Genomic DNA, 115,343 nt, shown 5'->3' on the forward strand with positions numbered 1-115,343 from the left:
GTGTCAACAAGCCATCTCGATCTTGCCAGAACCTCATCTTAAATAAACGGGTCTGTGGAATTGCACGATGAAGATCGCCTAGACTTAACCCAGCAGCCCTAAGCAAAGATATTTTCTGCGCCCGTGTACAGCTCTTTAATACTTGATCGACTTGTGTGCCTTCTATGGCATTCATGACAATGACAGAGGAACCCTCCCATTCAAACTTATTCAATACCTTTGGCGTGAGTGGAAAGTCTGTGAGCGCTTCTAATATTTCACAGCAGCGATCATTAGCAGTAAAATTTTTAGCTATTTTGACAAAAACTGCTCCTTGAGAAGATTCTCCCTGATACACGGAAGAGCCATTCCTTTGTGTCACTAGCTTTAATGTCTGTGCTTGAATCTTATTCTTTAAGCGAGATAAATCTTTCATACTGTCCAATTTCTGTTGTAAATAAAGGCAATGAGCAAATAACTAAAAAAGTTGAACTGCCTAAGCCCCCTTTGATTTTATAAACTCTAATAATTCTTGGAATATTTGATGCCATTCTGATGTCGGCGGGTCAGAAAGGTTATGCCAAAAAAAATTGAATTCCAGTCCACCATCATCATTACAAAAATGTTTCCAATTATCTTTTAAAATCTCTGCTGTATGACATACAAACACATGCCAATTAGGCCCTGGTTCAGACGGATAATGTAAACCTAAATACGAGTGAATGTTTGCTGAAGAAATCCCTGATTCTTCATAAAGCTCTCGTAAAGCTGCATCTTCTAGCTTTTCATTGGCTTCAACAGTACCTTTTACAATTTGAATGCCAGCAAGTGGATGCCTAAAAACCAGTATTTCCGTACTCTGATTTATATGCCGAAATATAACAGGTACTACTTTTTCTACTAAAGCCATAATTAACTTTTATTAATTAAATAGTTAGTATAACCCGAGTCGCGGATAAGAAACTGGCCTGAAAAATGCATTTCCAACAAATTGGCAACCCAAAACTGTTTCTTTTTATTTTATAGTAAAACAAGACTGTCTAAAAAGTGACCTCAATATATCTCATATGGAGAGCGTAAATATGACAACGATGAAAGCAGCAGTAGTGACTGCATTTAATCAGCCGCTGCAAATACAAGAAGTTGAAATTCCTAAAATCAGTCCTGGAAAAGTCTTGGTAAAAATTATTGCCACAGGTGTTTGCCATACGGATCTGCATGCTATGCATGGAGATTGGCCAGTTAAACCCGCTTTACCTTTTATCCCTGGGCATGAAGGTGTCGGTGAAGTGATTGAAATTGGCGAAGGTATTGAACATTTAAAAGTGGGAGATATCGTCGGTGTGCCTTGGCTGTATTCGGCCTGCGGCCATTGTGATCATTGCTATGCGGGCTGGGAAACGCTGTGTAAAAAGCAGCAGAATTCCGGGTATTCTGTCAATGGGAGTTTTGCGGAATACTGTCTGGCAGACGGTGATTACGTGGGTGTGATCCCCGAAGGCGTCGATCTGCTTGAAATTGCGCCAATTCTATGCGCAGGTGTGACGGTCTACAAAGGACTGAAGATGACTGAGGCTAAAACTGGAGATTGGGTAGCCATTTCCGGCATTGGCGGTTTAGGCCATGTGGCCATTCAGTATGCCAAAGCCATGGGGTTTAATGTGGCGGCGATTGATGTGGATGACTCAAAGATTGAACTGGCAAAAAAACTCGGTGCAGATGTCGGAATTAATGCATTAAAAACTGATGTGAAAGAAGCCGTACTGCAGGCGACAGGTGAAGGATGCCATGGTGTGCTGGTGACAGCCGTTTCCCCTAAGGCATTTGAGCAAGCGGTGTCGATTGTTCGCCGCGGCGGCACGATGGTATTAAATGGTTTGCCGCCGGGTACTTTTGACCTGTCGATCTTTAATATGGTGCTGGAGGGAATTACAGTGCGCGGTTCAATTGTAGGGACACGTCTGGATTTAAAAGAAGCGCTGGATTTGGCGGCGCGCGGCAAGGTCAAAGCACATATTCATGTTGAACCGCTGGAAAATATTAATGATATTTTCGAGCGTATGGAGCACGGTAAAATTGATGGCCGTATCGTGATTGATATGAGGCTTTAATGAATAATGCCATGCTCCAGTTTAAGATCTGACTTCATCCTTTTTATAGCAAAGGCCCATATTCGGGCCTTTTTCCCGACACATTTAATATTAATGCTGGATATAAAAAAGCCGATCTTTCGATCTAATACCAGTCAGTTAAGCATTTTTAATCCTCCCCAACCCTCCTTTTTCAAAGGAGGGAGCGTTTCTAAATTCAATACGGTATTGAATTCAAGGGTGTCCCCCCTCTTTTTTAAAGAGGGGTTAGGGGAGATTTATCAATTCGTAATAATGAAATGACGCTTAACTGATCAGCATCAGATCTTTCGATCGGCTTTTATCAAAACTCAGCTTAAACAGCTTGCGCTTTCGCCATCAAGGCTTCAATCTCATCAACCGACTTCACCACAGCTGCCGTTAATACACGCGGGCCATCTTGAGTTACAGCCACATCATCTTCAATGCGGATGCCGATGCCGCGCCATTTTGCATCTACAGTTTCATCATCCGGCGCAATATACAGCCCCGGTTCTACCGTGACCACCATGCCCGCTTCATACGCGCGCCAGTCATCGCCTTGCTTGTAGGAGCCGACATCATGCACATCCATGCCCAGCCAGTGGCCTGTGCCGTGCATATAGAACTGGCGGTAGCTTTCAGATGCAATGATCTGCTCAATATCGCCCTGCATAATGCCCAAATCCAGCAGGCCCTGCACCATAATGCGCACCGCGGCATTGTGCGGCTCTTTATAGGAATTGCCGACACGCACTGCATCAATCGCAGCCAGCTGGGCTTTCAGAATCACTTCGTACAGCGCTTTCTGCTCCGGGCTGAATTTTCCGTTTACCGGAAAAGTCCGGGTAATGTCAGAGGCATACAGCTGATATTCGCAGGCGGCGTCAATCAGCACCAAATCGCCGTCTTTCAGTTCCTGGTCATTTTCCACATAATGCAGAATGCAGGCGTTTTCACCGCCGCCGACAATGCTGTTATAAGACGGCACACAGCCGTTCTTGCCGAAGATGTAATTCAGCTCAGCTTCCAGCGCGTATTCCATCATGCCCGGCTTGACCGCCTGCATAGCGCGGGTATGCGCTTCTGCCGAAATATCCGATGCAATCTGCATCAGCTCAAGCTCCTGCTCAGATTTATGCAGGCGCATTTCATCCACAATGCGGTCCAGCTGAATTACCTGCGCAGGCGCAGACGTGCCGCGGCGCGATTCGCCATTGGCCGCCGCAATCCATTTTGCGGCGCGGGCGTCAAAATCGGCCTGCTGGCCAATGCGGTAGAACAGCTTGTCTTTGTTCTGCAGCTTGCCAAGAATTTCTTCATCCAGCAGATCAATGGCATAGGCTTCGTCTGCATCATAATCGTCAACCGCGCCGTCAATGCCGGCGCGGTAGCCATTCCAGATTTCCATTTCACGGTTGCGTTCGCGGCAGAACAGGCTGTAGCTGTAGCCCTCTTCTGCCGTATCAAAGGTTTCAATCACCGCAACCGCTTCAGGCTCTGCAAAGCCGGTCAGATAGAAGAAACTGCTGTCCGCCCGGAATTTGTAGTCTGCGTCGCGGTTGCGCATGGCCACCTGGCTGGTGGCGATAACGGCAATGCTGCGCAGCCCCATTTCTCCGGCTAAAACAGCGCGGCGTTCCTGAAAGTCAGCTTGGGTTAATTTCTTCATCTGAATACTTCTTATCGCTCTTGAATGCATGTTAAAAGTGGAATGGCTGCGCCCAAAATCAGCTTGGGCGGTGCGGCGTAAACATTTCTACAACATTATTCGCTTCGCCGGATTTTTTTGCGGAAAACAGCTGCAAAAGCGGGCTTTCGGCAACTTCAATTTTCTTGCGCCCCATCGACAGGCTGACCGGAATCAGGCGCACAAATTCGTACAGTTCCTGATAGCTTTCTTCGCCTTCGTCATCATCGTCAGCTTCTTCAAATTCAACCGATGCTACATCCTGCAGATGCTCAATCAGCTCCTGCTCTTCAGCGCGCAGATGCCCGGAAGCCAAGCCAAAGCCCAGAACTACGCCGGCGCACCAGTCTGCCAGCGCCTGCACGCGCTCAGCCAAGCTGTGCTCATCATCCGGAAGCAGGGGCAAATAGTCGAGTTCATCTTCAGACAGGGCATGCGCAATGTCTTCGGTTTCATCAGCTAAAATGGCGATGGCTTCTTCACTGATTTCGGTGACTTCAAGCGTGGCTAAAATCTGCTGCCACTCTTCGCGGGTCGGCACCTGTGTCACGCACACAATGCCGGTCAGCAGGCCGTGCAGCTCGCTGGGGCTGGAAATTTCCTCAATTTCACGAAAATTGCGGTGCCATTCGGTCCAACCTGAAATATCGTCTTGCATTCGCTTATCCAATCTCTATACTTCTTATATATTACCTTTGTTTGCCATACTGTGCGACCTCGATATGTTAGAAGAATTACAGCGTCTGCAAGCGCATCTCAGCGTTTTAAAAACGAAACTTGCGCATTATGAAAGTAAAAACGCTTCGCTTGCAGAAGATCAGGATTCTGCAAATGAACAGCATCATGCGCAAATTGTGCATAAAAACGGCATCATCACAAAAAAGCAAGAAGAAATTGAAACGCTGACAGAGCAGCTGACTGAATCGCGCGCGCAGTTTCAGCATTTGAACCATGACGCCACCTCGCTGGCTGACCGCTACAGCCGGCTGGAAAAGAGCTGCACCGACCTGAAGAACCGCTTTCAGGAAATTCTGGCGGAGCGCAATGAGCTGCGCGTGGTCAAAGAAAAAATGCAGAATGAGCAGCGCCATGCGCAGCAGGAAATTCAAGCGCTGCAGCAGGAACGCGAGCGCCTGCTGCAGAAAAATGAGCATGCCAAAGCCAAAGTTGAAGCGATTATTCAGCGTTTAGCCGTTTTAGGCACGGCGCAGGATCAGCATGCGCAGGAAATTCAGCAGTTAGCCCACCCAACCGAAGCCAATGAGGAAGCATGAGCATGAGCGAACAAATAGCCGTAGATTTGCGCGTTTTGGGCCACAGCTTCCGCTTAGCAACCACCGCAGATAAGCAGGCTGAACTGGAGCGGGCTGCGGAGCTTTTAAATGGCAAATATGATGAATTCCGCCGCAAAGCGCCTCGCATGGAGCCAAGCAAGCTGATTATTATGGTCGCGCTGGAGCTGATGCAGGAAGTGCTGAGCATGAATAAAAGCCTGCAGGAATATGAGCATTGCGAGCGCCTGCTGCAGGCGATTTTAGAGGAAGCCGAAGGCCTGGCCGGATAAGCTGGATTTTTGCGTAAAGTTCCATCAATCAAGTGAAAGTTTGCCGTTCCTGAACTTCAGATGATTTGCCAATTGGGCTTTATTGGTTATACTGGGCTTACTCTGAGGTGTTCGCCAGCGGGTCTATTCCCCTGCCGATACTTAAACTTACGGATTGCGTTCTGCATATTTAGAGTGTATGCCCATCTTCGTATGGGAAACCCGGCAAGTATGCGTCGCGTCCACCTTGAACTCATCGGGTTCAGGGTAACGACATGCAGCGGCATCTTCGGAGCTCTTTATTTAAAATAAAAAGAAACGCTTTAGCCAGTCAGCATAGTCTTTCAGTTATGCAATCTTTATATGTCAAATGCAGCCGGCTGAGATTTTTAAAGCTGTTTATGGCATCTGAGTATTGTTCATCATCAGAATATGAATTTGCATCTTCAAATAGCTTCCCCATAGCATAAACAATGCAGCGCCTAGCATCACTTTTTATAATTCTGCTGTTTAAATAATAGGAAAAACTTCCATTTTTATAATCAATGCTTTCGATATTTATTAAGGCTCGTGTAAATTATTTCACTCTCTTCTCCCTTGAATTAGCCAGCAAGAGGGAAAAGCGCTTTCTTTTCCCTCTTGCTGAAGGTCTATCTCACAACTGACTTTGGTTTAAAAGAGAAAATCATTACCAGCTCATATTGACGCGGCGGTTTGGCGCCAGACATGCGACCAGCGCATTCGAATATTTGCCTTCACAGTATTTATACTGCTCTGTTGAGCCATTCGCATTGATTTGAATACGGCTGGCTTCAACACCATACAGCACCAGCAGATCCGCGACTGTATTTGCGCGCTGCGCCGATAATCTCTGGTTATAGACCGTATTGCCAATGCGGTCAGCAAAGCCTGAAACAATCACAGCACGATTTGAACCGGAATCCTTAATTTTCCGGGCAATTACGGCCGCCGATTGCAGGCCCTGCTGGATTGCGCCGGCATCATAACGGTCAAATGCAAACAGAATATTAGCCGAACCCGCAGCTGACAACACCGGCAGAGCGTCAGAGGATTGCTGCCCGTAAATGCTGCGCAGCATCATGCTTTCACACGCTTCGCCTTTCCAGGACAGGCGCTCAGCAAGATTTTTATTAAAATCGATGCGCAATTGGCAGCGCGTGTAGTCTTGTGTATTCGGAACACGGATATCTAAAACATAATTCCATGTTTTAACTGCAAATATGCCTTCACTGAACTGAGGATTACCGAGCAGGTGGCGGATTTGATCTTTGCTTAAGCCTTCCCCTAAACGCGCAGCGGTGGCGTATTCATAGCGCTTGACTTGCTTCAGGTAGCTTTTTTCGATTGCCGGAAAATAAATCTCTTCCTGCTCAGCCGCTTCTGGCGCTGCTGCATAAGATGGCAGCGCAAGACTGTAAAGCGCCGCTGAAAGCGCGATTGCAATAACTTTTTTCATATTGATTACTCTTAATTTTTTTGCAGTATGGAGAAAAACTGTGCCTGTTTTTCTCCAGTCCTTAGGGCCTTAGTCAATTACACCGCTGATGCCGATGCGCACGCTTGGATCGCCTTGCGATGCCGCCGCAACACCGCCGGTTAATGACCAGCGTCCGTTATCTGCTGTTTTACGGAAAGTTACGCCAATTGCGTTTTCACCGCCATGGTAGGCTGCGCCCACAGCATAGGTATATTTGCCTGCAATAAATGGAGCATTTTCAAGCGCCATAGCAGCAGCAATGCCGGCATTGGCTTTCTTCTCAATACCATCAATACGCTGATTAGTTTCAGTAAAGGCTTGCTCTAAACGGTCACCCAGATTGGTAATGCGGTTTCCTAGGGCCTGATCCGCTTTGTTCAAGGCATCGACTGCACCGCCAACGTCAGCATAGCTTTGCGCCGTACTGCCATGGCCTACGGTATAGCTTGGCGCAACCCAGCCGCCATTTTCAAACTTCGCGCCGCCGCCAAGGTATTCAGCCACTTTCTGATTGGCTGTGTTCAGCTGTGAGCCGTTTACCGCATCTTTAGATACTGCATTAATTGCCCCATCTTTAACGCCTGTAACAATACGGTCACCCTGAGTGCCAGATACATTGAGTATCGTACCGCCCGAATCTTTGCCAACAGTAATGTCGCCATTTGGCGTTTGCTGCTGCACTAAGCCAGACTTGCCATTGTTGATATTGCTAATGCTGGTTTGAATGCCTTGGATGTCATTTGTGTTTTTGTTCACTTGCTGCTGAACATTCCACAATTGGCCGCCATTTACAGCATCTTTCGAACCTTGAGCAACAGCACCATCTTTGACATTCGCAATTGTGGTGCCATTCGCGCCGCCTAATGTGATTTTATCTTTAGATGCAGTGTCATATTTCACCGCATTGTTAGAAAGCTGAGTGACATCATTCGCTACATTTTTAATTGCTGAGTCTAATTGCCCTTTATTCACAGCATCGGTTGCGTTTGTACCTGCTGCAACATTGGTAATTTGCTTATTGCCAGCATTAATACCTTGAGTTGTGATGCTTGGCCCACCAGCAATAATCAATCCAGTGTTATTCAACACAACAGCATTATTGCCAATCGTAATACCCGCATTATTGAGAACAGTGTTGCCCGCTTTAACAGAATCAACCATTAAATCTTGCGCAGTTGCTATTTCATAATTATCTGAACCATCTAGATTTTTGCTCTTGTTCACAACAATATTTTGACCTTTCGTCACTGTTGTTTTAGAGGTTATAGCCGTAGATGTAATGGCTTTGTCTAATGCATCTAAAGCATCACCAACATTCGTTTGAGTACTTTTCGCAACATTATAGGTAGGCCCAGTAATTGTTCCATTCGCATTGACAGCCGCATTACCACCCAAACTCTTCACAAGTGAATTCTGGGTCGTAACAACTTGATTACCAACCGCTTTCAATTGCGCAACGTTTACAGCATCAGCATCTTGAGTACCTGCTGCAACACCCGTAATCTGACGATAAATACCGCTTGCTGCATCACCAACTGCAACAGCGCCAGTCGTTGAGGTTGTTTTATTGATTGCTGCCTTATCTGCATTTGTTGCAGTAGATAACGCATAACCTGTAACGCCTGCACCCGTTGTGGCAGCAGAACCTGTGCCTAATACAACAGAACCAGCAACCGTTTTAGTCACATTATTTCCAAGTACAAAAGTATCATCTGTAAGCACTTGGTTATTGTTACCCACAGAATAACTGTTACTACCATTAACAATGGTTGGATCACCAATTGCACCAGAATGATTGCCTTTAACTTTATTCCCTGTACCAATACTGATTGATTGTGTACCTAATGCTTCAGCACCATTACCAATTGCAATTGATTGTATACCTTGAACTTTAGCATTATGACCTAGAGCAACTGAGCTATCTGCGCCCGCAGCAACAATGGCATTAACGCCTATTGCAGTAGAATTTAGACCACTTGCACTTGAATCATTGGTTGTGCCTAAATCACCTTTAGACGTGTCCGCATTGGTATGGAAGAATTTCGTACCTTCTGTATTCATCTTCTGAACAGTTTGACCAATCGTCAAACGATCGGTAGTTTCCTGTCCTTGCTTGTTATAAGTTAAGAACAATGAATCTTGATTGGTATTATCAAGCTTCGTATTTACAACCTGATCAATAATATTGACTTTATTGCCACTAGCATCGACAACTTCGGTAATGTTGCTAGAAATCACTTGCTTCAATTGTTCTTCAGTCGCTGCACGACCTTGTGTAGCAAAGTCTGCTGCAGATAAGTTCTTATTGCTTAAACCAGTAATGTCATTGTTGGCTTTGTTCAGTACAACACCACCTACAGTGACTTTATCGAAACTTACATCTTTCGCGGTTGCTACGGTGTAAATGCTTTGACCATCTGTACCAACGGTTGAAGTGACTTTAATATTGTCGCCTTCTTTAACCTCAGTCTTAGCTGCTTTCGCTGTGTTGCTTACACTGTTGATTGCACCATCAATCGTGTTCGCACCGGTGCCGCCAATGTTGGTCGTGGTAATAGCGCCAGTCACTGCATTTATAGTCGTACTACCGCCAATTGCATTTTTAATGCTGTTCGATACGGTATAAAGCTGACTGCCATTAATAGCATCGCTTGAACTTGCGTTGACTGCACCTGCTTTCACATTGGTGATCGTGGTACCTGCTGCTCCGCCGCCTAAAGTCACTTTGTCTTTTGTGGCTGCGCTGTCGTATTTCACTGCTGCACTGTCTGTTGCGGTTTGTGCATCACTTACAAGTTTCAATTGGTCTTCTGTCGCTGCCTGGCCGCTGGTGATGCTGGCCGCATTCCATGCCTTGTTGCTTAAGCCGCCGATCTTGCCTGCAGTGCCATTGATCGTTACAGGATTAGAACCCGCACCGCTGCCTACAGTAATGCTGTTGCCCAGGCCAAGCTGTACGCCATCTGCCGTTGTTGTACTGGTGATGCTGCCGTCTGCTGAGGCTTTGACATTGATCGTGTCGCCCAGCTTGAACTGGCTGGCAGTTGTACCATTGCCGAATTTGATGCCTGTGTTGGTCACTGCTGTTTTGGCATCAATCACTGCATTGTTTAAGTCGCCTGCGTTGACGCCTTTGCCTGCATTCGCAATATCGGTGTAATCGCCTGCGCTGGCCACATTGTTCAGGCTGGTGCCGCCGCTGGTAGCGATCTTGCCCGTCACAGGATCTTTCACGCTGCCGGATGCTGTACCTGCAAAGGTCACACTGTCTTTGTTCGGCACACCGGAATTGTCATCGTACTTAACCGCATAGCTGTCCGTCTTGCCTTGCGCATCACTGACCGTTTTCAGCTGTTCTTCAGTCGCTGCGCGGCCCTGTGTAGCAAAATCTGCCGCCAATAAGTTCTTATTGCTTAAACCGGTAATGTCATTGTTGGCTTTGTTCAGTACAACACCGCCTACAGTGACTTTATCGAAACTTACATCTTTCGCTGTTGCTACGGTGTAAATGCTTTGACCATCTGTACCAACGGCTGAAGTGACTTTAATATTGCCGCCTTCTTTAACTTCGGTCTTAGCTGCTTTCGCTGTATTGCTTACACTGTTGATTGCACCATCAATCGTGTTCGCACCGGTGCCGCCAATGTTGGTGGTGGTGATGGCTCCAGTCACTGCATTTATGCTGGTATTGCCGCCGATTGCATTTTTAATGCTGTTCGATACTGCATGAAGCTGGCCGCCGTTGATGGCATCGCTGGAACTTGCGTTGACTGCGCCTGCTTTCAGATTGGTGATCGTCGTGCCCGCAGCTCCGCCGCCTAAAGTCACTTTGTCTTTCGTTGCTGCGCTATCATACTTCACCGCCGCATCGTCCGTGGCTTTTTGCGCATCGCTGACTGATTTCAGCTGGTCTTCTGTCGCTGCTTGACCGCTGGTGATGCTGGCCGCATTCCATGCCTTGTTGCTTAAACCGCCGATGGTATTGCTTGCGCCATCAATTTTAATTTTCGTGACGCCGCTGCCGACATTGACCGCATCTTTAACACTGATGCTGTCACTCAGGCCAAGCTGTACGCCTGCTGCTGTTGTCGTGCTGGCGATATTGCTGTCGCCTTCAACTTTAATCGTATCGCCCAGGGCAAACTTATTCGCTGCGCCAGTACTGCCTCCAAAGCGGATTCCTTTGTCCGCCGCTGTTTTAACAGCTGTAATCGCGCCGTCAATCGTGTTCGCGCCGGTGCCGCCGATGTTGCTGGTGGTGATGGCTCCAGTCACTGGATTTATGCTGGTATTGCCGCCAATTGCATTTTTAATGCTGTTCGATACTGCATGAAGCTGGCCGCCGTTGATGGCATCGCTTGAGTCTGCATTGACTTCGCCCGCCTTGATGTTCGTAAGCGTCGTACCGCCGGCGCCTCCTAAGGTTACTTTGCCCTTATTGACTGAACCGTCCGCATTCTTGTCATATTTGACTGCAAACTCATCCGTTTTATCCTGCGCATCACTGACTGACTTCAGCTGGTCTTCTGTCGCTGCTTGACCGCTGGTGATGCTGGCCGCATTCCACGCCTTGTTGCTTAAGCCGCCGATCTTGCCTGCAGTGCCATTGATCGTTACAGGATTAGAACCCGCACCGCTGCCTACAGTAATACTGTTGCCTAAGCCAAGCTGTACGCCATCTGCCGTTGTTGTACTGGTGATGCTGCCGTCTGCTGAAGCTTTGACATTAATCGTGTCGCCCAGCTTGAACTGGCTGGCAGTTGTACCATTGCCGAATTTGATGCCTGTGTTGGTCACTGCTGTTTTGGCATCAATGACCGCATTGTTCAAGTCGCCTGCGTTTACGCCTTTGCCTGCATTAGCAATATCGGTGTAATCGCCTGCGCTGGCTACATTGTTCAGGCTGGTGCCGCCGGTGGTAGCGATCTTGCCCGTCACAGGATCTTTCACGCTGCCGGATGCTGTACCTGCAAAGGTCACACTGTCTTTGTTCGGCACACCGGAATTGTCATCGTACTTAACTGCATAATTGTCTGTCTTGCCTTGCGCATCGCTGACTGACTTCAGCTGGTCTTCGGTCGCCGCCTGGCCGCTGGTGATGCTGGACGCATTCCATGCCTTGTTGCTTAAACCGCCGATGGTATTGCTTGCGCCATCAATTTTAATTTTCGTGACGCCGCTGCCGACATTGACCGCATCTTTAACACTGATGCTGTCACTCAGGCCAAGCTGTACGCCTGCTGCTGTTGTCGTGCTGGCGATATTGCTGTCGCCTTCAACTTTAATTGTATCGCCCAGAGCAAACTTATTCGCTGCGCCAGTACTGCCTCCAAAGCTGATTCCTTTGTCCGCCGCTGTTTTAACAGCTGTAATCGCGCCGTCAATGGTATTCGCGCCGGTGCCGCCGATGTTGTTGGTGGTGATGGCTCCAGTCACTGCATTTATGCTGGTATTGCCGCCGATTGCATTTTTAATGCTGTTCGATACTGCATGAAGCTGGCTGCCGTTAATGGCATCGCTTGAGTCTGCATTGACTTCGCCCGCCTTGACATTGGTGATCGTCGTACCTGCTGCTCCGCCGCCTAAAGTCACTTTGTCTTTCGTCGCTGCGCTGTCGTACTTCACTGCTGCACTGTCTGTTGCAGTTTGTGCATCACTTACAAGTTTCAATTGGTCTTCTGTCGCTGCTTGCCCGCTGGTGATGCTTGATGCATTCCATGTCTTGTTGCTTAAACCGCCTATCTTGCCTGATGCGCCATCAACCGTGATCTGTGTGGCGCCGCTGCCGACTTTAACCGTATTGCCTAAGCCTAGCTGCACGCCATCTGCTGTCGCTGTACTGGTGATGCTGCCGTCTGCTGATGCTTTGACATTGATCGTGTCACCCAGCTTGAACTGGCTGGCAGTTGTACCATTGCCGAACTTGATGCCTGTGTTGGTCACTGCTGTTTTGGCATCAATGACCGCATTGTTCAAGTCGCCTGCGTTTACGCCTTTGCCTGCATTAGCAATATCGGTGTAGTCGCCTGCACTGGCTACATTGTTCAGGCTGGTGCCGCCAATAGTGCTAATTTTACCTGTTGCCGGATCCTTCACGCTGCTGGATGCTGTACCCGCTAAGGTCACTTTATCTTTGTTCGGCGCACCGGAGTTGTCATCGTACTTAACTGCATAATTGTCTGTCTTACCTTGCGCATCGCTGACCATTTTCAGCTGTTCTTCTGTCGCTGCGCGGCCCTGTGTAGCAAAGTCTGCTGCCGATAAGTTCTTATTGCTTAAACCAGTAATGTCATTGTTGGCTTTATTCAGTACAACACCGCCCACAGTGACTTTATCGAAACTTACATCTTTCGCTGTTGCTACGGTGTAAATGCTTTGACCATCTGCACCAACGGCTGAAGTGACTTTAATATTGCCGCCTTCTTTAACTTCGGTCTTAGCTGCTTTCGCTGTATTGCTTACACTGTTGATTGCACCATCAATCGTGTTCGCACCGGTGCCGCCAATGTTAGTGGTGGTGATGGCTCCAGTCACTGCATTTATGCTGGTATTGCCGCCGATTGCATTTTTAATGCTGTTCGATACTGCATGCAGCTGGCCGCCGTTGATGGCATCGCTTGAACTTGCGTTGACTGCACCCGCCTTGACATTGGTGATCGTCGTACCCGCTGCTCCGCCGCCTAAAGTCACTTTGTCTTTCGTCGCTGCACTGTCGTACTTCACTGCTGTACTGTCTGTTGCAGTTTGTGCATCACTGACAAGTTTCAATTGGTCTTCTGTCGCTGCTTGACCGCTGGTGATGCTTGCTGCATTCCATGTCTTATTGCTTAATCCACCAATTTTTCCTGTGCTGCCATCAACCGTGATCTGTGTTGCACCACTGCCGACTTTAACCGTATTGCCTAAGCCAAGCTGTACGCCGTCTGCCGTCGCTGTACTGGTGATGCTGCCGTCTGCTGAAGCTTTGACATTGATCGTATCACCCAGCTTGAACTGGTTGGCTGTTGTACCATTGCCGAACTTGATGCCTGTGTTGGTCACTGCTGTTTTGGCATCAATGACCGCATTGTTCAAGTCGCCTGCGTTTACGCCTTTGCCTGCATTAGCAATATCGGTGTAGTCGCCTGCACTGGCTACATTGTTCAGGCTGGTGCCGCCAATAGTGCTAATTTTACCTGTTGCCGGATCCTTCACGCTGCTGGATGCTGTACCCGCTAAGGTCACTTTATCTTTGTTCGGCGCACCGGAGTTGTCATCGTACTTAACTGCATAATTGTCTGTCTTACCTTGCGCATCGCTGACCATTTTCAGCTGTTCTTCTGTCGCTGCGCGGCCCTGTGTAGCAAAGTCTGCTGCCGATAAGTTCTTATTGCTTAAACCAGTAATGTCATTGTTGGCTTTATTCAGTACAACACCGCCCACAGTGACTTTATCGAAACTTACATCTTTCGCTGTTGCTACGGTGTAAATGCTTTGACCATCTGCACCAACGGCTGAAGTGACTTTAATATTGCCGCCTTCTTTAACTTCGGTCTTAGCTGCTTTCGCTGTATTGCTTACACTGTTGATTGCACCATCAATCGTGTTCGCACCGGTGCCGCCAATGTTAGTGGTGGTGATGGCTCCAGTCACTGCATTTATGCTGGTATTGCCGCCGATTGCATTTTTAATGCTGTTCGATACTGCATGCAGCTGGCCGCCGTTGATGGCATCGCTTGAACTTGCGTTGACTGCACCCGCCTTGACATTGGTGATCGTCGTACCCGCTGCTCCGCCGCCTAAAGTCACTTTGTCTTTCGTCGCTGCACTGTCGTACTTCACTGCTGTACTGTCTGTTGCAGTTTGTGCATCACTGACAAGTTTCAATTGGTCTTCTGTCGCTGCTTGACCGCTGGTGATGCTTGCTGCATTCCATGTCTTATTGCTTAATCCACCAATTTTTCCTGTGCTGCCATCAACCGTGATCTGTGTTGCACCACTGCCGACTTTAACCGTATTGCCTAAGCCAAGCTGTACTCCATCTGCCGTCGCTGTACTGGTGATGCTGCCGTCTGCTGAAGCTTTGACATTGATCGTGTCACCCAATTTGTATTGGTTGGCTGTTGTACCATTGCCGAACTTGATGCCTGTGTTGGTCACTGCTGTTTTGGCATCAATGACCGCATTGTTCAAGTCGCCTGCGTTTACGCCTTTGCTTGCGTTAGCAATATCGGTGTAATCGCCTGCGCTGGCCACATTGTTCAGGCTGGTGCCGCCGCTGGTGGTGATCTTGCCTGTTGCCGGATCTTTCACGCTGCCGGATGCTGTACCTGCTAAGGTCACGCTGTCTTTGTTCGGCACGCCTGCATTATCATCGTACTTAACCGCATAATTGTCTGTCTTGCCTTGCGCATCACTGACCGTTTTTAGCTGTCCGCCATTCACCGCATCTTTTGAGTTGGCGGCAATTGTGCCATCCGCAACATTAGTCAATTTAGCCGCAGCCGTCGTTGAGCCATTTGCATTTTGTATCGAAGTAATGACATTGGCTGCAGCAACGGCAGTCGGCGTGCCTATTTTATCCCCGTCAGCATCGACAGAAGCAGAAGCATACCAATTGTTATCATTTGCCTTAGTCAATTTATTGCCGAAAGCATCTGTGTAAACCACAGGTGAAGCAGCTTTGTTTGTTTGCATTTGGCCTATTAGGGTATTTGTTACAGCATAAATCTGGCTGCCGTTAATCGCGTCTGTCGAAGTTGCTGAAATCGCTCCTGGCGCAACGTTTTTAATTTGGCGCTCATTGCCAATGTTGCCGACCGATACTTGACGGCCCGCATCAGACGCTGTACCCGCAAAGCCACTGGCACCCACAAAGCCTGTAAAGCCCACACCATTCACAGTAGCGTTTTGCACTTTTGTTGCAGCACCGTCTGTTTTACTGCCGGCGCCTAAAGCTACACTGCCATCTTTATCTGATGTCGCACCAACCCCTAATGCCGTTGAAGCTACGCCATTGGCTTGTGTACGTGTGCCAAATGATGTAGATAGATTGCCTAATGCGGAGGCTTGAACGCCAATAGCAACAGCGCCATCCCCCGTTGTCGTTCCATAATATTGGTTGTTAGGGCCTGTTAAATTGTCATACGTCCGGATTAAATTATCGCCTGTTAAGTTCTTATAGGTCACGGCAGCAGCGGTATTATTATTGGTTCCGGCTACTTTGTTTAAATCATCTCCGCCAATCGCAATAGATGAGTTGCCGGCTGCCCTGATATTTGCGCCTAAACCGACAGATTGATCGCCTTTAGTTTGGGCATCGTAGCCTATTGCAATACTCTGGCCTCCCTGAGTATTGCCTGCATTCACTTTAGTAGTCGCATTTCCGCCAATTGCAATAGAATTTGTTCCGCTGGAATCAGTTCCGCACCCAACAGCAATATCCCCGCTGCTGCGTGTTGCCCCTGATGAACAATTTGGCGTATCTATTGAATTGGTGCCAATAGCAGCAAATGCAAAAGACGGTGCAAGTACAGTCAGTACCGCTAAGGATAAGGCTTTGTAATTAAATGCTTCTTTTGCTGCTATTTCAATTTTTTCGCTGCTTGCAGCATTGCCGATAGTACCGCTGTTCGCTTTTGTTTTACCTTTTGCAATTTCAGAAACCGCCACCCACGCCCCAAGAGAAGCATTCCAAACGATCTTATAAATCTTATTCATTTCCATACCTTTTTAGTGATGCATTTCTCTTTAGCAATAAAGAGCGTGATTTGTTATTTTTATTATGGCTAAAAAAATGTGCAAATTGAACATTAATTAACAATCAAATGTTCAATTTGCACATTTTAGTATGTAACAAAATATTTCTTTATTTTGCTTTTAAAAGACGCTTTTCCTTCAACAATCCTGCATCTAAAAAAACTCAGGCGAAAAAAAGGCCTCTTTTCAGAGGCCTTCCGCGAATAAATCGATATCTATTTAAGGCGGTGTTAATGGCGGCTCAGCCGCCCCGCAAGGCTGGCTATCCTCAACAGGCATGCCCGGAATAATCAGGCCAATGCCTCCAGTAAACACGCCATCGTCTTTCTTCGTTTCAACATTCATATTGAATGACAAAGATGGACATTGATTCAGCTCAATATTATTGGTGTCTGTATAGCGGGTATTGTAATTTAGGGACCAGGCCGAAACCTTTTGTGGCAAGCTGAACTCATAGCGGAAAACCCTGCATTCTCCGGCTGCATAGGCTTGCAGGCTTTCACCATTTGAACAGCTGAAATTTGCGCCCTGGCTGACCGCATTGCCATCCTGATCAAGCAGCTTGACCGGCGCTGCACATGCCGGGATATGCTCAAAAATAGGCTTATCCGTTAAATTCTGCACCGTAACCTGTACTACCATATTGTTCGGTTTTGCTGCGGAAGTTTCCGATAAATCAACCTCATCCCCTTCAGCAGCCAGCTTGCCTGTTTCCAGATTTTCCAGCTGAATGCTGCGGCGTATGCCTGAACAGTCCAGGTCTGCCGGAAAAGCCTGTATCTGCGGCATTGAACTTTTCAGATAGAATTTGAATCCATACGGGTCAACTACGGCATCTTTGGGGTCGCCAGGTGAAGGATTAACATCAGGAAAGCCTACCCCTGTGCCGGAACCGCCCAAACTTACCCCGCCAACAGAAAAATTTTCCCCGCATCCGGTTAAAAACAATATGCAAAACATAAAAGCATAAAAACGGCTATCACACATTGATCTCACCTGAATGCGGATTCTTACTGCCTGAAGTCAAGAAATAAGATAAAAAATTAAAATGTTCATTTTAAACATTTTATCAAATAATCTTTTTATGCGGAATATCCGGCGTCTTATTATTCTGAAATTGAATGAAGTTTAAGCTAAAAAACACCGCTATTTGAATGAAAAGACCCGCGCATAAAACAGCCTGAATAGCTGAGAAAAATATGCGCCGAATACTGAAACAGCTTGCTGTACAGTGCTATAAAGCTTGCACTCTCTTAATTCATTGCGCTATTTTTCTCTCAAACCACTCCTTTTATATACTTCCAGATCAATTATGCGCTGTATTTTTCAATTCATTCCTGCTGGAGCCGCAGCCTTTACTCCCTCTTCAGTCCATGCGCTTAACAGCCGCCAAACCGCGTCACATACTCTTAATTTCCATCAGAAATATGAAAATCATTTATCAAATAGCTTTTAAATTTTAAATACTTACCCCCAAGTATTCATAAGAAATTTTAGCGTTATTATTCTGAACAGCAGCTCGCAAAAATAAACTGCATTTAGTTTCAGGCGACAGCGCCTGCTGATAATATATCAGCATCCACAGATATTAGGCTTCCTGTAGTTTTTTTAATTGCCTTCGCAAGTGTTATTAAAATCCCGCATGATTGGATAGATGAAAATCAGGCCGATACCATGCACTGTTCTGCTTCCCATCCTGCAGGTTGAAGCACCTGCACTGAACCGACTCCACCTGCGCTTGGCTTTCCTTTGAACCTCCGCAACTTGGCCTTACTGTATAGTTTTTGTCATACAAAGCTAGAAAAATTAAATCTAAGGCATTTATTTTTAATAGAAATAGCAAGAATACGGCTATCAGAACAGAGTGTACAAAACAAAATTATTGTGTATATTAGGCGCAGGTTCAAAAGCATTAACATGCATAAAAGCCAGATGAAGAGCAAACCTTATGCGTACAACCTGATCTCCATCCTATAAAGATAAACAGGGAAAAACAGCGAATAAAATAGGGATTTTTGCTATTTTCATAATAGTACGTTTAAATAATATAAACAGTTTCCCCGTTAATTTAATAACGATTGGAATAATAAAACCAACAAAAAATATTTTATTGCATGCAATGAGTTTGCTATTATTCAAGGCCGATTTATCTTTAATTATATTTCAAATATATAGCAGTATATGAAAAAGAATTTAATCCATAGTTCAAATTTAGATCAGCAGCAGCGATCTACTTCTTTGCCGCAGAACGCTGGATCGACTTTAGAGTATACGCTCAAGGTTATGAGTGAACTTGTGCATTGGCTGGTAAAATCCGGCATTGGCTATGCAGAGTTTTCAATGGCTTTGCGCTCATTGTTTTACAATGAGGCGCTTAAAGAGCTTGAACATTTAAATCAGAAAAAAACCGATTCATCCATCAGCCTGCTTTCAGGCTTAAACCGGCGCGATGTCAGCGCGCTGCGTTCGGAAAACGGCGGAGACCACCGGCTGATCCAAGCCTATACCGACACGCTGCCCATCAGTGTGCCGGCGCGCGTCATTGCGCTATGGGTGCATAAAGCTTTGCCCAATATTTTAGCCATTGCCGGCGAAGAAAACAGTTTTGAGTATTTGGTTAAGCAGATCTCAACAGAAAAGCACCCCCGCTCTATTTTATCGGAACTCAAGCGCATTGGCCTGGTCAGTGAGTCTGATGGAACAGTGATCCTGCATCAGGAAAGCTTTACCCCGGCGCCGGAACAGGATACAACAAAGCAGATTTTTGCTGAAAATATGGCCGACCATCTGGCAGCCGGCATCCATAATTTAACCGAACAGAATAACCGCTTTTTAGAGCAGGCCATTTTTGCGAATGAATTAACCGCGCAGTCCGTTGATCATTTAAGAATGAAAACCTCAGAGTTGTGGGAAGAGCTTTCCAAGGCGCTGCTGGCCGAAGCGCTCGAACGCTGCAAGCAGGATGAAGGGAAAGCCGATGCAACACAGCGCTACCGGGCAGGCATCTATCAATATGATGAAAATGATCCATCCAATAAAGACTAAGCTTTCCTAAGCCTTGCCGCAAAAACAGCCGCGCAAATACGCGCCGCTGCCGGCCCTATTGGCTAATGCTCACCGTCTTTGAAGCCGCGCTATGCAAATGCAGATCGGCGGAATTGCCATGCGATGCGCGCTATATAAAATTGATTAAGGCAATTACCGCCGGCGCAAACAGCACCATAATAATTCCAGAAATAATCATCGACAGGCTGGCAATCACGCCTTCTTCCGGATGCCGCTGCCGCGCCCGGGCAATCCCCATGGCATGCGCTCCGTTGCCAAAAGCCGCGCCATGCGCAATCCGGTGCCTATACTTCATCCACAGCAGCAATAAGTCGCCAAACAGCATGCCAACCAGTCCGGTAATGACGGTAAACAGCGGAATCAGGCTGATGGAACCGCCGATTTTCTCAGTCAGCACCAGGGCAAAGGGAATGGAAATAGAGCGGGCCAGCAGGCTGTTTTTGACGATTTCCTCAAAATTCAGCAAGCTTGCCAAGAACCAGCTGCTTAAAATGCCAATCAGCATGGAGGCGCCGGAACTGATGATCAATACCTTAAAATGCTTGCGGATCATCGCCCTGTAGCGGTAAACAGGAATGGCGAAAGCCACGGTGATCGGCCCCAGCATCGCAACCAGATATTGGGTATAGCGGTAATAATCCTGAAAGCTGTGATGCAGCAGCAAGATCAGGCCAATGCTGAGTATTGGCACCACAATAATCGGCGAGCAGTAAATTTTCTGGGTGCGGATGAACAGCTGCTTCGCAAAGAAATAGCACAGCACGGTCCAGGCAAAGTAAAACAAACCCCAAAGTTCCATCATTCAGCCTCGCCCTGCTGCAGAAACATTCTGACGGTAAAAACCGAAACCGCCATAACCATGAATGTGCTGATGGCAATCGCGGCGATAATTTTCCAGCCGCTGGCCAGCAGCAACTCCTGATACTGAATAACCCCGACCACCGGAGGAATGAAAAATACCAGCAGTTCGCCCAAGAGCAGGTCCGCGCCATTTTCCACTTCTTCCAGCTGCAGCCATTTCACTTCCAGCAGCAGCAGCAGAATAAAGAAGCCCAGAATTCCAGAGGCGACGGGCAAATGCATGATTTGCTGCAGCAGCGACGCAATTGCCCAAATCGCCAGAATGATGATGATCTGGAGCATGGCCCTCCGCAGCCGCGTGAAGCTGGATAAAGTCGGCATGTTCAGCTGCCGGCCGCTTCTGCATAAGCCCTTTCTTTAAAAGGCTGAATGGAAACCCGCTGATAGGTTTCAAGAAAAGCCTCCCCTGCCAGGCGCAAATCCAGATAGGTATTTAAAATTTCTTCCAGAACTTCAGGAATCTGCGCGGCCGGAAAAGACGGCCCTAAAATATCGCCAATTGAGGCATCATGATCAGAATTGCCGCCTAAAGTAACCTGATAATATTCAGCGCCTTTTTTATCTACCCCCAAAATGCCGATGTTGCCGACATGATGGTGGCCGCAGGCATTCATGCAGCCTGAAATATTCAAATCAACCTTGCCCAGATCATACAAAGCGTCTAAATCGTCAAAGCGCCTTGCGATGGCTTCATAGACCGGAATGGATTTCGCATTCGCCAATGAGCAGAAGTCGCCGCCGGGACAGCAGATCATATCGGTCAGAAAGCCGATATGCGCCCGCGCCAGATTGGCCTGATCCAGCTCCTTCCACACTGCAAACAAGTCGGCCTGCTGCACATCCGCCAAGGCGATATTCTGCTCATGGGTGGTGCGCAGTTCGCCAAAAGTGTACTGGTCGGCCAGTCCGGCAATCAGCTCCATTTCATCCGATGTCATGTCGCCGGGCGCAACGCCTGCCCGCTTCAGGCTGATCGTCACAATGCGGTAGCCGGGCATTTTATGCGCATGGGTATTGACCTGATGCCACTGCTTGAATTTTGGAAATGCGTCGAATAGCTCCGTTAAATCCGCATCATCCATGCGCCGGTAAGGAAACGGGGAAAAAACCGCATCCATTTTCTTTAACACATCCGGCGCCACGCGCAGCTTTTCCTGAGTGAAAGCGAATTCTTTTTCCACTTTTTCAGCAAAAACCTCCGGCGTTAAAGCCTTAACCAGAATCTTGATCCGCGCTTTATATTTATTATCGCGCCGGCCATGCAGGTTATAAACCCGCATGATTGCATCCAGATAGGCAATTAAGTCCTGGCGCGGCAGGAATTCCTTAATCACGGCGCCAGCAATCGGTGTGCGCCCTAAGCCGCCGCCGGCCTTGATTTGATAGCCGAGCTCCCCGGCGCTGTTCTGAACAATATAGACGCCGACATCATGAAATGCCGTAGCTGCCCGGTCTTCATCAGGATGGGCGCACACCGCGATTTTAAACTTCCGCGGCAGGAAGGAAAATTCCGGATGGAAGGTGCTCCATTGCCGGATCAATTCGCAGGTCGGCCGCGGGTCTGCCAGTTCGCCTTTCACCACGCCGGCATACTGGTCGGTCGTGGTATTGCGGATGCAGTTGCCGCTGGTTTGAATAGAATGCATCTGCACAGAAGCCAGCGCTTGCAGAATATCCGGAACATCGGCTAATTCAGGCCAGTTCAGCTGGATATTCTGGCGCGTGGAAATATGCGCATAGCCGCGGTCATATTTACGCGCAACCTCAGCCACTTTGCGCAGCTGGCTGGAGTTCATCAGGCCATAAGGCACGGCAATCCGCAGCATCGGCGCATAGCGCTGAATATACAGGCCATTCTGCAGCCTTAAAGGCCGGTATTCCTCTTCCGTAAGCTTGCCGTCCAAATAGCGCTGCGTCTGATCGCGGAATTGGGCAACGCGCTCATTCAGTAAATTCTGATCAAAATCTGTATATAAAAACATATGACTTCCAAATTGCTCAATTTTTCAAAAACAGTTAAATGGCCTGCGCATTTTTAAGCCTGGTTTGAAAAAATTCGCCGTAGACGGACAACTTTTCATAAATATGTTCAGAATAAAACATGTCTTCAATCAGGTTTTTAGACTGCTCCATATTGAAGCCTTCACTGATGCTGATGATTTCCGCATTCAAGTCAGAAAACTCAGCGCAGAGCCGGACATAATAGTCATCTTTATTTTTAAACAGCAGTTTCCGGATATTCAGCGCGGAACTCTCAAGAATGGCCTGATTTTTCAGCTTGGAAATAATGCTGATCTTCACATTGAAAAAATTTTCCAGCTTTTGCCTGATTTCACTGCAGACGGCTAAATCGCTAATGATGAAAATCTGCAGAATATCCGAGCGGCAAAGCGCCCTGAACACCGACAGATAAATAAAATCTTCAGCGGCTAAATGGCTGTTTTCCAGATCTATATAAATACTGAAAGACTCCAGTGTTTCATTGATTTTGAAATTAGGCGCTTTGTCAGCGGTATAGTATTTGTTTAAAATATTCAGCACAGGCTGCGCCATCGGCGTGCTGTAGATCACAGGCTTATTCAGATTGGCTAGGATGAAAGGCGAAAATAAAAAGCCTAAATTGGACTGCTGCTCTTCTATCTTAGACTGCACAATATATAGGCCGCTTTTTTTGGCGAAATTGCGCAGAATCTTGGCGCGCAGCAGCGTTGCTTCCAGATTCACATACTTCTGCTCCAGCAAGCCCAATGGTTTTTCTGACATCGGCTTATCGATTATTAATTGTGAAATTAAATTCAGCTGCTCGGTAATAAACATAAGGGACCACCTGTCATCATTTTGAACCATGCATTTGCGGCGCTGCAGACCAGCAGCACTGTCCGCAGTCTGCTGCTGCAGCGGAAAAATGTATAGCTGCAAAAGCATGCGATAAAAATATAACAGCGCGCTTAAAGCCGCTATTCGGCCCATGCTGGCCCGCATTTATTGCCTGCACTGCAATAGGATGATTTTTTTAAAATATTTAAAATTTATATAATAAACAATAATATATATTTTATTTTTGATGAAAAAATACCGATGCTTTAGGCCCTCTTCGGTTTTTAAAGCTTGCGCTGCCGCATTTTTCCTTTAGATGCAGGACAGCATTAAAAATATAACAGCATTCTGTTTTATCCCTCGCCTGTTATATTTTTTCTCTTCATTTTCTGTACCTACCTCTGGGCTGCATTGTCATGCAAGATCTTGACAATTATTCCAGGTAGGTAGTTTTCATGAAACGATCTATGCTTTTTTCCGCGCGCTGCGCGGACAGCTGCCAGGCGATTGTCAGGCAGCCTAGTTACCGGGGGGCCATGCGATGAGCCTCGGATTAACCGCTTTGGAACTGGCCAGAATTCAGTTTGCCTTTACCGTCTCCTTTCACATTATCTTTCCTGCAACCTCCATTGGCTTAGCCTGCTTTCTCGCGCTGCTGGAATGGAAATGGCTGCGCACCCAAAACCCTGTTTATAAAGACTTGTTCAAATACTGGATTAAGATTTTTGCAGTCGCCTTCGCCATGGGGGTGGTTTCAGGCGTAGTCATGGCCTATCAGTTCGGCACCAACTGGAGTGAATTTTCCCGGATTGCCGGAAGCGTTACCGGCCCGCTGCTGACCTATGAAGTGCTGAGCGCCTTTTTCCTCGAGGCCGGCTTTCTGGGCATTATGCTGTTCGGCTGGGGGCGCGTCAGCCCGAAAGCGCATTTCTTCGCCACGCTTATGGTGGCGGTCGGCACCTGCATTTCAATGTTCTGGATTTTATCCTCAAACAGCTGGATGCAGACCCCGCAGGGCTTTGCCATAGAAAACGGCATCATTGTCCCTGCAGACTGGTGGGCGATTGTCTTTAATCCGTCTTTTCCCTACCGCTTCGCGCATATGGCTGCAGCGGCCTTTTTAGTGTCTTCGCTGCTGGTGGTGGGAACCGCCGCCTGGCATCTGCTGAAAGGCCGGCGCGATGAGCTGGTTAAAAAATCCTTTTCCATGGGCCTGTGGATGGTGCTCATCACCTCTTGCCTGCAAGTCGTGATTGGCGACCATCACGGGCTGAATACCCTAAAGCATCAGCCGGCAAAACTGGCCGCCATTGAAGGGCATTGGAATACCAACGAAGACCATGCCATGCCGCTGCTGCTGTTCGCCATTCCGGATATGGAAAAAGAAGCCAATGCAGCCGAAATCGGCATTCCCTATTTAGGCAGCCTGATCCTCACCCATACGCTGGACGGCAAAGTCACCGGCCTGAAAGACTTTGCGCCTGAAGACCGCCCGAATGTGCCCACCGTTTTCTGGAGTTTCCGCGTCATGGTCGGGCTGGGCATGCTGATGGTTCTGCTGTCTTTGACTGCGCTGTGGCTGCGCAAGAAAGGCGCGCTGTATGAAGCCTCATGGTTTCATAAATTCGCCCTGGTCATGGGGCCTACAGGCTATATCGCCCTGCTTGCCGGCTGGGTCACTACTGAAGTCGGACGCCAGCCGTGGGTCGTTTACGGCGTGATCCGCACGCAGGACGGCCTGTCCCACAGCGTAACCGCAGATCAGGTCGGATTCAGCCTGATTGTTTTTGTGCTGGTCTATGCCGTGGTTTTCGGCAGCGGCATTTACTACATGCTCAGGCTGATTAAAGCCGGCCCTACATTTTCAGGCCATTTAGCAGCGCAGCAAGCCGGCCCGGGCCATTTTAAAACTCCATTGCGCCCGCTCAGCGCGGTGGATGAACCGATTGATGAAGCGGAAGCGGCTCAAAACAAGGAGAAACCGCATGATTGACCTCGCTTTAATTTGGGTGGGCATTATCGGCCTTGGGGTGCTGATCTATGTCGTGATGGATGGCTTTGATCTGGGGATCGGCATTCTGTTCCCGTTCATCAAAAGCCATCAGGAACGCGATGTGATGATGAACACTGTCGCGCCGGTGTGGGACGGCAACGAAACCTGGATGGTGCTGGGCGGCGCGGGCCTGTTTGCAGCCTTTCCGCTGGTTTACGCCACCGTGCTCTCCGCCCTGTATATCCCGATTATTCTGATGGTAGTTGCGCTGATCTTCCGCGGGGTGGCTTTTGAATTCCGCTTCAAGGCCACGCGCACCAAATACCTGTGGGATCAGGCCTTCATCTGGGGATCAGTTTTATCCAGCTTTTTCCAAGGCATGATTCTGGGCGCCTATATTCAGGGCATTCAGACCACAAACGGCATTTACAGCGGCGGCGTGTGGGACTGGCTGACGCCGTTCTCTGTTTTCACCGGCATCGGCGTTGTCGCCATGTACGCGGCGCTTGGCTGCGGCTGGCTGATTTTAAAAACAGAAGCGGATTTGCAGCAGGCCATGTATCAGCTCATGCCAAAGCTGCTGATTGCGCTGCTGATTATTTTCGGCGCGGTCAGCATCTATACCCCGCTGACGCATCCTGAAATTGCGCAGCGCTGGTTTGCGCTGCCGAATCTGCTGTACTTCAGCCCGGTGCCGGTTTTGGTCGCGCTTTTCAGCGGGCTGATTCTGCGCGCCTGCAGACAGCAGCATGATGCAAAGCCCTTTATTTACACCCTTGCGCTGGTTGTTCTGGCCTTTACCGGCTTTATTATCAGCCTGTGGCCCAACATTATTCCGCCGTCGGTTTCCATCTGGCAGGCCGCTGCGCCTGAATCCAGTCTGAAATTCACCCTGGTCGGCGCAGTAATTCTGATTCCGGTGATTATCGCCTATACATTTTTGTCGTACTGGGTTTTCCGCGACAAAGTCCGCATCGGCGATGAAGGCTATCATTAATTCAGGAGGCATCAATGAAAAAATCTGCTGACCGGCTCAGCCCATCATTATGGTTTATCCTGCTGTGGTGCTTAGGCTTTGCATCACTGGCCTTAATTGCAGGATTTTTCAGGCTGATGCTGAGCTTCGCTTATTGAAAATAAGCATGCATTTTGACGATTTTTAACTTAAATTTATGGATAGCTGCCTGCAGCTGTCCATAAATTCTTTATTTGAGCGCCAAGCCTTATGTATAAGTCAGAACAGCTGGCACTGAGCCTGAAGCATTTGATTGAAAGCGGCTTCTGGAAGCCGAATGACAAGCTGCCGTCTTTGCGCCAGCAGGCGGAAGCCTCAGGATTCAGCCTGATTACTGTAATGAACGCCTATCAGGAACTGGAAGCGCAGGGGCTGATTTATTCCAAAGAAAAATTAGGCTACTTTATTGCCGGAGATGCCCTGCCGGCTGTTTCCCATAGCGTGATCCTGAATGACAAAATAGAAATCAACTCCACGGTTTTCAGATATTTAAAATCCATCCAGTCGGAAAAGATCATTCCTTTCGGCAGCGCCTTTCCTGACAGCCAGCTGCTGTATTCGGCCAAGCTGATGCAGACTTTAGGCCAGCGGGCCAAGCACCGCCTGAGCTATGAGCAGATGCCAAGCCTGCCGCCGGGGAATTTTGAGCTCAGAAAGCTGATCGCGCAGCGCTACTGCATGCAGGGCATTCCCACGGATCCCTCCGATATCGTCATTACTTCAGGCGGCCTGGACGCCTTGAATTTATCCCTGCAGGCCATGACCCAGCCCGGCGACTGTATTGTGCTGCAGGAAACCATTTTTTACGGCGCATGGCAGGCTGCCGAGCACCTTGGCCTGAAAGTGATAACTATTCCGGAGCACCCCGAACACGGCATTGATTTAGATGCTTTTAAGAATGCTATTGCCCGCTATCCAGTCAAAGTCTGCCTGCTGATGCTGAACAGCCATAATCCAATCGGCTTTACGGTGAGCGATGAAATTAAGCTGCAGCTGGCTCAGCTGCTGCATGCGCATGAAATCTATTTAATTGAAGATGACGTGTATGAAGAATTGTATTTTGATCATAAAAAGCCTTTATCGATGAAGTATTTTGATCAGCAGAATTTAGTGCTGCACTGCTCTTCATTTTCCAAAACTTTAGGCGCTGGCTTCCGGGTGGGCTGGGTTTATGCCGGCAAATTTTCAGAGCATATTCAGCATCTGCAGCTGATGAGCACACTGTCAGTGAATTCTTTCATCCAGAATGCCTTGGCCGACTATTTGTCGCACCGCTATTATGAAAAGCATTTAAAAACGCTGCGCAATACTTTGAAGCGCTTAAAAAGCCAGTATTACCATTACTTAGCCGCGCATCTGCCTGAAGGCTGCAAAGTTGATTATTACCCTTCCGGCTATTTTTTATGGATTAGCCTGCCGGCGCAGATTGACAGCAATCTGATTTACCATCAGCTGCTGGAAAAAGGCATCAGCGTGGCTCCCGGCGCATTATTTTACCGTACCGGCAAAAAGCACAATCATATCCGGGTGAACTGCTCATTTGAAATGACTGAAAAGATCCAGCAGGCCCTGCATGGCTTAGTTCAGTGCATTAAAGCCAGCCAGCATAACTGAGCACTGGACAGGCGCAGTTTGCTGTGATGATTCCTTCAGAAGTCGGCTATGGCGGAGGCGCGATGCCTTCATGAAAAGTCCCCCACGGAATAAAGCATTAACCCGCTCTCTTCCCTCTTAAATAAGGTCAGCGGCACAGCATCAGCACCGTTCATTATGCAGCGCGGGCTTTGGCTGGCTGGAAGCAAAATGCCATCTGTCCTTGCTTCCAGCCTGAATTCAGCCTTGCTGCGCTTGACCTCTCTAAGCCTACAGGCATGAAATGAGTGCCACGCCGCTTAATGGACGGGGATCATCAAATGCTGGTAAGGGGTTCCTGGCCACATCACATAAGGCGCAGCGGTGTCAGGCTGGGCCGCTTTCGGATACATATCGTAGAAGCTCTGATCCGCGCCGACGATCATAATGTGCGGGCCAGTCTTAAGCCAATGGTTGCTGGCGCTGGGCTTCACAGCATAGGGGTCTACATTGCTAGCATCGGTGCCGCCCTTCAGCATGTACATCAGGCCGATTTTTCCCGCTGCCGGGGTTTTATGGCCAATCCAGGCTTCCACCCACTTCATGGCTGCATGATCCATGCACATGGGGTCAGGGCCGGGCGTTGCCGGGTTGTCGGGCATGCAGGTGAAACCGTTGCTGCCTTTGCGCAGCATGCGCATCTGGCCCTTGGCGTCTATAGCCATAACCGCAGCCATCGCGCCCACTTTTTGCGGCGCCGCGCTGATTGCGCTGGCAATCGCATTATGATCGGCTGCCGAGTGGCCGCCTTTGGCTCCCATGGCATGATCAGCAGCCAGAACGGCCTGCGCGGGCAGGATACACCATCCGGCAATGATTAATATTTTCAGAAAGTTCATCGCATCTTCTCCAAAACAGGAGGTTGCATTGGTCACGCCTAAGACCCGAATTCTCCTGCATCAAGGCATTTGGAGGGTGAGCTGTCAGGCGGAAATTGGTATCAGAACCGCAGTACCTCCTTTTTTGGGGCATTGTTTACGGAATTTAGTGATATCCGCCGGCGCAAGAACAGTCCAGCCTATTTACGGCCTAAGCCTGCTGAAAACGCTGCACCGGGCAGGATTCAAAGCGCTGCTGCGCCATCAGCAGGCTGCTGATGGCGTTCAGTTTTCAAAGCATAAGCGGCGCATTCAGATGAGCCTTACCGCCCGCAGGCAATCCAGCTCAAAAGCATGCAGCGCCCACGCCTGAAAGCGGCATGCAGCATGCTCAATCAACTTGAATATTTTTTAGCCATACCGCTGCGGCGTCAATATGGCTATACCACAATCCATAGATTTCATAACAAAAAAAATTATTAGCTCACAATCGTTTTACATCCTCAACACAGCGGTATACAGCGCTTGAATTCCCTCACAGCGGGCTGCGCATGCAGCTGAAGCGCCGGACGGGCCTGCTCCTGAGCTTTTGCCCAAGACCGGCACGGCAGCGCCGCGCATTAAGAATAATTTCCGCCCAATGCTGCAATCAATTGTGCTGTATTTTTAAGCTGCAGCTGCTTGAGCTCTAAGGCGGCCTGTTCAGCCTGCAGCCGCAAATTCTGCGCGCTCACCACTTCCAGATAGCTCACTAGACCTGCATTATAGCGCCGCGTAACGGCCCGCTCATTTTCCGCAGCCAGCGCAGACAATTTAACCTGCTCTGCCTGCTGCTGCCTGAAACTGGCGGACTGCATCAGCGCATCCTCCACTTCTTTCCAGCCTGTCAGCACAGCCTGCTTATAGGCTGCGGTTTTTTCATCATAATTGGCCTGCGCTGCGGCAATGCCGGCTTTTCTCTGGCCGCCGTCCCACAGCACAGCAGCGGCTTTCAGCCCTGCCGACCATAAATACTGCGGAGCCTGAAACAGCTGGCTGAAAATCTGGCTGTTCACGGCGCTGTTCAAGCCAATGCTGACATCCGGCAGCCATGCCGTTTGCGCCAGCCCCAGCTGCGCATGGGTCGCAGCCAGTTCGCGCTCAGCGCGCAGCACATCAGGGCGCTGCAAAAGCAGCCGGCTAGGCAGCTGCACTGGAACAGCAGGCGCCTGCAATGCGCTTTGCTGCTTTGCCAGCTGAAACTGCGCTGCCGTTTTGCCCTGCAGGGCCGCCAGAATATGCTCCTGCAAATGGCGCTCCCGCTGCTGTTCCAGCTGCTGTATCTGCACCTGCTTAAGCTGGGTTTCTGCCTGTATCACATCTGCACGCGCAATCATGCCGGCAACATATTGATTCTTTAAAATTTGCACTGAACGGGCATAACTCTGCTGCGTTTGCTGAAGAATACTGATTTGCGCATCCAGCACGCGAATATTCCAATAGGCTTCTGCAGCCAGCAGCTGCTGGCTTAATTTGACCGCCTGCAATTCTGCGCCGATGGCTTCAAGATTGGCCTGCTGGCCTTCTATGGCTTTGGCCACCCGCCCCCATAGATCCGGGATCCAGCTGGCCTGAATTTCGCTGCCGAATTGGCTGCTTGAAGCGGTATTTTTGCCGCCGCTGCGGTTTGCAGAAGCATTCAGCGCCAAACTCGGCTGACGGGCAGCCTGCTGCTGTTGCAGCAATGCATTGGCATAGCGGAAACGGGCTTCCGCCTGCTGCAGGCTTAAATTTTCCTGATTCAGCTGCTGCATCAGCCGGCTGAGCATGGGGTCTTGATAAATCTGCCACCAGTCCGCCCCAGCCGGCTGCAATGCGCCAGTTGCTGTCCAGTTTAAACCGGCATATTTATACTGTTCATCCGCCTGAATCTTCGGCGCCTGATATTCCGGCGGCCGCACAACAGCGGTCGAAGCGCATGCGGTCAATAGCATAAGGCCACTGAGGCAAACCGCATTTTTATAGAGCACATTCTGCATCCCACTTTATTCCTGTTTTCCTAAGCTCAAGGCATTCTTTCTATTCAGGCGCGGCAAGCGCTGCGCGGCTTTTTCCAGCAGCAGATACATAACTGGCGTGGTATATAGCGTCAGCAGCTGCCCCAGCGCCAAGCCCCCGGCAATCACCACGCCTAGGGGCTGGCGCAGTTCCGCGCCTTCGCCCCAGCTGAATGCCAAAGGAATAGCGCCCAGCAAAGCCGCTGTATTGGTCATTAAAATCGGGCGGAAGCGCAAAGCCGCTGCCAACAGCACCGCGTCACGGGCAGATTTTCCTGTACGGCGTTCCTGCAGGGTAAAATCAATCAGCAGAATCGCATTTTTCACCACAATGCCAATCAGCAGGAACATGCCCAGCAGCGCAATTAAGGTGAATTGAAAATTAAACAGCCGCAGCGTCAGCAATGCGCCTAAGGCCACCGCTGGAATCGTGGATAAAATCGTCAGGGGATGAATCACGCTTTCATACGTCACCCCCAGCAGAATATAAATCAGGCCAATCACCGCTAGAACCAGCAATGGCGTACTTAATCCAGCCTGCAAGCTTTCAGCTTCTACATCTTTGTCTGCAGTCATGAAAATCTCATTCGGCAGCATAATTTCCGGCAAAATGCCACGAATGGCTGCATCCGCCTGTTCAGCGCTGTAGCCTGGCTTCAGCACATAGCCAATGCCCATGGCAGCATACTGATTGCGCCGGTAAATCCGGTCATTGCTGATGCCATAAGACCATGCAGCGAAGTTGCTGAGCGGCACATATTCGCCCTGCTGATTCGGGACTTGCACATTGGCCAGCGATTCCGGCTGCTGGGTAAAATGCTGATCAACTTCCATCACCACATGAAATTGATTGCTTTGATCATGAATCGTGGAAATCTGGCGCTGCGAGAATGAGTTGTTCAGCACGCTGGAAATGCTTTCAATATCCACACCCAAGCGCCGCGCTGCTTCACGGTCAATATCCAGCGTGACATGCTGCGCGCCTTCATCACCCATGGTTTCCACTTCTTCCAGCTGCGGCAGCTTTTGCATCGCTTGGGCAACTTTTGGCGCCCATTCACGCAGCAGCGCAACATTATCCGACTGGAGCAGCAGCATATGATCTTGCCCGCTGCCGCTGGAAAATGGATCATCCAGTTCAAGCTCCTGCTCGACCCATGCTGAAAAAACCGCGCCAGCCTGCCACGGCGCATTTTGCTTTATCCGCTCGACAATTTCATGTGAAGCTTTACCGTCACGCTCGGCCTTGGGCTTGAGGTTCACCATTAAAAAGGAATTGGTGGTTCCGCCTGCGCCGCCCGATGTGCCTATCACATCTTTGACTGCCGGATCGCTTAACAGGCTTTGGCTGAACGCCACAATCTTCGGCTGCATAATCTGGAAAGAAAATCCGTCATCGCCGCGGATAAACGCTGCAACGCGCCCAGTGTCCTGTTCGGGCAGTACCCGTTTCGGCAGCGCCTGATACAGATAGGCCGAGGCTGCAATGGCGCCGCCCCACAGTAAAATCACCACATAACTATGCCCGATCATCCATTTCAATGAATGCAAATAGCCTTGGCTGAGTTTCTGCATGCAGCTATGGCTAATGCGGTATAAAGTATTATTTTTAGCATTTTCAAGCGGTTTCAGGCAGCGAGCTGACAAGCTTGGCGTAAGCGCCAGCGAGATGAAAACCGATAAAATCACGATAAACACCAGCGTTAAGGAAAACTCTCTGAACAGCCGCTCGATCACCCCACCCATAAACAGCACGGAAATAAAAATCACCGCCAAGGCCAGATTCATGGCAATCAAAGTCATGCCGACTTCCTGAATGCCCTTGAGCGCAGCTTGTACAGGTGGCTCTCCCTGTTCAATGTGGCGCTCGATATTTTCCAGCACCACAATCGCATCATCCACCACCAAACCGATTGCTACAATTACCGCCATAATGGAGAGATTATTCAGCGAAAAACCGGCCAAATAGATCAGGCTGCATGCGCCAATCAAGGTAACCAGCATGGCAATGCTTGGAACCAGCGCGCTTTGCAGGCGCCCCAGCATCAACGCCACCACAATAATCACCAGCAGCATCGAAAACAGTAAAGTATCACGCGCTTCATTCAGCCCAGCGTGGATTATTTCCGAACCATCCATCACAATGCTGAGCTGTGCATCGGCGGGAATCTGCGAACGCAGCTGCGGCAGTTTCTGTTTAATTTTTTCAATCACAGCCACGGTATTGGCATTCGGCTGCCGGCTGATTTTAATAATGACCGCAGGTTCGCCGTTATGAAAACCGCTGACATAGCGGTTCTCTGCAGCGTCCTGAACGTCGGCGACATCTTTAAGGCGAACGGCAGTCTGGCCATGCTGATGGATGACCAAATTAGCAAAATCCGCCGCATTTTTCAAACTGGCCGAGAGCGCCACCTGCCAGCGCAGCTGCTGAGTTTCCGCCACGCCCAAAGCCTGCACCACATTGCTTTTAGCCACAGCTTTGCGGACTTGCTCCAGCGATACGCCTTGCGAAATCAGCGCATTCGGATTTAAGCTAATCCGCACCGCCGGCATGGATGCCCCATCAATGCTGACATCGCCAACACCGTTGATTTGCGCCAGAGCCGGCTGCAGCTGGCTGCTGGCGATTTCATACAGCTTGCCGGCCGATAAATGCTTTGAGCTGAATGCCAGATAAAAAATTGGGCTTTGGCTCGGATTGATCTTGAAATATTCAGGCGGACTGGGCATGCCCGAAGGCAGCTGCGGCATGGCGGCATTAATGGCGGCCTGCACTTCCCGCGCCGCTTCATTGATGTCGGTATCCAGATCAAAATGCAGCACCACCTGCGCTGCGCTTTGGCTGCTGGATGAATTAATGCCTTTTACCCCGGAAACACCCATCATGGCGCGTTCCAGCGGCGCAGCGACCGTCGCCGACATGCTTTCAGGGCTGGCCCCCGGCAAGCTGGCCCGAACCACAATGGTTGGAATATCCGCCTGCGGCAAAGCCGCGACCGGCAAGCGGAAATAGGCCAATATGCCCAGCAGCACAATCGCGGTTGCCAGTAAAACACTGGCCACAGGACGGTGAATAAAAGCGGAGAGCAAATTCAAGGCGCATCTCCCATCTCATTCATGGCTGGCACCGCTGGCTTGGCCTTGTGATGCGGCCGCTGTAAGCGGTCAAAAAATAGATAAACCACCGGTGTGGTGAATAGCGTCAGAAGCTGGCTTAAAATCAAGCCGCCCACCATCACAATGCCCAAAGGCTGGCGCAGTTCAGCGCCGGAACCTGAAGCCAGCATGAGCGGAATGGCGCCGACTAGAGCCGCCAGCGTGGTCATCAGGATAGGCCTGAAACGCATTAAGGCGGCTTGATAAATCGCCTGCTGCGCTGAGAGGCCTTCATTGCGCTGCGCTGCCAAGGCAAAATCTACCATCATAATGCCGTTTTTCTTGACCAAGCCAATCAGCAGAATAATGCCAATCAAGGCAATCATATCCAGCGGACGGCCGACCACAAACAGCGCCAGCAGCGCGCCAATAGCCGCCGAAGGCAGGGTCGAAAGAATGGTAATCGGGTGAATAAAGCTTTCATACAGCATGCCCAGCACCAGATACATGGTCACAATGGCCGCCAGTACCAGCCAGAAGGTATGCTGCTGTGAATTTTCAAAGGCTGCAGCTGCGCCCTGCAGCTGCACACTAACCTCCGCTGGCAGATTCAGGGAATCTTCAACACGCTGAATAGCCTGAATGCCCTCACCGAGGGAAACTCCCGGCGCTAAATTGAAAGACACGCTATGCGCGGGAAACTGCGCCTGCTGCTGCAAAAGAACCGGAGCGCGCTTTTGCACAACCGAGGCCACGGAGCTGAGCAGCACCGCTTCGCCGCTGGCATTCTGAATATAGGTCTGATTCAGCGCATCAATGCCCTGCGTCAAGCCGGGATCAAGTTCCAGCACAATGCGGTATTGATTGGCCTGCGTATATAAAGTGGCGATTTGGCGCTGCGCAAACAAATTCTGCAAGGCCCGGCTGATATCTTCAATACTCAAGCCCAAACGCGCAGCCGCATCGCGGTTGACATCAATAAATGCCTGCAGGCCTTGGCCGCCGTCCTCACTGGCCACCTCCGAAAACTCCGGCTGCCACCGCAGGGCTTCAACAAAGACCGGGCTGAACTGCTGCAAATCTTCAGCTTTGGCTGCGGTTAAGCTCAGCTGGTATTGAGTCCGGCTGATTTTGTCCTCAAGGCTCAGCTCCTGCACCGGCTGCATCCAGCCTTTAATTCCCTGCACATGGCTGAACTGCTGTTTCAGGCGCGCCATGACCTGATCCGCACCGTCGCGTTCGGCATGCGCTTTCAGGTTAATCAGAATGCGTCCATTGCTGAGTTTAGGGTTATTGGCGTCAATGCCGATAAATGAAGATAAGCTCTCAACCGCAGGGTCTTTTAAAATCTGGCTGGCCAGCGCCTGCTGCCGTTCACTCATGGCCGCAAAGGAAATATCATCCGGCGCTTCGGTCACCACCTGGATGACGCCGCTGTCCTGTACCGGGAAAAAGCCTTTAGGAATCACCCAGTACAATGCACCAGCTAAAACCACGGTGCCAAGCATCACTGCAAGCGTCAGCGCCTGATGCCGGAATACCCACTGCAGCGCCTTGCCATAGTGCTGAATAATCCGATCCAGACTCCAGCGGCTGCGGCGCGGCGCATGCCTGGCATCTTTGAGCAAATAAGCGCACATCATTGGGGTCAAGGTCAGCGACACCACGAGCGATAAGCCAATCGCCGCCGCCAAAGTCACGGCAAATTCATGGAACAGCCGCCCCGCGACATCGCCCATAAACAGCAAGGGAATCAGCACGGCAATCAGCGAGATGGTTAGGGAAATGAGGGTGAATCCAATTTCCCTCGACCCTTTGAGCGCTGCCTGCATCAGGCTTTCGCCCGATTCGCGGTGCCGGGCAATATTCTCCAGCATCACAATCGCGTCATCCACCACAAATCCTGTGGCGATGGTTAAAGCCATCAGCGTCAGGTTATTGACCGAAAAGCCCAGAAAATGCATCAGCACAAAGGTGCCGATGATTGACAAGGGCACGGCAATGCTCGGAATAATCGTGGCAGACAGATTTCTTAAAAACAGGAAGGTCACCATCACCACAAGGCAGACTGCAAACACCAGCTCTTTCTGCACATCATGAATCGCGCTGCGGATGCTCTCGGTGCGGTCTGTCAGCACCCTGATCTGCACATTTTCAGGCAGATTGCGCTGCAATTCCGGCAAAATCTGCTTAATCTGATCAGCCACCTGAATGACATTGGCATTTGGCTGGCGCTGCACATTGACCAGAATGGCGGACTGGCTGTCCGCCCATGCCGCCATATAGCGGTCTTCACTGCCTTCCATCACTTTCGCGACATCTTTCAGGCGGATCGGCGCGCCGCCATTCCAGCGCAGAATCAGGTTTTCATAATCCGTAATAGAGCGGATCTGATCGTTGGCATCCAGCATGGTGGTGCGGTAAGGCCCGTCAAAGCTGCCTTTGGGCTGATTGGCATTGGCCGCATTAATGGCTGTGCGGACATCCTCAGCGCTCATTTTATAAGCCGCCAGCGCAGCAGGGTTCATCTGCACCCGTATGGCTGGACGCTGCCCGCCGGCAAGGCTGACCATGCCGACGCCGGACAGCTGCGACAGTTTCTGCGCAACCCGCGTATCCACCATGTCATAGACCGTGGTGAGCGGCAAAGTCTTGGAGCTGACCGCCAGCGTAATGACCGGCACATCCGCCGGATTGACTTTGCGGTAAATCGGCGGCGTCGGCAAATCACTAGGCAGTTTGCTGCTGGCTGTACTGAGCGCGGACTGCACTTCCTGCTCCACCACACCCAATTCTGCGCTTAATTCAAATTGCAGCGTGATGACCGATGCGCCGACCGAGCTGGCCGAAGACATTTGCTTCAAGCCGGCAATTTTGCCCATTTCGCGCTCTAAAGGCGCCGTCAGCGTGCGCTGCACCGTATCTGGATTGGCGCCCGGCTGGAAAGTGTAAATTTGAATAACCGGATAATCCACCTGCGGCAAGGCGGAAACCGGCAGAAGACGCCACACCAGCAGCCCACTGAACAGCAGCGCCAGCATCAGCAGCACTGTGGCGACGGGGCGCAGAATAAAGAAACGTGAAATATTCATGCTTTATCCAGCAGCTAGCGGAGTTGAAGCAGCTTGCAGATTTTCCTGCACAATTTGCACCTCCTGCCCATCCGACAGCCGGTCGATGCCTTCTAAAACCACGCGCTCGGTGCCATTCAGTCCAGCTAAAATTTCAGTTTGCCCCTGCGAAGTCACGCCCAGCTTCAGCATGCGCATTTCAGCTTTATTTTGAGTATTGATCACATAGACATAGGTGCCTTTTGCGCCATGCTGAATGGCATCATTCGGAATGCTGACCGCATTCTGAATGGTTTGGACATTCAGGCGGATATTGACAAACTGGTTCGGAAATAAAGCGTCATCGCGGTTATCAAATACCGCTTTTAATTTTAATGTCCCGGTATTGAGGTCAATTTGGTTATCTAAAGCCTGCACCTGTCCTAAAGCCAATTGCTTTTGTTCGGCTTTGTCCCATGCGCTGACTTGCGCTTTCTGCCCTTTGCCGGCTGCTGCGCGCAAGGTGTCTAAATAATTTTCCGCAACCACGAACTGCACATAAATCGGATGAACCTGCGTCACGGTGACTAAGCCAGCCTGTTCATTGGCCTGAATTAAATTGCCGGCATCCTTTTGCTTAAATCCAGCTCGCCCTGCAATAGGGGAATAAATTTTGGTATAAGACAATTGCAGTTTCGCGGCATCCACTTGCGCCTGATTGGCCTGAATTTGCCCTTTCAACTGATTCACCAAAGCCTGCTGCTGCTCCACCTGCTGTTTGGCAATCGAGTCCTGCTTAAATAGCAATTGATAGCGCGCCAGCTCAGTTTCGGCATTGCGCAGCTGCGCCAAATTTTGCTGCTGCGTGCCTTGCGCCTGAGCCAGTTCTACCTGAAAAGGCGCAGGATCTATTTGCGCCAGCAGCTGACCTTTGGCAACCAAATGGCCTTCCTGAAAATAAATGCGCTGCAGTACGCCTGAAACCTGACTCTGAACATTCACCGTATGCGCAGGAATAACCGTGCCAATCGCTTTCAGTTCAACGCTTAAATCACGGCGCTCAACCGCAACGACTCGCACAGGAACCGGCTTGCTCCATTGGCTGAACTCTTCCACGGGCTTGGAGGATGCAGCTGCCCAATACCCATAGCCTGCGCCCATAGCCAGAATAAGAATTAATCCGGTTAAATATTTAAATTTAGGGGCAAGAGGCTTTTTTTGGCGGTTTAAATTTTCAGTTAGATCACTCATCAACAACGCTTACCCATATATTCGAAAAAATTGCAGCCCAAGCGCCAGACACAGCAAGACTGCAGAAAAATGTAAATTCAGCCGGGGCCGGTAAGACTGAATAAAAACGATGCAGCCTGCGGCCGCAGCGGCAATGCCGAAGTAGGCCGTCATACCGACCGCCCAGCCCCATGCCGAAATGCCGGCGCACAGCGCAAGCAGCAGGCCGCACCAGCCCAAGCCAGAGCTGAGCTTGGACAATCTGGAAGAAAGCGCGCGGTTCAGGACGGATTTGGCATTGCGCTCCATGGACAGGTTCAATGCGAACATGCCCAAATAGCAGAGCGCGCAGGCGGTTAAAATATTGACTGCATCAAGGCTCATGGCAGCTCCTCACTGGCCTGAACCGCAGCAGCCTGAGCCTGTTTTGGCGGGCGCTTGGCTTTGGCTGCCGGTTTTTTCAAAATCGCTTCACGCTTCAGCCAGACCTTGTAGGCAGCCCAAGCCAGCACACCGCCCAAAAACAGAAAGCCAAGGTCAATGCTGGCCAGCACATAATCCTGATGCGCCAGCGAAGCCGCCAAATGCCGTTCTGTGGTCAGCACATTCAGCAGCGGCAGCAGCAGATAAGCCAGAGAGGCAGCGCTCAGAATTTCCAGCCAAGCGCGCGCAATTGGCCTGTACAGCGCATACAGAAAACTCAGCGCCAAGGTGATGTATAAACTGTGGATTTCCCAAGCTGCCCGGTCAGCCAGATCTGCCGGAATTAAGCGGTTGGCCCAAAAATACACTGCAATCGCTAAAGGCAGTCCCGCAATCATGGCAATATTCAAACGCTCCACCAGCGCATGGCCAAAGCTCATGCGTTCGGCTTTCAGCTGTTTCGGCCGGCGCTTTACCGTCCACAGCACCAGGCCGGTGGCAATCATCGCCGTACCCAGCAGCCCGCTCATGACGTACAGCATCCGGATCAGCGGTGAGGCAAAAGAGCCTTCATGCAGCCCCAGCACAGCCAAGGCAAACTGCATCGGCGCTTTGTCCTGATTAGACGAATTGTCAGTAATTTTTTTCCCGTTGGATAAATCAAAACTCAGCGAAGTGCGCTGTCTGGAAATGTTGTCATGGCTGACTTTATAGAACTCCGCTTTGGCAGGCTCACCGCCTTTGGCGGGATAGAAATTCACGCTGCCGATGCGCTGCGCTCCCCATTCCCGCTGCGCCTGCTGCAATAGCGGCTGAATTGGAACAAAATGCTGCGCGCTCTGCCCCATCGGCTGCGCTGTGGCTGATGCATCGGCGCCGAAGCCCGCGCCGGGATACAGTTCCTCATAGTAGCGCTCCGAATTTTTCTCGCCGAAACCATAAACCATCGGCACGCCGAACGGCATATAGGCATTGGCGAAGAAAATCAGCCCGCTGTAAGTGATCATCAGATAAAACGGTAAAGCGATCACGCTGATAACGTTGTGCGCATCCAGCCATGAACGCTGGCCTTTGGCGGGACGGAAAGTGAAAAAGTCCTTGAAAATCTTTTTATGGGTGATGATGCCGGAAATAAGCGCCGCAAACATCAGCATGGTGCAAATCCCGACGATGCGGATGGCCCAGTCATAAGGCAGGTAATGCAGGGCATAATGCATGCGGTACAGCGCATCGCCGCCGCCCGTTTCCCGCGGCGTGAGCTGCTGCGCCGGCGGCTGCCCGCTGTTCACATCCAGAACCTGCGTGCGGTATTCACCGTAACGCTGGCCTTCCTGCGCCGGCAGCGACCAGTTCACTGAGAATTCATCCCAGCCCCGCGCATCTGACAGCAGATTGATGCCCCAGCGCTCAGCCTGCTGCGCTTCCGGCTGCTGCTGCAGATAGGCATAGGCTTTGCCCAATTGATCTGCTTCCGCTGGAACGGCCGCAGCCTGCATGGCCCTTTCCGGCTGCATCCAGCGCGTCAGTTCAATCTGCACATAGCCTGCTGTTCCTGTTAAAAATACAAAGAACAGTATCCAGCCGACCACCAAACCAGTCCAGGTATGCAGCCAAGCCATACATTGGCGGAAGCCTTCCTTCATAGTGTTCCCCACGGCTTCAGCAATACCGCCAGCAGGCCTAGGCCCGCAATGCAGCCTAAAGTCAGGCAAAATCCATGAAAAACGCTTTTAATGCTGAATATCACCAGAATAAAAACCAGCCACACCACAAAGCTCAGCTGCAGCCCGGCATATACCGCAAGCGCCAGCTGCTCTGGAAACATCAGGCCAACCACCGGCACGGTTAAATTGGCAATGCAAAAACCGCCCAAGGAGGCAAGCAAAATACGCAGCAGCACCCTGAAACGGTAACCCTGCTGGTCATTAAATTGGGAAATTGAAGGCTTCATTCGTCTATTCACTGCTTACTCGCAGATCCTTTAGCGGGCATTTATGACTAAGACGGATGAAACGCAAAAACAGCTCAATATTTAATGCTGCAGTTTGTAACATTAAATATTGCATTTAATAATGATTATCATTAATATTAAGTTTTACTTAAGATGCGCTCATATCTCCCCCCGGATTTGAGGCTTTCTGCTGTCCGCCTTCAGGCTTTTCTATGAATTTGAATGTACAAAAGCAGTTATGGTTCGGCCATATCTATCAAAGCCACCAAAGCGCTTTACTGTCCTGGTTTAAGCATAAACTCCAGCACCATCATCAGTCTGAAGATTTAAGTCAGGAAGTGTTCTGCCGCGCCCTGAAAAGCGGCTACAACTATGAACAGATTAAAGAGCCGAAAGCCTGGCTGCTGGGCATCGCCAAGCATGTGATGATTGACCACTGGCGCCATCAGCAAATCGAGCGCCTGTATTTAGAGGCTTTGTCGCATCTGCCCAAAGAATTTCATCCGTCGGCGGAACATGAAATCTGCATCCGGGAAACCCTGCATCAGGTGCATCAGGTGCTGGAAAAGCTGCCGCAGCGGGCGACTCAGGTGTTCCTGCTGTCGCAGCTGGACGGCCTCACGTACCGCGCCATCAGCGAGCAGCTGAATATTTCTGAAGCTACGGTGAAAAGAGATATGAAACTGGCTTTCCTTGCCTGCATAAGCCTTTATAATGGCTAAAATTAAACCGCTTATTTCCAAGCTCTATGCCTGCCTCAGAAAAAATTGCTGAACACATCTTAGATCAGGCCGCCGACTGGCTGGTGACGCTGCATTCCGGCGAAGTGACCGATGAGCAGCGGCGGCAGTTTGAGCAATGGAAAAATGCCAAGCCTGAACATGCCCTGGCAATTCAGCAGGCGGGGCAATTAACCGCAGGAATTTCCGCGCTGCCCCCCAATTTCCAGCCCAGCGCATTTGCAGATTCAAAGCGGAAATTCAATTCCCTGCTGCAGAAAAACCTGCTGTTCAGCCTGTGCGGGCTGCTGGCCGCTGGCTTGGCTGTCTATTGCCTGCCATGGCATAAATGGCAGGCGGACTATCAAACCGGCATCGGGGAAGTCAGAAGCTATGCCCTGCAGGACGGCTCCAAACTGATTTTAGCCAGCGGCAGCTATGCCAATGTGCGCTTTACAGAAAGCCTGCGGGAAGTTGAGCTGATTGAAGGCGAAGTCTATATTGAAACCGCCAAAGATCAGCGCAAGCGCCCTTTTTTTGTAGAAACGCAATACGGCAGCCTGGAAGCACTCGGCACGCAGTTTACGGTGCTTCAGGATGATGAAAGCAGAGCCAAAGTAAATGTGTATCAGCATGCGGTGGCCATCCATCCGCGCCATCAGGCACAAAGCCAGATTATCCATCAGGGTCACCGCGCGGTTTTTGACAGCAGCCGCATTTCCAAGCCGATAGCGCTGACAAATCAGCGCCCGTACTGGACGCAGCATTTGCTGGTTGCGGAAAACTGGCCGCTGAAAAAAGTGCTGCATGAACTGTACCGCTATCAGAAAGGCACTTATATGCTGGATAAGGATCTTCAGGATATTCCAGTTTCCGGAGTCTTTTCGCTGTCAGACATACCGCAAAGCCTAGAGGCCTTGACGTTCAGCCATCAGCTACAGCTCAGCTACTACAGCCCCTACCTGCTTCAGGTACATAAAAAATAAACGCAGGCAGTTTGAATCATAAGCCGGCGCTGAAAATCCGCGCCGCATTTTAAGCACAGATAAATTCCAGCCGCGCCAAAGCCCTGCCCGCAATTTGACGCGGCTTATTCTCCGCATAATCCAAAGCACAAAAGCAAAAAAAACAGATAAAAAAGTGAGCTTTTTTTGACGGCCGCACGACCTATACAGAAATAACGCTCATATGAGAAAGCTCATGAAGGAATACCGAACAAAACACGCTTTGGCAATTGCCGTCCGGGCGGCGCTTTGCGGGCTGCCGCTGGCCGCCGTCAGCTTAACGCCAGCTTCCGTTTTCGCCGCCTCCGGCGCGCACAGCATTTCCATTGCAAAAAGCCCGCTCGATCAGGCGCTTAAACAGCTGGCAATTCAGACAGGCGCCACCATCAGCTATGACGCCAAGGCATTGTCCAAAGCTTCCAGCGCAGGCTTAAGCGGCAGCTATTCGGCCGAACAGGCCTTATCCCTGCTGCTGCAGCCTCATCCGCTGAAGGCGGTAAAGCTGGCCAATGGCGGATACAGCATTCAGCCGCAAGCCGCAGCGGCCGGCAGCCAAACGCAAATGGTGACGCTGGAAACCATCCACACGCAAGTTCAAAAGCCAGCGGGCAGCGCGAACTCCGGCGCTCCGTCGGATGCAGTTCAATTGCCGACAATCTCTGTCACTGCAGCAGCGCAGCAGCAGGTGCATGTCGGAAAAACCGCGCAGAACTTAAAAGACGTGCCGCAGTCTGTTACCGTCATCTCGCGCGAGCGCATGGACCAGCAGGGCCTGAAAACGCTGGATGATGTCATGCAGCAGACCACAGGCGTTACCCGGGAACAGCAGTGGCTGAATAACAACTATACTTCGCGCGGCTTAGCCATTAAAAACATCCGCTACGACGGCGGCGGAGTCTCCGATATTCAGGACCGGAATAACAGCGCAGACATGGCGCAGTATGAGACGGTGGAACTGCTGCGCGGCGCCGACGGCCTCTTTGGCGCCGGTGAAGCCGGAGGGGTAATCAACCTCAGCCATAAGCGCCCGCAGGCGGATACGGCGTATCAAGCCACGCTGTCGGCAGGCAGCTGGAATAACTACCGGGCTGAACTGGACGCAACCGGCGCCTTGAACGCCAGTCAGACCATTCAGGGGCGCGCAGCTGCCGTGCTTCAGGATCAGGACTTTTTCTACAAGCCGACGCATAACCGCCGTGAAATGCTGTATGGCGCGCTGAATTTTGACTTAACTCCGCAAACCCGCCTGTTTACAGGCGCCAGTTACCAAAAAGACCGAACCGAGGCCTTCAATGCCAGCCTGCCCCGCTGGCAGGATGGCGCAGATATCGGCTTTTCCCGCAGCACCACAATGGGCGCGCCGTGGAGCTGGATGGAAAGGGAAAATATTGCTGTTTTTTCCAACCTTGAGCATGAGCTGAATGAGCAGTGGAAGACCCGCTTAAACTTGCGCTATAACATGGGGGATGACGGCATTAACGGCGCGGAAATGGAAGATGCCGTCAACTACCAGACCTTGGAATCTACATGGTGGCGCTATCAGGATGACACCGGATTTAAAGAATTTACTGCAGATGCCAATGTGCAGGGAAGCTTTGACTGGCTGGGGCAGCAGCATGAACTGATTCTTGGCCTGGATTCAAAATACAATAGCAAAGATTATAAGCAAAATTGGATTGTGTACGGCAAAGGCAATGCCTTTAACCCTGCGCCGCCGCCTGAGTGGGATTATCCGCCAAGCTCGTGGGCAACAAACAGCACCAATAAAAGCACTACGGCAGCCGGCTACGGTTCTTTAAAGCTTAAGCCTGCAGATAAACTTGCAGTGATTTTGGGCGGGCGCTACGCTTTAAAAGATGAAACTGAAATACAGAACCATAATACAGGCAGTACAAACACCTATAAGGAAGCTAAAAAATTTACGCCTTATTATGGCTTAACTTATGACCTGTTTGCCAATACTGCAATTTACGGCAGCTTCGCAGAAATTCATACGCCGCAAGGCAAATATCTGGAAACCCTGACCGGGCCGTCATTAAAGCCCGTTGAAGGCAGCAATCTGGAATTCGGCATAAAAACTGAATTAGCGCCGAACCTGCTGGCTTCTTTGGCGTATTTTAAAATTAAAAAAGACCATGAAGCGGTAAGTTTAGGCTGGCAGTCCATGGCCAACAGCAACTCATGGTGCTGCTATGTTGCAGCCGGAAGCAAGCGCAGTGAAGGCTTTGACGTTGAATTGAACGGCTTGATTACCGACAGCTGGAATATCGCAGTCGGCTATACATTCAATGAAAATGAAGACCGCCGGAAGAATGATGCGCAGTTCAGCACCTTAACGCCAAAGCATTTGCTGAAAATATGGACAGATTACAAATTTTCAGAATTTCTTGAAGGCTTAAGCGTTGGCGGCGGGGTTAATGCGCAGAGCAAAAGCTTCCAGTCCGGAAGGGTGCCAACCTACGACCCTGTGACCAATCAATACGGCAGCCCTATGGTTGCTTATGAGTTTGCGCAGGACGCCTATGCGGTCTGGTCATTGCGGACGGCATATGAAATCAGCCCGAACCTGAACATTGCTTTAAATGTTAATAATATATTTGATAAGAAATATTACAGCACGATTGGCACCTCAGGCTACGGCAACTTCTATGGCGAGCCGAGAAGCTTCCTGCTCACACTGAAAGCGCAGTACTAAAAGAGCCGTACTGAAAATTCACCTCAGCCATATCCATGCATATGGCTGGCTGGGCGCAGCTTCAGTTTTTCAAGCCATGCTTTCAGGCTGCGGCGCCGCTTTCAGGCATCATGCAGATCCGCTTCAATGCATGAACCGCAAATCCGCCGCCTCAAAGCCTGCCTGCAGATTGCAGCCTCTGGCCGCCGCAGCACAGTTAAATCTTCAATGCGCCCTTTGCAGCGCGCATGCAAAAGGCTAGACTGTAGCGAAATTTTTAAACGCCTCACGCCGCATGCCATACGATTTGAACCCGCTGAGAAAAACCCTCCGGCAGCAGCGCCGCGCGCTGAATGAGTTCCAGCAAAGGCAGGCCGGGCAAGCCATCCTCAAGCGCTTAATCCGCATTCCCGAATTTCAGCAGGCCGGCAAAATCGGCGTTTACCTGCACGCCTTTGGCGAAGTCCATACGCAGAAAATCATGCAGTACTGCTTTGCCCGCAGCAAAGCGGTCTATCTGCCCATGATCTGCAGCATGAACCAGCGCCTGGTCTGGGTACGCATTTCACAGCATCAGTACCGCAGCCGGCGCTTCGCGCGCCATCCGCTGGGCATGAAAGAACCGGTGCAGGCGCGCGGCCTGCATGTTTCAAAACTGGATCTGCTGATTATGCCGCTCCTGGCCTGCGACATTTACGGCACCCGCATCGGCATGGGCGGCGGCTTTTATGACAAAACCCTCGCTTCAGCGCCGGGCAAGCCTGTCCGGCTGGGCCTTGCGCATGATTTTCAGTGCATGCCGCAGGCCTTGCCGCGCGAAGCCTGGGACCAGCCGCTGGACGCCCTGCTGACGCCGCGCGGCTTTTTGCGCTTTAAGCGCTGAATTGATCATTTTGACAGTTAATATTATTTTAAAATCACATATTTACTCATTTTTAATACAATTTGTTTTGCCCTGCCCTTGTATTTTTTGAAATACCCATCACTATAAAAACATGGCAACACCGTTGTCACTCATTAGGAGTGCCCATGTCTGAAATTATTATGAATGAAGAAACCTTAGAGCCTCAGGTTCCAAGCGTATTACCGCTTTTAGCGCTGCGTGATGTGGTGGTTTATCCGCACATGCAGATTGCGCTATTCGTAGGCCGTGAAAAATCGATCAATGCAGTTGACGTGGCTCGTAACAGTGACAATCTCGTATTTGTAGTTGCACAAAAAGATTCGCTTACAGAAGAAATTGATCACGACAATTTATATCAATACGGTACTGTCGCGAAGATTGTGCAAGTTGTGAATCACGAAAATGATGAAAACTGCATTAAAGTATTAATCGAAGGCTTGCACCGCTCCAAGCTGGTTGAAATCATCGACAATGATGATTACCTGTCTGCGGAGCATGCCTTAAGCCCAATGACGGTTGCGGTCAAAAGCGAGGCTCAGGAAGCCCGCATTGAAGAGCTGCGCACCATGTTTGCGCAGTATGCGGAAGCCAAACTGCGCAATGCGCGCGAACTGATTGCTGCTGCCAACAAAATTGATGACCTGCTGCAGCTGCTGTTCTTTGTTGCGACACGCGTGCCGCTGAACATTGACATTAAGCAGAAATTCCTTGAGCACGATGCGTTTGAAGCGCATTTGCAGGAGCTGATGACTTATCTGCTGCAGCAGTCTGAAGAACAGCAGATTGAACAGACGCTGCATGATTCCGTAAAGCGCCAAATGGAAAAGAATCAGCGCGAATACTTCCTCAATGAAAAGATGAAGGTGATTCAGCGCGAGCTGTCCGACATGAATGGCGGCGCGGAAGACGACGTGGCGGAAATTGAAAAACGCCTCGCCGAAGCCGATCTGCCTGAACATGTGCGCAAAAAAGCTGAAGCGGAGTTCCGCAAGCTGAAAGCCATGCAGCCTGCATCCAGTGAAGCTGCCGTGGTGCGCAACTATTTAGAGGTAATCTTAGATACGCCTTGGAATAAAGCCAGCAAAGTCAGCATCAACCTGAGCAAAGCGCAGGAAATTCTGGATGCCGACCATTACGGCCTGGATGACGTCAAAGACCGCATTGTGGAATACCTTGCCGTGCAGTCACGGGTGAAAAAGCTTAAAGGCCCAATCCTTTGCTTAGTCGGCCCTCCGGGCGTGGGTAAAACCTCGCTGGGCGAGTCGGTTGCCAAAGCCACAGGCCGCGAGTTTGTGCGCATGGCGCTGGGCGGCGTGCGCGACGAAGCGGAAATCCGCGGCCACCGCCGCACTTATATTGGCGCGATGCCGGGTAAAATCGTGCAGTCGCTGACCAAAGTCGGCGTAAAAAACCCGCTGTTCCTGCTCGATGAAATCGACAAGATGGCGCAGGACTACCGCGGCGATCCGGCTTCGGCGCTGCTGGAAGTGCTGGACCCGTCGCAGAACAGCAAGTTTAACGATCACTATTTAGATCTTGATCTTGACCTGTCTGAAGTGATGTTCATCTGTACCGCCAACAGCATGAATATTCCGGAAGCGCTGCTTGACCGCATGGAAGTCATCCGCCTGCCGGGCTATACCGAAGATGAGAAGATCAACATCGCTGAACGCTACCTTGTTCCGAAAGCAATCAAGAACAACGGCTTGCGCGCAAAAGAGCTGACCATTCATGAAGAGGCGATCCGCGACATCGTGCAGCGCTATACCCGCGAAGCCGGCGTGCGCAGCCTTGAGCGTGAAGTGTCTAAAATTGCCCGCAAAGTGGTGAAGGAAGCGGTCAGCAAAAAGGCCAAAAACCTGCAGCTGGACGTAACCTCCGCCAACCTTCCGGACTATTTAGGCCCGCATAAATTTGACTTCGGCATGGCCGAAGAAGAAGCGCAGGTTGGCCGCGTAAACGGCTTGGCGTGGACTTCGGTAGGCGGTGAACTGCTGACCGTTGAAGTGGCAGCCGTCAAAGGCAAAGGCAAATTCATTACCACCGGCTCGCTGGGCGATGTAATGAAGGAATCCATTACCGCAGCCATGACGGTAGTGCGCACCCGCGCAGATGCATTGGGCATTGAAGCTTCGCGTTTTGAAGAAACCGATGTGCATGTGCACTTGCCTGAAGGCGCGACGCCGAAAGACGGCCCGTCTGCCGGCTTGGCGCTGACTACGGCCCTTGTTTCAGCCTTCACAGGCATTGCAATCCGCCCGGATATCGCCATGACCGGTGAAACCAGCCTCGGCGGCCGCGCAATGCGCATCGGCGGTTTGAAAGAGAAGCTTTTAGCTGCTCACCGCGGCGGCATCAAGCTGGTGTTCATTCCTCAGGACAACGTCCGCGACCTTGCGGAAATTCCTGAAAACGTGAAGGAAGGCCTGGAAATTAAAGCGGTGAAAAGCATCGATGAGATTCTGCCGCTGGCTTTAGTCGACATGCCTAAGCCGCTGCCGAAAGCGCCGATTGTGAAAGCGCCGGGCGAAGCTAAAGCCGCCCGCCACTAATCATCCAGCGTTTAAAAAACAGCCCTGTTTCGACAGGGCTGTTTCTATTTAGAAGTTATAAGAGCAGGAGAGTTTTTTGGCTATTTATAAAGCAGAAGATAATCAATTCAAAGAGCTTGAGCACACCAAGCTTGAAACCGAAAAAATTTATGAAGTAAAAGATTTACAAACATACTTAGCAAATTCAATTCAAATTATCGGGGATGATTTGTTAGTCATAGCCACTGAGTTCAGTGACTGGGAAGACAGCAAACGAAGCATTGACATCCTTTGTATTGATAAAGATGCAAACCTTGTTGTGATTGAAATCAAGCGTTCCAATGAAGGCCATATGGAGCTGCAGGCTATACGTTACGCTGCAATGATTGCAAATATGACATTTGACCGGGCTATTTCAACTTTTCAGACCTACTTGGAAAAGCATTCAAAAGAACTCGATGCTAAAAAAGAGCTTCTCACATTTCTTGAATGGACTGAAATAGATGAAGACGACTTCGCTAAAGATGTAAAAATAATCCTTGTCGCCGCAAATTTTTCTATCGAGATTACCACCTCAATTCTATGGCTTAATGAGCGGGATTTAGACATTAAATGTGTAAAACTTAATCTGCAAAAAGATAAAGGCAATATTTATTATGATATTCAGCAGTTGATACCCTTGCCCCAATCTGCAGATTATTTAGTCCGTTTAAAAGAAAAAGTGGCTGAAGAACGTGCGCAAAAAAGAAAAAATCGTAAAGAATCTGTTATTGCTCAATTATTTAATACTGAGAAATTAGCTATTGGTCAAAGGGTTGTTTTTAAACCATTACAAGATGCTTACCCTGAAATACAAAACAAGGATGTCAGCGCCAGCATTGTAAAAATAGGGACAAATTGTTTAAAAATGGATGATGAAGAGCAGTTATATTCGTTCAGCAAGCTCAGAAAATTTTTAATTGACAAATATTCATTATCTGGACTGAATCCAGATTGGGGATTTAACTTACAGCATGAATGGATCAATGAACAAGGTCTGACTTTAGCTGAGCTACTGAAAAAGTAAGCTTAAAATTCTATCGTGTTTGCTCTTTATACGTTCATTGAAAAGTTACAGTTAGCTCTCATTATCTTATAAATAGCGTAATAACAGCCCTGTTTCAACAGGGCTGTTTTTTATCCGCCATGCAAAAACCGGCAGCCCAATCAGCCTGCGGCTCACCGCAAATTTCCGATTAAATCAATTAAAATCATAAAATTGTACTAAACCCATTGCCTTAGATTTAAGCATTTTTACAAATCTCACTTGAAAATAAGCAAAATTAACGCCATATATAATGTTAGATGCATATGCGCTGTATGTTTCTTTTGAGTACTGAACCAAGTACTAAAATGGTCATCTGCATCTCCAGGCAGGTGATCTTTTATCGCAGTCCAAAGGCTTTCCGGGCTGCGTTTTTTATGCATGTCATTCGCTCAGAATCGTATTCACCAAGCCATTCACCACTTGCGCCATTTTTCCGGTGTCCAGTCCGGCCAGCGTGTCCTGCTCGCTGTGATAATTCCTGTTCCGGTAAGATCCGGTATCGGTAATCATAATTGCCGGCAGGCCGAACTCCCAGTAACTGAGATGGTCTGAAAAATCCATATGCTGCACAAAGGACGGGGAAATCAAGCGCTCGCACTGCAGCAGATTTAAGCTTTTCATCGCGCTGCAGTAGCCTGCGGTCAATTCGCGCGACTGCAGATTGCCGACCGCAGCGATAAAATTGCCGTGGCTTGGATAGAACCATTTCAGCCCGGCAGGATACTGCTGCACAAAATTTTGATCAAAATAGCCGATCATCTCCAGAATATAGATGCCCTGAATATTATCGCCCAGCTTCTCAATGGATTTGGCATGCACATAGCTGCCCATATCTTCAGTGTGGGAAAACGGCGGCTCTTCCAGCGTGTAGAAAACAAAATCCACGCTTTTTTTCAGGCGGGCTTTTTCCGCGGCTAAAAGCCGCGCCGTTTCAATTACGCCCGCTACGCCGGAAGCATTGTCATCCGCGCCCGGGCTTTGCTCAAACACATCATAATGCGCGCCGACAATCACCTTGCCGGCATGCGCGGTTTTCAGCGAACAGACCACGTTGCGGTAGGCTTCATCATTGACCTTGTAATTCTGATACTGGCAGGGAATGCCGAACAGGCGCATCTGCTCGCGGATCCATGCCGATACGCGGTTCAGTTCCTGCGCATTTTTAAAATTCCGGTAAGACCCGTCGCCAATGATCTGCTCCATATACACGGTTAAATGCTTCGGTTCCGCAGCTTTCGGCATGCTGGCCTGCGCATGCAGGGCCGCCAGCAGAGCCATGCAGCCGAATAAGCACAGCTGCAAACTTTTTTTAATTATATGCATCATTGCTGTTCTTCCGTCCATTCCGCAAGCATCCGCTGCCCTGCTGAATATTAAAACAGCAACAACTGTGACAATTCAATTGCAAATTGTTCCGGCGCTTAGCAAAGCGCCGTTTCACCGCTATAATAAGGCCTTTCCATTGCTTGCAGCCTGTTATGAAAATCCGGATTCTGACCATCGGTCAAAAAATGCCTGCATGGGTGCTGACGGGCTTTGAAGATTATTTCAAGCGCATCCAGCCCTTTGTGCAAACGCAGATTATTGAGCTGCCGATGGCGAAGCGCGGCAAAAATGATTCCGAAGCGGATATTCTGAAATACCGCCAAATTGAAGGCGACAGCATTTTAAGCGCGGTCAAGCAGAACGAGGTGCTGATTGCGCTGGAAGTCGGCGGCCGTGAATTCAGCACCGAAAAGCTGGCCGAAACCATGAAAGGCTGGATGCTGGAAGGCAATGATGTGGTTCTGGCGATTGGCGGCCCGGACGGCCATTCAGAAGCCGTGCGCAAAGCGGCGGCCTGGCACTGGTCACTGTCCAAGCTGACCCTGCCGCATCCGATGGTGCGGGTGATGCTGATTGAGCAGCTGTACCGCGCCATGAGCATCAACCACAATCATCCCTATCACCGCGCAGGCTGAGCATCCGGAGCGGCGGCGTTGCGTTTGCGCAACAGTCTGTTGTGCTAAGCGCTGTTTATCTCCGCGGCCTTTTTGGCCAAAATCATTTCAGCACAGTTAATCAGGCGGACCGCAATGAACCTGCACACCCTCCCCGGCTTATATATTTCCCACGGCTCACCCATGCTTGCGCTGAATCCGGAGCAGGTCGGGCCGGCGCTGCAGCGCCTCGGCCTGAATCTGCCCAAGCCGGCAGCCATTATTGTGATGTCCGCGCATTGGGAAAGCCGTGATCTGGAGGTCAGCACCGGCGCGCGCCCTGAAACTTGGCATGATTTCCGCGGCTTTCCGGAAGAACTGTATGATATCCGCTATCCGGCTCCGGGAAACCCTGAATTAGCGGAAAATATGCTGCATTTGCTGGCCGAAGCCGGCTTTGCCGCGCATGCCAACAGCACCCGCCCGCGCGACCATGGCGTGTGGATGCCGCTGCTGCATATGTATCCGCAGGCGGATATTCCTGTGGTGGAAATTTCCCTGCCGATGAGCCTGTCCGCGCAGGAAATTTACAGAATCGGCCAGACCCTGGCGCCGCTGCGCGAGCAGCAGATTCTGCTGATCGGTTCAGGCAGCATCACCCATAATCTGCGTGAACTGGCCTGGGACAGCCAGTCCGCCGCTGTGCCCGAATGGGCTTCTGAATTCCGCAACTATGTGGTCAGCAGGCTCAGCCACAGCAATTATGATGCGGTGCTGGACTGGCAAAGCATTCCGCATGTGCAGCGCAATCATCCGACTCTGGAGCATTTTGCGCCGCTGTTCTTTGCCATGGGCGCAGGCCACCGCTTCAATATTGTGCACAGCAGCTTCAGCATGGGCTCACTCGGCATGGATATTTACCGCTTCGACTAATGCATAAGAAATACTTATAAATTAACAAATAAATACTTATATATACATTCTGATACGCAAAGAATCAGAATGTATCCATTTTTTTCAAAGCTGAATCGGTTATTCTAAATCTTGTTATTGAAATCAGTTATTTAATTTTTTATTTAAATTAAAAGCATGTTGGGCAAACCATGAACTTAAAATTTTTAGCAATTGCGCTTTTTCCTTTCGCCCTCGCGGCCTGCCAATCGGGTGACATCCAAAAAGCCGGAGATTTAGCCGTGTCCGTACTGCAGCAGCAAAACGCCGACAAGACTTTAGCTTCCTATCAATGGAGCGCCAATACTGCAGATGCGCCGAAGCCTTTAGTCTTGAATTTTGACGCAGCAGGCCGCCTAAGCATTGCAACCAGCTGCAATGGCATGGGCACCAGCTGGAAAGTTGAGAATAACCAGATTGTTACCGGCAACCTGATGGCAACGCAAATGGCCTGCGCGCCAAACGCTATGGCGCAGGAAGGCGTAGCTTCAAACCTGTTCAGCAGCCGCAAAGCGCCATTCATGCTTAATTTGAATGATCCTGAGCAGCCGACGCTGACCGTAATTGCCGCCAATGGCGAAAAAGTCGTCTTTACTGGAAAAATGACGCCGGAAGCGAAATACGGCACGCAGGCTGAAACCATCTTCTTAGAAATTTCTCCTGAAACCAAGCCATGCACAGGCGTTGCGCCGCAAACCTGCCTGCAGGTGCGTGAAATCAAATATGCGGAAAACGGCGTAAAAACTCAGGCCGACAAAGACTGGACCTTCTTCTATGGCGGCATTGAAGGCTTCAAGCATAATCCGAAAGAACGCCAAATTGTGCGCATTAAGCGCTACGAGCTGAAAAATCCGCCGGCTGACCATTCTAAATACGTTTATATTCAAGACATGATTATTGAGCGTGAAACTGTTAAATAACAGCGGGTTCAAATAAAAAAACCGATGCCTGCGCATCGGTTTTCTATTTCTTTGCTTCTTTACGTCTTTTGCAAAGAAGCGCGGCGCTTAGTAAACGCCTTGCGAGCGCATAGCGTCAGCGACTTTAACAAAGCCGGCAATGTTCGCGCCGTTGACGTAGTTTACCGTGCCGTCTTCCTGCGTGCCGTATTTCACGCAGTTGCGGTGAATTTCTTTCATGATCGCATGCAGGCGCTCATCCACTTCTTCAAAAGTCCAGCCTAAACGCAAAGCATTCTGGGACATTTCAAGGCCCGAAGTGGCGACACCGCCGGCATTTGACGCTTTGCCCGGCGCATACAGAATTTTCGCTTCAACGAATTTTTCTACAGCATCCAATGTAGAAGGCATATTTGCGCCTTCAGCTACACAGATCACGCCATTTGCCAGCAGCGCTTCGGCATCCGCCTGATCCAGCTCATTTTGCGTTGCGCATGGCAGCGCGATATCGCATTTGATTGACCAAGGGCGCTGGCCTTCCAGATATTCAAAGCCATGTTTAGATGCAAACTCAGAAATACGGCCACGCTTGACGTTTTTCAATTCCATTACTTCAGCCAGCAAGGCATCGGTAAAACCGTCTTTTACATATACCGTGCCCGCAGAGTCAGACAGCGAAACCACTTTCGCGCCTAAATACATCGCTTTTTCAGCGGCGTACTGTGCCACGTTGCCTGAACCTGAAATAGTTACAGTTTTGCCTTTGAAGCAGTCGCCGCGGGTTTTCAGCATTTCTTCAGCAAAATACACCGTGCCGTAGCCTGTCGCTTCAGGGCGGGCCAATGAGCCGCCGAAGCTCAGGCCCTTGCCTGTGAACACGCAAGAAGTGTCATTGCTGAGCTTCTTCATCATGCCCGCCATATAGCCGACTTCGCGGCCGCCGACGCCAATATCGCCCGCAGGGATATCGGTATTTGAACCGAGGTAGCGGTACAGCTCAATCATCAGGGCTTGGCAGAAGCGCATGATTTCACCTTCAGACTTGCCCTTAGGGTCAAAGTCTGAACCGCCTTTGCCGCCGCCCATAGGCAATGTAGTCAAAGCATTCTTGAAAGTCTGCTCAAAACCCAGGAATTTAAGAATTGAAAGGTTTACAGACGGGTGGAAGCGCATGCCGCCTTTGAATGGCCCGATTGCCGAGTTGTACTGTACACGGAATGCACGGTTGACTTGAACCTGGCCTTGGTCATCGACCCAAGAAACGCGGAACTGAATGGCGCGTTCAGGCTCGACTAAGCGCTCAAGCAGGCCGTGGTCGGCATATTCAGGGTGCTTTTCAATGAATGGCCACAGGCTGGTCATGACTTCTTCAACAGCTTGAAGAAACTCTGGTTGATGTGCATCACGTGTTTTAACGTAATTTAAAAACTCATTAAGGCTGTTATATTTCAACTCTTAATCCTCAGCAGAAAGATGAATCAAAATTGGTCAAATTTTAAATCGATGATAAATTTTGGCGCAAAACATTAAATATCTTTTGCCCGCAATCCACAATACCTTTTTCAAAATACTTTAATTTTATATTAAGAACATATATTTAAATATATTTTACATGATCATAGTTTATCAATGAATAAACTTTTAGGCATGAATGGACTGGCATTTTATGTTCAAAAATAACGCACAAACAGCCCTAAATTTGCGCACAGCGCGGCGGGCTAAAACATGCTAAAATTCATTTCCCCCCGCTACCGCCCTGTTCCGCCTGCCCAGCATTTCCGGTTATTCATGAATTCTCAAATTTCCCTCATCCAAAAAATTGACGCCCTACTGCCGCAGACGCAATGCGGGCTTTGCGGGCACCGTGACGGCTGCCTGCCCTATGCAAAATCGATGGCCGAAGGTGAAGAAGCCAATAAATGCGTGCCGGGCGGCCAGCCGGTTGCAGACGCCTTAGCCGCCCTGCTGCAGCGCGCAGCCTTGCCTGCCGAACCAAGCGTGTGGCCCATTCAAGGCGACGGCCGGCCGCAGCGCATGAAGGCGGTGATCCGTGAAGATGAATGCATCGGCTGCACCAAATGCTTCAGCGCTTGCCCTGTCGATGCGATTATTGGCGCCGGCAAGCTGATGCATACCGTGCTGGCTGAGCTGTGCACCGGCTGCGAACTGTGCATTCCGCCCTGCCCGGTAGACTGCATTGACCTGGTGGAGGATGTGCAGGCCCTGCCGTCTGAGGCCGCCCGCCTGGCTGAGCAGAATGATTTGCGCGCGCGCTACTATGCGCATATTCAGCGTGAAGAGCAGCGCCGCATGCACCGCAAGGGGCCGGTGGTCCGCGCGGAGATTGACAGCGCATTATTCGCGCAGTTTTCCAGCCAGGACAGCAGCGTGCCTGAGATTGAAATTGCGGATCAGTCAGAAAAAATAGCGCCGGTGCAGGACGCCAAAACCGCGATTGAGCTGGCGAAGCTCCGCACGCAGGTTAAAAAGCTGGAAAAGCAGCTGAGTGTGCGTGATGATGCAAAAAAACGCGCGCTGCTGCAGGAACTGAGCCAGCAGCTGAATGCGCTGCAGGGAGCATGAATATGGCGGTGAAAAACATGACCAAAAAGCAGATTCAGACCTTCTTTGAACGCCTGCGCGCGCAGCGCCCGCATCCGGAAACTGAGCTGAATTTTTCCAGCCCTTTTGAGCTGCTGGTGGCTGTAACCCTGTCCGCGCAAGCCACCGACGTCAGCGTCAATAAAGCAACCGACAAGCTGTTTCCGGTGGCCAATACTCCTGAGGCGATTTATGCCCTGGGCGTTGACGGCCTGAAGGAATACATTAAAACCATCGGCCTGTACAATTCCAAAGCCGAAAATGTGATTAAAGCCTGCAGGATTTTAATTGAAAAGCACAATAGCCAAGTGCCGGATAACCGCGCAGATTTGGAAGCGCTTCCGGGCGTCGGGCGGAAAACCGCTAATGTGGTGCTGAATACCGCCTTCGGCCAGCCCGCCATGGCGGTTGATACCCATATTTTCCGCCTAGGCAACCGCACCGGCTTGGCTGTAGGAAAAAACGTGCTGGAAGTTGAGCAGCGCCTGATCAAGGTCATTCCTAAAGAATTTATCATTGATGCGCATCACTGGCTGATTCTGCACGGGCGCTACTGCTGCATTGCCCGCAAGCCGAAATGCGCTGAATGCGTGGTGTCGGATGTCTGCAACTGGCCGGACCGCTATGAATTTGGCGCCGCCCGCCCGATTCCAGTGAAAAATATAGAGGCTTAAAGCCTCCGCAGTTCATTGATCCGGCCCAATTGATCCAAATCAAATTGGCCGGCTTAGGATCTGAACATCCGCCTACTGCTCTGGCGGCGGATCTTTTTCCTCATCCGCCTGCCGGTTCTGTCCGCGCTGCTGCTCTTTCTGCAGCTTGGGATGCAGCTTATATTCAGGCGCAGGCTGGCTGCGGCGCTCAAGCAGCTCCTGCTGCTGCGTTTTTTTCAGCAGCTTATAGCTGAAATACAGCAAAGCCAGCAATGAGGCCGCGCACACCAGCAAAACTAAAATAATCGCAACCTGCTGCAAAGCCTTCTCCAGAAACAGCGCAATAAAAAAGAGCCCTAATATGACTTAGGACTCTTTGAAAGTCAAAACCCGCAAAAGGGATTATTTAGACTGGTCTAAAATAGCGAAAAGCTCTGCCTGAACCTGTTCAATTGGACGCAAGCCGTTCAATTTGTCATAAGTCGGCGCGTTTTCGCCAGAAGCTGCGCGGCCCTGATAGAAGCCGACCAGCTGTTCAGTTTCTGTATGGTATGAACCCAAACGCTTGCGGATGGTTGCTTCCTGATCGTCTGGACGCTGCACCAGGTCTTCGCCTGTTTCGTCATCTTTGCCTTCAACCTTAGGCGGGTTGTAAACAATGTGATATACGCGACCAGATGCCGGGTGCTGGCGGCGGCCGGAAAGGCGCTGCACGATTTCTTCATCCGGCACATCAATTTCAATCACGTGATCAATGCTGATGCCTTCATTTTCAAGCGCTTCAGCTTGAGGAATTGTGCGCGGGAAGCCGTCAAAAATGCAGCCATTGACGCAGTCCGGCTGCGCTATGCGCTCTTTCACCAAACCGATGATCAGCTCATCAGATACCAGGCCGCCATTGTCCATCACGCTTTTAGCTTGCAGGCCAAGTTCAGTTCCTTCACGAATTGCAGCACGGAGCATATCACCGGTTGAAATTTGCGGGACATTGTAGCGCTTACAGATCAACTGAGCTTGAGTGCCTTTGCCTGCTCCAGGTGGACCGAGTAAGATAATGCGCATAAAAAAACATCCTCATTTAAACATTGTATTTGACGCCTTGCTCATGTCAAAACATTCGACATATTCTTCAGCATCTAATTATAAGAAAGCCACAAACAAATGTATGGTGCCCGCAATAAAGCCCGTTACCCCGCCCAGTAAAATTAAAATCCATTCGTCTTCCTGAAATGCAGGACGTAATAAATTCTGAAACTCCTTCGGCGTCAGCTCGCGGATGCGGTCTCTGAACATTTGATAGATTTTCTGTGCACGGCTCGCATTGAACGCAGGGTCGCATACAGGCACCATCGTAATTTCAATTGAACGATCAATCAAGTCCGTCTTGAGTTTTGCGTATTCACGCGGGCCTAAAGACAGCTGCAAAGAAGTCCTGACCAGCGGAGTTTCCATAATTTCATTGATGTGGCGCTTGACAATGCGGCGGGTTTTGTCTTTTTTGCTGCCGTACATCATTTCAGTCATGATCGATTTCAGCGTAATCAGGTCTTCAGTAACCACGCTGGCAAAGACATCAGACACTTCTTCCTGGCGCTTCATGAATGCGCCCTGAATATTGTAGGTGCCGATGCGCGGAAGCACAGGCTTCAGCCAAGGGAACTTACGATTTTTTGTTAATTCAAAGAGTTGCGGGTATTTAACATAGTGCGGCTCAATCGGGTTGAAGACCATCCAGATCGCGATCCAGTTGGTTAAAAAGCCCCAGACCGATGCCCAGAACGGCACAGTCCAGTGCCAAGGCACCACAAACCAGACGATCATCTGGAAGATGCCGAAGAACATCCCGATCAGGGCGCTGATGTGCCAGATAAAGTTGATTTCCTTTTGCCCGACTTTCAAAAACATGCGCACCATTAAGCGGCGGTCGCCTTCCATCTGGCTGACCACCATTTCGCGCATATCGACAAGTGACTCGACGTTCATGGTCAGCTCAGTCACAAGTTCCCTTAAGATACCCGGCATCTGCTTATTGGCCTGCGCATAAATGCGGCGCTTGATGGAATAGGGCAAATTTTCCCACAGCACGGCATTGCGCTCGAGCATTACTTCATCAATCAGATGCTCCAGCTCGAAGCCGACCTGCTCGCCGATAATCCGCGCCATGTCTTCCGGGTCCATTGCTTCCAGAAACTCGCGCAGCGAGCCCAGCTTGGATAAGGTGTTGTCGGTGATAATGCCGGAAATGCGCCCGGCCTTGCGCGGCACAATGCCCTGCCAGCCCACAGGCAGCGGGCCAAGGTGGAAGCCCCAGAAGTTAATCGGGTAGAACACCATTTTCAGCGCCATCCAGACGTGCGCCCAAGTAACAAAAGCCGTAACAGGGATGATGCTGAGCACTGCCCAAAAATCCGGGCGGTTCAAAAAGGTTTGCCACAACTCATTGACGTACTCAAGCATGCATCTCTTCCATATTTAATTTTAATCGGGGGAAATATTGAATTATATAAAGCCGAATATTTTCACTACAAACCGATACTTAGAGTATAGGAGAATTGTAGCTTCGGTTCTGTATCTGCGACCGTCCGCCCATTTTGACCGGTCAGTTTTTCACCTGCGCCTATGCCGACGCTGAAGGTGCTGATCCGCTCCGGACTGAGCATCACATAAGCCAAATCAACACCGCCGCCTAAGCGGCTTTCATACTCTGTGCCGGTGTCTTTGCTTTCAATATGGCCGGCATAGGCGCCAAGGTAATAGCCATTTTTGTCCTTGCCGGTGAAATGCACCGGATAGCGGAAACCCAGCTGGCCGCCGAAGGTTTTATCGCCATTCAGGAAAGCGCCCGCTTTGGCATACGCAATGCCGTAGGGATTCACCCATTCAGCATTTAAATGAATCATTTTCTGGGTAAAACCCGCCCCTGCATACAGCGCTTTAACTGAACCGTCCGCCAATTTCGCTTCCGGCAAAAAGGCGCTGTCCTGCGCTGATGCGGCATTTGCAAGCAAAGCAAGCGCCAGCAAAGAAAAAACTTTGTTCATTATTTTCACCATTGTCCTTAATTTTAGGCTTTTTTAGTTGTAATACAGTCCTATTTTTATGCGGTTTTGACTTTATCAGAATTATATGAACACTTATAGACAGCGCTTTATTTTTTTAATGTCTGCAAAGTCAAAGTTTAAGCAGATCCGGCGCTTCTGAGGCGCTTTTCGCTTATCAAATTTTTTGAACTTGCGGTAGAATGGTCAGCCTCAATTTCCCCTTTGTGTGACTTAAGCCGACCGCGTATGAAGCAGCACTTTCCTTTAAAAAATGTACAGCAAGAAAAGCGCATTTTCCGCAACCGCATTTATTTCTCACTGGGCATTGTGATTTTTTTCCTGCTGCTGCTGGTTGCGCGCTATTCTTATCTGCAGATTGCCAATTACGACAAGTTCGCCACCGACTCAGACAAGAATCGCGTCCGCCTGCAGCCGCTGCCGCCGGCGCGCGGCTATATTTATGACCGCAACGGGGTTCTGCTGGCGGACAACTATCCGGTCTTTTCCGCCACCATGAGCCGCGCCGATATTGATGATATTGACGACACGGTTCGGCGCCTGGCGCCAGTCATCAACCTATCTGAAGAAGATATTCAGCGCTTCCGGAGCCGGATTAAAACCTCGAAAAAGACTGAACGCGTAGCGCTGAAGCTGAACCTGAACGAAACTGAAATTGCGCGCTTCAGCGAAGTGAAATTCCAGTTTCCGGGCGTCAACATTGAAACCCAGATGACCCGCTACTATCCGCACGGCGAGCTGTTTGCGCATGTGATTGGCTATGTCGGCCGCATCAATGACAAAGAATTAAAAAGCATTAATAAAGACTTATATGCCGGAACCAACCTGATTGGAAAAATCGGGGTTGAAAAATACTATGAAGAGCTGCTGCACGGCCTGCCCGGCAATGAATCGGTCGAGGCCGATGCGCACGGCAATGTGCTGCGCCATTTAGGCCGCAAAGACCCGGTCCGCGGCAATGACCTGTATTTATCGCTGGATTACGGCCTGCAGATGGTGGCCTCTGAGCAGCTGGCCGGCCGGCGCGGCGCGATTGTCGCCATGGACCCGGGCACAGGCGAAATCCTGGCTTTAGTCTCCAGCCCAAGCTTTAACCCGAATTTATTTGTCACCGGCATCAGCGGCAAAGACTATTCCGCGCTGCGCGATGACCTTGACCAGCCCCTGTACAACCGGGCAGTGCAAGGCTCCTATCCGCCGGGCTCCACCATTAAGCCGATGTTTGGCTTAGGCGGCCTGCACTACAATCTGGTCGACTGGAACACCACCATTTCCGATCCGGGCTATTTCTCCCTGCCTGGAGATTCGCACCGCTTCCGCGACTGGCGAAAATCCGGCCACGGCGCGGTCAACCTGCATAAGTCGCAGGTGATTTCCTGCGATACCTACTATTATATTCTGGCTTACCGCATGGGCATTGAGCGCATGAACAGCTGGATGCGCCAGTTCGGCTACGGCGCAAAAACCGGCGTGGACTTGCCGAGCGAAAGTTCCGGCCTGTATCCAAGCCCTGAATGGAAACTGCGCACGCGGAAAGCCAAATGGCTGAAAGGTGAAACCATTTCGGTCAGCATCGGGCAAGGCGCATTTACCGCCACCCCGCTGCAGCTGGCCATGGCCACCGCCATTACCGCCAATATGGGCCAGCACGTCACGCCGCATGTGCTGCGTGAAAGCAAAGGCACCAAGCCCTATACCGTGCATAATGCGCCGGATGGAAAAATTGAGTTTAATGGCCAGCCTGAAGACTGGGTTAAAATGCGCGACGCCATGGTCGATGTGATTGAGAGCGGCACAGGGCGCCGCATCCGCACGCCAATGTATAAAATTGCCGGCAAAACCGGCACCGCGCAGGTTAAAAGCATTGCACAGGGCAAGCGCTACAATGAATCGCTATTAACCGAGCGCCAGCTTGACCACGGCCTGTTCGTCGGCTTTGCTCCAGCGGATAAGCCGGAAATCGCCATTACCGTAATTTGGGAAAATGGCCGCCACGGCGGTTCCGCCGCCCAGCTGGCGCGGCCGATTTTTGACTACTGGCTGCTGAACCGCAAAAAAGCGCCAATCCGCCCTTCGGCAGCCCAAGTCAGCGGCGGCCTGATGACTGCCGGCATCAAGCCAAGCGAATTGCCAAGCGGCGAAAATCCGCTGCAAAGCAGCGCCAATGCGCCAGCTTCCCCTCCGCCAACACATGCAGAATCAGATTAAATTATGAAAAATCAACTCCGAATTATTGGCGGTGACTGGAAGCGCCGCCAGCTTCCTTTTGCCAGCATTGACGGGCTGCGCCCAACCCCTGACCGTGTCCGCGAAACCCTGTTCAACTGGCTGATGTGGGATATTCAAAATGCGCAGGTTCTGGATATTTGCGCAGGCTCCGGCGCATTGAGCTTTGAAGCGCTGTCGCGCGGCGCGGCCCAAGTGGTGATGATTGAGCCCGACCGCACACAGGCCAAGTTTTTAATCGACAACCTGCAGCTGCTGAAAGTCACCGCGCAGCATGCCAAGCTGAAAACCGCCACAGCGCAGCAGGCGCTTCCTGCCCTGAAAGAGCAGTTTGATGTGGTGTTTTTAGACCCGCCCTACAGCCTTGACCTTTGGGAAACGCTGGCGCAGCTAGCTGACCCGGCTATTAAAGCCAATGCCTTGATCTATGTTGAAGCTGACCGGGACTTGTCCCAGCTGAAGCTGCCGGCGACCTGGAAGCAGATTAAAGAAACCAAGGCCGGCACAGTGCGCGCTGGGCTGTTTCAAAAAATAGTTTAACTGGCCCATTTTAGACAGCCGGCAGATTCAGGGCCGCCCTGATCCGGGGCAAAATAAGCTTCAGATATATAATACCCGCCACGGCAAGGATGCCGAGCAGGCGCAATAAAAGGCTTTTGCCTGTTTTTTATGAACTGCGGGAATTTCCCAAACAGGTCTTGCCTATGCAAAAGGCGTTTAACCGCTTAAAGGAAAAATCAGGCTGCGCAGGCGCTAAAACACATAATTCCAGAACAGCCGGATGATTTGCCCGCGGTCATATGGAAAATTTGACAGATATTCATAGCCAACGCTGTGGCGCTGATTAACGCGGAACTCCATGCCGTAGCCGAATGAAACCGCAAAATCCTGCAGGCCGATCTGCTCGGACTGGCCGGACAGAAACTTATTCTTTGCGCCATCGGTTTCGTAAGCAGTGTAGTTATAAATTTTTACAATTTCATTTTCAAAGAATAGGTTTTCTACCAATCCGTAATCCTGCGCATCCTGTGCGGTTTTCGAAGCCAGCGCGCGCTGCTCCTGCTCATGCAGGCCTTGCAGGCTTTCATCCATTACAACAACGCCTTCCTGCTCCTGCGCCGCCGCGCTGCCGGCAGACAAGCCAAGCATGACCCAAACCGCCAATGCTTTCATAACAGCCCTGATAAAATAAGATATGCCCATGCTAACTTAAATTTTCTGAAATTTTAATTACTTATTCGGCTCTGCCTGCGGTTTCCGGCAAGCCTCCTGACCTGCTCCGCCAGTACGGCGCAAACTGCGCCAGCTGCAGGAATTGGCCCTGCATGAATCTGCACGCCGCGGACAGCCTCAGTACGTGCTTGCATAATACGGTACAGGACGGCGCTGTCCAGCAGCTGCACAGGCTTCAATAAGCCGTTTTTTAGGCATTCAGCAAACCCTGAGCAAAACAGGCGCCGCAAAAATTTATACAATACCGCACTTCTTCATCTCCCCCATCTCACTTATGAAATTGCCCGCCGCATTTGCTGGAGCTATTCTTTTGACGGGCTGCCCGCTTGGCGCGTCACAGGACATTAAAAATGCTGAAAAACTGCTGGCAGACTTTCAGTGCAATAAGATTGAAAGCGCGCAAATGGCGCACAGCCCGATTACCGCCTATCATGAGCAGTCGCTGCACGGCGCCAGGCAAAAGGCTGAGCAATATATTCAAAGCTATAAAAATGGCGAAAAGCTGTTTACGATACCGCTTTCCGCCGTCATTGAGCAGCAGTACAGCATTTATAAAGAAGCCTGCCAAAATTTAGGCGGCGTCCATCAAAATATTTTGGATGAAAACTAAACTTTTAAATGGGCGCTTTCCCAGCCGTGAAAGCTTGATTTTTCCTGCAACATGCAGCATTGTGCTGCAGTTTGACACAGCCGCCGAATGCAGCGGCTGCGCAACCTTCACCTGAAATGCCTTATTCGGCAGAATAGTAGCGGCTGTCTACGCTGAAATCTTCAGGAAATTTCGGGCTGATTTGCGCATAAAACTGCATAATTTCCGCCATGTCTTTTTCATAATCGCCTGTAGGATAAACAATTTTTCCTACACCGGTTTTTTTCTTCTCATAATCCATATAGGCCAGCGCAATCGGCACGCCCGCATTCAGCGCAACATGGTAAAAGCCGGTTTTCCACTGTTCCTGCTTCGCGCGCGTTCCTTCCGGCGTGACCAGCATAACCAGTTCAGCATGCTCCTTGAACAGGTTGGTCATCACCTCAACCATGCTTAAGCGCTGCGCGCCTTCCGCCTTCGGGCTGCGGTCAATTCCAATGCCGCCCATAGCGCGGACAAAAGGCCCAAACGGAAGCTTCATATAGCTGTCTTTAATGGTCAGGCGGACATTCACCCCCAAGGCTTTCAAGGCTAAGCGCGCATACAGCGCATCCCAGTTGCTGGTATGCGGCGCCGCAATCATGACGCACTGCGCCAAATCCAGCGGCCAATGGTTATCCAGTTCCCAGCCCATCAAATTCAGGCTTTGCTCAGCTAATTTTTCAAACACCCAATGCACCATATACACATTTATCTGGCGCTGATTCTAACTGCGCTGGAAAAATTAGATAGACCAAAAAGGTCAATAAACCAGCAATTAATTTATAAATGTATAAAATCATTAGTCAGGAAAAACTCCCCAGCCGGCGCTGCGCCTGATTGAAATGCAGGCCGCCGCGCGCGTTTTCCCGACTTAATCAATGCGCAGGCATTACAAGAATACTCTAGCCATTTTTTAATCTTTTTAGTAACTTAAATCCATCAAATGATAAAAAGGCCGATTTGAATGAAAAAGACTTTCCTTATGCTTGCACTCTCAAGCGTTGCGCTGGCAGCCTGTTCCAAGCCTGAAACCCCGAATTCCGCCGCGCCTGCCGCCAGCGCTGCTGCGCAGCCTGCAAGCGAAGCATCTGCGCCGGCCAGCACTCTGCCTGCTGGCGATACAGCTGAAACTTCTCTGGACTGGGCTGGAAAATACAAGGGCGTATTGCCTTGCGCTGACTGCGAAGGCATCGAAATGGAGCTTGAGCTGAAGTCTGACAAAACCTATGAACTTACAGAAGAATACCTCGGCAAAGGCAAAGGAAACGAATTCAAGACCAAAGGCGCTTTCAGTTTTGACGCTAAAAATCCATCGGTCATTACACTGGATCAGGCCGCCGATAAGCGCAAATTCTTTATCGGGGAAAATTTTGCAGAAGTCCGCGACATTGAAACCGGCGAGGCGATTGAAACGCAGCTGAATTACAAGCTGGACAAAGAGCTGAATTAAGCGCCCGTTTGCAAAAAAAAGCTCCGGTTTCCGGGGCTTTTTTATTGAATACATAAATGAAATTTCAACTTATTAAACTTTAATCATTGATTAAAACAGAATAATTATTCTTCACCCTCCTCATTTGAGGATATTCAAAAACGTCCGCCTCCCCCTAATATCGGTTTCACAATCTCACATAAAAATATATTGAGGGAAAGACGATGAAAAGAACAATACTTGTTTTGTCCTTAGCTGCATTATTAACAGCATGCGGAGGCAGCTCTGACGACGACTCATCTTCAAACGGCAACCCGCAGCCTACTACTAAAACCGGCGTACTCTCTGATGGACCAGTCAGCGGCGTTAAATATATTTCGCGCAATGCCCAAGGCAACACGACGCATGAAGGCACAACCAGCGCATCTGAAAATGAAGCTGAAAAAGGCTTATTCCAGTATGAAGACGGCGATACCATTTCATTCTATGTAGGCGGCATCCAAATTGGAGAAACCGTCAATGCGAAGGCCCAAATTACCCCGCTTGACCTTTATCAAGATACAAATGAAAATGCCGAAACTGCCCGCGTCAATGTGATGATTTTCCTGCAGTCGCTGGATGCCGACCAAGACCATACTAACGGCATTGAAATTTCTCAGGCAACTGTAGATGCGCTGGCAGATAAAACTATCGATTTCACCCTGCCTACAGAATCCTTTGAAGAAGACGCCACCTTGGCGCTGGCCATTGAAGCCGCCGGCACAGAGCTGGTTTCAGAGCAGGATGCAAAAAACAACTTCTTTGATTCCTTCCTTAAAGACCATACTGGGGCATGGCTCTTAGAAGATCAGGCTACAGGCACGAAAACTGTGCTCTACATTGACGGCACAACCAGCGGTGAAGATGATGAAAAAGCCTTCCATTTCACGCTGGGCGAAGTCGGCCCTGCAGAGACAGATGGCTCAGGCGAATCCGGCATAGAAGTGGGCCAAATGACATGGAACGCAGCGAATGGCGATCTGGACAGTTTGGATGGCTTCGAAATTGACAGCAATGGCGAATGGGGCCTGTCCGATCCTGAAGCACAGCTGAAACTGCTGTACGGCAGCGCCAAAGGCAAGCTGCTGCTGAAGGAAGGTGACCAGTCCTATGAATTTACTAAAATTGAAAATACAGCAGGCAGCCTCGACGGCTCATGGAAACTCAACGGTCAAATCGCTTCTTTCTTCACAGACGGCTCTTATATTCAGATTTCAACCAATGCTTATGGTGCATGCGATGAAGGCATTGAGTCTGGAACCTATTCGGCAGCAAATGGCGTCTTGGCGGCTACAGCGGTGCAATACGATACCAATGGATGCGCAGGCCTAGTGGACACATGGGGCGACATCTCTGCTCAGGAATATGAACTGTACTCATTCACCTATACTTTAGACGGCGACCTTCTCCACATTACGAATGCCGATGACCAAAGCGCGGAAATGCAGCGCTTCTAAAGCCGGCGGCTGCTTTTAACGCAGTTCCTTCAAGCCCGCAATTTTAAGACCTTGGACAGCCAAGGTCTTTTTTAGCATACATGTTCAAAATTAATCGTCATGCCCATCAGCTTATGCAACAGTTCGGCCTGTGAATTGCACTGCAGCTTTCCATAGATATTTTTGACGTAGGTCCGCACCGAACTTAAAGTCAGATTGCAATGCACGGCTATTTTTTCCAGATTTGACCCGTTTACAAACAGTTCGCAAATTTCGCACTCTCTGGGCGATAAGGTATAAATTTCCTTTAAATACGGCGTTGCCAGCGCATACTGCTGCCCGACTTCTGAAATAAAAAGCACGGCATAATTTTTATCCTTTAAATTTTCAAAGCGCTCAATGCTGCTGAATGGCGTAGCCGTCAGCATAAACTGCTGGCCATTCTGATGATTGACCGCCAGCACACCGCCAATATCCTCGGTATTTTTGCGGCTTTCCAGCAGCGTGGTTTGAATCAGCTGCTCAAATTTCTGCTGATACATGCGCGCCATAAAGATCCGGTTCTGCGCGTCAAATTCAAAAATTTTACTGTGCTCCAGCAGCTGCTGCGCGCGCTGATTAGCATAGTACAGCGTCCGCTTTTCATCAATCAAAATAATGCCGACTTTAATGGCATCCAGCACGCGGTATAAATTTTTATTTTCAATTCGGGCAAAGCTGAGCTGCTTATGGATTTGCAGGGCGCGCCGGATATGCACGCCTATTCTTTTGAGAAAATCCAGCTCGTCCTGTGCAAAAGCGGGCTGTTCAGATGCCCTGTGTATGCCCAGAACAGACCAGCGGTATTCGCCATGATCCAGCAGCACTCCGGCAATATAGCTGATGCCGGTGATTTTCAGGCATTTTTCATAGAAAATAAACTCATCAGAATTGGACAGCTGTGCATAGCCGCTCAGATCCTGATGAATCACTCCGCCTACGCCCTGCTGCTTCCATAGCGGAATATGCAGCGCCATATCAATCAGCCTGACCTGCTCATCCTGATAGGCGTCCAAGCCGGCTTGCGGAATATTAAAGGCGTGCTCAAAGTCATAATTAGGATTCAGCCGGTCCAAGGCTGTCAAAACCGCGGTTTTGCTTTGCGTAAACTCGACTATCTGACGGATCACTTCAGGCCACAGCGAAGCATCCAAGGCTGCATCATACACTGTGCCAATAATCTTATTTTCCATTTCCTGATCCATTTGGCTCCGCCCCTTTATTTATTATTCTTGATTAAGCATAAACCTAAGCGCGCCAAAGTCAAAAAAGGGTGAATTGTTGATTAATCGCAGCGAAAAAAATCCCTGCCGAAAGCAGGGATTTTTCATGAACCGGGTTCAGCAGATGAATTACATCATGCTTTACGACAGCTTAAGACCATGCATGAATTTAAAATAGTTTTTTCATTAAAATTATTAACGTATGTATTCATCTAGCAGGACATTGATTTTTTGTAAGCAAATGTCTTTCAATTATCCATTAGCCAAATATTATGCTTAAGGATATGAAAGTTAAACTGTTAAAAGAAAGAATAGGCTGTACATACAGACTTCCACACTGGAGCACCTCCCGCTGCCGTAAAATTTCGGAAATACAGATCATGATTCTCAGCATGCAGCTGGAATGCTGATGATGAGCCAGTATCCGGAAAACAGCTCAAATATAAATTGACAGGCATATTCAAAAAGGGAGAACCGCCAGGCATATGATTGCTTATAGATGACGATGCTTGCCGCTGTGCATAACTTAAAAAACCCAAGGCGGGCTTGGGTTTTTTACGCTTTATCCTGCTTACAATAAAGGCAGAACTGACGGAATAATATCGTGAATCGTTTTACCGTTGCATGATTCGCCAAGCGCTGACATTTTCCAGGCGCCGTCATGGCGGTAAACTTTCGCAATAATCAGCGCGGTATACTTGCCTTTTGCCGACAAATTGTATTTCGCAATTTCAGTATTGCTTGTTTCATCTACTACACGGCAAAAAGCATTTTCAACTTTTTCAAATGTCTGCCCGCGAAAGCTGCTGATTGTAAATACAATAGATTTTACTTGCGGCGGCACGCGCGCAAGATCAACAAAGATTTTTTCATCATCGCCGTCGCCTTCACCGGTTAAATTGTCCCCAGAATGGCTGATGCTGCCATCGCGGCTGCGCAATTGCGCAAACCAGACATTGTCCAGCGGCTGCTTGGCTTCATCAAATAAAATTGCCGATGCATCCAAATCAATTGAAGAGCCGCCTCCGCCAAATAAGCCTCCCATGAAGCCGCCGCCTTTAGCGACATCCCATCCGGCGCCAAGATATATCCGCGTCAATGATGCGCCGTCTGCCTTGGCAAGAGAAATTTTCTGCCCTTTTACTAAGCTAATACCCATATCTGTACCCTTTTACCTGCTATTGTTATTTAAATTTAAAACTGACGCGAGCCATGTAACATAGTTCTTGCGGTTTCTTGAGCAAATGACCACCTTGCCATTCCCCCTGAACTTCAGCACCATTCCCTCACCGCTGGTCACGCTGTTAAATAGATTGCCCATCAAGCCCCGGTTTTGTGAACTTGGCAAGCCGATGCTGTAGCTTAAGCTTGAATCCCACGCGACAACATGGCCATTGTCTATAGTGGTTTCACCATTTTGCGCGCTGACATCTACTTCCAGCAAAGTTCCGCAGCCTGAAATGCAGAGCTGGCCTTGTCCAGCAGTTTCCATCACCACAAAACCGCCATTGCCGCCGAACAGGCTTCCGCCAATATTGGTTTGCACTTTCGCGCTTACATTGACATGCTCTGTCGCCGCGACAAATGCGCCATCTGACAGCACATACTGGTTCTGGCCTATGTCCAGGATTTGCATATCGCCATCCAGATTCGGCGAAAGCAGGCACTGCCCGTTTCCAAATGAAGCTTTTATTTCCTGCTGGAACAGGGATTCACCCGTAGTGAAGCGGCGCATAAAAGACTGGAATAAGCCGCCCCTGAGCGACCCGCCCAGTTCAAGATTCGCTTCCATCATGACCATGGCGTCAGATTCACAGAAGATTTTTTCTCCTTTCTGCAAATCCACCAGCAGGAATGGTTCCGGGCTGCCAGCCAATTGAAAATTCGCCATGTTGTATCCTTATTTCGGAATGATATTTTGAAGTTTGGCTTCTTTCAGCCAGAGAGGGAACTCCTGCAGCAGCAGGTCATACAGCTGGCTTTCAGGCATGCTGTGAATATTATCCATTTCAAAAAAACTGCAGTTGTCTACAGCGCGCCCAGCCATCGTATCAAGCTGCTCCAAGACGCCATAATTGCGGCCGCCAATGCCGACGAATTGCCAAAAAATCGGATAATTCGAAGCATGTTTCAAAATCTGCTTAATTTTCCGGGTTTCTGACACGCCGCCATCAGAAATAAATACGATATAAACCGGGAGCTGGGATGGACTGATTTTGGTAAAATATTCAACCGCGCTTTCAAGCACCGCAGGCTCATTGTTATAGCGGGCGCCGGCATTCCATTTTTTGTGCCCGCCTTGCTCAGTTTCAATATAATTCTTTAAATTGCTTAAGCTTACGTCACTCAGACGCAAGGCTTTCTCAGCAAAAGCCCAGCATTCAAAGCTTCCGTCATCATCAAAATTAACAGCCAAGGGCATGATGCGGTCCAGAACTTTTTGCACATCGCCGTTTTTATACTGATTTGACATGGAGCCGGAATAATCCAGAATCAAGGCCACCCGGGCTTTAGCGCCAATCAGGCTGTTCTTTTCCAAGCTGATCAAGGATTTTTTGGCCAAATCAATCAAATGCGGCGCAGTTTTTTCTATTTTATCCAGCACAACGCGCTTTTTCAGATCAATTACGGATGCTGCCGGCGCAGACTGCTGCGCTGCAGAAGGATACAGCTCAGCGCCCTCCTCCGCGGCGACTTCACCGCCAAAATGCTCGACTAATGCTTTTAATCCGCCATTGAAGCCTTGGCCAATGGCGGCCATGCGCCAAAGACCGCCCTTGCAGTAAATTTCAGTCAGCATAATGGCTTTTTCCAGATTAAACTGACTGGAATCCAATTTATATTGCGCCAGCACCTGCCCTTGCTGGCTTAAAATTTCCACACAGGCATCCATCAAGTCATGCATGGTTGAATTCACCGCATCTGCGGTTGCGCAGATGACAAAGCGGTGAATTTCTGCAGGATTGGCTTTGCTTAAGTCAAAATGGAAAAAATGCGATTCTGATTCAGCCCGGTACTCAACCTCATGCTGCGGAGATTTTGGCTGGTTATAGAAAATCATATAATCATCATGGAAAAGCCGGTCATCCATGCCAATGCCGAAACAGGAAATATCAACCGGAAAATCCGCTTTGGCCACTATTTTTACGGTAAAAACCTGTCCATTCTGAATAAGCTTATCTAATGCTATTTTCTGGCCTGAAATTAAATTCATTGTTATTCTGCTCAATTCTAGTACTTAAAAATAATCTTAAATTCAGGATTAAAATCACTTTTAAGTACTAAAAGATTGCTCTTTTAGTACTTAAATCCAGTGTTATACAGCTACGCCATAGCTTCCGGCTAAAGCGCCAAGGCCGCCATTGAAGCCCTGGCCTACCGCTTTGAACTTCCACTCGCCGCTGTGGCGGTATAATTCGCCAAAAATCATGGCAACTTCTGTGCTGCCGTCTTCAGACAAGTCAAAACGGGCAAGTTCTTCAGCATTTGAATCTTGGTTAATGACGCGGATATAGGCTTTATCCACTTGGCCAAAGTTCTGGCCATTCTGCTGCCCTTCATGAATTGTTACTGCAAAAACAATTTTTGCAACATCTGCAGGGACTTTGGACAAATCGACTGAAATCGCTTCATCATCGCCGTCGCCGTCGCCTGTGCGGTTATCGCCTTTGTGATTAACTGAACCGCATGGCGATGTTTTCTGATTGAAGAAAATGAAGTCGCCGTCTACGCGCACTTTGCCATCTTCTCCGGTTAAAAATGCAACTGCATCCAAGTCAAATGCCTTGCCGTCAGTTACGCGGGGATTCCAGCCTAGGCCCAAATCCACTTTGTTCATTGTTGGAGCGGTCTTCGATAAATTAATGTTACCGCCTTTAGACAAGCTAATTGCCATTTTACTTTCCCTCTTCCATTGCTTCGAATTGTTGCTGCTTTTTACTATATGAAATTGACGAAATTACTGCCCAGACAATAAATGCTACGCCAATCAAACCTGTTACAACTTCTGGAACATGCACGCCGGTACCGCTGGCAAGCATAATCAATGCCAATGCGCCAATTGCATAATGGGCGCCATGCTCTAGGTATACATAGGCATCCAAAGTGCCTTTTTCAACCAGAAAAATGGTCATGGAGCGCACGAACATTGCACCGATAGCTAAACCCAGCATGATAATTACCACATCACTGGTAATTGCGAAAGCCCCAATTACACCATCAAAACTAAAGGATGCATCCAGCACTTCAAGGTAAAGGAATCCGCCGATTCCGCCTTTTACAATTGTGCCGGTTGCTGTTGCGCCGCCATTCTGCTCAGCCTGCTCCTCATTTTCGCCTTCATCATTGCCGCTGCCTTCGAGCAAATGCCCGATGACCTGCACGCCAACATAGACCACAATGCCCCAAATGCCCGCCATGACAACAACCAGGCGTGAAGCTTCGGGCACAAAGCCTGCGATAGTCAGCAATACCGCCAATGAGATGAAAACTGAAATTGCCTGGATATTTCCCAAATCCGCCAGCTTGGATTCCAGCCAATGGAACCAATGCTCATCCTTTTCATCATCAAATAAAAAGTTCAGAAACACCAATAATAGGAATATGCCGCCGAATGCTGCAATTTCAGCATGATGCGCCATCAGCTTATCTGAGTAAGTTTTAGGGTCGTTGAGCGCCAGCTTGGCAACTTCAACCATACTCATATCCGCTGTCACGCCGACAATCAGCAATGGGAAAATCAGGCGCATGCCGAATACAGCCACAATAATGCCTACGGTTAAAAACAGCGTACGCCAGAACTGATCCCAATGCTTAAGCACTGACGCATTAACCACCGCATTGTCAAATGATAAAGAAACTTCCATGACCGCCAAAATAGCAGTAATGGCCAGCACTTTAAGCATCATCATCAAGCCGGCTTCCGGCCCATGCGTAAAGCCCCAATAGCCTGCTAAAGCCATACAGATGATGGTGAAAATTATTGAAAACCTAAAATGCTTCATATGCGGTTACTCAGCGCGTCAGATATTGATGCCGTATTGATGGCACATGGCGCGCAAGCCGCCGTTATAGCCTTGGCCGACAGCGCGGAACTTCCACTCGCCGTTATGGCGGTATAATTCGCCAAAAATCATTGCTGTTTCAGTTGAGTAATCTTCATTCAAGTCAAAGCGCACAATTTCAACATGGCTTTGATTATTCACCACGCGGATAAACGCATTCTGCACCTGGCCGAAGTTCTGCCCGCGGGAATCCGCATCATGAATCGTCACCGTAATGGCAATTTTTTGAATTTCCGGAGAAACTTTGCCAAGATCAATGGTGACCGCTTCATCATCGCCGTCGCCGTCGCCTGTGCGGTTGTCGCCGGTATGCTCGACAGAACCATCCTGTGACCGGGTTTGATTATAAAAAATAAAATCATGCTCGCCGCGGACTTTCTCATTTGCGCCCAGTAAAAAAGCTGAAGCGTCCAAGTCAAAATCCACGCCATCTGTAGCGCGGGCATCCCAGCCTAAACCGACCAGCACCTGAGTTAATGACGGGTCTGTTTTGCTTAGGGATAAGTTTCCGCCTTTGTTCAATGAAATAGCCATGCTTTCCTCATTTTTAAATAGCTAAGGTTATAAATTATTTTCGCTGCTTATTAGTCTTTGGAGCCATGCGACCAGCGGAAGCCGAAGCTGTAATGCTCATCCAGATACTTCTGATCTTTAAAATAGCGCACTTCGCGGTTCGCCTGAATGCTGTCGGCGGCGTTCTTTAATTCAACTATGGCGCATGTGGTTAAATGATTGCCGTCTGTCAGCCGGACTTCAATCTCCGGCTGATTCGAAATCCGTATCGTAACCACACCGTCTGTTGCGGCCCATTGAGCAGCGCCTTCATAAATATAGGCATAAACAACAACACGCTCGATATGCTCCCACCGGTCGCCGTTAATGTACAGGTTTTCGCCATTCGAGGCAGATCCAGTCCGGTCATCGCCATCCAAGTGCATAAATGGAGGCTGATCGTAATGGCCGAACTGCTTTCCAAGCGCCTGCACCAAGGCAATCCGCCCATTTTTAAACTGAATCATTGCGCCCAGATCCAAATCAACAGAATTCGAGCGGCTGAGTTTTTTGAAAAAAGACTGGGACTGGGGCTGGCCTCTGTTCCAGTTTAAATTGACCGAAATTTTGCCGAATCCGGCGCCTTTCTTGCTTAAGTTAATGCTGGAATTGTTTTTATCCAGCTTAATTTTAGACAAATTAATGCTTGATGCAGGTGCAGGTGCAGGTGCAGGTGCAGGTGCAGGTGCAGGTGCAGGTGCAGGGTTACTGCTTTCACTGGCAACCTCAACACCGAAGTTTTCGGACAGCGGCTTTAACCCGCCATTAAACCCCTGATTTACGAAGCGGAATTTCCATTTATTATTATGCTTATACACTTCACCCAAGATAAGCGCTTTTTCAGATTTATGCTGCGTGTCCACAGCGGCTGTCGCCAGCACTTGCCCGGCTGAACACAGCTCCAGCTGCACGGCAGGCAGAATGCTGAGCGTATGCGGCTCGCTTAAAGTCGCGCAGATGGCTATTTTTTGAATTTGCGGGTCAATCGCTGCGGTATTAATCCGCAATTTCGTCAAATAAGGCGATTTAGACGCTGACTCGGACAGAATCACGCTTTGGTTGGGCGCAGATGTCTGCCCGTAAAAGATCATATCTTGATCGCCGCGCACCTTCTGCGTGCCTTGCTGAAGCAAATATGCAGCAATGTCTAAATCGACATGGGCTGGCACTGCGGTCTTAATCAATATCTCAACAGTCTGAGCGTCAAGCCCTATATTCCCGCCCGCCACAAGTTGCATACTTCCCCCTAAGCCAATAAATTTTTTTATTAAAACTCATAATTCTAATGAATTTTTTTTTACCAAACCGTATTCAATCTGAAATTTAAATATTGAACAAATGCTAAACCTTTTTAACACAAAAAAATCCGTGCGCCAAAGCTTCTGACGGTTTTTTTGCTTAATTTTAGCGCAGGCTAAATCATGTGCTGGAAAACCGCGCAAAAACAGATTGCCACGCAAGCTTAAAAAATTATATATTCCACAGACCGTTTACATATTCGCCATTTATTATAAATTTAACGCTTTGTTGAGACAAAAACTTCCTGTGAAACAACAATATACCATTTGGATAGCCGAATGCTATTCCTGCCAGAAAGATGTTATCCAGCTGCTGAAAAAATCCAATTTATCAGACTCCATTAAGATCATTGCATCGCACAGCCTCAGCCGCCCTGAACTTGAGATGTATGCAGACCATTTTGAGCGCCAGCCTCCTATTCGCCAATCGGCAGCATGGCTGCTGGAAAAATGCATTCAGCATCAGGTAGATCTGCTGTTCTGCGGCAAGCATGCGCACTTTATAGAAGCGCAGCGGGAAGAATTTCAAAAAAATAATATCCAGCTGATTACCGGAGCAATCGGCGACGCGCAGCACGCCGCGGTCAATGATAAATACCTTTTCACGCAGCAATGCGAGGCGATTGGCCTGCCGCATATTCCCTGCGCCAAAGTCAGCAATGCGGCTGAATTGGCAGCTGCAATTCAGCAGTATCAGGCGCTTTACCCGCAAATCTGCGCCAAGCCTGTGCACGGCGTTTACGGCGCCGGATTTGTGCAGCTTCAGGATGATGCGGATTATTTTAAAAAATTCCAGATTTCGAGCATCTGCAATACCCGGCAGTTTATTGAAGCCTATGGTCAGCTGAATCCGGCTATTGATTATCTGATTATGCCTTATCTGGACGGGCAGGAATGTTCCGTGGATATTGCCTGCGATGCCGGAAAAATCTTGGCGCAAGTCACGCGCACAAAGCATAAATTTTTTCAGGTTTGCGATTTAGCGCATCCCTGCCATGCCATTTGCTCAGATTTAGTTGCGCATTTCCAATGTGACGGACTCATTAATATTCAGTTCAAGCAAGACCGGAACCTGAATTGGCGCATTCTGGAGATTAATCCAAGGCCCGCCGGCGGTTTTGCCTACAGCCAGCATACCGGCGTCAATTTAATGGCGGAACTGATTGCTCATAAGCTTTCTTTAACGCTGATCAGAGCAAAGGCATCTTCACCGGTGCAAGTTATCCCTGTAGAGCAAAGCATAAAAATGGAAAGCGATTGTTTATGAAGCAAGTTGAGTTAAGCCGCGGTAAAATCTGCGTTACGGTAAATGAGCATCATCCTGACTGGCCTCTGGATCAGCTCCTGGGCTTTGCGGAGCGGATTAATCCTAAACGCGCTTTTTTATTTGTTTCTAAAGTCTTAGGGAAGCATATTCCCGTGGCTCCGTCCCTGATGAACCGGAGCTATGCCGATCTGGCTGCGCTCGTGCCCAAAGATGTCCCTTTTCCGGCTGCAGTTATCGGCATGGCTGAAACCGCCGTCGGCTTAGGCGCCGGCGTCTACCGCGAACTTAAAAAAGATTTTGGGCAAAATGCGATATTTTCCACAACCACGCGCCACCCTGTCAGTTCACTGCCTGCGCTTGGGCTGTTTTTAGAAGAGCACAGCCATGCGCAAGACCAATTCATTCTGTCGAGCCATGACCCGGAAAAGCATCAGCAGCTCTTAAACGCTAAAACCTTAATTTTAGTAGATGATGAAATATCAACCGGCAAAACTTTTAAAAACTTAATTCACAGCCTGAAAAATGCCGGCTTGGCGCATGTTGAGCGCATCATTCTGGTCACTTTAGTTAATTGGGCGGAACAGCGCATCAGTGATTTGGATGTGGGCATGCCTGTCGAAGTGATTTCACTTCTGCACGGCAACTGGCATTGGGAAGCCAGCCAAAATAAAATTGAGGTCAGCATGCCCGATGTCAGCTCAACATCGCAAGAAGCTCAAAAAATTATTGCGCCACATGACTGGGGGCGTGAACCGGGCTATTTGGACTGTAGCGCCTGGGCGCATGTCCAGCTGAAGCGGCCGGATGAAAAAATTCTGGTTTTAGGTTCAGGCGAATTCAGCTGGATTCCATTTCTGATTGCGGAACAGCTTGAACAGCAAGGCGGCGATGTATATTACAGCTCGACCACCCGCTCCCCGATTATGCAGGGCCATGCCATTGAAAGCATCTGCGCTTTTACCGACAACTATGGGCTGAATATCAACAATTATGCCTATAACGTCAAGCATCAGCAGTTTGACCGGGTTCTGCTGATTGTGGAAACCGCCAAAGACAGCGTAGACCCAAGCTTATTTGAACAAATACAGAATCTGGAAGTGATTAGCTATGAACCCTAAGCCGCTGATTTTTGTAGATTTGGATGATACGCTGTTTCAAACTCACCGCAAGCAGGCGCCAACTGCGCAGCATAAAATCGCCACCGTCGATAAAATGGGCCAGCCCCTGTCCTATATGCACCCCAAGCAGCAGGTGCTGGCAAACTGGCTGTTTCAGTCCGCCGATGTCGTGCCGGTTACAGCGCGTTCGGTCAATGGCTTAAAGCGGGTCAATCTGTCTTTCCAGCATGGCGCCGTCTGCACGCATGGCGGAACCGTTCTGGACACCGGGCTGCAGGCTGATCAGGACTGGCTGGCGCTGCAGCAGCGGGATGCCGCCGCTTTAGGCGGGCTGCTGCAGGATTTGCCGCAAGCCCTGCAGAATGCAGCGCAGCATCTTGGCGCTATCCGCACCCAGCTTGTCGAGGAAAATGGCCGGATTGTCTACGCCTACGCCAAGCAGGCTGCGCCGGAGCCTCTGTTCTTAAGCCAATTGGTGCAGCACCTACCTGCAGAAATCATGCAGCACTGCTATGTGCACTTGAATGGCAATAATTTAGCGCTTATCCCGCATTATGTTTCCAAGCAGAAAGCGGTTGAGTTTTATCTGAATAAGCACGACCCGCAGCGCGAGCGCGCAGTTTTAGGATGGGGCGACAGCCTTTCAGATGCCGGATTTTTAACCTGCTGCGACTGGTTTGGCATGCCTAAAAACAGCCAGCTGGACAAGTTTTTGGCGCAAAGCTTAATCCAGGATCATCATCAGAAAGGATTTTTAGGCCATGTCTAAGTTTTCAGCCGTCAATGCAGCGCTTGCGGAATTAGGCTTTCACGGCTCTTACCGCCCGCAGGATATTACCTTTTTACTTAAAGCCTGCGATATTCAGCCTACCCCTGTTGCAGAAAAAGAGCGCCTGATTCAGTCCGGCTTAAAGCACTATTCAGAAATGATCAGTGAAGAAAAGCCGCCAACGGCCGAGCACATGGCGCATTTCCAGCACGCCTTGAAGCTGGGCGCAGAGCGCTTGGCCGCTGAAGTTCAGCAGCTGGGCCATTCGCTCTCCGCCAGATTTCCAGCGCAGCCGGTGATACTGGTCAGCCTTGTGCGCGCAGGCGTGCCGCTAGGCGTACTGCTCAAGCATCAGCTTGAAAAAACCCAGCCCTGCTTTCATTACGGCATCAGCATTATCCGCGACCGCGGCCTGGACTTGGCTGCGCTGAATGCCATTATCCGGCAGCATGGCGCGGACAATATTGTCTTTGTCGACGGCTGGACCGGCAAAGGCGCCATTTGCCGGCAGCTGACGCAGAGCCTCAGCAGCTATCCTGAGTTATTTGACGATGGATGGGAAATTCCCCGCTTAGTCACGCTTTCAGACTTGGGCGGCTATTCCTGGCTCAGCGCAGGCTGCGAAGACTGGCTGATTCCATTCGGCATTTTAGGCTCGGTGATTTCAGGCCTGACCTCGCGCAGCGTTTTAAGCGAGGACATCAGCCAAAGCCAAATGCAGGACGGCTGCTTAAACCCTGACAACTGGCATAATTGCGCAATCTACGGCCACCTCAAAGCCGATGATTTATCGCTGCAGTTCATTCTGCAGATTCTGGATTTAATTCAGCAGAAGCCGCACGCGGCAAAAGCCGGCTGGAGCAATGCAATGCGCTCACAGCAGCAGCAGCGCAGCCTGAATGCCGTTCAGTGGATTGCGCAGCATTATGGCGTTGACAATATCAACCTGATTAAGCCCAGCATTGCCGAAGCGACCCGCGCAGTATTAAGGCGCGTGCCGGAACGCATCTTAATTCAAGATTCAGCCCATCCGGATGTGCAGCTGCTGCTGCATTTTGCCCAAGAGCGCGCTATTCCTGTCGATATTCTAGGCGGGCAGCTAGGCCCCTATCACGCAGTGACACTGATAAAAAAAGTTGAGAAAAAACAATAATGAAGAAATTACAGCACGCGATTGAACTGGGCGCGACCATGTACATCCCCGCGACCCATGAACAGCTGTGGGAAGTCACTGAAGGGCATAAATTCCCGGCATTAAAATCCGTTGCAGTATGCCTGGAAGATGCTGTGCTGGAGAAAGATGTGCAGACGGCAATGGTCAACCTGAAGCATTTGCTGCAAAGGCGCGCTGACGCGCCCAATCTCAAGTCCCCTGCCGTGTTTGTCCGTCCGCGCAATATTGAAATGGCCAAGCACATTGCAGACTGGGATTTAAACCGCAGCTTCAGCGGCATGATTTTGCCTAAATTCACCCTGCACAACCTGATGCAATGGATGGACGTGCTGCCGCCGAACATGAATTTAATGCCGACTCTGGAAACCCGGGAAATTTTTGATATGGGGCATAATATTGAACTGAATCAGGCGCTGAAATATGACTTCCATAAAACGTTATGCCTCCGGATCGGCGGCAACGATTTACTGTCCTGCCTGCACCTGCGCCGCCCTAAAAATTCGACAATTTACCAAACCCCCATCGGCATGCTGATTTCACAATTGAGCGGCCTATTCATTCCTTCAGGCTTCCAGCTCAGCTCGCCGGTTTGCGAGCATATTGAAAATACCCAGCTGCTGATTGATGAGCTGCAGCAGGATATGAATAACGGCATTTATACCAAAACCGCAATTCACCCTTCGCAGCTTGAATACATTCATCAGGCCTTTCAGGTCAATGCCGAAGAATTTCAGGAAGCGCAGCAGATTCTGTCGCATGACGCAAAAAGCGTCTTTAAGAGCCATGGCTCAATGCTCGAACCTGCTACACACCGCAACTGGGCGGAGATGATTCTGCGCCGCTACAGAACTTTCGGCTTAAGCAAGCATCATTGCGCCCACGATAAGTTTATTGCCAGCTCATCATCTTTCTAAGCTTTTAAGCCTGCACCATTTGCACAACCGCCAGACGGCCGCCGTCTTCCTTGGACAGCAGAATTTGCGCGCCGTCGCTCAGCTCAATTTTACTTCCAATCGGAATCGCTGTTTTTGCGGCGGCGTCAGTTAAATCAGGAAGGCCTTCATTCACCAGCCACCAGCGCTCATCATGCAGCACAAAATAGCCTTTGCGCCGGGTTTGTTCCGGCGCCAGCCGTTCATTCGGCGCAATCATATTATTGGCATGCCAAGCATATAAAGACTGCCCCGGCCAGACCATCAGGCGGTGGTTATCGGGCCGGAAGCTGCCCCCTTGGCGCGCGGAATACAGATTCAAAACCGGCAGCTTTCCTGAAAAAGGCGTATGGCAAAATGGGCACCGGGGCTTGGTCGTATTGTCAAATACATACCATTTATGGCTGCAGGCGGCATTTTGGCAGGGCTGAATCAAGTCAACCGTTTTCACCAAAGCAGTTTCCCAGTCATTTGCGGAAGGGCGCTTGGCCGGGTCATGCAGGCCGTCAATAAAGCTTTTATTGAATAATTCCGTTAAATAAGGCCCTGAAACGCTATAGGGAATTTGGCTTGGATCGGCCCAGGGAAGCTGGGAAGCCTTAAGCTGCTCTGCGCGCACCCGGTTGCTCGGGTCAGCAGGATGCTCTACAAATAAGGATTGCCCGCCCATGCTTAAGTTTTCATCTTTCTGCGGGTCGTCCATATCGTGGATTTTTCCACCACGCAGCGGATGGCGGTAAAGCAGATACATATAGATCAGCACCGCCAGCGCATGCTTATCGGTTGCTATGCTGGGCAGAGAGCGGCTGGGGTCTTCTTTGGACAGATGGCTGGTCATCACCACTTCAGGCGCAATAAAGTCCGGTGTTCCAACGACATCCGGCGGATATTTTCCCGGCACAACCAAGCCGTCCACATCAATGACGCAGGCGCTGCCTGTGACCGGATCGATAAGCACGTTTTTGTAGGACAAATCTGAATGCGCCAGCCCGGCTGCATGCATGCGGCGCACGGCGCGTGAAATCTGAATGCAGATTTTAAGGTAGTTCAGCCATGTGCCTTTTTCGCGCTCATCTAAAAACCGGTTTTGATTATTGGCGCTGGCAAACCATTTGCCTTCTTTTTCCTTGCCTTGAATTTTCAGAAAATCGTTATTCTTCGAGCCATATTCAAAAAAGAACTGCTGTTTATAGGCTGGAGCGGTAATGCCCAATAAATTGTTGTATTCAACCAAGCCGTCCGGCCAGCAGAAAATATTTTTCCAGTAGGCGCCGCCCGCGCCGTTAAAAATGCCATTCCATTTATTGCCGACAATTTCTTTCAGGCGGTCTTTCTGCTGTTCAAGCGCAGCTTTGGATTCATAGAATTTATTCTTTTCCCTGCTGAAAAAGCAGACGACATAGCTTTTATCCGGCGAGAAATAAACATCTTTCATGGCGCCGGAACCGATCACTTCATCCACAAATTCGATTGCGCGCCCATCTGTGGTTGTACATTTAATGATTTTTGCAGACATACCTGAATTACCTGATACTCAATGCGTGATAGCTTTTATGCGCTGTTTTTGCTGCACAAGACCGCCATGGTGCGGTCATCATGGTGTCCGGGCGTGAAAAAGTGCATCCAGTCCAGCAGTGCTGAAGCGGCGTTTTCGGACTGCAGCAGCGACTCAATTTGCTGATGCAGCGCCTGCCATTTTTGCGGATTGCTGAGGCCGGCATCGGTTTCAAACAGCGGATCTGAAATGCCGTCCGTCATCAGCATGACCGCTTCCACATCTGCAAAGCAGCCGATTTTAATGCGGGCGCCCAGCTCCTGATGAATGCTCCGGTCTAAAAACTTGGTTTGCCCGGCATATTCGCCGCCATCGGCAGCATTCATCAAGCGCGCATGGCCCTGGCCATAGACCGAAATTGCGCCGTCACCGACAGAAAAGGCGCTGATAAAGGTTTTGCCGTTGTGCCGGCAGACCACCGCCGCCAGTAAAGTCGTTGCAAAAGCTTTTCCGGCCACGCCTAATTGCTGCGCATGCTGTTCTATTTGCGCAATGATGGAACGGTAAATTTCATAGTAGACATTGAAAAACTGCTGATTCAGCTTTTTAGCGATGGCATTGGTTCGCTCATCCTGAGCGCCAATCTGCCAGTTCCGGATATCTTCATTAATGACCGCAATGGTATATTCATTCAAGTAGCGCTGAAACTCATTCTGTACAATATCCACCGCAATGCGCGAGCCTTCACGCGAATATTCGGCGCTGCCGGCCCCATCCGCGACGGCAATCACTGACCACTGGCTGCCGGGGATATTGCAAATCCTGAAATCATCATCACGGAATGCGCCGCCATGCTCATGCGAACGCCCCCTTCGGCTGGCAGCCACAATTTTATAATCATCCAGATCAATGCTTTTAAAGTCAGCATGCGCTTTGGGAAATAATTGCCCGCCCTCAGGCTCTATGACTTTCCATAAGCTGCGCGGGTCTGGAATCACATTGATTTTGCAGCTGGCGGTGCGCGTCTCCTGATGCATACAGTACTGAAATGAAAATTCCAGTTCTTCGGCTTTTTCAGGCATGCCGTGGATCTGCTGCGTAGCGGCGTCAAAATAAAAATGCGCATAGGGAAACTTAAAGCTCTCCGCTTTGAACTGCACATCATCTGCAGCATGATTGGAGATAATCGAAAGCCTAGATTGATACGCTTGCCCGGCGCGCGCGTTATCGGCCTGGAATTTCGGATCATTAAAACTGGATTTATTAAACACGTCGGTGATCTCTGCCCTGCGGTTTTTTTCCGCTTCATCCTCTGCGCTGGATTCGCCCGGATGAGTTGGCGAAAGCGCTGAATTTTTATTAAGTTCTGCCGGTGAAAGCTCTGGGTGCGCAGCGCCTGACCCGGCTGATTCCGCATCAGCCGAATTGGCTTGAAGCGCTGTCGCATCCGGCTGCTGTTCCTCTGCTTGCATGGCATGGCCCAGTCCGCCTTCGGCAGACGCGTGCTCATGAACAGAAGCATTTTCAGACACATGCAGCAGGCTTTGCTGCCCAGTCAATCGCACGGCCGCATCCGCAAGCCCTGCATCTGCACTTGCTGAATCATGCAAAAGCTCAGCCTGATTTTGAGCGCCGCATTCAGCATGCGCCGGCTCTGAAATTTCAGCCCTTAAACCCGCCGGCTGCAGGCGCAAGGCGCGCAGCAGCATGGACAGCTGGCTTAAATTTTCGTCCTGTGAAATATAGGCAACAAACTGATCCTGCAGCCCCAGCTCATTTTTTTCAAGCATCTGCTTAATCTTGCACTTCAATTCAGCCATTTTCCGCCCTTGTGATCAGTCCGCTGATAATATTCTTAGCCCTGTCCGCGCGTCAGGTCAAAGTCGCCGCCCGAAACCGAAAAGCTGATTTGACGCTGGCACCATGGGCAAACCGCATATTCGCTGTAGCCGTCATAGCACATCAGGCTGCCGCAGGCGCACATTGCAAAAGCCGTTTCCGCATAGCAGTGCGGACAGCCTGCGCTGCCGTCCAGCACAGAGGTATTGATTTTGGCTTTTTCCGCAGCATGATCTGTCCAGCTGAAATAATCCTCGGAAATTCCAGTGCAGGCCTCTAGTTTAAAGTTATAAATATTGATGTTTAAATCTGACAGTTCGCCGTACTGCAGGCGCCGCGAATATTTCAGAATATAGGGGTGATGCAGTTTCTGGCAGCGCCCGACAATGGTGACAGTCCGGTCATCCGCCTTAGACTTGCGGAAAGTCAGGCGCTCTTTGGCAAGGTGCATGTAGCGCTCATCCAGCGGCAATAAATCCTGCCGGTCCTGATGCTGCCCGACACTGATGCTCTGCGAAACGACGGAAGCGCTGATCCATTTGCATAAATTTTTCACATAGTCCTGATCAATCTGATCGACTGAAATGCAGTGCTCTGTCAGCCTTTTGAGGATTGAAAAATCCACATCCTGGCCTAAGCCGATGGCAACCAGCGTCACTTTATTTTCATACTTGGCTTTCCAGCGGCTGATGGCGCCCTCATAATCATCGGTAGGACGCCCATCGGTAAATAAATACACCACCGGTTTCCAGTCGCCTTTCACATCTGCAGTGGTTTTAATCACAGAGCGCTCTATTTCCTTCGCCAAATGATCAAGCGCTTTCCCCAAATGCGTGCCGCCACCCAAGGGCAATTCACAGGCCTGATAGGCAAACAATTCCGTCAAGGGTACAAGTGTTCTGACAATCCCGGCATAAGCAATCACCGAGACATACACTGTTTCCAAGGCATAAGGGTCTGTTCTCAGGCTGTTCATAATGAAATCAACACCTTCTTGTACAGCTTGAAGCGGCTGACCGACCATTGACTCCGAGCAGTCAATGACGAAAAAAACAGGCAGTCGGCGCATAATCTCACCTAAGTTATATTGTTATCGCAGTTAATCATTAAAATAAATTAATGCTGAAAGCCGGAATAGCTTTCAGCACAGCGCTTAAAGAACCAGCTGGATTTCTGAGGGCGGCGGCGGCAAAGAAATAGAATCAGATACGCCAGCGCTGCTGCTTCCAGCCACGACACTGGCAGAAACCCATTTAAAGAAGCTGGAGAAAGCCGCCGAATCCATCGTGTCCAGCACAACCACCTGCTGGGTCAGCTGCAGCAAGGCTTCCGTTTTCGCCTTAGGCCCGGCAGCGCAGGCCACAATCGAAGCAAAATTCATCTGCCTGATTTCCGGCGCAATCTGCTGAAAGGCATAGACGTCTGATGGCGAGCCGTCGGTCATTAAAAACAGCAGCGGGCGCCAGTCGCCCTTCTGTTCGGCTGAACTTTTTTTGACGTTCTGCTGCACTTCCGCAGCCAGCAGCTCCAAGGCCGCACCCATAAAAGTCGCGCCGACATTCGGAACATCAATATCAGCCAGCTGCACCTGATCCAATGGCGTTAAAGGCAGGTAAACCTTAGCTTCCATGTCAAAAGTAATCACGCTTAAATAAACGCTTTCCAAGGCATAAGGGTCTTGCCTGAGCGCGCTGAGCATGGACTGCAGGCCCACATTTACGGAATGGATCGGTTCGCCTCGCATAGAGCCGGAAGTGTCCAGCAGAATATAAACAGGTAAGCGGCGCATTTTTATCTCTTCTTTACAGGTATTTTTTTAACCATTCTACAAAATTATCTGAAGCGGATGATGAACCCACCGCGTTGAATTTCCATTCGCTGTTTTCACGCACCAGCTCAGCAAAAAGCAGCGAGCGCTGCTGGTCATACTGCCCCTTTCCAGATAAATCAAACCGCACCATTTCCTTGCCGGAAGCATCTACAGCGCGGATGAATGCATTCTGCACTTGCCCAAAATGCTGATTGTTTTTTGCGCCTTCATAAATCTGCACAATAAAGGCAATCTTATGAAAATCACTGGAAAGATTGTTCAGCTTCACGACAATCTGCTCATCATCGCCATCGCCTGCCCCAGTACGGTTGTCGCCGGTCAGCCAAATATCCCCGGTACGGTGCTTTAAGTTATTGAAGTAAATCACATCACTGTTTTTCAGGGTGGGCTTGCCGCTGGCATCTCTGCCGACATCGCGCACTTTGCCGTCGGCATCGCATAAAAAAGCCACTACATCCAGATCATATTCGGCAGGCTGCCCGCCGAATAAGCCGCCCAGCAGGCCTTTCTTTTGCTCTGCAATATCCCATCCCAGACCAATGGTCACCAGTGACAAATTATTCTGTGATTTTTCCAGCGTCAGGCCTTGCCCTTTTGCTAAGGTGATTCCCATTTTATTGTTCCTTTTTTATGCCAGTGTTAATTATTAGTATGCTGCTTAAAGTACAACGTTTACTTCCGGAGGCGGCGGCGGAAGGTCATTCAGGCCGGTCACCTCTTTCTGCCCTGCATCCACTTTTTGGCTGCCGGCAGAAATGCTGGCGGAAACCCATTTAAAAAATGCTTTAATTGCGCTGCTGTCTGCTGTCGCCAGCTCTACAACAGCTTCCGCAATCTGCTTTAACACCGCAGTATCCGCATGCTGTCCGGCAGCACACGCAACCACCATGCCGGTTTTAACCTGCTTGAGTTTTTCAAAGCCTTTTTTCCAGTCATCCGTCGGCACGCCATCGGTCATAATAAAGACCAGAGGCTTCCAGTCGCCGCGGGTCTCAGGCGTGGTTTTCTGCACTTCCTGACTGATCTTATCAGCCAGCAAAGCCAGCGCCTCCCCAAGCTGGGTTGCGCCTGCGGCCTGCAGCGCCGGCGGATTGAACATGGCAATTTCGGTGAGCGGCATTAACTGCTTCGCCGCTGTATCAAAACTGATAATTGATAAAAAGGCAGTTTCCAAAGCATAGGGATCTTGACGCAGTGAAGAAACCAGCATTTCCACGCCATTTTTTACCGCTTCAATCGGCTCACCCAGCATAGAACCGGAGGTATCCAATAATAAATAGACAGGTAATCTTCTCATCGCAGCCCCCCTTTTTTACTTTTTAGTTCATTTTCAGCTTTATTATCGGCCTTATATTAGCCTAAAAAAAACTATATAAACAAAGGTTTTTTTATATATTGAACATAAATATATGCCAATTTTTTCAAAAATCTAGATTTAACTTTGAGCTGAAAACCCTGCGCAGGCGCATAAGGCAAACTGTTCAAAAACAGCCCGCTTTAGGCTGAAGCTGGCTTGCATTTCATTTACAGTGCAAACGCTTAACTCGCCATGCAGGCTTGAATGAAAAACTGCAATAGCAGATTAATGAACCGGCCATTCCTTGGCTTTGCGCTTCATCTAATCTTGCATATTTTCTGCTGATTTATTTTTTAACTGCAGGCCACGCAGCTGGAAAAGCCAATGCGCTTGAAGCTTCTGCATGAATTTCCAAAATAAAAAAGGCCGCAATAAAGCGGCCTCTTTTTCACAATTAAATCAATTGCGGACAGCCAGCAAAATTCTAAATAGAATATTTAAAATTCAGCCCGCTGCTTTATGAGCGCAGATTACATCATGCCGCCCATACCGCCCATGCCGCCCATATCTGGCATAGCCGGCTTGTCTTCCGGAATTTCAGTAATCATGCATTCAGTTGTCAGCATTAAGCCAGCTACAGAAGCCGCATGCTCAAGCGCAGAACGGGTTACTTTAGCCGGGTCAAGAATACCCATTTCCAGCATGTCGCCATATTCTGAAGTCGCTGCATTGTAGCCGAAGTTGCCTTCGCCATTTTTAACCGCATTGATGACAACTGAAGGCTCATCGCCTGCGTTTGCTACGATTTGGCGAAGCGGCGCTTCAATTGCGCGGCGTAAAATGTTGATGCCTACGTTTTGGTCATCATTTACACCTGTTACGCCGTCAAGCGCAGCTGCAGCGCGTACCAGCGCAACACCGCCGCCTGCAACCACACCTTCTTCAACCGCAGCGCGAGTCGCATGAAGCGCATCGTCAACGCGGTCTTTCTTCTCTTTCATTTCAACTTCAGTCGCAGCGCCGATTTTAATCACTGCAACGCCGCCTGCCAGTTTAGCAACGCGTTCCTGCAGTTTTTCTTTGTCGTATTCAGAAGTTGATTCTTCAATTTGCGCGCGGATTTGCGTTACACGTTCAGCAATCTGGTTTGCATCGCCAGCACCGTCAACAATCACAGTGTTCTCTTTAGACACAGTAATCTTGTGCGCAGTACCTAGGTCTTGAAGAGAAGCTTGCTCTAAAGTCATGCCTACTTCTTCAGAAATCACAGTCGCGCCAGTCAAAATTGCGATATCTTGCAGCATTGCTTTACGGCGGTCACCAAAACCAGGGGCTTTCACTGCACATACTTTGATAATGCCGCGCATGTTGTTCACGACAAGAGTCGCCAACGCTTCGCCTTCAACATCTTCAGCAATGATTAACAGCGGCTTGCCGGTTTTCGCAACAGCTTCTAAAACTGTAATCAATTCACGGATGTTGCTGATTTTTTTATCAACAAGCAGAACGAACGGATTTTCAAGTTCAGCAGTTAAAGTGTCTTGCTTGTTGGCAAAGTACGGGCTGATGTAGCCGCGGTCAAACTGCATGCCTTCAACAACGTCCAAAGCATCTTCAAAGCCTGAACCTTCTTCAACGGTAATCACGCCTTCTTTGCCTACGCGCTCCATTGCCTGCGCAATGAGTTTACCTACAGTTTCGTCAGAGTTTGCAGAGATTGAACCGACTTGCTCAATCGCTTTGGTGTCAGATGCAGGCTTAGCTGTAGCTTTAATTTCAGCAACCAATGCTTTAACAGCAAGGTCAATACCGCGTTTCAAGTCCATTGGGTTCATACCCGCAGTTACAGACTTGATGCCTTCATTTAAAATTGCTTGCGCAAGTACAGTTGCTGTTGTTGTACCGTCACCCGCGATGTCATTGGTTTTAGAAGATACTTCACGAACCAATTGAGCGCCCATGTTCTCAAATTTGTCTTTTAGAGAAATTTCTTTCGCAACCGTTACGCCATCTTTAGTGATGTGCGGTGCACCGAAAGAACGGTCGATCACAACATTACGGCCTTTAGGACCTAAAGTCACTTTTACCGCATCTGCAAGCACGTTTACGCCTGCAATCATTTTAGAACGCGCTGAATCACCGAATTTTACGTCTTTAGCTGACATGCTAAACTCCAAATCTTCTTAAATTTTAATCAATTGTATTGCTTAAACAGCAAATGAATGTTCTGAATTAACCTTCAAGAACCGCTAAAATATCAGACTCTTTCATTACCAACAGCTCTTCACCGTCAACTTTTACTTTTGTGCCGGCATAAGCGCCGAACAGCACGTTGTCGCCCACTTTTACGTCTAAAGCGCGCACGCCATTGTCAGTAACTTTGCCATTGCCTACGGCAATGATTTCACCCTGAGCAGGCTGTTCAGCTGCTGAAGTGCTCAAGATCAGACCACCCGCAGTTTTTGTTTCTTTTTCAACACGGCGAATAACAACGTTATCATGTAAAGGACGAATGTTGCTCATTTGAAACTCCATCAGACTAAGTCTTTTATACAGTGAAAAGATAATGGCTTTTTGAATTCCATTCGGCCATTATCAAAATAATTTCATGACACTTTTGTGGGGATGGAAAAAAGCGCTTCAAGGGCAAAATTAAAAAATATTTCCAATTCCGTGTTTTTTTTATGCGTTCCCGCGCTTTCATGGCTGCGCAGGCTGCTTCGGATGGGCTAAAAACAGCTGGCTGGCTTGATCAAAATAATAGTGCTCAACATCGCCCTGGCGGTTCAGGGTGTTGAAACTGTTCGGTAGGCCCTGATGCAGGCGGTAAGATGTCGCCGTCCCGGCGTGAATATCCAGCACAGGATGCGGCGCGCCCAAACGGTAAATCCGGTTTAAGTCATAGACCGCAGGCTGGTGCAAATGGCCATGCAGCAGACCATGCAGGCCGCTTTGGCTCCAGGTTTCCAGCGCCAGCCGGCCCAGCACCGGGCAGTCTTTTACGCCATGCGGATCATCCGGCGGCGTATAAAATGGCTGATGGGCTGCTATCAGCTTAAGCTTATGCGGCGGCGCCTGCTTTAACTGCTGATTAATCCATTGGATCTGTTCTAAGGAAATATGGCCGCGGGTATGGTAGCGGCGCCGGATGCTGTTCACGCCCAGAATATAAAAATGCTCGGTTTCCAGCGCGCCTTCCAGGCTGCCGAAAAACAGCTGATAGCGGGCAAAGGGGCTGAATACCCGGTTCCATACATGGTACAGCGGAATATCATGATTGCCCGGCACCGCCAGATAGGGCAAATTCAGGCTCTCTAAAAACTGCCTGCAGGCAAAAAACTGCCCATAGCGCGCGCGCTGGGTTAAATCGCCGCTGATCACCGCCGCTTCTGGCGCATGTGTTTGGCAGAACTGCTGCAGCGCGCGGATGCAGGCCTGCTTTTCTGTGCCGAAATGCAGGTCAGACAGATGCAGCAGCATGCGGCACCCTTACTTTTAAGGCATTTTTCTGCACGCTGATCCGCAACGGCGTCTGCATTTCGGCAATTTCCCCATCCAGCGCCACAGTCAGCTTTTTGCGCGCCGAGTGAATCGTGACCTGATCAGCGTCAAAACTGTAAACATCCGGGGCTTTTTCGATATTGCCCCGCATCAGCTGCCACAGCAGCTTAAACAGCGTCAGCTTATCGCTTTTGGCCACCACCACTCCGGCCACTTTGCCTTGGGCCGCGCTTTCCGCAATCCGCAAATTCAGGTCAGCCAGCTGCAGCTGATTATTGCCAAAAAAAATCAGCGGGGTAGTCACCGGATATTTAACTCCGTCCGCTTCTATCTGCAGCTTCAGCTCCTTGCGGCCGCGGATCAGCACATCCAGCCCGGAAGTGTAGGCATTCAAAGCCAAGCGCCCCAAGTGCCGGTTGTACAGCTCGCGCTTTTGGATAAACAGCGGATACAGGCCCAGGCTGGCATTATTCAAATAGATGCGGTCATTGATTTGCGCCGCATGCACCGGCCTTTCAGCGCCCTGCGCAATTACCCTGGCCGCCTCTGCAAGATCCAGCGGAATCTTCAGCACCCGCGCCACATAGTTGAAAGTGCCCAGCGGCAAGATCCCCATCGGAACCGGACTGTGCATCAGGCGCTGCGCTACGGCATTCAGTGTGCCGTCGCCGCCGGCTGCAACAATAATGCCTAAATTATCAGGATCTTGATGGCGGAGCATCACCCGCTGCATCAGCGCGTCAAAATCCGGCGGCTGGCCGATTTCAAAAGACTGGATTTCATAGCCGAATGCGCTCAGCAGCCACACCAGCTTCTCATAAACCTCAGCATTATTGGCTGCATGAAAGCCGGATTTGCGATTGTAGACAATAGACAGCGGCTGGGCTTGATTTGACATTTTTTATACGTTTTTAAAGCACTTATTCTAATTCTGTCGATTTTATCGGCAAATAAAAGTTCCTTTATGTAAAATTCAAATTGGCGTCATTTATTTAATCAATAATAATTCTCAAATAAAATTAAAGAATAAATTAATGATTTTAAACAAAATTAATATAATGAATAATACTCATAAAATTAAGAAATATTACATAAAAACCAATCAAAACAATATAAACATATGATTTTAAATAAATTTAACTAAAAATATCATAATCTTCCAAAAAAAATCCACCCGTTCTTTAGTCTTATTTTTTTTATGAAATTATGCTTTAATAGCGCCACTTTTTTTCATATTTCATCTGCGTAATGCGCTCCATTGCGCAGATCAGACTTTGTACAGTTTGTACATATTTAAGATAGGCCTCACCATGACCCAAGTGAACGCACCAGAATTCGTTCGCCACCCTAAGCTTATTGCTTGGGTGGAAGAAATTGCAAAATTAACGAAACCAGCGAAAATTGAATGGTGTGACGGCAGCGAAGAAGAATATCAACGTTATATCAACTTGATGATCGCTAACGGCACTATGCAAGCGCTTAACCAAGAAACTCATCCTGGTTCTTATCTTGCCAATTCTGATCCTTCTGACGTTGCTCGTGTTGAAGGCCGCACTTATATCTGTTCAGAAAAGCAGGAAGATGCCGGCGCAACAAACAACTGGGAAGAGCCTGCTGCAATGCGCGCCCGCCTGAATGGCCTGTTTGACGGCTCAATGAAAGGCCGCACGCTGTACGTGGTTCCATTCTCTATGGGCCCTTTAGGTTCTCATATTGCGCACATCGGTATCGAACTGACTGACTCTCCTTATGTTGCAGTCAGCATGTCTAAAATGGCTCGCATGGGTAAAGCCGTTTATGACGTTCTTGGCACTGACGGCGAGTTCATTCCTTGCGTGCACACTGTAGGCGCGCCGCTGGAAGAAGGCCAGAAAGACGTTGCATGGCCTTGCAACCCTGAAAAATACATCGTTCATTACCCAGAAACCCGTGAAATCTGGTCTTACGGTTCGGGTTACGGCGGCAACGCATTGTTAGGCAAAAAATGCCTGGCGCTGCGTATTGCATCATCTATGGGCCGCCAGCAAGGCTGGTTAGCAGAACACATGCTGATCCTTGGCGTGACCAACCCGAAAGGCGAAAAACACTACATCGCAGCGGCATTCCCTTCTGCTTGCGGTAAAACCAACTTTGCCATGCTGATTCCGCCGGCAGGCTACGAAGGCTGGAAAATCGAAACTGTAGGTGACGACATCGCTTGGATCAAACCGGGTGAAGACGGCCGCTTATACGCAATTAACCCAGAAGCAGGCTTCTTCGGTGTAGCGCCTGGTACAAATACCAAGACTAACCCGAACTGCATGGCGACACTGCATAAAGACGTGATCTACACCAACGTTGCTGTGACTGACAACGGCGAAGTATGGTGGGAAGGCCTGACTAAAGAAGCGCCTGCCAACCTGACCAACTGGAAAGGCAAGCCACATACCGGCGAAGAAAAAGCTGCGCATCCAAACGCGCGCTTCACCGTTTCTGCCGGCCAGTGCCCTTCGATTGACGCTGACTGGGAAAATCCAGCTGGCGTGCCGATTTCAGCATTCATCTTCGGCGGCCGCCGCGCGGACACAGTGCCTCTAATTTCAGAAGCATTCGACTGGGTTGACGGCGTGTACAAAGCTGCAACAATGGGCTCTGAAACTACTGCTGCTGCTGTTGGCCAGCAAGGCATTGTGCGCCGCGACCCATTCGCGATGCTTCCATTTGCCGGCTACAACATGGCGGATTACTTCTCCCACTGGTTAGAACTTGGTGAAGAAGTTGCTGCGAAAGCGAAAGCTGCCGGCAACAAGCTTCCAGGCATCTACAACGTGAACTGGTTCCGCCGTGATGCTGAAGGCAACTTCGTATGGCCTGGTTTCGGCCAGAACATGCGCGTTCTGGAGTGGATCATTGACCGCTGTGAAGGCCGCGCTGATGCAGTTGAAACGCCAATTGGCCTGGTTCCAACGTATGAACAGCTGAACTGGACAGGTTCTGACTTCACTAAAGCACAGTTTGACCTTGTAACTGCGCAAGACAAAGATCAGTGGATCAAAGAATTGGAAAGCCACACTGAGCTGTTTGACAAGCTTGGTGATCGTTTGCCAAAAGCGCTTAAAGCCCGTCAAGACGAGCTTTTAGAAGCTGTTAAAAAATCTGCTTAATTGCAGGTGAAATTGAAAAAAGGCCGCGTACGCGGTCTTTTTTCAATCTGTTTGTTTTGACTTAACTTTATAAATCAACAAAAAACCATAAAAGGGGAAATTCATGCTAAAAAAATTCACACTGGCAGCCAGCCTGCTTGGCTTATCCAGCCTCGCTATGGCGAAAGCGGAAGCTGAGGCCGTAAACACGGCACAGCCTGCGCTTCATGTCTGCGCAATCAAAGGCACGCCGGATGCCAGCCAGTTTCAGATTAAAAAGCGCATTAAAGTCGCCAAAGGCACTTACGGCAGCGTAACAGAGCTGTATCCGCGCTTTGCAGAGCGGGCGCATCAGGTGGGCGGCAACGTGGTCATCAACTACAATGCCAGCCAAAGATTCGGCTTCTGGCCTTGGCGCGTTGTGCGCCCGGTAATGTGGGGCACAGCAGTAAAATGGAATACGCCTGTTGACTGCAAGGCGCTGGGCGGCGTCGAAATCTGAAAATAGAAAAGCCGCGGAAGCGGCTTTTTTAATGCGCAGTCCTGGCCTATTCGACCAAGTCTTTAGGGTAATACATGCTCTTCAACAGCAATACATCAAATAAATAAACTAAAGCAGCAGCTTTAAAAGTCCAGTAGCCGGAATAATATGTGCTATCTGGCATTTTATTGTGCCCATTATGCCAAAAATCCCCCTTTCGGCACGTATGCCAATCTTTTATATAGCATTCTAAAATTTGAGCTGCTTGAGCCTTATCATTATTTTCGCGCATTATTCTAATTACACTGCACAAATCATCATAATGAAGATTATACAATAATTCACCCGCCGGTTTTTTATAGCCATCTTGCGTCAAGTGAAAACATAAATTTAACACCTCATATTCCCAATAGTCATAATCCAGCTGCTCTCCCAGTGCAAGCAACGAAATCCGGGCTGACTAGCAGTAAAATTCAGCATTAAAATTTTTAAATAGCAGTCAGCTATTGAGCTCCAGCGATGAGCCTCCCCGCAATTATATTCATCATTTTCAACCAGCATGTCCGCATAGTGCGTATACCTTCGATACAGTCTGCTTTCAATTTTAAATAATAATCTTCATTAATATATTTTTGCCTTTTAACTTAATTAAAATCAAGCAATTATGCTACATCCTTTTGCAATCTGCGTTCATGCAATCCAACCAAATACTCATCCAAAACTTGAATTTCAGGATCTGTAAACTGCAAATACAGCTTGGTGCGCCGCTTTAGGATATCTTCACTGCTGACAGCCCATTCATACTCAACCAGATAATCCACTTCCTGCGCATACAGGCCATGGCCAAAATTAAACCCCAATTCATGCACAGAAGATGCCTGATTTAAAAAACTCCACAGGCGCGCGCCGTAGGCATGCGCCCAGCGCTCAGCAAGCGCCTGCGGAACACCGCTGACTTTCTGCATGGCCTGCGCCGCCAAATCTTCCACCGATGTCCAGTTTTCCGCACCGGGCAGCAGCGATTTAGCCGTCCAGGGCTTGGCCATTTCAGGGAAAAACGCCTGCAGATGCGCCAGCGCGGCTTCCGCCAGCTTGCGGTAAGTGGTCAGCTTGCCGCCGAACACCGACAGCAGCGGCGCCTCGCCCTCAGGCTGCCGGCTCAGGGCAAGGGTATAATCGCGCGTTACAGCCGCCGGATTATCCGACTCATCATCGCATAGCGGGCGCACCCCCGAAAAGGTGCTGAGGATATCGGCAGCTGTCAGCTGTGTTTTAAAATGGTCATTGCAGACGTCCAGCAAATACATCACTTCTTCCTGGGTAATCTCAACCTGATCCGGATCGCCCAAGTATTCCTTGTCGGTCGTGCCGATTAAGGTATAGCGGCTTAGATACGGAATGGCGAAGACAATGCGCTGATCATCATTCTGCATGATATAGGCTTTATCGCCTTCATACAGCTTAGGCACGATCAGGTGGCTGCCCTGAATCAGGCGGATGCCGTAAGGCGCTTTCAGCTGCAGGGCCTGCTGAATAAACTGCGCCACCCAAGGCCCGGCGGCATTGACCAGCGCCTTGGCCTGAATCTGATAGGCGCCTTGGGCATTTTCCAGCTCAATCAGCCAAATGCCCGCCTCCCTTCTGGCCGAAAGGCAGCGCGTCCGCGTGACAACCTGCGCGCTCAGTTCCCGCGCCTGCATGGCATTCAGCACAACCAGCCGCGCATCATCCACCGCGCAGTCTGAATATTCAAAGCCGCGGATGATTTCATCTTTCAATGGGCTGTCTTCCGGCCGGAAAATAACATGATTCGACCCCGCCAGCTTTTCCCTTTTTCCCAAATGGTCATAGAAAAACAGGCCGGTGCGGATCAGCCATGCCGGCCTTAAATGCGGCTGATGCGGCATGATGAAGCGCATCGGCCGGATAATATGCGGCGCCTTCGCCAGCAGGACTTCCCTCTCCGCCAAAGCTTCACGCACCAGGCGGAATTCCTTATGCTCCAGATAGCGCAGGCCGCCGTGAATCAGCTTTGAACTGGCCGATGAGGTATGCGAGGCCAAGTCATCCTTTTCACATAAAAATACTGACAGCCCGCGCCCGGCTGCATCGGCAGCGATTCCAGCACCGTTAATCCCCCCGCCAATTACAGCAATATCATAAAGGGTTTGATTATCATGCATATGCGCCTCCTTAAGCAGCCGTATTTTTATTCTGCAGCGTCAAACACTGCTGTTATTCTAATCAGGCTTTAAACATAGCAAAAACACGGCTTCAGCGCTAATAAATCTTTGCGCCGCAGCATCCAAAGCACTGCCGGCTTAGCCGCCTTTACGCGCCTCTACTCCACAGCAAATGCATAACAGATTCATTAAAAGGAACACTTCAGCTGCAATTCAGCGGATTTATCTGCATCTGAATCCGCTTGCAGGCCTAAGGCTAGGAAATCACATAAAAAATAGATTTCCATAAGGGCTTGCGGACCAGCGCCTCATTCCAATGAAAATGCAAAAAACACAGCCAGACTGCAGATGATGAATGCATCCGCTAGGCCTATTAAAAAGGCTGGCCGGTTCCGGCGGGCTGAAGCGGACTCAATTAAAAAAGCGGGCGAATTGAGCATCGAGAAATGCGCAGGCTTATGGCATACTGAAATGATAACAACATGGGCAGACCAATATGAAAATGGCATATAAGCTTTTAGCTTTGGGTATGGCGGCAATCACTTTAACTGCATGCCAAAGCGCGCCGCGCGCATATAACGGCCAATCCGGCTATCAAATTGAAAGCAAATCGGCAGATTCGGCAACCTTGGCTTATACGCTGGCGGGCCGCCAAAACCAGCAGCTGGATGAAAACAAGCTGCAGCGCGCCTGCCAGAAAGTGCTGGGCGTCAACAAGACCTTTAAGCTGAGCATTCTGAGCGTTAATGAAATTGCCAACCCTGCCGTGCAGGACCCGCAATTTGGCCGCCAAATCGGCAATATCCGCGCAAGCTTTGGCCTGTCCAACACCCCGGATCTGCGCAACAGCGACAACTTAGCTGCGCAGCAGGCGCTGGACACCCGCCCTGCGACTTTACGCGTCGTGCGCTACACCTGCTCTTAATCCCGAGCGAACTGAAGCCTGAAACAAATAAGACGCTAGCTATAGCGTCTTATAAAAGCTCACATTGCGGAATTCTTTGGCTTCATCCAGATCCGGCCACGTCGTTGCGCTGCGCTCATCCAGTTTCTGATAATGCGGATGACTGAAATTCTTCACACGGCTGTCCGCCACCCACACCTCTGGGGCGAATTTTAAAAATTCATCCAAGAAAAAGCGGTTGCACTGGTCATACAGCACATCCGCAGCCAGCAGCACATCAACCTGCCCAGCCTTGTACAGATCATCCAGATATTCCAGCTCCACCTGATTCAGCGCGGCGTTTGCACGGCAGGCTGCCAGGCTGATCTGGTCGATATCGCAGCAGATCACCCGCTTGGCGCCTGCCATTTTGGCGGCGATCGCCACTACGCCGGAGCCTGCGCCGAAGTCCAGCACCACTTTATCTTCCACATGATGCGGTTCCGCCAGCAGCCACTGCGCCATGGCAAGGCCGGATGCCCAGCAGAAGATCCAGTACGGCGTATCGTTCCAAATCCGGCGGATGACTTCATCATCCAGACGGTCCATTGGAAATACCGGCGGAATCAGCCACAGCGCAATTGGCGTTTCCGGCAATTGCTGCGCCTGCAGCTCACTGCCCGGAATGACGTCATGCAGGGCTTGCAGCAAATGTTCTGGGGCTTGGGGAAATTGGAAGGTGCGGCTCATAGCTACCATTTTTATTCTAGTGAGAATTCACAACTCAAATTAATTTCGCGTCAGGCGGCATGGATGCCGCCGTTTCACTGCGTTACATGGACGTAACGTCAGTGAAACAAAGGCTTTTGCCTACTTTTGGCCTTTCAAAAGTAGGGCCAACCGCAGGTTTATTCAATAATTAAACTGAACAGGTAAGACTCCGCTGAGAAGCACTCTGGACACTCAACTATCAAATCATTAGCTTCAGGACATTAACCTAAAGCTTTTTCAGCTGCTTCAACAGTTTGACGGATCAGCGTTGTGATGGTCATTGGCCCGACACCGCCCGGAACAGGCGTGTAAGCGGAAGCCACTTCTTCAATGCCTGCCAGCTGAATGTCGCCCACGCCGCCGCCGTCACGCGGATGGAAGCCTGCATCAACCACAACAGCGCCTTGCTTGATCCAGTCTTTCTGGATTAACTCCGCCTTGCCTACTGCGCCGACAATGATATCCGCCTGCTTCACAAAGTCTGCAAGGTTTTGCGTGCGTGAATGGCAAATGGTCACAGTTGCATTGGCCTGCAACAGCATCATCGCCATCGGCTTGCCCAAAATCGCGGAACGGCCCACGACAACGGCATGCTTGCCGGCGATTTCAATGTTATTTTCCTGCAGGATCGTCATGATGCCTGCAGGCGTTGCAGAACCGTAGGCTGCTTCGCCCATCGCCATGCGGCCAAAGCCAAGGCAAGTCACGCCATCGACATCTTTGGCAAGCGAGATAGCATCAAAGCAGGCGCGCTCATCAATCTGCGCAGGCACCGGGTGCTGCAGCAGAATGCCGTGAACATCCGGGTTGGCATTAAGCTTTTCAATTTCAGCCAGCAGCTGCTCAGTTGTGGTTTCCGCCGGAAGCTCTACTTTTAAAGAATCCATGCCGACACGGCGGCAGGCATTGCCTTTCATGCGCACATACGTCGCAGATGCGCCATCATCACCAACTAAAATCGTCGCTAAAATTGGGGTACGACCTGTTTTCGTTTTTAACGCTTCTACGCGGGTTAACAAGTCAGTTTCAATTTGTTGCGCTAATGCACGACCATCTAAAACTAATGCCACGGCACATCTCCAAAGTAGATATGAATCAATTTCGCAAATAATACATGATTATTTAGCCGATTTTCTTCCGTATGCTGAATTTATGCGCATCTGCGCGATTTCTAGTATTGTTTTTTTTTCAAAGATTGCTAATATACGCATCAACAAGACGCGGCGGGGTGGCAGAGTGGTCATGCAGCGGACTGCAACTCCGTGTACGCCGGTTCGATTCCGACCTCCGCCTCCAATCTTGTTAAAATGCCCGAGTGGTGAAATCGGTAGACACAGGGGATTTAAAATCCCCCGCCCACAAGGCGTGCCAGTTCGAGTCTGGCCTCGGGCACCATTTTAATACTTCTTAAAATGGTGCAATAAAAAATCCAGCGCTAAGCTGGTTTTTTTATACCTGGAATTCAGCGCCCTTCCAACAAACAAACTAAAAACAAATAGGGTATCTCTCCCCAGCCTCTCAAGCCCCTCTTTCCCTTATAGCCATCTTTAAAAAACAATAGGATATTTAACCCAATCCCATAGACCAGGCTTTCCCGCAATTTCCATCCCTTCCCCGCACTTCCTGCAGTGTGGAAAAAATGCAATCACATCACTTTTGGGCGCAAAGATAGCAGCCGCTTTACATTTAGGACACTGCACTTTGATTGGCGCCGGCTGCCATGCCATAAAGGTCACTTAGCTCCCTAAATACCGCTTCAGCTCATTTTCCAGCTCAGCCTGCATGCCCTCAGGATTCACCACTTTCACATTCGGAATCCAGAACCGCACCAAAGGCAAAAGCTGAATATCATGGCTGATGCGGCTGGAAACCAGCAGCCCGCCATCATCCAGCTCTTTCACCAACTGCTGCTCCGGCAGCAGGCGGCGCTGCTTAAAATAACTGGCGACATCCGCATGAATGGACAGAATCACTTCCTTCTTTTCCTGTCCAAACCAAATGCCCTCTTCATCTTCCAGCAGCTTTAAAATTTCCGCATTGGGCTGAAACGCTGAATAGGTATGACTGGAAGAATTCAGGCTGATGTGGCTTAACCTGTATGTGCGCAATTCGTCTTTGCGCACGGCAGCCAGATACCAGCTGCCGTGATGATGAATCAAGCGGTAAGACTGAACCAGCCGGGGTTAATTTTTATATAAAAACCCCACCTGCAGGCTGTTCTGAATCGCATTGCCCAGCACTTTAAAAATATCGGTGAATTGGGCGGCATCTTCAAAAGCATAGCCTTTGGCGCTGTATATTTGATTTGCGCGGCTGTCCAGCAGCTCCTTTAGAAAGGACATATCCAGGCTCGGATAAAGGTGGCTGATCCCCGAAAGCTTGGCAAAGTTCTGAATATCTTTGGGCGTAATTTTGCCAAGATGGCTCGGCTCCAAATAGAACTTCCTGCTCTGCGGATCTTCAATTAAATTCAGGAAACGGCTTAAGCGGTCAAAATCGCGGGTAATGGTGCGCGGATTTACCGAAAACTCTTCCGCCAGCTCTTTCACACTGAGCTGGCAGCCCATATTCAGCTTAGTGAGAATATTCGCCAAACGGTCTGCCAAACGCTCATGCGCCGTCGCTTCACGCGTCATATTTTTACCCTTGATTTCTTCTCAGCTGCAGCGCTTATTGCATGATATACCGCTCAGGCCCATAAAAGCATAATTAATGCATTTTTTCCACAAACGAAAATGCAATTTTTATTTATCTAATTCATATATTTAATTTAGAAACAGCCGGCGCTTAGCTTGCCGCAGCGGACTGGCTTTTCCGATCATTTAGCCGGTCTAAATAACGCTCGAAATGCAGCATGGCCGCGTAATACTTAGGCAATTCACCCCACTGCACTTTTTGCTGAATCAATGCCTTAAAAAGGCGGGCTAAGGCCTTGAGCATATGGCGTCCCGTATAAGGTTTTTTATCAACTTTCACAATCAGCGCCCTCTTCATATCTTTCATCCAGTCCGGCCCGCAATGAATTGATCAAATTTTCTAATGAATAGGGCCTTCCCATAATCTAAGCGCGGCCTGTGACAGGTGATGTCACAGCAGAATAAAATATGATGCGATTTTTTTAATCTCCGTTATATTTTTTCAGAAATTCCGCCTATGCATAAAAAAAGCCAGTTCAATGAACTGGCTTGAAACAACGCTGAGCGGAATCAGGCAATAACCTCCACCACCACTTTCCCCACATGCTCGCCAGTATCCATGCAGGCATGCGCATCCTGAATCTGATCAAACTTAAATGTTTTATAGATCATCGGCAGGCATTCGCCTTTTGCCCACAGCGGCGCAACATGCTCCTGCAGGCCCTGCGCAATTTCAGCTTTTTCTGCGGTATTGCGCGCGCGCATGGTTGAACCGGTAATGGTCAGGCGCTTCATCATGATTTGACCGAGCTTCACCTCTTTGGCTTTCGCCCCGCCCAAAAATGCGATATACACCAGGCGGCCGTCACGGCGCAGCAGGTTAAGGTTCTTTTCCAGATACGGCGCGCCAACCATATCCAAAATCACATCTACGCCGCCATTGCCGGTTTTCTCATTAATAACCTGCTCAAAATCCTGCGTTTTATAGTTGATGGCATCGGTTAAGTCCGCAATCGCCTGCACTTTTTCATCCGTGCCCACCGTGGCAAAAGTTTTAATACCCAAGGACTTGCACAGCATCAGCGCTGTGGTGCCAATGCCGCTGCCGCCGCCATGCACAAGCACGGTTTCGCCAGCCTTGGCCCTGCCCATCTGAAACACGTTCGCCCATACGGTAAAGAAGGTTTCCGGAATGGCGGCCGCCTGCACAAAGCTGACGCCTGCCGGAATGGCCAAAGCCTGGCTTTCAGGCACGGCGCAGTATTCCGCATAGCCGCCGCCGTTGGTCAGGCCGCAGACTTTATCGCCGGCTTTGAATTTGGTGACATCACTGCCGACAGCAATCACTTCGCCTGCTACTTCCAGGCCCGGCACCGGGGTGACGCCTTTCGGCATCGGGTACAGGCCCTGGCGCTGCAGAATGTCGGGGCGGTTAATGCCGAAAGCATGCACTTTCACTAAAACCTCATCCGCTTGAGGCGCAGGCACGGCCACGCTTTCATAGGCAAGCTTATCCACTCCGCCCGGTTCTGTAATAATGACTTGCTGCATCGTTGCGTGCGACATAATTATTTCCTGATTGATTCAATTGTTTTCCGCTTTGATGTATTGCAGCATAAACTTTGCATAGAATGAATAACAGTGGACTTATGTATAATCACTTTATTATTCAGCCAATTGATATAGGTAAAGCATGAGGGCCATCAGAAAAGCCGCCGCGGATGACATGCAGGCCATGCTGCAGATATGGCTGGACGCTTCCATTCAGGCGCATGATTTCATTCCCGCCGCCTTCTGGCAAAATCAGTTGATCAGTATGCGGGACACCTACCTGCCCTTGGCTGAAAATTATGTGATAGAAGATAATAATGCGGTCATGGGCTTTGCCTCGCTGCTGTGGCCAGATGCATTTCTGGCTGCGCTTTTTGTTGCGCCGGAGCAGCAGAGCTATGGATACGGCTCTGCTCTGCTTGATTTTTTAAAGCAGCAGCGCCGTGAACTGCATTTAAGCGTCTATGCTGAAAATGCCCCTGCCGTAAGTTTTTATCAGAAGCACGGCTTTAAAGTCATCAGCCAAGGTATTGATGAAAATACAGGACATGCAGAATATGCCATGACTTGGCTTCAGGATTAATCTGCAGGATTTTCAGGAAAACGCATGCCAGCCGTGATTGAATACCATGAAGACAACTACAGCGCCTTTGAATGGTTCGAGGGCCTTGCGGTCATCCGCTTTTATGCCGGCTGGTGCGCGCCCTGCGTGCAGAATTCCCCAGTATTTGAACAGCTGGCGGAACATTATGCGCAGGCGAATCCTGAGATTAAATTCGGCAAGGTGAATATTGACCAGTCGCCGATTCTGACTTTGCGCTATAACGTTTACGGCTTGCCTTCCACGTTGATTTTCCGCAATGGTGCAATTATTAAAAGGATTGCCGGAGTTAAAAGCCTGGCTGAAATGAAAAGCATTGTGGATAGCATGGATGCTTAAAGCCGATTTCCGCTGATTCACCTCTGATTAAGCGCCTCATCCGCAGCAGCGAAATGCGCCATCTGATCGGCATAGGCTTTTTGAAACGCCGGGCGGGCTGTGGCGCGGGCTGCATAAGGGCTGCAGGCTGGATATTCCGCCAAACCGCCAAAGCGGCCCACCAAGCGCAGCACATCCGCCATGAGGATATCCGCAACAGAGAAAGCCCCAGCCAGCCATTCGCGCCCTGCCAGCACCTTTTCCATATGCTGCAAGCGCGCGCGGAGGAATGCATCCATCAATTTTCTGGCAGGCGTTTCCGCCGTGTCATGGGTAAAGCGGTAAAATGATAAAGGCAGGCTGGCCATTTCCACGGAGTTCAGCGCCGCAAATACCCATTGAATGACATCGCTGCGCCCGCAGGGATCCTGCGGCAGCAGCTTGCCGCTGAGTCCGCCTAGATAAAGCAGGATGGCTCCGCTCTCAAAAATTGAGATATCGCCATCCGTCAGCCACGGCACTTGCCCAAAGGGCTGATGCGCAAAATGTTCGGTGCCGCGGTCTTTAAAAGGCGTGCTTTGCACTGTGTAAGGCAGCCCGGCTTCTTCCAGCGCCCAGCGCACGCGGAGATCCCGCACATAGCCTCTTGGCGGTTCCGGAACCCAGTCAAATGTTGTCAGGATGAGATCAGGCATTTGCATTTCCCTTTTATTTTTGCACAGAAACCAGCTGCACAGCGCATGCAAAACAAGCCCTCCCCCTATTGTACGTTTTTTACACTTATTAGACCTATTTGAGCACAGATCAACCATGAAACAATGCTGAGCTGATCATTTTTTGTTTGATTTTTTAATTTTACCCGGATAATATAATTTTACCCGGACAAAATATATAGAACATTTTTTATATGAAGACTGAACACACCTATAGCGCCTTTACCGGCGATAAACACCTGCTAACCGGTTCTCTGCTGCAGGTGGCTTTGGCGCTAAAAAATCAAGCGGATGACTCAGCAGCGGTTCTGATTTTTAATGATCAAACCGGCCAGCAGATTGATGTAAATATTTCAGGTTCTGAAACTGAAATTCAGCAGCGCTATGCTGCGCCTGAAGCTGCCAAGAAAGTTGGCCGTCCTAAATTAGGCGTGATTTCGCGTGAAATTACCTTGCAGCAGAAGCATTGGGATTGGCTGGATTTGCAGAGTGCAAGCGCTTCGGCTGTAATCCGCAAATTAATTGATAAGGAACTGAATAACCCGGCCTCTGAAAGCAATATCATGCTGGCGAAGCAGACTGTTGACCGCTTTATGTCCGCCATGCTGGGCAATATGCCGAATTATGAGGAAGCCTCCCGTGCTTTATATCAAGGCCGCAAGGATACATTTCTCGCATTGATTCAAGGCTATCCACAGGATTTAAGGGAATATCTTGTATTAAAAACACAGGGCCTTTTTTAAGTGAAATGAATATTTTAAGCTTTTGGTACCCCACCTGAATAAGGGCGGCTACATTAGCCCCGCCCTTTATATTCCCTCACCATCCGCTCACTGACATCTTCAAGATAGCAAAGCGGCGCATAGCCGCCCGCGCGGTTATACGCGCTGCGTTTGCCGCAGCGGCTGCCGTTGCGCGCAGTATTGTATGGACAAGGGCAGTTTCCCGGATAGCTTTCAATCGACTGCTGGATAATTTTCCGCTTAACCGCTGCGGTATTTTCAGCGCCCTGTTTCGCTTCTGCACCAAAAGATAAACATAAGCCAATTAAAAATAATAACCTGAGTTCGACTTAATATGCTTACTAATTAAGCATATTTCTAAAGGCCGGCTTATTCGGTGATAAACAGTAAGAAACTATTGCAGCCATCAGATTGACCATAAAATTATTAACCGAACGATGCCGGGTATGGTCAATCTGATGCAGGTTTTTCAGCTGATCATTCACTGTTTCAATCAATCCCCGCTTTGAGAGAAGCTGTTTTTCTTCCTCGTTATATTCAGGCGGATTCTTCATATTCTTACGCCCCATGGTTAAGATCTTAATGCCTTGCTGAGATAAGCTTTCAGCCTTGGCTTTACTTATATATCCCTTATCTGCGAGTAAAATTCCACTTAAGCCTTTGCTTAACACATCCAGCATTTTGACATCGTGAACATTTCCTGATGTAAATGCAATATTGATAATTTCACCTAATTGATTGATAACCATATGCAATTTAAATCCGTAGAACCAGCCCATACTGCTTTTTCCCCGCTCTGCCAGGCCTTTAAAAACTTTATGCCTTGCAATGCGGCGGTTATGGCAAACGGGCAGTTTAGTTGAATCAATTAAGCTGATCCCGGTACATTGGCCTTTAATTTGATGAAAGAAGCAAGTTAACGCTGTGAGGCATTGAGGCAGCAACTCAATCATTCTGTTATAGCTGGGCAGTGCAGGAAAAGCTGATTTCCAGAAAGGCTGAATCATATGGCTGTAATAATACTTGAAGAACCTGAAACCGGACTGATGAAACAGCACAGCGATTGTCATGATCTCGGACAGGCAGAGGGCCTTGGCTCTGCGCCGCCTTGGCTGGCGGTCTGAAATGAGGGCTGTATTTAGCGCGGATTCAAAATCTTTGCAGAAATCATCTATTGCACAGAAGATTTCAGTAATATAATCCATAGGAAAGCCTTTATTTTGTGATTTTTTGTCTTGAGAACCAAAATCTTACAACTTCAAAGGCTTTTTCTTTGTTTCTTTTTTATATCGAACTCAGGTTAATAATTTTTTCATAAATACCCCCTCTACAAGCCATTGTATAGGGAAATTATTTACGTGAACCATATATCATTATTTGAGCGCTTATTTTTTAGCCGCCAGCTTTTTACGGCAATAAGAAAGCCCGCTGTCGCGGGCTGTCTTCAATCCATCCAATCCCTTACAGGCGGACTAGCTCAACAATTTTCTCAGCCAGCGCTTCCGCAGCTTCATCCGCGTAGCTGACGTCTGCACCTTCCGCAAGGTCAGTCACCACAACCACGCCAGTTTCACGCAGCAATGCAGCCTGCTCAGCGCTTAAGCCCGCTTTAGCAAGTGCAACCACGCCCTGCTGCATCAGCAGGCTTTCCAGCGCCTGCGCATTTTCCAGCGCTTTTGCTGAAACAGCGATAGACGCCGGCTTCTGGCCTAAGCGCGCTGCGCGGTCTTCCGCAGTCACAGGGCTGCTGTGCGCTGCCCACTCCACAGATTCTTCCACCATACCCGCGCCAATTGTGACGTTGTTTAAGCGGTCAATGAAAATGAATGAACCGGTATAGCGGCTGTCCTGATAGCGGTCAAAGACCACCGGCGCATCAAATTCAACCGTGACATTGGCAATCGCATTTAAATCCAGATGATCCACCTGCATTTGCTCAAGCGTATTCACATTTGTGCGGTAGTTGATGCCGGTTACTTTGGCGGGAACAGTCTGCGTGCCAATCTTAACGTTGTACAGCTTGCCCAGCGCCAGCGGCTGATCCGCCATCCAAACCACAGTCGCTTTCACCGAGCGGGAAATGGCAGGCAGCGCCTGATCCGCGCGGACCAGCACGTTGCCGCGCGACACGTCAATTTCATCATTCAGGGTCAATGTCACCGCCTGGCCGGCAAATGCATGTTGGAGGTTGCCGTCAAAAGTGACGATTTCCTTAACCGTTGACGACTTGCCTGAAGGCAGGGCCGTAACTTTATCACCCACATTGATTTCACCGAGCGCAATCGTGCCGCAGAACCCGCGGAAGTCGAGATTCGGACGGTTGACATACTGCACCGGGAAACGGAAATCATGCTTCTCGCTGTCGCGGTTAATTTCAACGGACTCCAGCGTGCCCATTAAGGTTTCGCCGGTGTACCAAGGCGTATTGGCGGATTTATTCACCACGTTGTCGCCGTTCAATGCGGAAATAGGCGTAAAGATGATATTGCTTGGCTTGCGCTCGCCCAATTGGCTGACGAAGTCCGCATATTCCGCCTGAATTTCATTGAAGCGCGTTTCAGAGAATTCCACCAAGTCCATTTTATTGATGGCGACAATAATATTCTTAATGCCCAGCAGGCTGGCAATATAAGTATGGCGGCGGGTCTGGGTCTGCACGCCGTAACGCGCATCAATCAGGATAATCGCCAGGTCGCAGGTGGAAGCGCCGGTCGCCATGTTGCGCGTGTACTGCTCGTGCCCCGGCGTATCGGCAATGATGAACTTGCGCTTTTCCGTTGAGAAATAGCGGTAAGCCACATCAATGGTGATGCCCTGCTCGCGTTCCGCCTGCAGGCCATCAACCAGCAGCGCCAAGTCCGGCGCATCGCCTGTAGTGCCGACTTTCTTAGAGTCGCGGGTCACCGCCTGCAATTGATCTTCATAGATCAATTTTGAATCATACAGCAGGCGGCCGATCAGGGTGCTTTTGCCGTCATCCACGTTGCCGCAGGTCAGGAAGCGCAAAAGATCTTTGTTTTCATGCTGTTTTAAATACGCCAAGATATCCTGGCTGATCAATTCTGATTGATGAGACATCGCTCAAACTCCACAAATTCTTTAGAAACCGGTTTTCCAGTCCGCCCCAGCCCTCTTTTTAAAAGAGGCGGGCAGACTGCTGCGCAAGGGAGATTAGAAATAGCCTTCCTGCTTTTTCTTCTCCATCGAGCCTGCCTCATCATGGTCAATCATCCGGCCCTGACGCTCTGAACTGGTCGCCAGCAGCATCTCCTGAATGATTTCCGGCAAGGTGTTGGCCGTTGATTCGACTGCGCCGGTCAGCGGGTAGCAGCCTAAAGTGCGGAAACGCACCGATTTCATTTGCGGAACTTCGCCTTCTTTTAAAGGCATGCGCTCGTCATCCACCATAATCAGCGTGCCGCTGCGCTCCACCACAGGGCGTTCCGCAGCCAGATACAATGGAACCAATGGAATGCTTTCCAGGTAAATGTACTGCCAGATATCCAGCTCAGTCCAGTTGGACAGCGGGAACACGCGGATGCTTTCGCCCTTGTTCACTTTGCCGTTGTAAAGATTCCAAAGTTCAGGGCGCTGGTTTTTCGGGTCCCAGCGGTGCTTGGAGTCGCGGAATGAATACACCCGCTCTTTGGCGCGCGATTTTTCTTCATCGCGGCGCGCGCCGCCAAAAGCGGCGTCAAATTTGTATTTATCCAAAGCCTGCTTTAAGCCCTGGGTTTTCATGATGTCGGTATATTTTGAGCTGCCGTGGTCAAAAGGGTTGATTCCAGCTTCAACGCCTTCTTTATTCTGATGCACGATCAAATCAAAGCCATGCTGTTTCGCCATGTTGTCGCGGAACGCAATCATGTCTTTAAATTTCCAGCCCGTGTCTACATGCAGCAGCGGGAATGGAAGTTTGGCGGGATAAAACGCTTTCATTGCAAGATGCAGCATTACTGCGGAATCTTTGCCGATTGAATAGAGCATGACCGGATTTTCAAATTCGGCAGCAACTTCACGGATAATATGAATACTCTCAGCTTCCAGCTGTTTAAGATGAGTAAGTCTTTCCTCATTTAACGACATGAATAACACCAGCTTAGAAAAAACGTGTACTTATGACACTTTTGAAAATTTATATTCATTATAGTGATTTAGTTATCTGTACTATTGCTTGTTTTATTATATTTATATGCAAATTCGTCATATAGAAGTTTTTTGATATTGCTTATAAAAGATAATTAATCAAGGCCTTGAGCCCAATCCGCCCGCCTGCCCTGCAGCTTTGGCCGCCATTCAGTCAAAGCTGATTACAATAAGGCTATCATTAAATGCCCTAAGCCGGCCTGACGGCCATGCAGGCTAAAAAAGCAAAGGCATCAATTCCTTGCCAATAAGTTTACTGTTATATTTATTCAGCGCTTCATGAAGATTTTTACGGCATTTTGCATACACATCGGCTGCGTTAAATGCTATCTTCTGCTGAGGGGGAAATTTCAGCCAGAAACTTATTTTTTCCAATTATTTATAATCATAATATAGAGATAAATATAATGTGGGAATTGTTGACGCATCCTTCCAATATTGTATTCAGCATCAGCCTGTGCCTGATGTTCCTGTTCGGCATTTTTGAAATGGCGCTGATGCTGATCGGCGGCGGCTCGCAAGGCCTGCTGGAGCAGTTTCTGCCGGATGGCGCCGGACATCAGGCGGACATCGGCGTCGATGCCGATCACAGCCTGCTCAGCAAAGCGCTGGATTGGCTGTATTTAGGCCGCGTGCCGCTTTTTGTCTGGCTGATTATCTTTTTGACCGTCTACGGGCTGAGCGGGCTGATTCTGCAAGGCGCTGTGCAGCAGCTGACCGGCACGCTGCTGAATGCCTGGATCATTTCCCCCGCCTGCCTGTTCCTGTGCATGCCGCTGGTCCGCGGCAGCGCGCAGCTGATCGCAAAAATCCTGCCGCAGGATGAAACCTCGGCGATTTACAGCGAAGAACTGATTGGGCGCACAGCCGTCATCATCCTGGGCGAAGCCAAGCCGAATTCTCCGGCGCAGGCCAAAGTGCGCGACCAGCATGGTCAGCTGCATTATGTGCTGGTCGAACCCGAAACAGATGAAACCTTTCTGCAGGGCCAGGCCGTGGTGCTGACCCAGAAAACTAAAATTGGCTTTCAGGCCAGTCTGCCTTGATAAAATTTCATTTTAACTTTAAATACAACTATAGAGAATCAGCTGCATGTTAGACCTTATTCCAAGCGGCCTTTTGGCCACGGTCGGCGTGATCTTCGCCGCCCTGATTTTTATCGGCTTTATCCTTGCCCGCCTGTACCGCCGCTCCAGCAAGGAAATTTCTTTTGTCCGCACCGGCTTTGGCGGTGAAAAAGTGATTTTAGGCGGCGGCGCCATTGTGCTGCCGGTGCTGCATGAAATTATCCCTGTAAACATGAATACCCTGCGCCTGGAAGTGCGCCGCGCGGATGATCAGGCGCTGATTACCCGCGACCGCATGCGCGTGGACGTGATGGCGGAGTTCTATGTGCGCGTCAAGCCTTTGGCGGAATCAATCGCCACGGCGGCGCAAACGCTGGGGCAGAAAACCATGTCGCCGAATGAATTGAAGAATCTGGTCGAAGGCAAATTTGTCGACTCTCTGCGCGCAGTGGCTGCCGAAATGGCGATGGAAGAGCTGCATGAAAAGCGTGTCGACTTTGTGCAGAAAGTGCAGCAGGTGGTTTCTGAAGATCTGCATAAAAACGGCTTAGAGCTGGAAACTGTTTCTTTGACAGGTTTAGACCAAACAGGGTTTAAATATTTCAACCCGCAAAATGCCTTCGACGCCGAAGGCCTGACCAAGCTGACAGAAACCATTGAAGACCGCCGCCGCAAGCGCAACGCAATTGAGCAGGATGCTGATCTGGCGATTAAAACCAAAAATCTGGAAGCTGAACAGGCTCGCCTGCAGATTCTGCGCGAAGAAGAATACGCCAAGTTGCAGCAGGAGCGCGAGATTGCCGTGCGCCGCGCGGAACAGCTGGCTGAAATTGCAGCGCAGGAAGCCGGCAAGAAGCGCGAAGCGGAAGAAGCGCGCATCGCCGCCGAGCGTGAAGTCGATTTAAAGCGCATTACCGCGGCCCGTGATGTTGAAAATCAGAATATTCAGAAATCGCAGATTATTGAACAGGCGCAAGTCGAGCAGAAGAAAACCATTGAACTGGCTGAGCAGATCCGCGCCATTGCCATTGCTGAGAAATCACGCGAAGAGTCCGAGGCTAAAGCGCAGGCTGACCGCGCCCGCGCTGAGGCGGTCAAAGCCGAAGAGGAAGTGATTACCGTGCGGGAAACCCAGCGCGCCGAACGGCAGAAAGCCGTTGAACTGGTGGCGGCCAAGCAGGCTGCGGAAAAAGACGCGATTGCCATTACGGTGGCGGCGGAAGCCGGCAAACAGGCTGCAGCCGATGATGCAGAAGCGATCCGCATCGCTGCCGAAGCGGCAGCCGAACAGGCCCGCCTGAAAGCCAAAGGCGAAGCCGATGCGAAAATCCTGCTGGCGCAGGCGATGGAAAAGCAGTATCAGGTTGATGCGGAAGGGACGCGTGCCGTCAACGAAGCCAACAACGTGCTGTCTTCTGAACAGATTGAAATGCAGATCCGCCTCGCCATGCTGAAATACCTGCCGGAAATTATCCGTGAAAGCGTGAAGCCGATGGAAAATATTGACGACATCAAGATTCTGCAGGTTAACGGCCTGCACGGCGGCCATGCCGGCTCCTGCCAAAGTGATGCGCAGCATGAAGGCGGCGCTGTGGCCCTGTCCGACCAGGTGGTCAACAGCGCCCTGCGCTACCGCTCTCAGGCGCCTTTGATTGACAGCCTAATGAGCGAATTGGGCATTCAAGGCGGCGATATTAACGGCATGACGCAAAGCCTGAAATCCAATGCCTAATGCCCTGCGCCTCATCTGAGCAGCTGAGGACTCAGGCATCATAAAAATGCGGCCATCCGGCCGCATTTTTCCTTTCCGCTGCGCGCCCTCAGAGCAGCGCCAGCCTTAAAAACATGATCAAAAAAGCAACAATTTCCTGACCAAACAGCGCTATCCATCGCGCTGCGCTGCAACTATATTAAATTGCATGCTGGACCTACAGGAAGAATAAAAATGCCTTCAAAACCCTTTAGAAAAATAAACCGCCTGGGGCTGCTGTCCTGCCTTGGCGCCCTCATCAGCATCTGCAGCGCCCATGCTGATACGGTGCAGATCAGTAACCACCCCGTGCAAGCCCTGGTGCAGCGCAATGCAGCGCCGGCGCCCTCATCTGCGGACCTTCCAAAGCGCCATCTGCAGCACATGCGCATCATGCATATCGACTTGGATTACATCTATGACACCGATAAAGCGCAGCAGCGGGCAAACCTGCAGGCGCTGATTCAGCGCATTCAGGCGGTTCAGCCCAATACCATTTTCCTGCAGGCTTTTGCTGACCCTGACGCCAACGGCTCGGCAGATCAGGTCTATTTTCCAAACCGCCATATTCCTGTCCGGGAAGACTTATTTCATCAGGTGCTACAGCAAATCCGCCAGCAAACCAAGGTCAAGGCAGTGTATGCCTGGCTGCCTTTGATTGCCTGGGAGTTTCCGAAAAAATACCAGTTGAACTATGTGCAGAGCAGCCAGAAAAACACCCACGGCTATATCCGCATCTCGCCGTTTGACCCGAAAAACATGCAGTATGCAGCTGAGATTTTCTTAGATTTCATTCAGCGCAATCAGGTCGACGGCATTCTTTACCATGACGACGTGACCTTAAGCGATTTTGAGGATGACAGCCCAGTGGCGCATCAGGCCTATAAAAGCTGGGGTTTTGACAGCGCTGCGCTGCTGCGCCAGCCGGAGCATCCGCAGCAGCTGAAATTCGCGCGCTATAAAACTGCCTATCTGGATCAGTTCGCGGCCGGCATCAGCGAAATTCTCAAGCAGCGCCAGCCCAATCTGCAGTTTGCGCGCAATATGTATGCCGAAGCGCTGCTGAACCCCGACAGTGAAAAATGGTACAGCCAATCACCGGCCAGCACCTATCAGCACTATGACTACAATGCAATTATGGCCATGCCCTATATGGAAAAAGCCAAAAACCACCGGCAGTTTTATCTGGACTTAATCCAGCAGGCAAAAAAATATGACCCTAATTTGAGCCATACGATTTTTGAACTGCAGGCGGTCGACTGGATTACCCAGAAGAAAATACCGGACCGGGAGCTGCAGCAGAGCATGAAGCTGCTGGAGCAGCACGGCGTGCAGCATATCGGCTACTATCCTGACGATTTTGCCGATGCGCACCCCGATGCAGCCCAGCTTAAGCGCGCATTTTCTGAGGCAGATTAACTGCATAATTCTGCAGCTGCCCTTGCTCTGAATAGTGCAGGGTCATATTTTTAGCCCTGCGCATCTGCACAATGTCGCGGGGCTCTATGGCGAAACTCCGCGCCAACTCCCCTTCAGTGACACTGTCCGGCGCCTGACGGCGGTCACGGCCATGAAATCTGATCCAGTTATAGCCGGCCCAGACCAGCAGGCCGACAATCAGCACCCCGATGCAGAGGCTCAGCTTCATCAGCGATATGCTGGTCATCGGCTGCACCTGTCCCCTGACCTGCGCATACACCACGCTGCCTTCAAACCACCAGAACAGCAAGGTCAGCAGTGGCGCAAACAGCCACATCCACATCAGCCAGCCAAGCGCCATGAGGCTGTAGCCTGCGCCTTTGCGGCGCACATACTCCGGCTTATCAATATACTCAGGCAGTTCCAGCGGCTCATCTCTGAGCATTTTAAAATTATTGAGCTGATTCATCGTTTGCATCTCCTCTGAACCCCCGGTCTGGACTGACCCAGCGGGCACGCTTTTGGGTTTTTAAAATGGTTTTCGGCAAGGCGAATACCGTGGTCAGCATGGCAAGAATCCAGAAGAACAGCGGATACCAAATGACCCAAAAATAGTTGCGCAGCATGCGGCCCTTATCATAAGGCTTGTCAATCCACAGGCTGACGAAGAATTGAATTAAGCAGGTCACGCCTAAAATCACGCCGTACCATTGCGGCACCAGCGACTGAATGGCCCATTCGCCCGGCAGGGAGAAAAACAGCCCATAGAAATACAGCGCGAAAATGCCGAACATGACGTATGCCCAAAGCACACTGATGACGGATTCAAAGGCAATGGGCCACATGCGCCTTAAAGACCATTTGAATATTTTAGGCATATAGGCAAACAGCACCTCAATGCCGCCCTGCGCCCAGCGCAGGCGCTGCTTCCAAAGCCCGCCGAATGTTTCCGGCATGTAGATGTAGCACAGCGCCTGCGGCACATAATGCAGATCCCAGTGGTCAAACTGCAGGCGCCATGACACATCTATATCCTCAGTAATCATGTCATCGCGCCAGTAGCCAATGCGGTTCAGCGCCGTTTTGCGGAAACCGGCGATGGCGCCGGATATGGTAAAAATCCGGCCATAGGCGCGCTGCGCGCGCTTGATCAGCCCGATAATGGAAGAAAACTCGCCAACTTGGATTTTTCCCAAGACGCTCGAGCGGTTGATAATGCGCGGGTTGCCGGTGACGGCGCCGACGCGCGGAAAGCTGACCAGATGATGCATCATCCACAGCACGGAATGCGGATGCAGCAAGGCATCACCATCAATGCAGACCAGATATTCATAGCGGCTGACCATTGCGCCGGCCCTTAAAGCATAAGCCTTGCCCTGATTTTCCGCCAAATGCACCACCCGCAGCTTGGGGTACTGCTCCGCCAGCTGATCCAGTATTTCCCCGGTGCGGTCCGTGCTGCCATCATTCACCGCAATCACTTCAAACTCCGGGTACTGGCTTTGCATGGCAAAACGGATGGTTTCGTGCAGCTGCCCTTCTTCATTAAAGCACGGCACAATAATGCTGCAGCCTTGGCCGCTGGGCTTCGGCAAGTCGGGCTGATTATATTCCCGCTTCAAATAAAACCAGACGCCGCCGGCAATCCAGAGCCATGCCATAAACAGCGGGTATAAAAAAGCGAATCCGAAATAAAAGTCGTTAAAGCTCAATGCCTGCATCAATTCTGTCATTGCCTTCTCCATCCCTGCTGATAAGGGTCGCGGTAAGTCAATGGACTGTCATTCAGGCTTAAGCTTTGATAAAGGTTTTGCTGAATGCGCTGACCATCCGGCAGCCGGTAATTATTAATTCCGATCTTCTGGATAGATGCAGTCCTGAGCGCCTGAAAGTCCTGCTGATAGCGCTTCCAGTCTTTTGCATTCATATCCGGGCCTACGTCCAGACTGACAATCAAGCGCTGCCTTTGCGCCGCATCCAGGGTCTGAACCTGCTTCATTAACGCTTTGAATGTTTCGGGCTGCTGCACAGGATTCAACGTCAGGTACAGGAAGTCCGAAGTTTTTAACGCCTGAGTCACCAGCGGCTTCAAGCCAGCCAGAGAACTGTCTTTCAGGCTCAGTTTTAAAGCCGTCTGATAATCGTTGCTAATATTGGCGTAATAATGCGCTTGCTCCTTGCTCCGCTCTTTAATCGCCATGACCTGCTTCACTTGCTGCGCGCATGGCGCTGACCAGCTGGCCTGGCTGAGCGCGCAGTCCAGCGTATCGCCGGTTTCCAGCATCAGCCCTTCAATCGAACTGTTGTTTCTCACCAAATCTGCCGTCAATTCGGCCAGATTGATGCCCTGCTTCAGCTCCAGGCTCATCGGCAGCTCCGCATAAACGCGGTTTGAAATGCGGGTTTTGGTCTGCCAGGCGGTGCGGTTCAGCAAGTCCTGCTGCACCGGCAGCTGCGCGTTCGGAAAAAATGCCGCATCAATTTTTCCATCCGCATTGTTGTCTATCACCGTTTTCAGCAGCAGCGTATTGCTCTTGAATGCGGTGATCTGATCCAGCAGCTGTCCCAGCTTCTGGTCAAACTCCTTGGTGTCGCGGCTTTGCAATTCAGCCAGGTTGAAGTTCAGGAAGCTTTTGCGCTGCTTATGCGGCGCACGCGCTTCCGCAATAAAGTCGATCATGTCCTGATGAATCTGTTCAGGCGTCGGGTTGTCAATAATCAGCGCGCGCTGATAGGTTTTTTCTGAATCCGCAAGGCTGGCGACATTGCCCAAGCTGAATGACATGGGAATGCCGGCCCGCTGCGCCAGACCTTCAGTCTCTGGCGTTACTGCGCCGTAGGGCCAAAACACCGCCAGCGTGTTAATGCCCAGCTGCCGGTCCAGCTCCTGCTTGGATTTCTGCAAATCCGCAACAATCCGCGCCTGATATTCCTCATTCGTTTCATACTGCTTTTCGGCAGGATAGTACTGGCGGGTGGTGGCGGCAGGCTCCATATTCAGCTGCGGATTGGCCAGAAT

The 115,343-nt window shown here is 49.8% G+C and carries 97 protein-coding genes, 2 tRNA genes, 1 other RNA gene and 2 pseudogenes (2 of these 102 running past the window's edge); 41 read left to right on the plus strand and 61 right to left on the minus strand.

What is annotated here, in order from left to right:
* A protein-coding gene (locus BEN74_RS06270) for a phosphotransferase family protein (protein WP_068910965.1) crosses the window boundary here: on the minus strand, positions 1–415 show its start. The gene continues 509 nt to the left of window position 1, outside the view; only the first 415 of its 924 coding nucleotides appear in the window; the start codon lies at positions 413–415; its stop codon lies off the left edge, out of view.
* A 60-nt stretch (positions 416–475) separates the two neighbouring features.
* Positions 476–889 carry an NUDIX hydrolase gene (locus tag BEN74_RS06275; RefSeq protein WP_086374349.1) on the minus strand — a complete coding sequence of 138 codons (414 nt, stop codon included), beginning with the start codon at positions 887–889 and terminating at the stop codon, positions 476–478.
* 172 nt (positions 890–1,061) lie between these two features.
* On the opposite strand from BEN74_RS06275, the gene adhP reads away from it, so the two are divergent.
* On the plus strand, positions 1,062–2,090 hold the full coding sequence (gene adhP, locus BEN74_RS06280; RefSeq protein ID WP_068910966.1) for an alcohol dehydrogenase AdhP: 1,029 nt from the start codon (positions 1,062–1,064) through the stop codon (positions 2,088–2,090).
* 334 nt (positions 2,091–2,424) lie between these two features.
* On the opposite strand, the gene pepP is transcribed toward adhP, so the two are convergent.
* A complete protein-coding gene (pepP, locus tag BEN74_RS06285) occupies positions 2,425–3,759 on the minus strand; it encodes a Xaa-Pro aminopeptidase (RefSeq protein ID WP_068910967.1) in 1,335 nt (444 codons plus the stop codon).
* A gap of 58 nt (positions 3,760–3,817) precedes the next feature.
* Complete coding sequence (locus tag BEN74_RS06290) at positions 3,818–4,435, minus strand: UPF0149 family protein (RefSeq protein ID WP_068910968.1); 618 nt, start codon at positions 4,433–4,435, stop codon at positions 3,818–3,820.
* Between the two features lie 64 nt (positions 4,436–4,499).
* On the opposite strand from BEN74_RS06290, the gene BEN74_RS06295 reads away from it, so the two are divergent.
* The 3 genes from BEN74_RS06295 to ssrS all read left to right on the plus strand — a co-directional run bounded on the left by BEN74_RS06295 (position 4,500) and on the right by ssrS (position 5,620).
* Entirely contained in the window at positions 4,500–5,051 is a 552-nt protein-coding gene (locus BEN74_RS06295) for a hypothetical protein (RefSeq protein WP_068910969.1), read from the plus strand.
* 2 nt (positions 5,052–5,053) lie between these two features.
* On the plus strand, positions 5,054–5,341 hold the full coding sequence (locus tag BEN74_RS06300) for a cell division protein ZapA (RefSeq protein ID WP_068910973.1): 288 nt from the start codon (positions 5,054–5,056) through the stop codon (positions 5,339–5,341).
* Between the two features lie 96 nt (positions 5,342–5,437).
* A non-coding RNA gene (gene ssrS, locus BEN74_RS06305) (6S RNA) lies at positions 5,438–5,620 on the plus strand.
* A gap of 388 nt (positions 5,621–6,008) precedes the next feature.
* Here ssrS and tpgA read toward each other — a convergent pair.
* The 3 genes and pseudogenes from tpgA to BEN74_RS06320 all read right to left on the minus strand — a co-directional run bounded on the left by tpgA (position 6,009) and on the right by BEN74_RS06320 (position 17,345).
* Positions 6,009–6,797: a trimeric autotransporter adhesin/peptidogylcan-associated protein TpgA gene (gene tpgA, locus BEN74_RS06310; protein WP_068910970.1), complete on the minus strand. Its 789-nt coding sequence runs from the start codon at positions 6,795–6,797 to the stop codon at positions 6,009–6,011.
* Positions 6,798–6,866: 69 nt separating this feature from the next.
* Positions 6,867–16,463, minus strand: a pseudogene (locus BEN74_RS19860) (YadA-like family protein); the annotation flags it as partial.
* Positions 16,464–16,775: 312 nt separating this feature from the next.
* Positions 16,776–17,345: a hypothetical protein gene (locus tag BEN74_RS06320; protein ID WP_162898151.1), complete on the minus strand. Its 570-nt coding sequence runs from the start codon at positions 17,343–17,345 to the stop codon at positions 16,776–16,778.
* A gap of 1,392 nt (positions 17,346–18,737) precedes the next feature.
* Here BEN74_RS06320 and BEN74_RS06325 point away from each other — a divergent pair.
* Positions 18,738–19,601 carry a DUF6502 family protein gene (locus BEN74_RS06325; RefSeq protein WP_068908754.1) on the plus strand — a complete coding sequence of 288 codons (864 nt, stop codon included), beginning with the start codon at positions 18,738–18,740 and terminating at the stop codon, positions 19,599–19,601.
* 130 nt (positions 19,602–19,731) lie between these two features.
* Here BEN74_RS06325 and BEN74_RS06330 read toward each other — a convergent pair whose 3' ends face one another.
* Genes BEN74_RS06330 through BEN74_RS06345 form a run of 4 tightly spaced genes read right to left on the minus strand, consistent with a single transcriptional unit; the run spans position 19,732 to position 23,300 of the window.
* Entirely contained in the window at positions 19,732–20,424 is a 693-nt protein-coding gene (locus tag BEN74_RS06330) for an LrgB family protein (RefSeq protein ID WP_068908752.1), read from the minus strand.
* Positions 20,421–20,765 (minus strand): CidA/LrgA family protein, encoded by a 345-nt coding sequence (locus tag BEN74_RS06335; protein WP_228200403.1) that lies wholly within the window; start codon positions 20,763–20,765, stop codon positions 20,421–20,423. Before BEN74_RS06335 ends, BEN74_RS06330 begins: the two co-directional genes overlap by 4 nt.
* A 41-nt stretch (positions 20,766–20,806) precedes the next feature.
* The gene (locus tag BEN74_RS06340; RefSeq protein ID WP_068908747.1) at positions 20,807–22,465 is read right to left on the minus strand and encodes a nitrite/sulfite reductase; all 1,659 of its coding nucleotides are present in this window, start codon (positions 22,463–22,465) and stop codon (positions 20,807–20,809) included.
* A 34-nt stretch (positions 22,466–22,499) separates the two neighbouring features.
* Positions 22,500–23,300, minus strand: a complete 801-nt coding sequence (locus tag BEN74_RS06345) for a hypothetical protein (RefSeq protein WP_068908771.1) — start codon at positions 23,298–23,300, stop codon at positions 22,500–22,502.
* A 541-nt stretch (positions 23,301–23,841) separates the two neighbouring features.
* Here BEN74_RS06345 and BEN74_RS06350 point away from each other — a divergent pair.
* The 4 genes from BEN74_RS06350 to BEN74_RS06365 all read left to right on the plus strand — a co-directional run bounded on the left by BEN74_RS06350 (position 23,842) and on the right by BEN74_RS06365 (position 27,922).
* A complete protein-coding gene (locus tag BEN74_RS06350; RefSeq protein ID WP_068908744.1) occupies positions 23,842–25,293 on the plus strand; it encodes a cytochrome ubiquinol oxidase subunit I in 1,452 nt (483 codons plus the stop codon).
* Positions 25,286–26,290, plus strand: coding sequence for a cytochrome d ubiquinol oxidase subunit II (gene cydB / locus BEN74_RS06355; RefSeq protein ID WP_068908742.1), 1,005 nt, complete (start codon positions 25,286–25,288; stop codon positions 26,288–26,290). Before BEN74_RS06350 ends, cydB begins: the two co-directional genes overlap by 8 nt.
* 14 nt (positions 26,291–26,304) lie before the next feature.
* Positions 26,305–26,427 carry a DUF2474 domain-containing protein gene (locus BEN74_RS06360; RefSeq protein ID WP_086374340.1) on the plus strand — a complete coding sequence of 41 codons (123 nt, stop codon included), beginning with the start codon at positions 26,305–26,307 and terminating at the stop codon, positions 26,425–26,427.
* A gap of 91 nt (positions 26,428–26,518) precedes the next feature.
* Positions 26,519–27,922, plus strand: a complete 1,404-nt coding sequence (locus tag BEN74_RS06365) for a PLP-dependent aminotransferase family protein (RefSeq protein ID WP_068908739.1) — start codon at positions 26,519–26,521, stop codon at positions 27,920–27,922.
* A gap of 278 nt (positions 27,923–28,200) precedes the next feature.
* On the opposite strand, the gene BEN74_RS06370 is transcribed toward BEN74_RS06365, so the two are convergent.
* The 8 genes from BEN74_RS06370 to BEN74_RS06410 all read right to left on the minus strand — a co-directional run bounded on the left by BEN74_RS06370 (position 28,201) and on the right by BEN74_RS06410 (position 40,547).
* The gene (locus tag BEN74_RS06370; RefSeq protein ID WP_068908737.1) at positions 28,201–28,779 is read right to left on the minus strand and encodes a hypothetical protein; all 579 of its coding nucleotides are present in this window, start codon (positions 28,777–28,779) and stop codon (positions 28,201–28,203) included.
* 599 nt (positions 28,780–29,378) lie between these two features.
* Positions 29,379–30,776 carry an efflux transporter outer membrane subunit gene (locus BEN74_RS06380; protein ID WP_068908733.1) on the minus strand — a complete coding sequence of 466 codons (1,398 nt, stop codon included), beginning with the start codon at positions 30,774–30,776 and terminating at the stop codon, positions 29,379–29,381.
* A 6-nt stretch (positions 30,777–30,782) separates the two neighbouring features.
* On the minus strand, positions 30,783–33,893 hold the full coding sequence (locus BEN74_RS06385; protein WP_068908730.1) for an efflux RND transporter permease subunit: 3,111 nt from the start codon (positions 33,891–33,893) through the stop codon (positions 30,783–30,785).
* The gene (locus BEN74_RS06390; RefSeq protein WP_068908728.1) at positions 33,890–36,985 is read right to left on the minus strand and encodes an efflux RND transporter permease subunit; all 3,096 of its coding nucleotides are present in this window, start codon (positions 36,983–36,985) and stop codon (positions 33,890–33,892) included. Before BEN74_RS06390 ends, BEN74_RS06385 begins: the two co-directional genes overlap by 4 nt.
* Before the next feature lie 3 nt (positions 36,986–36,988).
* Positions 36,989–38,194: an efflux RND transporter periplasmic adaptor subunit gene (locus BEN74_RS06395; RefSeq protein WP_068908726.1), complete on the minus strand. Its 1,206-nt coding sequence runs from the start codon at positions 38,192–38,194 to the stop codon at positions 36,989–36,991.
* Between the two features lie 9 nt (positions 38,195–38,203).
* Positions 38,204–38,557 (minus strand): DUF3325 domain-containing protein, encoded by a 354-nt coding sequence (locus BEN74_RS06400; RefSeq protein WP_068908724.1) that lies wholly within the window; start codon positions 38,555–38,557, stop codon positions 38,204–38,206.
* Positions 38,554–40,239 carry a PepSY-associated TM helix domain-containing protein gene (locus BEN74_RS06405; RefSeq protein ID WP_068908721.1) on the minus strand — a complete coding sequence of 562 codons (1,686 nt, stop codon included), beginning with the start codon at positions 40,237–40,239 and terminating at the stop codon, positions 38,554–38,556. Before BEN74_RS06405 ends, BEN74_RS06400 begins: the two co-directional genes overlap by 4 nt.
* Positions 40,236–40,547, minus strand: a complete 312-nt coding sequence (locus BEN74_RS06410) for a hypothetical protein (protein WP_068908719.1) — start codon at positions 40,545–40,547, stop codon at positions 40,236–40,238. The genes BEN74_RS06405 and BEN74_RS06410 overlap by 4 nt, the downstream gene beginning before the upstream one ends.
* Positions 40,548–40,759: 212 nt before the next feature.
* Between BEN74_RS06410 and BEN74_RS06415 the strand changes: the two genes are divergently transcribed.
* From BEN74_RS06415 to BEN74_RS06440, 6 genes are all read left to right on the plus strand, one after another.
* A complete protein-coding gene (locus BEN74_RS06415; RefSeq protein WP_068908717.1) occupies positions 40,760–41,269 on the plus strand; it encodes a sigma-70 family RNA polymerase sigma factor in 510 nt (169 codons plus the stop codon).
* 26 nt (positions 41,270–41,295) lie between these two features.
* The gene (locus BEN74_RS06420) at positions 41,296–42,252 is read left to right on the plus strand and encodes a FecR family protein (protein ID WP_068908714.1); all 957 of its coding nucleotides are present in this window, start codon (positions 41,296–41,298) and stop codon (positions 42,250–42,252) included.
* A 214-nt stretch (positions 42,253–42,466) separates the two neighbouring features.
* On the plus strand, positions 42,467–44,965 hold the full coding sequence (locus BEN74_RS06425; protein ID WP_068908712.1) for a TonB-dependent siderophore receptor: 2,499 nt from the start codon (positions 42,467–42,469) through the stop codon (positions 44,963–44,965).
* Positions 44,966–45,239: 274 nt separating this feature from the next.
* A complete protein-coding gene (locus BEN74_RS06430) occupies positions 45,240–45,827 on the plus strand; it encodes a 5-formyltetrahydrofolate cyclo-ligase (protein WP_068908710.1) in 588 nt (195 codons plus the stop codon).
* A gap of 146 nt (positions 45,828–45,973) precedes the next feature.
* On the plus strand, positions 45,974–48,400 hold the full coding sequence (gene lon / locus BEN74_RS06435) for an endopeptidase La (RefSeq protein ID WP_068908707.1): 2,427 nt from the start codon (positions 45,974–45,976) through the stop codon (positions 48,398–48,400).
* 76 nt (positions 48,401–48,476) lie between these two features.
* The gene (locus BEN74_RS06440; protein WP_068908705.1) at positions 48,477–49,445 is read left to right on the plus strand and encodes a hypothetical protein; all 969 of its coding nucleotides are present in this window, start codon (positions 48,477–48,479) and stop codon (positions 49,443–49,445) included.
* A 402-nt stretch (positions 49,446–49,847) separates the two neighbouring features.
* Here BEN74_RS06440 and BEN74_RS06445 read toward each other — a convergent pair whose 3' ends face one another.
* Positions 49,848–50,789, minus strand: a complete 942-nt coding sequence (locus tag BEN74_RS06445; protein WP_086374343.1) for a M28 family peptidase — start codon at positions 50,787–50,789, stop codon at positions 49,848–49,850.
* Positions 50,790–50,944: 155 nt separating this feature from the next.
* Here BEN74_RS06445 and rlmH point away from each other — a divergent pair, with 155 nt between their 5' ends.
* From rlmH to BEN74_RS06460, 3 genes are all read left to right on the plus strand, one after another.
* Positions 50,945–51,427 (plus strand): 23S rRNA (pseudouridine(1915)-N(3))-methyltransferase RlmH, encoded by a 483-nt coding sequence (gene rlmH, locus BEN74_RS06450; protein WP_068908700.1) that lies wholly within the window; start codon positions 50,945–50,947, stop codon positions 51,425–51,427.
* 114 nt (positions 51,428–51,541) lie between these two features.
* The gene (locus tag BEN74_RS06455) at positions 51,542–52,318 is read left to right on the plus strand and encodes a DODA-type extradiol aromatic ring-opening family dioxygenase (RefSeq protein ID WP_068908698.1); all 777 of its coding nucleotides are present in this window, start codon (positions 51,542–51,544) and stop codon (positions 52,316–52,318) included.
* A gap of 170 nt (positions 52,319–52,488) precedes the next feature.
* Positions 52,489–53,256: an META and DUF4377 domain-containing protein gene (locus tag BEN74_RS06460; protein WP_068908696.1), complete on the plus strand. Its 768-nt coding sequence runs from the start codon at positions 52,489–52,491 to the stop codon at positions 53,254–53,256.
* A gap of 87 nt (positions 53,257–53,343) precedes the next feature.
* On the opposite strand, the gene gdhA is transcribed toward BEN74_RS06460, so the two are convergent.
* Positions 53,344–54,687: an NADP-specific glutamate dehydrogenase gene (gene gdhA, locus BEN74_RS06465; RefSeq protein ID WP_068908693.1), complete on the minus strand. Its 1,344-nt coding sequence runs from the start codon at positions 54,685–54,687 to the stop codon at positions 53,344–53,346.
* A gap of 336 nt (positions 54,688–55,023) precedes the next feature.
* Between gdhA and BEN74_RS06470 the strand changes: the two genes are divergently transcribed.
* Positions 55,024–55,818 carry an RnfABCDGE type electron transport complex subunit B gene (locus tag BEN74_RS06470; protein ID WP_068908766.1) on the plus strand — a complete coding sequence of 265 codons (795 nt, stop codon included), beginning with the start codon at positions 55,024–55,026 and terminating at the stop codon, positions 55,816–55,818.
* A 2-nt stretch (positions 55,819–55,820) separates the two neighbouring features.
* Positions 55,821–56,510: an endonuclease III gene (gene nth, locus BEN74_RS06475; RefSeq protein WP_068908769.1), complete on the plus strand. Its 690-nt coding sequence runs from the start codon at positions 55,821–55,823 to the stop codon at positions 56,508–56,510.
* Between the two features lie 72 nt (positions 56,511–56,582).
* Here nth and BEN74_RS06480 read toward each other — a convergent pair whose 3' ends face one another.
* The 4 genes from BEN74_RS06480 to BEN74_RS06495 all read right to left on the minus strand — a co-directional run bounded on the left by BEN74_RS06480 (position 56,583) and on the right by BEN74_RS06495 (position 59,530).
* The gene (locus BEN74_RS06480) at positions 56,583–56,810 is read right to left on the minus strand and encodes a hypothetical protein (protein WP_068908691.1); all 228 of its coding nucleotides are present in this window, start codon (positions 56,808–56,810) and stop codon (positions 56,583–56,585) included.
* An 81-nt stretch (positions 56,811–56,891) separates the two neighbouring features.
* Complete coding sequence (gene adk, locus BEN74_RS06485) at positions 56,892–57,551, minus strand: adenylate kinase (protein WP_068908688.1); 660 nt, start codon at positions 57,549–57,551, stop codon at positions 56,892–56,894.
* Between the two features lie 78 nt (positions 57,552–57,629).
* Positions 57,630–58,946 carry a hypothetical protein gene (locus BEN74_RS06490; RefSeq protein ID WP_068908686.1) on the minus strand — a complete coding sequence of 439 codons (1,317 nt, stop codon included), beginning with the start codon at positions 58,944–58,946 and terminating at the stop codon, positions 57,630–57,632.
* A gap of 65 nt (positions 58,947–59,011) precedes the next feature.
* The gene (locus BEN74_RS06495; RefSeq protein ID WP_068908764.1) at positions 59,012–59,530 is read right to left on the minus strand and encodes a hypothetical protein; all 519 of its coding nucleotides are present in this window, start codon (positions 59,528–59,530) and stop codon (positions 59,012–59,014) included.
* Positions 59,531–59,776: 246 nt separating this feature from the next.
* Between BEN74_RS06495 and mrdA the strand changes: the two genes are divergently transcribed.
* Together mrdA and rsmD are read left to right on the plus strand one after the other, a co-directional pair.
* The gene (gene mrdA / locus BEN74_RS06500; RefSeq protein WP_068908683.1) at positions 59,777–61,756 is read left to right on the plus strand and encodes a penicillin-binding protein 2; all 1,980 of its coding nucleotides are present in this window, start codon (positions 59,777–59,779) and stop codon (positions 61,754–61,756) included.
* 3 nt (positions 61,757–61,759) lie between these two features.
* Positions 61,760–62,314 (plus strand): 16S rRNA (guanine(966)-N(2))-methyltransferase RsmD, encoded by a 555-nt coding sequence (rsmD, locus tag BEN74_RS06505; protein WP_068908682.1) that lies wholly within the window; start codon positions 61,760–61,762, stop codon positions 62,312–62,314.
* 213 nt (positions 62,315–62,527) lie between these two features.
* Here rsmD and BEN74_RS06510 read toward each other — a convergent pair whose 3' ends face one another.
* Both BEN74_RS06510 and BEN74_RS19375 read right to left on the minus strand, forming a co-directional pair.
* The gene (locus BEN74_RS06510; protein ID WP_068908679.1) at positions 62,528–62,947 is read right to left on the minus strand and encodes a hypothetical protein; all 420 of its coding nucleotides are present in this window, start codon (positions 62,945–62,947) and stop codon (positions 62,528–62,530) included.
* 53 nt (positions 62,948–63,000) lie between these two features.
* Positions 63,001–63,249: a hypothetical protein gene (locus tag BEN74_RS19375; protein ID WP_162898152.1), complete on the minus strand. Its 249-nt coding sequence runs from the start codon at positions 63,247–63,249 to the stop codon at positions 63,001–63,003.
* 32 nt (positions 63,250–63,281) lie between these two features.
* On the opposite strand from BEN74_RS19375, the gene BEN74_RS06515 reads away from it, so the two are divergent.
* The gene (locus tag BEN74_RS06515) at positions 63,282–63,617 is read left to right on the plus strand and encodes a hypothetical protein (RefSeq protein WP_068908677.1); all 336 of its coding nucleotides are present in this window, start codon (positions 63,282–63,284) and stop codon (positions 63,615–63,617) included.
* 121 nt (positions 63,618–63,738) lie between these two features.
* Here the strand turns inward: BEN74_RS06515 and BEN74_RS06520 are convergent, their stop codons facing one another.
* The gene (locus BEN74_RS06520; protein ID WP_068908675.1) at positions 63,739–64,338 is read right to left on the minus strand and encodes a 1-acyl-sn-glycerol-3-phosphate acyltransferase; all 600 of its coding nucleotides are present in this window, start codon (positions 64,336–64,338) and stop codon (positions 63,739–63,741) included.
* 264 nt (positions 64,339–64,602) lie between these two features.
* On the opposite strand from BEN74_RS06520, the gene BEN74_RS06525 reads away from it, so the two are divergent.
* Both BEN74_RS06525 and BEN74_RS06530 read left to right on the plus strand, forming a co-directional pair.
* A complete protein-coding gene (locus BEN74_RS06525) occupies positions 64,603–65,088 on the plus strand; it encodes a copper resistance protein NlpE (RefSeq protein ID WP_068908673.1) in 486 nt (161 codons plus the stop codon).
* A 203-nt stretch (positions 65,089–65,291) separates the two neighbouring features.
* The gene (locus BEN74_RS06530) at positions 65,292–66,563 is read left to right on the plus strand and encodes a hypothetical protein (protein ID WP_068908671.1); all 1,272 of its coding nucleotides are present in this window, start codon (positions 65,292–65,294) and stop codon (positions 66,561–66,563) included.
* 71 nt (positions 66,564–66,634) lie between these two features.
* Here the strand turns inward: BEN74_RS06530 and BEN74_RS06535 are convergent, their stop codons facing one another.
* The 8 genes from BEN74_RS06535 to BEN74_RS06570 form a co-directional block, all read right to left on the minus strand.
* Positions 66,635–67,774 (minus strand): helix-turn-helix transcriptional regulator, encoded by a 1,140-nt coding sequence (locus tag BEN74_RS06535; protein ID WP_228200404.1) that lies wholly within the window; start codon positions 67,772–67,774, stop codon positions 66,635–66,637.
* Positions 67,775–68,375: 601 nt separating this feature from the next.
* Complete coding sequence (locus BEN74_RS06540) at positions 68,376–68,963, minus strand: TerD family protein (RefSeq protein WP_068908666.1); 588 nt, start codon at positions 68,961–68,963, stop codon at positions 68,376–68,378.
* Positions 68,964–68,975: 12 nt separating this feature from the next.
* The gene (locus BEN74_RS06545; protein ID WP_068908664.1) at positions 68,976–69,695 is read right to left on the minus strand and encodes a TIGR00266 family protein; all 720 of its coding nucleotides are present in this window, start codon (positions 69,693–69,695) and stop codon (positions 68,976–68,978) included.
* Between the two features lie 9 nt (positions 69,696–69,704).
* Complete coding sequence (locus BEN74_RS06550; RefSeq protein ID WP_068908662.1) at positions 69,705–71,018, minus strand: vWA domain-containing protein; 1,314 nt, start codon at positions 71,016–71,018, stop codon at positions 69,705–69,707.
* A 102-nt stretch (positions 71,019–71,120) separates the two neighbouring features.
* Entirely contained in the window at positions 71,121–71,699 is a 579-nt protein-coding gene (locus tag BEN74_RS06555; RefSeq protein WP_068908660.1) for a TerD family protein, read from the minus strand.
* Between the two features lies 1 nt (position 71,700).
* Positions 71,701–72,807, minus strand: a complete 1,107-nt coding sequence (locus BEN74_RS06560) for a DUF475 domain-containing protein (protein WP_068908658.1) — start codon at positions 72,805–72,807, stop codon at positions 71,701–71,703.
* An 18-nt stretch (positions 72,808–72,825) separates the two neighbouring features.
* Positions 72,826–73,401: a TerD family protein gene (locus BEN74_RS06565; RefSeq protein ID WP_068908656.1), complete on the minus strand. Its 576-nt coding sequence runs from the start codon at positions 73,399–73,401 to the stop codon at positions 72,826–72,828.
* Between the two features lie 50 nt (positions 73,402–73,451).
* Positions 73,452–74,657 carry a TerD family protein gene (locus tag BEN74_RS06570; RefSeq protein ID WP_068908654.1) on the minus strand — a complete coding sequence of 402 codons (1,206 nt, stop codon included), beginning with the start codon at positions 74,655–74,657 and terminating at the stop codon, positions 73,452–73,454.
* Between the two features lie 307 nt (positions 74,658–74,964).
* Between BEN74_RS06570 and BEN74_RS06575 the strand changes: the two genes are divergently transcribed.
* From BEN74_RS06575 to BEN74_RS06595, 5 genes are read left to right on the plus strand one after another with little or no spacing between them, the layout of a single operon-like run.
* Positions 74,965–75,984, plus strand: coding sequence for an ATP-grasp domain-containing protein (locus BEN74_RS06575; protein WP_068908651.1), 1,020 nt, complete (start codon positions 74,965–74,967; stop codon positions 75,982–75,984).
* A complete protein-coding gene (locus tag BEN74_RS06580; RefSeq protein ID WP_068908649.1) occupies positions 75,981–77,102 on the plus strand; it encodes a phosphoribosyltransferase domain-containing protein in 1,122 nt (373 codons plus the stop codon). Before BEN74_RS06575 ends, BEN74_RS06580 begins: the two co-directional genes overlap by 4 nt.
* A complete protein-coding gene (locus BEN74_RS06585) occupies positions 77,092–77,871 on the plus strand; it encodes an HAD family hydrolase (RefSeq protein ID WP_068908647.1) in 780 nt (259 codons plus the stop codon). The genes BEN74_RS06580 and BEN74_RS06585 overlap by 11 nt, the downstream gene beginning before the upstream one ends.
* Complete coding sequence (locus BEN74_RS06590) at positions 77,864–79,024, plus strand: cysteine protease StiP family protein (protein WP_068908644.1); 1,161 nt, start codon at positions 77,864–77,866, stop codon at positions 79,022–79,024. The genes BEN74_RS06585 and BEN74_RS06590 overlap by 8 nt, the downstream gene beginning before the upstream one ends.
* Positions 79,024–79,959, plus strand: a complete 936-nt coding sequence (locus BEN74_RS06595) for an HpcH/HpaI aldolase/citrate lyase family protein (RefSeq protein WP_068908642.1) — start codon at positions 79,024–79,026, stop codon at positions 79,957–79,959. The genes BEN74_RS06590 and BEN74_RS06595 overlap by 1 nt, the downstream gene beginning before the upstream one ends.
* Before the next feature lie 4 nt (positions 79,960–79,963).
* On the opposite strand, the gene BEN74_RS06600 is transcribed toward BEN74_RS06595, so the two are convergent.
* The 10 genes from BEN74_RS06600 to BEN74_RS06645 all read right to left on the minus strand — a co-directional run bounded on the left by BEN74_RS06600 (position 79,964) and on the right by BEN74_RS06645 (position 90,838).
* Positions 79,964–81,493, minus strand: coding sequence for a helix-hairpin-helix domain-containing protein (locus tag BEN74_RS06600; protein ID WP_068908640.1), 1,530 nt, complete (start codon positions 81,491–81,493; stop codon positions 79,964–79,966).
* Positions 81,494–81,528: 35 nt separating this feature from the next.
* Positions 81,529–83,292, minus strand: coding sequence for a PP2C family serine/threonine-protein phosphatase (locus tag BEN74_RS06605; RefSeq protein ID WP_068908637.1), 1,764 nt, complete (start codon positions 83,290–83,292; stop codon positions 81,529–81,531).
* Between the two features lie 35 nt (positions 83,293–83,327).
* The gene (locus tag BEN74_RS06610; protein ID WP_068908635.1) at positions 83,328–84,380 is read right to left on the minus strand and encodes a TerY-C metal binding domain-containing protein; all 1,053 of its coding nucleotides are present in this window, start codon (positions 84,378–84,380) and stop codon (positions 83,328–83,330) included.
* A gap of 84 nt (positions 84,381–84,464) precedes the next feature.
* Positions 84,465–85,100 (minus strand): vWA domain-containing protein, encoded by a 636-nt coding sequence (locus BEN74_RS06615; protein ID WP_068908633.1) that lies wholly within the window; start codon positions 85,098–85,100, stop codon positions 84,465–84,467.
* Between the two features lie 13 nt (positions 85,101–85,113).
* Positions 85,114–85,755: a TerD family protein gene (locus tag BEN74_RS06620; RefSeq protein ID WP_068908631.1), complete on the minus strand. Its 642-nt coding sequence runs from the start codon at positions 85,753–85,755 to the stop codon at positions 85,114–85,116.
* Between the two features lie 45 nt (positions 85,756–85,800).
* Positions 85,801–86,439, minus strand: coding sequence for a vWA domain-containing protein (locus BEN74_RS06625; protein ID WP_068908628.1), 639 nt, complete (start codon positions 86,437–86,439; stop codon positions 85,801–85,803).
* A 530-nt stretch (positions 86,440–86,969) separates the two neighbouring features.
* Positions 86,970–88,604 carry a chaperonin GroEL gene (gene groL / locus BEN74_RS06630; protein ID WP_068908626.1) on the minus strand — a complete coding sequence of 545 codons (1,635 nt, stop codon included), beginning with the start codon at positions 88,602–88,604 and terminating at the stop codon, positions 86,970–86,972.
* A 67-nt stretch (positions 88,605–88,671) separates the two neighbouring features.
* A complete protein-coding gene (locus BEN74_RS06635; protein ID WP_068908761.1) occupies positions 88,672–88,962 on the minus strand; it encodes a co-chaperone GroES in 291 nt (96 codons plus the stop codon).
* Positions 88,963–89,139: 177 nt separating this feature from the next.
* On the minus strand, positions 89,140–89,919 hold the full coding sequence (locus BEN74_RS06640; RefSeq protein ID WP_068908623.1) for a metallophosphoesterase family protein: 780 nt from the start codon (positions 89,917–89,919) through the stop codon (positions 89,140–89,142).
* Positions 89,900–90,838, minus strand: a complete 939-nt coding sequence (locus BEN74_RS06645; protein WP_068908621.1) for a diacylglycerol/lipid kinase family protein — start codon at positions 90,836–90,838, stop codon at positions 89,900–89,902. Before BEN74_RS06645 ends, BEN74_RS06640 begins: the two co-directional genes overlap by 20 nt.
* A 412-nt stretch (positions 90,839–91,250) precedes the next feature.
* Between BEN74_RS06645 and BEN74_RS06650 the strand changes: the two genes are divergently transcribed.
* A complete protein-coding gene (locus BEN74_RS06650; RefSeq protein ID WP_068908619.1) occupies positions 91,251–93,083 on the plus strand; it encodes a phosphoenolpyruvate carboxykinase (GTP) in 1,833 nt (610 codons plus the stop codon).
* Between the two features lie 103 nt (positions 93,084–93,186).
* Positions 93,187–93,564, plus strand: a complete 378-nt coding sequence (locus tag BEN74_RS06655) for a hypothetical protein (protein ID WP_068908617.1) — start codon at positions 93,187–93,189, stop codon at positions 93,562–93,564.
* Between the two features lie 46 nt (positions 93,565–93,610).
* Here BEN74_RS06655 and BEN74_RS06660 read toward each other — a convergent pair whose 3' ends face one another.
* Positions 93,611–93,988, minus strand: coding sequence for a PoNe immunity protein domain-containing protein (locus tag BEN74_RS06660; RefSeq protein ID WP_068908615.1), 378 nt, complete (start codon positions 93,986–93,988; stop codon positions 93,611–93,613).
* Positions 93,989–94,205: 217 nt separating this feature from the next.
* Positions 94,206–95,726: a glycerol-3-phosphate dehydrogenase gene (glpD, locus tag BEN74_RS06665; RefSeq protein WP_068908613.1), complete on the minus strand. Its 1,521-nt coding sequence runs from the start codon at positions 95,724–95,726 to the stop codon at positions 94,206–94,208.
* Between the two features lie 502 nt (positions 95,727–96,228).
* Here glpD and BEN74_RS06670 point away from each other — a divergent pair.
* On the plus strand, positions 96,229–96,651 hold the full coding sequence (locus BEN74_RS06670; RefSeq protein ID WP_228200422.1) for a hypothetical protein: 423 nt from the start codon (positions 96,229–96,231) through the stop codon (positions 96,649–96,651).
* Positions 96,652–96,690: 39 nt separating this feature from the next.
* On the opposite strand, the gene BEN74_RS06675 is transcribed toward BEN74_RS06670, so the two are convergent.
* Positions 96,691–97,359 (minus strand): class I SAM-dependent methyltransferase, encoded by a 669-nt coding sequence (locus BEN74_RS06675; RefSeq protein WP_068908608.1) that lies wholly within the window; start codon positions 97,357–97,359, stop codon positions 96,691–96,693.
* A gap of 242 nt (positions 97,360–97,601) precedes the next feature.
* Complete coding sequence (folD, locus tag BEN74_RS06680) at positions 97,602–98,450, minus strand: bifunctional methylenetetrahydrofolate dehydrogenase/methenyltetrahydrofolate cyclohydrolase FolD (RefSeq protein ID WP_068908606.1); 849 nt, start codon at positions 98,448–98,450, stop codon at positions 97,602–97,604.
* A 152-nt stretch (positions 98,451–98,602) separates the two neighbouring features.
* On the opposite strand from folD, the gene BEN74_RS06685 reads away from it, so the two are divergent.
* Both BEN74_RS06685 and BEN74_RS06690 read left to right on the plus strand, forming a co-directional pair.
* Positions 98,603–98,676, plus strand: a tRNA-Cys gene (locus BEN74_RS06685).
* A 13-nt stretch (positions 98,677–98,689) separates the two neighbouring features.
* Positions 98,690–98,775, plus strand: a tRNA-Leu gene (locus tag BEN74_RS06690).
* A gap of 341 nt (positions 98,776–99,116) precedes the next feature.
* Here BEN74_RS06690 and BEN74_RS06700 read toward each other — a convergent pair.
* The 3 genes and pseudogenes from BEN74_RS06700 to BEN74_RS06710 all read right to left on the minus strand — a co-directional run bounded on the left by BEN74_RS06700 (position 99,117) and on the right by BEN74_RS06710 (position 101,582).
* Positions 99,117–100,016: pseudogene (locus BEN74_RS06700) on the minus strand (helix-turn-helix transcriptional regulator).
* A gap of 151 nt (positions 100,017–100,167) precedes the next feature.
* The gene (locus BEN74_RS06705; protein WP_068908759.1) at positions 100,168–100,356 is read right to left on the minus strand and encodes a hypothetical protein; all 189 of its coding nucleotides are present in this window, start codon (positions 100,354–100,356) and stop codon (positions 100,168–100,170) included.
* 230 nt (positions 100,357–100,586) lie between these two features.
* On the minus strand, positions 100,587–101,582 hold the full coding sequence (locus tag BEN74_RS06710) for an NAD(P)H-quinone oxidoreductase (RefSeq protein WP_068908602.1): 996 nt from the start codon (positions 101,580–101,582) through the stop codon (positions 100,587–100,589).
* Positions 101,583–101,709: 127 nt separating this feature from the next.
* Between BEN74_RS06710 and BEN74_RS06715 the strand changes: the two genes are divergently transcribed.
* Positions 101,710–102,150, plus strand: a complete 441-nt coding sequence (locus tag BEN74_RS06715) for an N-acetyltransferase (protein ID WP_068908600.1) — start codon at positions 101,710–101,712, stop codon at positions 102,148–102,150.
* Between the two features lie 24 nt (positions 102,151–102,174).
* On the plus strand, positions 102,175–102,507 hold the full coding sequence (locus tag BEN74_RS06720) for a thioredoxin family protein (RefSeq protein WP_068908597.1): 333 nt from the start codon (positions 102,175–102,177) through the stop codon (positions 102,505–102,507).
* 17 nt (positions 102,508–102,524) lie between these two features.
* Here the strand turns inward: BEN74_RS06720 and BEN74_RS06725 are convergent, their stop codons facing one another.
* Positions 102,525–103,181, minus strand: a complete 657-nt coding sequence (locus BEN74_RS06725; RefSeq protein ID WP_068908757.1) for a glutathione S-transferase family protein — start codon at positions 103,179–103,181, stop codon at positions 102,525–102,527.
* Between the two features lie 212 nt (positions 103,182–103,393).
* On the opposite strand from BEN74_RS06725, the gene BEN74_RS06730 reads away from it, so the two are divergent.
* Complete coding sequence (locus BEN74_RS06730; protein WP_068908595.1) at positions 103,394–103,942, plus strand: DUF2239 family protein; 549 nt, start codon at positions 103,394–103,396, stop codon at positions 103,940–103,942.
* 53 nt (positions 103,943–103,995) lie between these two features.
* On the opposite strand, the gene BEN74_RS19685 is transcribed toward BEN74_RS06730, so the two are convergent.
* The 4 genes from BEN74_RS19685 to cysD all read right to left on the minus strand — a co-directional run bounded on the left by BEN74_RS19685 (position 103,996) and on the right by cysD (position 108,028).
* Positions 103,996–104,247, minus strand: coding sequence for a hypothetical protein (locus tag BEN74_RS19685; protein ID WP_086374346.1), 252 nt, complete (start codon positions 104,245–104,247; stop codon positions 103,996–103,998).
* Positions 104,248–104,283: 36 nt separating this feature from the next.
* The gene (locus BEN74_RS06740) at positions 104,284–105,147 is read right to left on the minus strand and encodes an IS982 family transposase (protein WP_068907692.1); all 864 of its coding nucleotides are present in this window, start codon (positions 105,145–105,147) and stop codon (positions 104,284–104,286) included.
* 256 nt (positions 105,148–105,403) lie between these two features.
* Complete coding sequence (gene cysN / locus BEN74_RS06745; RefSeq protein ID WP_068907449.1) at positions 105,404–107,020, minus strand: sulfate adenylyltransferase subunit CysN; 1,617 nt, start codon at positions 107,018–107,020, stop codon at positions 105,404–105,406.
* A gap of 93 nt (positions 107,021–107,113) precedes the next feature.
* Complete coding sequence (gene cysD, locus BEN74_RS06750; protein ID WP_068907447.1) at positions 107,114–108,028, minus strand: sulfate adenylyltransferase subunit CysD; 915 nt, start codon at positions 108,026–108,028, stop codon at positions 107,114–107,116.
* 467 nt (positions 108,029–108,495) lie between these two features.
* Between cysD and BEN74_RS06755 the strand changes: the two genes are divergently transcribed.
* The 3 genes from BEN74_RS06755 (at position 108,496) to pgaB (BEN74_RS06765) (ending at position 112,324) form a co-directional block, all read left to right on the plus strand.
* Entirely contained in the window at positions 108,496–109,134 is a 639-nt protein-coding gene (locus BEN74_RS06755; RefSeq protein ID WP_068907445.1) for a YqiJ family protein, read from the plus strand.
* A 46-nt stretch (positions 109,135–109,180) separates the two neighbouring features.
* Positions 109,181–110,887: a flotillin family protein gene (locus BEN74_RS06760; RefSeq protein WP_068907443.1), complete on the plus strand. Its 1,707-nt coding sequence runs from the start codon at positions 109,181–109,183 to the stop codon at positions 110,885–110,887.
* 213 nt (positions 110,888–111,100) lie between these two features.
* Positions 111,101–112,324 carry a poly-beta-1,6-N-acetyl-D-glucosamine N-deacetylase PgaB gene (gene pgaB, locus BEN74_RS06765; RefSeq protein WP_086374316.1) on the plus strand — a complete coding sequence of 408 codons (1,224 nt, stop codon included), beginning with the start codon at positions 111,101–111,103 and terminating at the stop codon, positions 112,322–112,324.
* On the opposite strand, the gene pgaD is transcribed toward pgaB (BEN74_RS06765), so the two are convergent.
* The 3 genes in view from pgaD to pgaB (BEN74_RS06780) are tightly spaced (each overlapping or abutting the next) and all read right to left on the minus strand, a layout consistent with a single transcriptional unit that may run on beyond the window.
* Positions 112,296–112,793 (minus strand): poly-beta-1,6-N-acetyl-D-glucosamine biosynthesis protein PgaD, encoded by a 498-nt coding sequence (pgaD, locus tag BEN74_RS06770; RefSeq protein ID WP_228200405.1) that lies wholly within the window; start codon positions 112,791–112,793, stop codon positions 112,296–112,298. The genes pgaB (BEN74_RS06765) and pgaD overlap by 29 nt on opposite strands.
* Entirely contained in the window at positions 112,777–114,057 is a 1,281-nt protein-coding gene (pgaC, locus tag BEN74_RS06775) for a poly-beta-1,6-N-acetyl-D-glucosamine synthase (protein WP_068907441.1), read from the minus strand. Before pgaC ends, pgaD begins: the two co-directional genes overlap by 17 nt.
* Positions 114,054–115,343, minus strand: partial view of a poly-beta-1,6-N-acetyl-D-glucosamine N-deacetylase PgaB gene (pgaB, locus tag BEN74_RS06780; protein ID WP_068907439.1) — the 3' portion only. Its footprint extends 570 nt past the window's final position; only the last 1,290 of its 1,860 coding nucleotides appear in the window; the start codon falls outside the window, past its right edge; its stop codon occupies positions 114,054–114,056. The genes pgaC and pgaB (BEN74_RS06780) overlap by 4 nt, the downstream gene beginning before the upstream one ends.

It is taken from the genome of Acinetobacter sp. WCHAc010034, from assembly GCF_001696615.3.
Classification (GTDB): Bacteria; Pseudomonadota; Gammaproteobacteria; order Pseudomonadales; family Moraxellaceae; genus Acinetobacter.

What these genes read in the sequence shown, in the direction of transcription:
- BEN74_RS06395 (WP_068908726.1), bottom strand. Translation starts at nt 38,194, where the DNA reads ATGAGTGATCTAACTGAAAATTTAAACCGCCAAAAAAAGCCTCTTGCC.
- BEN74_RS06430 (WP_068908710.1), top strand. Translation starts at nt 45,240, where the DNA reads ATGCCATACGATTTGAACCCGCTGAGAAAAACCCTCCGGCAGCAGCGC.
- pgaB (WP_086374316.1), top strand. Translation starts at nt 111,101, where the DNA reads ATGCCTTCAAAACCCTTTAGAAAAATAAACCGCCTGGGGCTGCTGTCC.
- BEN74_RS06460 (WP_068908696.1), top strand. Translation starts at nt 52,489, where the DNA reads ATGAACTTAAAATTTTTAGCAATTGCGCTTTTTCCTTTCGCCCTCGCG.
- BEN74_RS06715 (WP_068908600.1), top strand. Translation starts at nt 101,710, where the DNA reads ATGAGGGCCATCAGAAAAGCCGCCGCGGATGACATGCAGGCCATGCTG.
- BEN74_RS06530 (WP_068908671.1), top strand. Translation starts at nt 65,292, where the DNA reads ATGAAAAGAACAATACTTGTTTTGTCCTTAGCTGCATTATTAACAGCA.
- BEN74_RS06650 (WP_068908619.1), top strand. Translation starts at nt 91,251, where the DNA reads ATGACCCAAGTGAACGCACCAGAATTCGTTCGCCACCCTAAGCTTATT.
- BEN74_RS06545 (WP_068908664.1), bottom strand. Translation starts at nt 69,695, where the DNA reads ATGGCGAATTTTCAATTGGCTGGCAGCCCGGAACCATTCCTGCTGGTG.
- BEN74_RS06495 (WP_068908764.1), bottom strand. Translation starts at nt 59,530, where the DNA reads ATGAACAAAGTTTTTTCTTTGCTGGCGCTTGCTTTGCTTGCAAATGCC.
- BEN74_RS06540 (WP_068908666.1), bottom strand. Translation starts at nt 68,963, where the DNA reads ATGGGTATTAGCTTAGTAAAAGGGCAGAAAATTTCTCTTGCCAAGGCA.
- BEN74_RS06640 (WP_068908623.1), bottom strand. Translation starts at nt 89,919, where the DNA reads ATGCTGCTGCATCTGTCTGACCTGCATTTCGGCACAGAAAAGCAGGCC.
- lon (WP_068908707.1), top strand. Translation starts at nt 45,974, where the DNA reads ATGTCTGAAATTATTATGAATGAAGAAACCTTAGAGCCTCAGGTTCCA.
- BEN74_RS06425 (WP_068908712.1), top strand. Translation starts at nt 42,467, where the DNA reads ATGAAGGAATACCGAACAAAACACGCTTTGGCAATTGCCGTCCGGGCG.
- cysD (WP_068907447.1), bottom strand. Translation starts at nt 108,028, where the DNA reads ATGTCGTTAAATGAGGAAAGACTTACTCATCTTAAACAGCTGGAAGCT.
- BEN74_RS06740 (WP_068907692.1), bottom strand. Translation starts at nt 105,147, where the DNA reads ATGGATTATATTACTGAAATCTTCTGTGCAATAGATGATTTCTGCAAA.
- BEN74_RS06620 (WP_068908631.1), bottom strand. Translation starts at nt 85,755, where the DNA reads ATGGGAATCACCTTAGCAAAAGGGCAAGGCCTGACGCTGGAAAAATCA.
- BEN74_RS06380 (WP_068908733.1), bottom strand. Translation starts at nt 30,776, where the DNA reads ATGCAGAATGTGCTCTATAAAAATGCGGTTTGCCTCAGTGGCCTTATG.
- BEN74_RS06365 (WP_068908739.1), top strand. Translation starts at nt 26,519, where the DNA reads ATGTATAAGTCAGAACAGCTGGCACTGAGCCTGAAGCATTTGATTGAA.
- BEN74_RS06595 (WP_068908642.1), top strand. Translation starts at nt 79,024, where the DNA reads ATGAAGAAATTACAGCACGCGATTGAACTGGGCGCGACCATGTACATC.
- rlmH (WP_068908700.1), top strand. Translation starts at nt 50,945, where the DNA reads ATGAAAATCCGGATTCTGACCATCGGTCAAAAAATGCCTGCATGGGTG.
- BEN74_RS06590 (WP_068908644.1), top strand. Translation starts at nt 77,864, where the DNA reads ATGTCTAAGTTTTCAGCCGTCAATGCAGCGCTTGCGGAATTAGGCTTT.
- BEN74_RS06615 (WP_068908633.1), bottom strand. Translation starts at nt 85,100, where the DNA reads ATGCGCCGCTTACCTGTTTATATTCTGCTGGACACTTCCGGCTCTATG.
- BEN74_RS06760 (WP_068907443.1), top strand. Translation starts at nt 109,181, where the DNA reads ATGTTAGACCTTATTCCAAGCGGCCTTTTGGCCACGGTCGGCGTGATC.
- BEN74_RS06445 (WP_086374343.1), bottom strand. Translation starts at nt 50,789, where the DNA reads ATGCATATAATTAAAAAAAGTTTGCAGCTGTGCTTATTCGGCTGCATG.
- pgaD (WP_228200405.1), bottom strand. Translation starts at nt 112,793, where the DNA reads ATGAATCAGCTCAATAATTTTAAAATGCTCAGAGATGAGCCGCTGGAA.
- BEN74_RS06320 (WP_162898151.1), bottom strand. Translation starts at nt 17,345, where the DNA reads ATGCCGCAGATACAGGCTTTTCCGGCAGACCTGGACTGTTCAGGCATA.
- BEN74_RS06405 (WP_068908721.1), bottom strand. Translation starts at nt 40,239, where the DNA reads ATGAAGGAAGGCTTCCGCCAATGTATGGCTTGGCTGCATACCTGGACT.
- rsmD (WP_068908682.1), top strand. Translation starts at nt 61,760, where the DNA reads ATGAAAAATCAACTCCGAATTATTGGCGGTGACTGGAAGCGCCGCCAG.
- BEN74_RS06390 (WP_068908728.1), bottom strand. Translation starts at nt 36,985, where the DNA reads ATGAATATTTCACGTTTCTTTATTCTGCGCCCCGTCGCCACAGTGCTG.
- BEN74_RS06625 (WP_068908628.1), bottom strand. Translation starts at nt 86,439, where the DNA reads ATGAGAAGATTACCTGTCTATTTATTATTGGATACCTCCGGTTCTATG.
- BEN74_RS06710 (WP_068908602.1), bottom strand. Translation starts at nt 101,582, where the DNA reads ATGTCGCACGCAACGATGCAGCAAGTCATTATTACAGAACCGGGCGGA.
- BEN74_RS06350 (WP_068908744.1), top strand. Translation starts at nt 23,842, where the DNA reads ATGAGCCTCGGATTAACCGCTTTGGAACTGGCCAGAATTCAGTTTGCC.
- BEN74_RS06635 (WP_068908761.1), bottom strand. Translation starts at nt 88,962, where the DNA reads ATGAGCAACATTCGTCCTTTACATGATAACGTTGTTATTCGCCGTGTT.
- BEN74_RS06655 (WP_068908617.1), top strand. Translation starts at nt 93,187, where the DNA reads ATGCTAAAAAAATTCACACTGGCAGCCAGCCTGCTTGGCTTATCCAGC.
- BEN74_RS06520 (WP_068908675.1), bottom strand. Translation starts at nt 64,338, where the DNA reads ATGGTGCATTGGGTGTTTGAAAAATTAGCTGAGCAAAGCCTGAATTTG.
- BEN74_RS06345 (WP_068908771.1), bottom strand. Translation starts at nt 23,300, where the DNA reads ATGTTTATTACCGAGCAGCTGAATTTAATTTCACAATTAATAATCGAT.
- BEN74_RS06510 (WP_068908679.1), bottom strand. Translation starts at nt 62,947, where the DNA reads ATGAAAGCATTGGCGGTTTGGGTCATGCTTGGCTTGTCTGCCGGCAGC.
- BEN74_RS06400 (WP_068908724.1), bottom strand. Translation starts at nt 38,557, where the DNA reads ATGAGCCTTGATGCAGTCAATATTTTAACCGCCTGCGCGCTCTGCTAT.
- BEN74_RS06330 (WP_068908752.1), bottom strand. Translation starts at nt 20,424, where the DNA reads ATGATGGAACTTTGGGGTTTGTTTTACTTTGCCTGGACCGTGCTGTGC.
- BEN74_RS06555 (WP_068908660.1), bottom strand. Translation starts at nt 71,699, where the DNA reads ATGGCAATTAGCTTGTCTAAAGGCGGTAACATTAATTTATCGAAGACC.
- BEN74_RS06335 (WP_228200403.1), bottom strand. Translation starts at nt 20,765, where the DNA reads ATGCTCCAGATCATCATCATTCTGGCGATTTGGGCAATTGCGTCGCTG.
- BEN74_RS06300 (WP_068910973.1), top strand. Translation starts at nt 5,054, where the DNA reads ATGAGCGAACAAATAGCCGTAGATTTGCGCGTTTTGGGCCACAGCTTC.
- BEN74_RS06580 (WP_068908649.1), top strand. Translation starts at nt 75,981, where the DNA reads ATGAAGCAAGTTGAGTTAAGCCGCGGTAAAATCTGCGTTACGGTAAAT.
- BEN74_RS06415 (WP_068908717.1), top strand. Translation starts at nt 40,760, where the DNA reads ATGAATTTGAATGTACAAAAGCAGTTATGGTTCGGCCATATCTATCAA.
- BEN74_RS06670 (WP_228200422.1), top strand. Translation starts at nt 96,229, where the DNA reads ATGGCATATAAGCTTTTAGCTTTGGGTATGGCGGCAATCACTTTAACT.
- BEN74_RS06730 (WP_068908595.1), top strand. Translation starts at nt 103,394, where the DNA reads ATGAAGACTGAACACACCTATAGCGCCTTTACCGGCGATAAACACCTG.
- BEN74_RS06535 (WP_228200404.1), bottom strand. Translation starts at nt 67,774, where the DNA reads ATGGAAAATAAGATTATTGGCACAGTGTATGATGCAGCCTTGGATGCT.
- BEN74_RS06725 (WP_068908757.1), bottom strand. Translation starts at nt 103,181, where the DNA reads ATGCCTGATCTCATCCTGACAACATTTGACTGGGTTCCGGAACCGCCA.
- BEN74_RS06420 (WP_068908714.1), top strand. Translation starts at nt 41,296, where the DNA reads ATGCCTGCCTCAGAAAAAATTGCTGAACACATCTTAGATCAGGCCGCC.
- BEN74_RS06565 (WP_068908656.1), bottom strand. Translation starts at nt 73,401, where the DNA reads ATGGCTATTTCATTGAACAAAGGCGGAAACTTATCCCTAAGCAAAACA.
- pgaC (WP_068907441.1), bottom strand. Translation starts at nt 114,057, where the DNA reads ATGACAGAATTGATGCAGGCATTGAGCTTTAACGACTTTTATTTCGGA.
- tpgA (WP_068910970.1), bottom strand. Translation starts at nt 6,797, where the DNA reads ATGAAAAAAGTTATTGCAATCGCGCTTTCAGCGGCGCTTTACAGTCTT.
- BEN74_RS06515 (WP_068908677.1), top strand. Translation starts at nt 63,282, where the DNA reads ATGAAATTGCCCGCCGCATTTGCTGGAGCTATTCTTTTGACGGGCTGC.
- glpD (WP_068908613.1), bottom strand. Translation starts at nt 95,726, where the DNA reads ATGCATGATAATCAAACCCTTTATGATATTGCTGTAATTGGCGGGGGG.
- BEN74_RS06550 (WP_068908662.1), bottom strand. Translation starts at nt 71,018, where the DNA reads ATGAATTTAATTTCAGGCCAGAAAATAGCATTAGATAAGCTTATTCAG.
- BEN74_RS06645 (WP_068908621.1), bottom strand. Translation starts at nt 90,838, where the DNA reads ATGTCAAATCAAGCCCAGCCGCTGTCTATTGTCTACAATCGCAAATCC.
- cydB (WP_068908742.1), top strand. Translation starts at nt 25,286, where the DNA reads ATGATTGACCTCGCTTTAATTTGGGTGGGCATTATCGGCCTTGGGGTG.
- pepP (WP_068910967.1), bottom strand. Translation starts at nt 3,759, where the DNA reads ATGAAGAAATTAACCCAAGCTGACTTTCAGGAACGCCGCGCTGTTTTA.
- BEN74_RS06470 (WP_068908766.1), top strand. Translation starts at nt 55,024, where the DNA reads ATGAATTCTCAAATTTCCCTCATCCAAAAAATTGACGCCCTACTGCCG.
- BEN74_RS06560 (WP_068908658.1), bottom strand. Translation starts at nt 72,807, where the DNA reads ATGAAGCATTTTAGGTTTTCAATAATTTTCACCATCATCTGTATGGCT.
- adk (WP_068908688.1), bottom strand. Translation starts at nt 57,551, where the DNA reads ATGCGCATTATCTTACTCGGTCCACCTGGAGCAGGCAAAGGCACTCAA.
- groL (WP_068908626.1), bottom strand. Translation starts at nt 88,604, where the DNA reads ATGTCAGCTAAAGACGTAAAATTCGGTGATTCAGCGCGTTCTAAAATG.
- BEN74_RS06325 (WP_068908754.1), top strand. Translation starts at nt 18,738, where the DNA reads ATGAAAAAGAATTTAATCCATAGTTCAAATTTAGATCAGCAGCAGCGA.
- BEN74_RS06275 (WP_086374349.1), bottom strand. Translation starts at nt 889, where the DNA reads ATGGCTTTAGTAGAAAAAGTAGTACCTGTTATATTTCGGCATATAAAT.
- BEN74_RS06340 (WP_068908747.1), bottom strand. Translation starts at nt 22,465, where the DNA reads ATGTTTTTATATACAGATTTTGATCAGAATTTACTGAATGAGCGCGTT.
- BEN74_RS06675 (WP_068908608.1), bottom strand. Translation starts at nt 97,359, where the DNA reads ATGAGCCGCACCTTCCAATTTCCCCAAGCCCCAGAACATTTGCTGCAA.
- BEN74_RS06570 (WP_068908654.1), bottom strand. Translation starts at nt 74,657, where the DNA reads ATGCAACTTGTGGCGGGCGGGAATATAGGGCTTGACGCTCAGACTGTT.
- BEN74_RS06360 (WP_086374340.1), top strand. Translation starts at nt 26,305, where the DNA reads ATGAAAAAATCTGCTGACCGGCTCAGCCCATCATTATGGTTTATCCTG.
- BEN74_RS06490 (WP_068908686.1), bottom strand. Translation starts at nt 58,946, where the DNA reads ATGCTTGAGTACGTCAATGAGTTGTGGCAAACCTTTTTGAACCGCCCG.
- adhP (WP_068910966.1), top strand. Translation starts at nt 1,062, where the DNA reads ATGACAACGATGAAAGCAGCAGTAGTGACTGCATTTAATCAGCCGCTG.
- BEN74_RS06605 (WP_068908637.1), bottom strand. Translation starts at nt 83,292, where the DNA reads ATGGCTGAATTGAAGTGCAAGATTAAGCAGATGCTTGAAAAAAATGAG.
- BEN74_RS06370 (WP_068908737.1), bottom strand. Translation starts at nt 28,779, where the DNA reads ATGAACTTTCTGAAAATATTAATCATTGCCGGATGGTGTATCCTGCCC.
- BEN74_RS06525 (WP_068908673.1), top strand. Translation starts at nt 64,603, where the DNA reads ATGAAAAAGACTTTCCTTATGCTTGCACTCTCAAGCGTTGCGCTGGCA.
- BEN74_RS06585 (WP_068908647.1), top strand. Translation starts at nt 77,092, where the DNA reads ATGAACCCTAAGCCGCTGATTTTTGTAGATTTGGATGATACGCTGTTT.
- BEN74_RS06720 (WP_068908597.1), top strand. Translation starts at nt 102,175, where the DNA reads ATGCCAGCCGTGATTGAATACCATGAAGACAACTACAGCGCCTTTGAA.
- mrdA (WP_068908683.1), top strand. Translation starts at nt 59,777, where the DNA reads ATGAAGCAGCACTTTCCTTTAAAAAATGTACAGCAAGAAAAGCGCATT.
- nth (WP_068908769.1), top strand. Translation starts at nt 55,821, where the DNA reads ATGGCGGTGAAAAACATGACCAAAAAGCAGATTCAGACCTTCTTTGAA.
- BEN74_RS06295 (WP_068910969.1), top strand. Translation starts at nt 4,500, where the DNA reads ATGTTAGAAGAATTACAGCGTCTGCAAGCGCATCTCAGCGTTTTAAAA.
- BEN74_RS06600 (WP_068908640.1), bottom strand. Translation starts at nt 81,493, where the DNA reads ATGTCTGCAAAAATCATTAAATGTACAACCACAGATGGGCGCGCAATC.
- cysN (WP_068907449.1), bottom strand. Translation starts at nt 107,020, where the DNA reads ATGTCTCATCAATCAGAATTGATCAGCCAGGATATCTTGGCGTATTTA.
- BEN74_RS06755 (WP_068907445.1), top strand. Translation starts at nt 108,496, where the DNA reads ATGTGGGAATTGTTGACGCATCCTTCCAATATTGTATTCAGCATCAGC.
- BEN74_RS06455 (WP_068908698.1), top strand. Translation starts at nt 51,542, where the DNA reads ATGAACCTGCACACCCTCCCCGGCTTATATATTTCCCACGGCTCACCC.
- BEN74_RS06290 (WP_068910968.1), bottom strand. Translation starts at nt 4,435, where the DNA reads ATGCAAGACGATATTTCAGGTTGGACCGAATGGCACCGCAATTTTCGT.
- BEN74_RS06610 (WP_068908635.1), bottom strand. Translation starts at nt 84,380, where the DNA reads ATGCGCCGACTGCCTGTTTTTTTCGTCATTGACTGCTCGGAGTCAATG.
- BEN74_RS06410 (WP_068908719.1), bottom strand. Translation starts at nt 40,547, where the DNA reads ATGAAGCCTTCAATTTCCCAATTTAATGACCAGCAGGGTTACCGTTTC.